A 113,753-nucleotide genomic window follows, 5' to 3' on the forward strand; every position below is an offset into this window, starting at 1 on the left:
CCACGTGATCACGTGGCGCGAGCCGCTTCCGGTTGTTCCGACGACCCGGGACGTCGCGTGCGAGTGCCCTACGCGGCCGCGTCGATCGCCAGCCGGTCGCGCACGACGGCAGCCAGCTCCTCGGCGACCCGCTGGGCATCCTCCTGCGACGCCGCCTCGACCATCACGCGGACGACGGGCTCGGTGCCCGACGGGCGCAGCAGCACCCGACCGGCGTCGCCGAGGGCTTCGGTCGCCGCGGCGATCGCGTCCTGCACGCCCTGGTCGTCCAGCCCGTGGCGGTCGACACCGCGCACGTTGAGGAGCACCTGCGGGAAGACGGTCATGCACGACGCGAGCTCCTGCAGGCTCTTGCCCGTGCGGGCCATCTCGGCCACCAGGTGCAGGCCCGTCAGCACGCCGTCGCCGGTGGTGGCGTAGTCGTTGAAGATGATGTGGCCGGACTGCTCGCCACCGAGCGAGAAGCCGCCCTCGTTCATCTTCTCGAGCACGTAGCGGTCGCCCACGCCGGTCTCGAGCACCGTGATGCCCGCGTCCGCCATGGCCCGCTTGAGCCCGAGGTTCGACATGACGGTCGCGACGAGCGTGTCGTCGGCGAGCCGGCCCCGCTCCTGGAGCGAGAGCGCCAGGATCGCCATGATCTGGTCGCCGTCGACGGCGTTGCCGGCGGCGTCCACCGCGAGGCAGCGGTCGGCGTCGCCGTCGTGCGCGATGCCCACGTCGGCGCCGTGCGCCAGCACGGCGGCGGCGAGGTTGTCGATGTGGGTCGAGCCCACACCGTCGTTGATGTTCATGCCGTCCGGGTCCGCGCCGATCAGCGTGACGCGAGCGCCGGCGTTGACGAAGACCTCGGGCGAGACGCCCGCGGCGGCACCGTTCGCGCAGTCGAGCACGACGTGCAGGCCGTCGAGCCGGTGCGGCAGCGTGCCGAGCAGGTGGACGACGTAGCGGTCCTCGGCGTCGGCGAAGCGGGTGATCCGGCCGACGTCGCCACCGGTGGGCGTCGGGGCGGACTGGTCGTGCATGGCCGCTTCGATGCGGTCCTCGACCTCGTCCGGCAGCTTGCGGCCGCCCGTGGCGAAGAACTTGATCCCGTTGTCGGGCGCGGGGTTGTGGGACGCGGAGATCATCACGCCGAAGTCGGCGTCGATGTCCGCGACGAGGAACGCTGCAGCGGGGGTGGGGATGACCCCGGCGTCGAGCACGTCGACACCGGCGGAGGCGAGACCGGCCGCGACCGCGGCACCCAGGAACTCACCGGAGACGCGCGGGTCGCGCGCCAGGACCGCGCGGGGGCGCGGTCGACCGGACGCCCGGCGGGCGTCCGCATGGTGTCCGTGTGTGAGCACGGCCGCGCTGGCCTGGGCGAGACCCAGAGCCAGCGCGGCCGTCAGCTCGCCGTTGGCGAGTCCACGAACACCGTCGGTACCGAACAGACGCGGCATTGCGATCGGGTTCGTCGCGCGACTAGCGCTTCGAGAACTGCGACGCCTTGCGGGCCTTCTTGAGACCGGCCTTCTTGCGCTCGATGACGCGGGCGTCACGGGTGAGGAAGCCGGCCTTCTTGAGGGTGGCGCGGTTGTTCTCGCGGTCGATCTCGTTCAGCGCACGCGCGATGGCGAGGCGGAGCGCACCGGCCTGACCCGAGGGGCCACCACCGGTGATGCGAGCGACGACGTCGTAGGCGCCGAGGAGCTCGAGCACCTTGAACGGGTCGTTGATCAACTGCTGGTGCAGCTTGTTCGGGAAGTAGTCCTCGAGCGTGCGGCCGTTGACCGTGAACGAGCCGCCACCGGGGACGAGACGCACGCGGGCGATGGCCTCCTTGCGGCGCCCGACGGCACCGCCCGAGACGTTGAGGATCTGGCGGGGAGCGGCCTCCGAGGACGCCGGGGCGCTCTCGGTGGTGAAGCTCTCCGGGGTCTGGTCGAGGGAGTCAGCGATCTGAGCCATGAGTTTTATCAGTCCTTGAAGTCGTCGTGGCCGGAACTACTGTGCGACCTGGTCGAAGGTGTACGCCTTGGGCTGCTGCGCGGCGTGCGGGTGCTCTGCGCCGGCGTAGACCTTGAGCTTCTTGAGCTGCTCACGGCCGAGGGTGTTCTTCGGCAGCATGCCGCGGATCGCCTTCTCGACGGCGCGGGTCGGGTGCTTCTCGAGCATCTCCGGGTAGGAGGTCGCCGTGAGGCCGCCCGGGTAGCCCGAGTGACGGTAGTAGACCTTCTTCGCGAGCTTGGAGCCGGTGAGGGCGACCTTGTCCGCGTTGATGATGATGACGTAGTCACCCGTGTCCATGTGCTGGGCGAAGGTGGCCTTGTGCTTGCCGCGCAGGAGCGCCGCGGCGTGGGTGGCGAGACGGCCGAGGACGACGTCGGTCGCGTCGATGACGATCCAGTCGTGCTGGACGTCTGCCGGCTTCGGGGAGAACGTACGAGTCACAGGAGTGCTGCTTTCGTGTCGAGGTGAGGAGTCCGTGAATCCCGCTCCGGTGGGTGTTCCGCGGGCGATGCTCGTGGAACTGCCCGGTGGAGGGCTCATCTGACTGTCCGGCGCACGGGGCGCACAGACCAAGGTGAGAGCCTACCCGACGCGGCTCGCCTTGTCGAACGGGCCGTGACGGACGGGAGGCGCGGTGCCGTCCGACACCGCGCCCGCCCGCCCGTCACCCGGTCACGTCCGGGCCGTGGTCACCTCAGCCGAACAGCCCACGCAGCCAGCCGAACACACCGAGCACGACACGGACGACGTCCGCGACGAAGCCACCGTGACCCGGCCCGCCCGGCTTCCCGTCACCGTGACCCGGCTTGCCCGGGTGGTCGCCGCCGTGACCCGGCTTGCCCGGCTTGCCCGGGTGGTCGCCGCCGTGGCCGGGTCCGCCTGGGGTTCCGCCGTTGCCCGGCGTGCCACCGTCACCCGGCGTCGGGGTCTCGTCCTCGGCCAGGTCGAAGCCGACCAGGATCGGGTCGTGGTCGCTCGCCCGGTACACGTCGTCGCGGTACAGGTCGGTGACGTTGTAGTCGTAGCGGCTGTACTCCAGGCCCACCGACTCGGTCGAGTTGATGTTCCAGATGTCCACGCCGGTCACGGCCTCGAGCGCCGCGGGTGAGGCCAGCACGTGGTCGAGCGAACCGCTCAGGCCGCTGAACACGTAGGAGTACTCGGTCGGGTCCTTCGCCGGCCCGAGGTCGGTGTAACCGGCGTCGCGCAGGACGACCATCGGGTCCTCCTCGCTGTAGGCGTTGAAGTCGCCGAGCATGAACACCCTGTCGGTGCCGTACTTCTCCTGCTCGGTGGTCGAGAACGCGGCGAGCGCAGTCGCCTGTGCCACGCGGGACGCGTTCGAGGCACCCTGGCCGTCGCCCTGGTCGGCGTCCGCGCCCGAGCCGGAGCCCTTCGACTTGAAGTGGTTCGCGATCACCAGGAAGTCGTCGTCCGCGTCCCCGCCGACCGGGCGGAAGGCGTCCGCGACGGGCTGGCGGGCGTTCGCGAAGGCCGGGTCGTCGAGGATGGTCGACTCGCCGACGGGTGCGACGCGGTCCTGCTTGTAGATGAGGGCGAGGCGGATGACGTCCTCGCTCGCGGGCAGCACCGCCGGGGACGGCACGTACGCCCAGGTGTCCTGGCCGGTCGCCGCGTTCAGCGCGGAGACGAGCGTGCCGACGGCGGCGTCGCGGTCCTTGCCGAACCGTGCCGAGTTCTCGATCTCCTCGAGGGAGACCACGTCGGCACCGAGGGCGTTGATCGCCTTCACGATCTTCACCTGCTGGCGCTCGAGGTCGTCGGCGTTCGCGGCGCCACGGGCGTCGCAGCCACCGCGGACGGTCACGGGGTCGCCGTCGCGGTCGGTGTAGTACGTGCAGCCGGTGAGCTGGTCGCCCGTGGTCGGGAAGTAGTTCAGCACGTTGAACCCGGCGAGCTTGAGGTCCCCACCGACGTTCTCGGGGGCCGCGGTGCGGACCTGCGAGAACGACGCGGGCAGGTCTGCCGCGGGCGTCGCACCGGTGATCGGCGACGTCGGCTGGAACTTCCAGGTGTCGTTGCGGTAGTCGAGGACGACCGGCTCCGAGAAGGTCGCTGCGGCACCGACCGTGACCGGGCCCTGCGTGAGCCAGGACACCGGGACCGACTGGTTCGCGGCGCTGAGGAAGTTCGTGCTCGCGCCGTCGTCGAGGACCACCGTGCGTGCGGCGTTGTCGGCGGCGACCTCGGCGGCCTCGGCGCTGCCCGGGCGGGCGACCTCGGTCGGCTGGATCAGGCGCTTCGTCCCCGCGGCGAGCGCGATCTCGCCGTACTGGTTCGTCGTGTAGTTGTCGGCGACCGTGTAGTCGCCCTGCGGCGCGATCAGCATGCTCTCGAGCGACTCGCGCTGCGCGTCCGTGCGCGGCAGGGTCAGCGTGGCCGGGACCGGCTGCACGACGCCCGCGGCGGGGAGCTCCTCGACGTCGGCGGTCGAGCCGATCTCGAGCTCGGTGAGGCCGTTGTACTCGGCGACCGTGCCCGTGAGGCGCACGGCGTCCCCGATGGCGACGCTGCCCGCGGTCGCGGCGGAGAACACGAACACGGCGTCCGACGCGGTGTGGGTGGCGAGGTCGACCGCCCCGCCCGTACCGGCGGTCTGGATCGTGTAGCCGTTCAGCCCACCCGTGGCGTAGACCGCGGTCACGACGCCCTCGGTGACGACGCGCTTCCCCACGTACGGCGACGCGGGACCCGTGCCCTGCAGCTCGGCGATCGTGACCGCTTCGGCAGGCGTGGTCGGCGTGCCGGGGTCGGTGGGGGTGCCCGGGTCGGTCGGTGTCGTGCCGGCGCCACCGGAGTTCTCCGGCGTCACCGTCGAGCCCAGGGCGAAGTCCGCCGCGTTGGAGTCGGTGTCGACGGTGCCGTCGCGGTGCAGCGCGTCCGGCACGGAGTTCGCCGTCCCGGTCGGCGCGACGGCGGTCTCGAAGGTGTTCGACGTGCCGTAGCCCAGCAGGTCGACGACGCCGGGCGTCCCGGTGGTGACCGAGCCGACCGGCAGCGTGAGCGCCGTGGCCTGGTCGGACAGGACGAGCGTGCCGGTCGACCCGGACGGGTTGAGGCCGGTCACGGCGTCGGGGGTGGGCAGCGCCTGGCCGTTCGTCCCGTTCGAGCCCATCTGCACGAGGTACGACCCGTGTGCGGGGACGGTGCCGGCGAGCTTGCCGACCGACGGCGTGCCGGTGTTCGCGGCGGCCCGGTACTGGATCGACCACCCGTCCACGGCGACGGCGGTGTCGGTCGGGTTCGCGATCTCGACGAACTTGTTCGTGAACGGCTGGTTCGCGCTGCCGCCCTTCAGGTACGCCTCGGCGATGACGAGGCCGGCGCCCGCGGGGTCCGCGACGGCGGTGGAGACGGAGACGAGCGGGGCGGCGACGAGCGTCGCTGCCACCGTGGCGCACAGCACGGTGCGCCGCAGGAGGTTGGGCATGCTGACCTTCGGCAGGAGGAGGGGGACTCCAGCACGCTAGCGACCTGCGGGGCCACTCAGGTTTCCGGCAGGTGAACGATCCGGTCCACCCCCGTCCGGGGTGCGCAGCGTGGCGACGGGACGGTGCCCGGCGGCGCGCTCAGCCGGCGACCGGCACCCACCCGCTGCCGACCCGGTGCACGGCCGGTCCGTGCCCGGGCAGCACGATCTCCGGGATCGGCAGCGCCCGTGCGGACTCGAGCGCCGTCGCCTGGTCCGCGGTGAAGAACGGCGTGATCATGCGTGGCCGCGGCTGCCACGACCCCGGGAGCGTGTCGTGGTGCGAGACGACCGCGTCCCCGGTGACGATGGCGTTCGCGGCCGGCAACAGGTACGCGGTCGAGCCGGCCGTGTGCCCGACGGCGGGGAACGGCGTCATCGCACGCCCCGCGAAGTCGTGCGCGGTGAAGGCCCGGGCAGTGGGGACGGTCACGGGACGCAGGGCGTCGGAACCGACGGCCCGCGCCAGCCAGCGGAACGTCCGCGGTGCGGCGAGACGCCCGCCGATCTCCGCCGGCCGGACCTGCTGCCGCTGCGGCCCGCGCACGTTGTCGAGCTCGTCGGCGTGCGCCAGGACCTGCACGTGCGGGTACCGCTCGAGGATCCCCGGGATGCCCCCGACGTGGTCGACGTGCCCGTGCGTGACGTAGATGCGTCGGAGGTCGCCGAGGTCGTGCCCCGCCCAGCGCACGGTGTCGAGGACGAGCGCGGTGTCCGCGGGGTAGCCGGCGTCGATCAGCGCGACGCCGTCCTCCTCGGCGAGCACGACCCAGTTCGAGACCGGCCCCTCGACGAACACCACACCGGGTGCCACGGAGACGACGGACCGGGGCCTGCGGGAGCTCATCCCCCGACGGTACCGGCGTCCGGCTCGTCGTCCGTCCGGCGCGCACGGGTCTGCGCCGCCCGGGCCGCGAGCTCGTCGTCCCCCGGGTAGCCCACCTCGGTGAGGGTCAGACCGGCCGCGGGTGCGACCTTGAACGCGCTCGTGCGCTGCTGCGCGACCCGCAGCTCCTCGAGGCGGTCCGGGCCGAAGCGGCCCTCCCCGACGGCGATGGTCGCCCCGACCATCGCCCGCACCATGGAGTGGCAGAACGCGTCGGCCTGGAGGCGCGCCACCAGCACGCCGTCCGGCTCGCGGTCCCAGCGGAACTCCTGCAGCGTCCGGATCGTGGTCGCGCCCGCGCGCGGCTTGCAGAAGGTCGCGAAGTCGTGCAGCCCGAGCAACGTCAGCGCACCGCGCTCCATCGCCGCCGGGTCGAGGCGCGTCGGGTGCCAGAGCGTGTGCCCGCGGCGACGTGGATCGCGCGGGGCGTCGGCGTCCGCCACCCGGTACTCGTAGCGCCGCCAGAGCGGGGAGAACCGGGCGTCGAAGCCGTCCGGTGCGACCGACGCGCGCGTGACGACGACGTCGCCCGTCGCCCCGGCGAGACCGTTCACGCGCTTGACGAGTCCGTCGAGCGAGGTGCGAGGAGGGCCGTCCGGCGACGACCGCCGCGGACGGGTGAGCGCACCCCACTGCTCCGCGGTCAGGTCGACGTGGGCGACCTGCCCGGTGGCGTGCACCCCGGCGTCCGTCCGACCGGCGACCGTCAGCTGCGGCGGCGCGCCCCACCGGGTGAAGACCGTGGCGAGCGCGGACTCGAGCGCGCCCTGCACGGTCCGCAGGCCGGGCTGCCGGGCCCAGCCCGAGAAGGCAGCCCCGTCGTAGGCGACGTCCAGCCGCAGCCGCACGGCACCGCCGACACCGGCACCCGAGTCGTCCGTCCCTGCCACGGGAGCGAGCGTACCGGGGCCGGGGCGGGCCTCCCGTCCGGCCCCGCCGACGACGACCGCGCCCGCCCCGCTGACGGAGAGCGTCCGACCGTGTCAGCGCCACGTCAGTGCCGCGTGAGCGGCCGGCGGCACGATCGTCCCGACATCGACGAAAGGACCTGTGCGATGACCACCACACCACTCGCCGTCGAGGCGACCGGCCTCGTCAAGACGTTCGGCAGCAACCGCGCCGTGGACGGGGTCGACCTCCGCGTCGAGGCCGGCACGGTCTACGGCGTGCTCGGCCCGAACGGCGCCGGCAAGACGACCACCATCTCGATGCTCGCGACCCTGCTGCGGCCGGACGGCGGCGAGGCCCGCGTCTTCGGGCACGACGTCCGCCGCGAGCCGCAGACGGTCCGCTCCCTGATCGGGGTGACGGGGCAGTACGCGAGCGTCGACGAGACGCTCAGCGCCACCGAGAACCTCGTCATCTTCGCGCGGCTGCTCGGCCTCTCCCGCGGCGACGCGAAGCGCAAGGCGGTCGAGCTGCTCGAGCGCTTCGGGCTGTCCGAGGCGGCGTCGCGTCCGCTCAAGAAGTTCTCCGGGGGCATGCGCCGCCGGCTCGACCTGGCCGCGAGCCTCATCGCGCAGCCGCCGCTCATCTTCCTCGACGAGCCGACGACCGGCCTCGACCCCCGCACCCGGGCGCAGATGTGGGACACGATCCGCGAGCTCGTCGCGACCGGGTCGACCGTCCTGCTCACGACGCAGTACCTCGACGAGGCCGACCAGCTCGCCGACCGCATCGCCGTCATCGACCACGGACGTGTCGTGGCCGAGGGCACCGCGGACGAACTGAAGTCCTCGGTCGGCACGGCCTCGCTGCAGCTCCGCCTGGCGGACGCGGATGCGGACGCCCTCGCGACCGCGGCGTCGCTCGTCGAGCGCGTGCTCGGCACCCCGGCGGTCGTCAGCCCGGAGGGCGCGCGGCTCACCGCCCCGATGACGGCGCCCGACCGGGTCACCGACCTGCTCGTGTCGTTCCGCGAAGCGGGCGTCTCCCTCGCCGAGATGAGCGTGCAGAAGCCGACCCTCGACGAGGTCTTCCTCACCATCACCGGCTCGCCGACGTCCGCGGACGCCGACACCGACACCGAGTCCGAGCGCGCGCTCGAAGGGAGCCCCGCATGACCACCCTCGCCCCGACCCCCACCACCACGTCGTCGCCCCGCGTGACACCCCGACCCGGGATCGGCGGCACCGGCCCGGCCGCCACCGTCCGCCAGTCGTTCACGATGGCGTACCGCGGACTCGTGAAGATCCGCCGTACCCCCGAGCAGCTGTTCGACGTCACGCTCATGCCGATCGTCTTCACGGTGATGTTCACGTACATCTTCGGCGGCGCGATCTCCGGCGACGTCGGCAGCTACCTGCCCGTGATCATCCCCGGCATCCTCGTGCAGACGGCGATCACGTCGTCGGTCGTCACCGGCGTGCAGCTCCGCGAGGACATGGACAAGGGCGTGTTCGACCGGTTCCGGTCGCTCCCGATCGCCCGGATCGCCCCGCTCGCCGGGGCCCTGCTCGCCGACACCGTCCGCTACGCCATCGCGACGACGATCACGTTCGTGGTGGGCATCGTCATGGGGCTGCGCCCCGCCGGCGGACTCGGCGCCGTGCTCCTCGCGGCGCTGCTCGTCATCGTGGTGGCGTGGGCGATCAGCTGGGTCTTCGCGTACTTCGGGGTCATCGCCCGGACCGCGTCGAGCGTCTCCGGCATCGCGAACCTCGTGCTGTTCCCGCTGACGTTCCTGTCGAACGCCTTCGTCCCGACCGACACGCTGCCCGCCTGGCTGCGCTGGTTCACCGAGGTCAACCCGGTCTCGCACCTCATCACCGCGGTGCGCGACCTGGTGAACCACGGCGTGGTCGGCGGCGACCTCTGGCTGAGCCTGCTCGGCGCGGCCGTGGTCGTCGCGGTGTTCGCCCCGCTGACGGTCCGCGCGTACATGCGGAAGGCCTGACGGTCCGGGCGACCGTCCGGGGGGAGGACGGCCCGAGCGCCGGTCAGCCAGGCAGGCGAGCGTCCTCGAGCACGCGCCGCACCCACGAGACCGCCTCGGTCCGGTCCCTGCCCGCCGCGGCCGTCTCGGCGTCGGCGAGCGCCGGCTCCCCCACCACCTCGGCGAGCAGCGGTCGCAGCCGGGCGTGCGCGAGCACCGCGAAGTCCTGCCGCGAGCCGATCCGCGTGAGCGTGCCCCAGCACGCGGCAGCCGTGTCCGGACGTCCGGTGCGCGCGTAGGCGATCGCGAGCCCGGCGAGTGCCGTCCCGATGACGGGCACGTCCCGGCGGGCCTGGCGGAGCCGCAGCTGCACGAGGGTGCCGACACGGATCCGGCGGGCGACCGCCAGTTCGGCTGCCGGGAGGCCCGGGGCCGCGCCGTCGGTCCGGCCCGCGCCCGCCTCGTCCACCGCCGCGATGCGTGCCGCCCCCGCCGTCAGCGCCCAGTGCGCGGCGGGTCCGCGACCGGGCTGCACGACGTCCCAGGCCGCGGCGTACGCCGCCGCGGCCCCGGCGAGGTCGCCCTCGTACCGCGCGCACTCGGCGGTGATCGCGACCGCGAGCACGGCGATCAGCCCGCGGTCGTCGAACCCGCCGCGGCCGCCGTCGGGCCGGTGCCGCAGGTCTGCTGCGACGGCACGTGCACGGTCGACGTCGCCGGTCGCGGCCGAGGCGAGACCGACGGTCCACCCGATCTCGTACAGGTCGTCCTCCGCCCCGAACAGCTCGAGGTCCTCCCGGGCGGTGACGGCGGCGGCGAGGGACTCCCGGTACCGCCCGGACTGCGCGAGCAGCTGGGTCAGCGTGACCGCGACGGTGCCCGTGGTCCAGGCCTCTCCGGTCGTCCGTGCCAGCTCCTCCGCACGCCGGATGTACCGCAGCGCCCCGGCCGGGTCGCCGTCGTTCTCGGCCAGCGGCGCGCTGAGCAGGTGGCCGAGCAGGGCGACCGCGGGCTCCCGGTGGGCACGCAGCCGTGCCAGCTCGGCGGAGCCCTGCTCGGGTCGCGGCAGGGCGAGCAGGAGCCCGGCGAGCGCGTCGACGACCGGGTCCTCGGCACGCCCGGAGCGGTGCAGCTCCCGGAGTCCGCTGATCGCCCGGGCGGTGGTGCGGAGGTCGGTGAACACCGCGGTCGCACCGCACATCACGAGGCCGATCACCGTCGCGGTGCGGTCGGCCGGCGCCGGCACGCGCGACCGCAGCGCCGCGACGACGTCGGGTGCGGTCGCGGCGACCTCGCGGTGCAGCCCGCGGAGCGTCCAGTACCCGCCGAGGGCCGCGAAGACCTGCGCCACCGTCGGCACGTCGTCGGCGCGGATCGCCCAGCGCAGCAGGGTGACGAGCGTGTCGGCCTCGCGGCGGACCTCGGTGAACGCGACGAGCTGCGCCGGACCCCGCAGTGCGAACAGGTTGCGCGCTGCCGACAGCTCCCGGCCCCACGCGGTCATGGCCGCCCGCACGGCCTCGGTGGTGCCCCGCGCCGCCAGGCGTGCGGCGCCGAACTCGCGCACGGTTTCGAGCAGTCGGTAGCGGACCGGCTCCCCCTCGACCTCGACGAGCTGCACGAGGGACTGTTCCACCAGGTCGGCGAGGTCGTCGAGCGCGTCCCACCGCCGTCCGGGCTCCGCCACCGACTCGACGGCCTCGACCGCGACACCGTCGGGGAACAGTGCGAGGCGGGTCAGCAGGTCCTGGGCGCCCTCGTCGAGCAGCCGCCAGCTCCACTCGATGACGGCGAGCAGGGTGCGGTGCCGTTCGGGAGCGCTCCGGTCACCACCGCGCAGCAGGGCGAAGCGGTCGTCGAGCCGCCGTTCGACCTCGTCGACCGACATCCCTCGGATGCGGGCGGCGGCGAGCTCGATGGCGAGCGGCGACCCGTCGAGTCGGGTGCAGATCCTGCGCACCGCGTCCACGGGCAGCACCGCACCGGGCCGAGCGGCACGGGCGCGTTCGGTGAACAGCCGGACCGCCGCGCCGTCGGCCTCGACCGGCAGCGGTCCGAGGGGTGCGACGACCTCGCCCGCGATGGCGAGCGGTGCCCGGGACGTCGTGAGCACCCGCAGGCCGGGCACGGCGGCGAGCAGGTCGGCCGTGCAGCGGGCCACGGCCTGCAGCAGGTGCTCGCAGTTGTCGAGCACGAGCACCGTCGGTCCGTCGTCGAGGGCACGCACCACCCGGCCCCACAGGTCGGTGACGACCGCGTCCTGCAGCATGCGCGCCGTCCGGACCTCGGCGATCCCGAGCAGTGCGCCGAGGGCAGGCAGCAGGTCCTCGCCGTCGTCGATCGGTGCGAGCTCGCAGACGACGACGCCCGTGGTTGGGGGCAGCGCGGCGGCGACGGCCTGCGCCAGGCGCGTCTTGCCGAGTCCGCCCGGGCCGAGCACCGTGACCAGGCGGTGCTCGTCGAGCGACCGGGACACCGTCGCGACGTCGTCCTGCCGCCCGACGAGCTCGTTCGGCGCGACCCGGAGCCCGGTCCGCCGGACCGGGTGGTCGGTCGCGGACGCCGACCGGCGCAGGAGCTCGGCGTTCAGCCGCACGAGCTCCGCGGACGGATCAGCCCCGAGTCCGTCCGCCAGCCGTCCGCGGTGCGCGGCGAACACCGCGAGTGCCTCTGGGGTCCGCCCGTCGACGTCGAGGGCGCGCATCGCTCCCCCGACCGCCGTGTCGTCGAAGGGCGCCGCGTCGACCTCGGCGAGCCAGGTGGTCGCAGCGGCGGCGGCGTCGCCGTCCTCGAGCAGCAGGACGGCGAGCCGCCGACACAGGGCGTGCTCGACCGCGGCCGCGCGGTCGGCGAGCGCCGAGCCCAGGTCCCCGTCGACGTCCGCACCCGGTGCACCCCGCCACCGGCCGAGCGCTGCCCGCACCGCTGCGGTGTCGGGTGCGTGCACGGCCCGCTCCGCGGCGACGAGGTCGACGTCCGCCGGGTCGCCACCGAGCGCGTACCCCGTGCTGGTCGACACGACGAGACCGTCCGCCGTCGTCCGGCGCAGTCGGGAGACCAGGGTCTGCAGGGCCGCCCGGGCGCCCTTCGGCCGGTCCGCACCCCAGAGCTCGTCGATCAGTGCCTCGGTGCCGAGTGCACGGCCGGGTGCGAGCACCAGCGCGGTCAGGAACGACCGCGCGAGTGCACCGGGAACGGCGACCGCGGCGCCGTCCGGGCCCGCCACCGTCACCGGTCCGAGGACGGCGACACGGGACGCGACGGGCACGACCCGATCCTAGTTCCGGCCGTGCGAGGACGCCGTCACCTGATCGTGACCGGCGAGCACGCGGTCGTCACCGGTCCGTGACACGCGAGGGTTAGCGTCACGGACATGGGATTCCCTCGTACCCGCTGCGCGGCCGTCCTCGCCACGTCGGTCGCCGTGCTCCTCGCGGTCACCGCCTGCTCGTCGCCGTCGACCGAGGGCGCGACACCGAGCGCCTCCGGCCCGCCCGCGTCGTCCGCGCCGAGCAGCAGCCCGTCCGCGGAGGTGACCGTGGACTTCGGGACGGCCCCCGCCGGCGACGGCACACCGGACTGCTCGGCGCTGTTGCCCGCAGCAGCAGTCGACGCCGTCGTCCCCGGCGCGCGTGCGGTCGCCCTCGCCGACGTCCCGCACGTCGCGGCCGCCGACTGGGCACCGGTGGTCGCCGGTGGCTCCTCCTGCACGTCGACCACCGGCGTCGCACCGCTCGACGGCACCGTGCTCGGGACGATCGACGACCCCCGCTACGAGGGCGTGCGCGTCACGGTGCTGCCCGACGCCACGGCGGAGTACCAGGACCTCGCCGCGTCCGGGCTGACCGGCGTCCTGGACGGCGGTCCGAGCTGCAGCGCGAGCGACGCCGCGGTCGTGTACTGCGTCTCCGACGTGCTCGTCGGTGACGCCTGGGTGCAGGTCCTGGCGCAGCGCGTCCAGGACGACCCGGACACGACCGAGGCGGCACTCGACGCCCCCTTCCGCGCTCTCGTCGAGCAGGTCGGCGACGCCGTGCGCACGAGCCCCGTCACCACCGCCCGCGTCGACGAGCACGTCGACGGCAGCCTGCCGCCCTGCGTCGCCGACAACGTGGACGCGGTCACGGACACGACGCTCCGCTGGGCACTCGAGGGCACCGACGTCGCTCCGACGACGGTCGAGCACGCGCTCGACCGTCTGTCGGGAGCGTCGTGCGGCTTCGTGGCGCCCGTCGAGTCCGATCCGCGGTACGACCAGCAGCAGGCGCAGTACGACCGCCTTCCGAACGGTGGCTGGGCGGTGGAGCAGCGCCTGGCCGCGGGCACGATCGACCGCGACGGGCGGATCGACCTCGACGGCCTCGACGACGGCGACGGCGCCTGGCGGACGTGCGACGACACCGCATGCACCCTCGACGTCGTGTCGGACGGTGGCACGTGGGAGCACTTCGTCCTGATGCGCGCGGTGGCCCCGGACACCGCCGAGGCCGTCGAGCGCTGGGCGACGGCCTCGCGCGGCTGACCGGAGGCGCTCGCTAGCGCTGTCGTCCCGAGGGCCCGGTCTCGGTGTCGACGTCCGCGGTCGCCCGCTTCTCGGACTCGAGCACCCCGCGCAGCGCGACGATCGCGCTGGAGGTCACCGTCACCTGCGACGGGTCCGCGTCACTGGCGTCGATGGCGCGCTCGAGGTCGGCGATCGACTCGTCCGCCCCGTCCTCCTCGCAGTCGCCGCGGACCACGCAGGCGACCTTCCGGAGCGCCGCCGCGAAGGGTCCTGCGAACGCCGGGTCCGGCCGCCCGATGTTCTCCGCGACCGGACCCGAACGGGCGACCAGCTCGGTGAGGTCGGTCGTGTACCAGGCGACGCGCTCGAGCGCCCGGAAGCGCGCACCGTCGGTCTGCAGGCGCGCACGCGGTCCCCGAAGCACGCTCCGGGGGTTCATCCGGCGCGCCTCCTGCGCCGTCGAGACGCGGTCCCGGACCTCGGCGATCGCCTTGTCCAGCCGCTCCTGCTGGCGGTCCCAGGCACCGGTGTCCGGCTCGCCCTCGTCGAGCACGTCTGCCAGGTCGTCGAGCTGCTGCGCGAGCACGGCGTTCACCTGGTCGATGCGGCGCTCGGCGTCCCAGAAGTGCAGCGGGGGGACCACGGCGAAGTTCACCGCGAGCCCGATGCCGATGCCGATCGCCATCTGCACGACGTACGCGAACGAGTAGCCCTCCGCGTTGCCGCCGCCGATGAGGAGCACGAAGAGCGCCGCCATCGGCACCCACGAGTACCCCTCGCCCAGGATCCGGAAGCCCGAGACGAGCACCCCGAGGCCGACGACGAGCGCGACCGCGATGACCCCGGGATCGCCGATGAGCATCGTGAACCCGGCGATCAGGATGCCGAGCGTGATGCCGACCAGCGTCTGGACGCCGGCCCGGATCCCCGCGAAGACGGTCGTGCGCATCGCGACGATCGCACCGAGCGGTGCGTAGTACGGGTACTCCGCGGCGACGCCCGGTGCGTACTTCGCCAGGGTCCACGCGATCGTGGCGGCCAGCGCGGCCTTGCCGGCCAGCAACAACCGCGGCTGGGTGCCGGAGTCCCGACTCCACCGCCACAGACGGCGCCCTGCGCCGGTGATCCGTTCCGCTCTCGCCATGTCGCGATCACCGTACGGCGGCGACGCTGGGAGCGGACGCGGGTGCGCTCCGGACGGGAGGCCCGTGGCGGCCCCGCCCCGCGCCTCCCGTCCGTCGCCACGCCGTCCGCGGGGACGACGGAACCCCCCGCGACGTGGGTCGCGGGGGGTTCCGTGTGGTGGTGCTGGACCTACTTGGCGTCGTCCGACTTCGCCTCGGCGTCGGCCTCGACCTCGGCGGCAGCCGGGGTCTCGGTCTCGGCCTCGACGGGAGCGGACTCCTCGGTCGTCTCCGTGGACTCGACCGGGGTCTCCTCGACCGGGGTCTCCTCGGCCGGAGCGGCAGCAGCCGGGGCCGCGTCGCGCTTGACCGGGGCCGGCGTGCTCGACACCGGCTCGAGGACGAGCTCGATCGAGGCGAGCGGCGCGTTGTCACCCTTGCGGAAGCCGAGCTTCGTGATGCGGGTGTAGCCGCCCTGACGGTCCTCGACCTGCGGGGCGATCTCCGTGAACAGCGTGTGCACGACGGACTTGTCGCGCAGCTGGGCGATCACACGACGACGCGCGTGCAGGTCGCCACGCTTCGCGAACGTGATGAGACGCTCGGCGACGGGACGCAGGCGCTTGGCCTTCGTCTCGGTGGTCGTGATGCGACCGTGCGTGAAGAGGGCGTTGGCGAGGTTGCTCAGGAGCAGGCGCTCGTGGGCGGGGCCGCCACCGAGGCGGGGGCCCTTGGTGGGCTTCGGCATGTCAGTTCTCCAGTGGTGATGGTGGTGCGCACCGACTCATCGGTGCGCGTGCGCGTGAGCGCGAGGTCAGTTGTTGGACTCGTCCTCGTCGTACCCGCTGTAGAAGTGGGCGCCGTCGAATCCGGGGACGGTGTCCTTGAGGGACAGGCCGAGCTCGGTGAGCTTGTCCTTGACCTCGTCCACCGACTTCTGACCGAAGTTGCGGATGTTCATGAGCTGCGTCTCCGACAGGGCGACGAGCTCGGACACCGTGTTGATGCCCTCCCGCTTGAGGCAGTTGTAGCTGCGCACCGACAGGTCGAGGTCCTCGATCGGGGTCTGCAGCTCGTTCGAGAGCACCGCGTCGACCGGCGCGGGGCCGATCTCGATGCCCTCGGCCGCCGTGTTCAGCTCGCGGGCGAGACCGAACAGCTCGACCAGCGTGCGACCGGCCGACGCGATGGCGTCGCGCGGCGTGATCGCCGGCTTCGACTCGACGTCGACGACCAGGCGGTCGAAGTCCGTGCGCTCACCGGCACGCGTCGCCTCGACGCGGTAGGTGACCTTGAGGACCGGCGAGTAGATCGAGTCGATCGGGATCTGCCCGGCCTCGCTGAACTCCGAGCGGTTCTGGGTCGCCGAGACGTAGCCGCGGCCACGCTCGATCGTCAGCTCCAGCTCGAAGCGCGCGGTGTCGTTCAGGGTCGCGATGACGAGGTCCGGGTTGTGGATCTCGACGCCGGCCGGGGCGGAGATGTCCGCCGCGGTGACCTGACCGGCACCCTGCTTGCGCAGGTACGCGGTGATCGGCTCGTCGTGCTCGCTGGAGACGACGAGGCTCTTGATGTTGAGGATGATCTCGGTGACGTCTTCCTTGACACCGGGGACGGTGCTGAACTCGTGGAGGACGCCGTCGATGCGGATGCTGGTGACAGCCGCGCCGGGGATCGAGGAGAGGAGCGTGCGGCGCAGCGAGTTGCCGAGGGTGTAACCGAAGCCCGGCTCGAGCGGCTCGATGACGAAGCGCGAGCGGTGCTCGGAGATCGACTCCTCGGTCAGGGTGGGGCGCTGTGCAATGAGCACTGTGGGATTCCTTTCGGCGGAGTGTCCGCTATATGACACTCGGCGGTACGACGGGGCCGACCGGGCCCCGACGGGTCTGTTGAGTTGTGATCACGCGCAGCGCGGGGCCGGGAGGGCCCGACGTACGCGATCGAACGACCAGGAATGGCCGGCCCCGCTCGCCCCGGTCAGGGGACGAGCGGGGAACGGCCGGTTGCTCCTCGCGTCAGACGCGGCGACGCTTCGGCGGGCGGCAGCCGTTGTGCGCCTGCGGGGTGACGTCGTTGATCGAGCCGACCTCGAGGCCAGCGGCCTGGAGCGAGCGGATCGCGGTCTCGCGACCCGAGCCCGGGCCCTTGACGAAGACGTCGACCTTCTTGACGCCGTGCTCCTGCGCCTGACGCGCAGCGGACTCGGCGGCGAGCTGCGCCGCGAACGGCGTCGACTTGCGCGAACCCTTGAAGCCCACGGCACCCGAGGACGCCCAGCTGAGGACGGCACCCGACGGGTCGGTGATGCTGACGATGGTGTTGTTGAACGTGCTCTTGATGTGGGCCTGGCCCACGGCGACGTTCTTCTTCTCCTTGCGACGCGGCTTGCGCGCGGCAGTCTTGGGGGTAGCCATGATGATCTCCTATCGGGCCTTCTTCTTGCCTGCCACGGTGCGCTTCGGTCCCTTGCGGGTACGCGCGTTGGTCTTGGTGCGCTGACCACGCACCGGGAGACCACGACGGTGGCGGAGACCCTCGTAGCTACCGATCTCGACCTTGCGGCGGATGTCGGCGGCGACCTCGCGGCGGAGGTCACCCTCCACCTTGAAGTTGCCCTCGATGAAGTCACGGAGGGCGACGAGCTGGTCGTCGGTCAGGTCCTTGACGCGGATGTCACCGGAGATACCGGTCTCGGCGAGTGCCTGGACCGCGCGGGTACGGCCGACGCCGTAGATGTACGTGAGTGCGATCTCCACGCGCTTCTCGCGCGGGATGTCGACGCCTGCTAGACGTGCCATGTTCTGGCTGCTCCTGTTTTCGGTGGAGGTGTGGCGCAGTACCGGTGCCCGGGCCTCCGCCCCGAGGTGTCCCCCCGCCGACGACCGAGGTCAGTGGCGGAGTTCTGGTACTGCGTGTTCAGTGTTGAGTTGTGGGTCCTGCTGGGAGCTCAGCCCTGGCGCTGCTTGTGGCGCGGGTTGCTCTTGCAGATCACCATGACGCGGCCCTTGCGGCGGATGACACGGCAGTGCTCGCAGATGGGCTTGACGCTGGGGTTGACCTTCATGATTGCTTCCTGTTGCTCGCTGGCTTCGTGCCCGGCGGGTTCGCCGAGCCGTTCCTTTCCAGCTCGCGGATCACTTGTAGCGGTAGACGATCCGGCCGCGGGTCAGGTCGTACGGGCTCAGCTCCACGATCACGCGGTCCTCGGGGAGGATGCGGATGTAGTGCTGGCGCATCTTCCCGGAGATGTGCGCGAGGACCTTGTGTCCGTTGGTCAGCTCAACGCGGAACATCGCGTTGGGCAGAGCTTCGAGCACCGAGCCTTCGATCTCGATGACGCCGTCTTTCTTGGCCATAGCCTCACTGTCGCTTGGTTGGATTACCGGTGTGATCCCCGAGCCGGTCTGCGGGTCGGGCGCCACGCCGAAGGGCATGACACACCAAAGATCAACCCTATGCGATCAGGCGCAGATTGCCAAGTGCCGGTCGGGCCGCGACCCTCCGTCTGGGGCTCGCCGTCCGGAGCTGAACGGTCCACAGTGGATCAGCGGCCGCTTCCGAGGTCCGGAACGGGCCCGTCGCCGTAGCCTGGCCGTCGCTGACCCCCCGACGCCCGCGCCGGAGAACCGATCGGAGACCACGTGCCTGACGCGCCCCGCCGCCCCCTCGCCCGTCACGGTCGACTGCCGCGCCGTCGCGGATGGGGCACGCTGCTGGGGTTCGTCGCGGCCACGGTCGCCGTCGTCCTGGTCAGCGGCACGAGCGTCGCGGCGATCGCCGGCGCACAGCTCGCCGCGGCACCGCACACGGTCGAGCTCAGCACCGACGACCAGAACACCGCGAAGACCGCCGACATCACGGCGATGCAGGGCGGCGCGAACATCCTGCTCCTCGGCAGCGACACCCGCGTCGGGCAGTTCGACTCGGACGAGAACGTCGAGGGCGCCCGGAACGACGTCACGATCCTCGTCCACATCTCGCAGGACCACCAGCAGCTCACGGCCGTCAGCTTCCCCCGCGACCTCAAGGTCCCGATCCCGGCGTGCACGAACCCCGAGACGGGCACCTCGTACCCGGCCGTGGACAGCGAGCTCATCAACGAGTCCCTCGGGCACGGCGGGATCTCCTGCGCCGTGGACACGGTCGAGAACCTGACCGGGCTGACGATCCCCTACGCCGGACTCATCACCTTCGACGGGGTGATCGAGATGTCGAACGCCGTGGGCGGCGTCGACGTCTGCGTCGCGAAGCCCATCGACGACTCGTACACCGGCCTGCAGCTCTCGGCCGGTCAGCACACCCTCGCGGGCCAGGACGCGCTCGCGTTCCTGCGCAGCCGGCACGGCGTCGGTGACGGCAGCGACCTCGCGCGCATCAGCTCCCAGCAGGTCTTCCTGTCCGCCCTGCTCCGGAAGGTCACCTCGGACGGCACCCTGTCGAACCCGGTGACCCTCTACAAGCTGGCCGGTGCGGCGCTGTCGAACATGACGCTCTCCGACGGCCTGGCGCAGACCCGCACCCTCGTCGGACTCGCCTCGACCCTGCGGGGCATGAGCACCTCGGACATGCTGTTCGTGCAGTACCCGGTCGTCGACGACCCCTCCGACACCGCGCACGTGCTCGTCGACGAGGCGGCGGCGCACGACCTCAACGTCGTGCTGCAGCAGGACCGCAAGACCTCGCTGAGCGACTCGTCCACCGGCCGGGCGTCGGAGGAGTCCCCGACCGCGGCGGGCACCCCGGGGAGCGACGCACCGTCGTCCGACGCGCCGGCCGCGGGGGACGATGCGGCGAGCGGAGCTGCGACCGGGACGGCCACGGGTGCGGCGACCGATGCCGGGACGCCGACGGCGACCCCACTGCCCTCGAGCATCTCCGGCCAGTCGGCGTCCGAGCAGACCTGCACCGTCGGCAACTGAGCGCGTCGGGGACTGAGCGCGTCGGGGACTGCGCCCGTCGGAGACTGAGCGCGTCGGGGACTGAACCCGTCGGGAACTCAGCCCGTCGGGGACCGGCGCGGTCGCGCGCGGAGCGGTCCCGGCGTCGGCCCGGCCATCGACGTGGCCGGGCCGGTGCGCGGAGTCGCACCGCGCCTCCCGGCCGACCTCGCGGTCACCGGTCACGGACCGGACGCGTCCGGACGCCCTACGGAACGGGGACGGGCGTGACGCCGAGCGGCACGAGGCCGGAGGCGCCGCCGTCCGATGCGGTGAGCACCCAGATGCCGTCGGCGTGCACGGCCACCGAGTGCTCCCAGTGCGCCGCGTCGGAACCGTCGAGGGTCCTGATCGTCCAGTCGTCGTCGTCCGTGGAGCTGTCGATCGTCCCGGCCGTCACCATCGGTTCGATCGCCACGACCAGACCGGGCCGGACCGCCGGACCGGCACCGCGGACCCGGTAGTTGAAGACGGGCGGGTCCTCGTGCATCGACCGGCCGATCCCGTGCCCCGTGAAGTCCTCGACGATGCCCCAGGCGCCCGTCTCGTCGATGGCGTCCTCGATCACCGCGCCCACCTCGTTGAGGTTCCGTGCGTGTGCGAGCGCCGCGATGCCGTGCCAGAGCGAGCGCTCCGTGGTGTCGCAGAGCGTCTGGCGCGCCGCCGTCACGGGAGCGTCGCCGCCGGGGAGCACCGTCGTGAAGGCGCTGTCACCGTTCCACCCGTCGACCTCTGCACCGGCGTCGACCGAGACGATGTCGCCCGGCTCGAGTACGCGTTCGCCGGGGATCCCGTGGACGATCTCGTCGTTCACGGACACGCACAGGGTGTGCCGGTAGCCCGGGACGAGCTGGAAGTTCGGGACGCCGCCGCCCTCGCGGATCGTCCGCTCGGCGATCGCGTCGAGCTCGCCCGTGGTGACGCCCGGGCGGATCGCAGCACGGACCGCGACGAGCGCGGCCTCGGTGAGCAATCCGGGACGGAGCATCGCGCGGAGCTCCTCCGGCGACTTGTAGATCGAGGGCTTGCGACGACGCACGAGGGGTGTCAGACGCCCGCGGTGAGGCCGCGCGAGCTGAGCGCCGCCTGGATGCGGTCCCCGACCTCGTCGATGCCGCCGAGGCCGTCCACGTCGACCACGAGACCGCGCTCGGCGTACGCCGCGACGATCGGCGCGGTCTGCTCCGTGTAGACCTCCTGGCGACGCCGGATGGTCTCCTCATTGTCGTCGCTGCGCCCCTGGTCCTCGGCGCGCTTCAGCAGCCGCGCGACGAGCGCGTCCTGGTCGGCGACGAGCTGCACCACGGCGTCGATCCCGGCGCCGTGCTCCGCGAGCAGCGCGTCGAGGTACTCGACCTGGCCCACCGTGCGGGGGTAGCCGTCGAGCAGGAAGCCCTGCTCGGCGTCCGGCTCGGCGAGGCGCGACTTGACGAGCTCGTTCGTCAGTTCGTCGGGGACGTAGTTCCCCGCGTCCATGATCGCCTTGGCCTGAACGCCCAACGGCGTGCCCTCGGAGACGTTCTTGCGGAAGATGTCACCCGTGGAGATCGCGGGGACGCCGAAGCCCTCGGCGATGCGACCGGCCTGGGTGCCCTTCCCGGCTCCGGGAGGTCCGACGATGATGAGGCGTGCGCTCAACGGAGAAGCCCTTCGTAGTGACGTTGCTGCAGCTGCGAGTCGATCTGCTTCACGGTCTCGAGACCGACACCCACGATGATGAGGATGCTCGCGCCGCCGAACGGGAAGTTCTGGTTCGCGCCGAACAGCGCCAGTGCTGCCAGCGGGATGAGCGCGATGAGACCGAGGTAGAGCGAGCCGGGCAACGTCACCCGGGTCAGGACGAAGTCGAGGTACTCGGCCGTCGGACGGCCGGCCCGGATGCCCGGGATGAAGCCGCCGTACTTCTTCATGTTGTCGGCGACCTCTTCGGGGTTGAAGGTGATCGCGACGTAGAAGTACGTGAACCCGACGATGAGCAGGAAGTACAGGACCATGTAGAACCAGTTGTCACCCGAGGTCAGGTTGTTCTGGATCCAGGTCACCCAGGCGGCCGGCTCCGAGCCGTCCGAGGGCTGGTTGAACTGCGCGACCAGGGCCGGCAGGTACAGCAGCGACGAGGCGAAGATGACGGGCACGACGCCGGCCATGTTCACCTTGATCGGGATGTAGGTGTTGTTGCCGCCGTAGGTGCGGCGCCCGACCATGCGCTTGGCGTACTGCACCGGGATGCGTCGCTGCGACTGCTCGACGAAGACGACGGCCATCATGATGACCAGACCGACGAGGATGACGAACAGGAAGAGCTCGAAGGACTGCGACTGCTCGATCGCCCACAGGGCCGACGGGAACTGCGCGGCGATGGACGTGAAGATGAGCAGCGACATGCCGTTGCCGATGCCGCGCTCGGTGACGAGCTCGCCCATCCACATGATCAGGCCGGTACCGGCGGTCAGCGTGACGACCATGAGCATGATCGCGTACCAGCTGTCGTTCGAGATGATCGACGAGCAGGACGCCGACGCGTTCGTGCCGAAGAGGGCACCCGAGCGCGCGACCGTGATGAGGGTGGTCGACTGCAGGACACCGAGCGCGATGGTGAGGTAGCGCGTGTACTGCGTCAGCTTCGCCTGGCCGGACTGGCCCTCCTTGTAGAGGGCGTCGAAGTGCGGGATCACCACGCGCAGGAGCTGCACGATGATCGACGACGTGATGTACGGCATGATGCCGAGCGCGAAGACCGACAGCTTCAGCAGCGCGCCGCCGGAGAAGAGGTTGATGAGGTCGTAGAGCCCACCCGAGGAGCCGGCGCTCGCCAGGCAGCTCTGCACGGCGGCGTAGTCGACGAACGGCGCGGGGATGTACGACCCGAGACGGAACAGCGCGATGATCGCGAGGGTGAAGCCGATCTTCTTGCGAAGATCTGGGGTGCGCATGATGCGCGCGACCGCTCTGAACACGAGGACTCCGAACTTCTGGGACCGGCGACCCGATCGGGGTCTTCACGGTGTCGATCGGCAGCGCCGACCTGGCCGACGGACGTCAGCCACTGTCAAGGAAACCGTAACGGCGGCCCGTGCGCAACGCCCCGCCCCCCCGACGGGGGTTACTGGGAGACGGTTCCGCCAGCAGCCACGATCTTCTCGGCGGCGGACGCCGAGACCTTGTCGACCGAGACCGTGAGCTTCACGCTGATGTCACCCTGACCGAGAACCTTGACCTTCTCGTTCTTGCGGACGGCGCCCTTGGCGACCAGGTCCGCGACGGTGACGTCGCCACCGTTGGGGTAGAGCTCCGCGATCTTGTCCAGGTTCACGACCTGGTACTCGACGCGGAACGGGTTCTTGAACCCGCGGAGCTTCGGGGTGCGCATGTGCAGCGGCATCTGCCCACCCTCGAAGCCGACCTTGACCTGGTAACGAGCCTTCTGGCCCTTGGTACCACGGCCGGCGGTCTTGCCCTTCGAGCCCTCACCACGGCCGACACGGGTGCGGTCCTTCTTGGAACCGGCAGCCGGACGGAGGTGGTGCAGCTTCAGCACCTGGACCCGCTCGTTCTTCTCGTCGCTCATGCGTCGACCTCCTCGACCTTCACGAGGTGCGCCACCGTCGCGATGTACCCGCGGTTCTGGGCGTTGTCCTCACGCAGGACCGTACGGCCGATGCGCTTGAGGCCCAGGCTGCGCAGGGTGTCGCGCTGGTACTGCTTCTCGCTGATAACGGACTTCGTCTGCGTGATCTTCAGCATCGCCATCACGCACCTGCCTTCTCGGTCGCGGCACGCAGCGCCGCAGCCTCGGCGTGGAGCAGACGGGCCGGGACGACCCGGTCGACGTCGAGGCCACGACGGCTCGCGACCGCGCGGGGCTCCTCGAGCTGCTGCAGCGCCTCGACGGTCGCGTGCACGATGTTGATGGTGTTCGACGAGCCGAGCGACTTGCTCAGGACGTCGTGGATGCCGGCGCACTCGAGCACGGCGCGGACCGGACCACCGGCGATGACACCGGTACCGGCAGCGGCCGGACGCAGGAGCACGACACCGGCAGCGGCCTCACCCTGCACCGGGTGCGGGATGGTGTTGCCGACGCGCGGGACGCGGAAGAAGTTCTTCTTCGCCTCCTCGACGCCCTTCGAGATCGCGGTGGGGACTTCCTTCGCCTTGCCGTAGCCGACACCGACGAGGCCGTTGCCGTCACCCACGACGACGAGCGCCGTGAAGCTGAAGCGACGACCACCCTTGACGACCTTCGACACGCGGTTGATGGTCACCACGCGCTCGAGGAACTGGCTGTCGCCACCGCGGTTGTTGCGGTCACGACCCTGCTGACGGTCACGCCCGCCACCACGACGGCCGCGCTGGTCGGCGTTGTCACGGTTGTTCGACGCGGAGCCCGCGGCGGTCTCGACCGGACGCTCGGCGACGGCAGGGGCTTCCGCTTCCTTGCCGGCCGCGGCCTTGGCGACGGTCTCCGTCGCAGCAGCGGTCTCGGTCTCGGCCGCTTCGTTGTTGTTCGCGATGTCGCTCACAGGTTCAGCCCTCCTTCACGGGCACCATCGGCGATCGCGGCGACGCGACCGGCGTACTTGCTCCCACCGCGGTCGAAGACCACGGCCTCGACGCCAGCGGCCTTCGCACGCTCGGCGACGAGCTCGCCGATGCGACGGGCCTTGGCCGTCTTGTCGCCGTCGAACGAACGGAGGTCGGCCTCCATCGTCGACGCGCTGGCCAGGGTGTGGCCCTTCGCGTCGTCGATGACCTGGACGAACACGTGACGCGACGAACGGGTGACGGCGAGACGCGGACGCGCCTCGGTGCCGGTGATCTTCTTGCGGAGACGGTTGTGACGGCGCGCCTTGGCGGCCGACTTGCTCTTTCCTCGGATACCGAGAGCCATGATCACTTACCTGACTTTCCGGCCTTGCGGCGCACGATCTCGCCCGCGTAGCGGACACCCTTGCCCTTGTAGGGCTCGGGCTTGCGCAGCTTGCGGATGTTGGCAGCCACCTCGCCGACGGCCTGCTTGTCGATGCCCGACACGGTGAGCTTGTTGTTGCCCTCGACGGCGAAGCTGATGCCCGCCGGCGGCTCGACCGTGATGGGGTGGGAGTAGCCGAGCGCGAACTCGACGTTGCTGCCCTTCGCCGCGACGCGGTAACCGGTACCGACGACCTCGAGGCCCTTGGAGTAGCCCTGGGTCACGCCGACGATGTTGTTCGCGATGAGGGTGCGGGTCAGGCCGTGCAGCGCACGCGAGCTGCGCTCGTCGTCCGGACGGGTGACGAGGACCTGGTTCTCCTCGACCTTGGCCTGGATGGGCTCTGCGACGGTGAGCGCGAGCTCGCCCTTCGGGCCCTTGACCGCGACGGTCTGGCCGTCGATGGCGACGGTCACACCCGCGGGGATGTCAATGGGAAGACGTCCGATTCGAGACATTGTCGATCACCACACGTAGGCGAGGACTTCCCCACCCACGCCCTTCTGCTCGGCTTCACGGTCGGTGAGCAGTCCCGACGAGGTCGAGAGGATCGCCACGCCGAGGCCACCGAGGACCTGGGGGAGCTCCGTCGACTTCGCGTAGACCCGGAGACCGGGCTTCGAGACGCGCTTGATGCCGGCGATCGAACGCTCGCGCTCGGGGCCGTACTTCAGGTCGATCGTGAGGGTCTGCCCGACGCGGGCGTCCTCGATCTTCCACTCGCTGATGTAGCCCTCGCGCTTGAGGATCTCGGCGATGTTCTTCTTCAGCTTGGAGCTGGGGAGCGAGACGGCGTCGTGGTGCGCCGAGTTCGCGTTCCGCAATCTGGTCAGCATGTCTGCGACCGGATCGGTCATCGTCATGATGGTCGTCCATTCTTCGCCTGGTTTCGACACCCGTTCCACGAATGCCGACCTGAGCGATCGGGTGGTCTCCGAGCGGATCCCGGAGACCTGGGGGCCGGCGGCTGTCGCCGTCGGCCGGTGTTCGTGCGTGCGGGCCGGAGGACGTGAATCCTCCGGCCCGCAGCGCCCGGACTAGCTTAGACCGTCTGGTCGGCCGAACGGAACGGGAAGCCGAGCTGGCGGAGCAGCGCGCGGCCCTCGTCGTCCGTCTTCGCGGTGGTCACGACGGTGATGTCGAAGCCACGCACGCGGTCGATGCGGTCCTGGTCGATCTCGTGGAACATCGACTGCTCCGTGAGACCGAACGTGTAGTTGCCGTTGCCGTCGAACTGCTTGTCGCTGAGCCCGCGGAAGTCGCGGATGCGGGGCAGTGCGAGGGTGACGAGGCGGTCGATGAACTCCCACGCGCGGTCACCACGGAGGGTGACGTGCGCGCCGATGGCCTGACCCTCACGCAGCTTGAACTGCGCGATGGACTTGCGGGCCTTCGTCACGACCGGCTTCTGACCCGTGATCGCCGTGAGGTCCTTGACGGCCCCCTCGATGACCTTCGAGTCACGAGCTGCTTCACCGACACCGGTGTTCACGACGACCTTGACCAGGCCGGGGACCTGGTTGACGTTCGCGTACCCGAACTGCTCGGTGAGGGCAGCCTTGATCTCGTTCTTGTACTTCTGCTTGAGGCGCGGCTCGACCTTGGTCTCCGGCGCGGCAGTCGTGTCGGTCATCAGAGCTTCTCACCCGACTTCTTGGCGTAGCGGACGCGGACGGTCTTCTTGACGCCGTCCTTCTCCACCTCTTCGATGCGGAAGCCGACGCGGGTCGGCTTCTTGGTCTTCGGGTCGACGATGGCGACGTTCGACACGTGGATCGGAGCCTCGTGCTGCTCGACGCCACCGGTCTTCGACCCGCGCTGCGTCTGGCCGACGCGGACGTGCTTCGTGACGAAGTTCACGCCCTCGACGACGACACGGTTCTTGTCCTTGAGGACCTCGATGACCTTGCCCTGCTTGCCACGGTCGCCGCCACGCTCCTGCTTGGCTCCCGTGATGACCTGGACGAGGTCACCCTTCTTGATGTTCGCCATGGCTTACAGCACCTCCGGCGCGAGCGAGATGATCTTCATGAACTTCTTGTCACGGAGCTCACGACCGACCGGCCCGAAGATGCGCGTACCGCGCGGGTCGCCGTCGGCCTTGAGGATCACTGCCGCGTTCTCGTCGAACTTGATGTAGGAGCCGTCCTGACGACGGGTCTCCTTCTTGGTGCGAACGATGACCGCCTTGACGACGTCACCCTTCTTCACGTTGCCGCCGGGGATGGCGTCCTTCACCGTGGCGACGATGACGTCACCGAGGCCGGCGTAGCGACGACCCGAGCCACCGAGCACGCGGATGGTCAAGATCTCCTTGGCACCCGTGTTGTCGGCGACCTTCAGGCGGGATTCCTGCTGAATCACTGCTGTCTCCTATTCCGAAGCAGGCCGGGGCCTACTTGGCCTTCTCGAGGATCTCGACCAGGCGCCAGCGCTTGGAGGCGCTGAGGGGACGGGTCTCGCTGATCACGACGAGGTCGCCGACACCGGCGGTGCCGAGCTCGTCGTGCGCCTTCACCTTGGACGTGCGACGGATGATCTTGCCGTAGAGCGCGTGCTTCACGCGGTCCTCGACCTCGACCACGATGGTCTTGTCCATCTTGTCGCTCGTCACGTAGCCGCGACGCGTCTTGCGGTAGCCGCGGGTCGAGGCGGCGGAGTTGTTCTCTTCGTTCGCCATCAGTTCTCCTCGGCGGTAGCGGCCTCGGTCGACTCGGCGGGCTTGTCAGCCTTCTTCGTCTTCTTGGCCTTGGTGGCGGTCTCGACGGGCGCGGGGGTGGCACGGATGCCGAGCTCGCGCTCACGGAGGACCGTGTAGATGCGTGCGATGTCGCGCTTGACGGCGCGGAGACGACCGTGGCTCTCCAGCTGGCCGGTGGCCGACTGGAAGCGGAGGTTGAAGAGTTCCTCCTTGGCCTTCTTCAGCTCGTCAGCGAGACGCTCGTTCTCGAAGGTGTCGAGCTCCGTCGGACGGAGCTCCTTGGAACCGATCGCCATTATGCGTCGCCCTCCTCGCGCTTGATGATGCGTGCCTTGAGGGGCAGCTTGTGGATTGCACGGGTCAGCGCCTCACGGGCGATGTCCTCGCTGACGCCGGAGAGCTCGAAGAGCACACGACCCGGCTTGACGTTGGCGACCCACCACTCGGGCGAGCCCTTACCGGAACCCATGCGGGTCTCAGCCGGCTTCTTGGTGAGCGGGCGGTCCGGGTAGATGTTGATCCAGACCTTGCCGCCACGCTTGATGTGACGCGTCATGGCGATACGAGCGGACTCGATCTGACGGTTGGTCACGTAGGCGGGCGTGAGCGCCTGGATACCGAAGTCGCCGAACGACACCTTGGTGCCGCCCGTCGCCTGGCCCGAACGCTTCGGGTGGTGCTGCTTGCGGTGCTTGACTCGACGGGGGATAAGCATGGTTACGCCTCAACTCCTGCGCCGGCCGGCGCGTCCTGCGGAGCCTGCTGCTGACGGCCGCCGCGGTCGCCGCCACGGCGGTCCCCACGGTCGCCGCGCTCGCCACGCGGGCCGCCACGACGCTCGGGGCGCGACGAACGCTGGTTCGCCTGCTCGCGAGCGAGCTCCTTGTTCGTGATGTCGCCCTTGTAGATCCAGACCTTCACGCCGATGCGGCCGAACGTGGTCCGGGCCTCGTAGAAGCCGTAGTCGATGTTCGCGCGGAGCGTGTGCAGGGGCACGCGGCCCTCGCGGTAGAACTCCGAGCGGGACATCTCGGCGCCGCCGAGACGGCCCGACACCTGGATGCGGACACCCTTGGCGCCGGCACGCTGTGCACCCTGCAGGCCCTTGCGCATGGCGCGACGGAACGCGACACGAGCGGAGAGCTGCTCGGCGATGCCCTGCGCGACGAGCTGGGCCTCGGTCTCGGGGTTCTTGACCTCGAGGATGTTGAGCTGGATCTGCTTCTTGGTGAGCTTCTCGAGCTCGCCACGGACGCGCTCCGCCTCGGCGCCACGGCGACCGATGACGATGCCCGGACGCGCGGTGTGGATGTCCACGCGGACGCGGTCACGGGTGCGCTCGAGCTCGATGCGGGCGACACCGGCGCGGTCGAGGGTCTTCTTCAGGTACTCGCGCACCTTGATGTCCTCGGCCACGTAGTCGGCGTAGCGCTGACCGGCCTTCGTGCTGTCGGTGAACCAGTGCGAGACGTGGTCCGTCGTGATCCCGAGACGGAAGCCGTACGGGTTGACCTTCTGGCCCATTACTTGCTCGCCTTCTTGCTCGTCGCGGCAGCCTCGGCCTCGTCCGGCGTCGCGAGGACGACCGTGATGTGGCTGGTGCGCTTGTTGATGCGGAAGGCGCGGCCCTGGGCACGCGGCTGGAACCGCTTCAGGGTCGTGCCCTCGTCGACGAAGACGCGGCTCACGTAGAGGTCGCGCTCGTCGAGGAAGCTGTTCGTCGAGTCCGCCTTGACACGTGCGTTCGCGATCGCCGAGGCGACCAGCTTGTACACGGGCTCCGAAGCGCCCTGGGGGGCGAACTTCAGGATGGCGAGGGCCTCGTGGGCCTGCTTGCCGCGGATCAGCTCGATGACGCGACGGGCCTTCTGAGGCGTGACGCGGATGTGTCGCACGCGTGCGATCGACTCCACCATTTCGTTCCTCCTCTGCGTCGCCGCGTTAGCGGCGACGGCCCTTCTTGTCGTCCTTCACGTGACCACGGAAGGTGCGGGTCGGCGCGAACTCGCCGAGCTTGTGACCGACCATCGACTCGGTGACGAACACCGGGATGTGCTTGCGGCCGTCGTGCACGGCGATCGTGTGTCCGAGCATGTTCGGGACGATCATCGAGCGACGCGACCAGGTGCGGATCACGTTCTTGGTGTTGGCCTCGTTCTGCGTGACGACCTTGCGGAGCAGGTGCTCGTCGACGAAGGGGCCCTTCTTCAGACTGCGTGGCATCTTCTGAACTCCTACTTGCGCTTCTTGCCGGCGTTACGGCGACGGACGATGAGCTTGTCGCTCGGCTTGTTCGGCTTGCGCGTACGACCCTCGGCCTGGCCCCAGGGGCTGACCGGGTGACGACCACCGGACGTCTTGCCCTCACCACCACCGTGCGGGTGGTCGACCGGGTTCATCGCGACACCACGCACGGTCGGGCGGACGCCCTTCCAGCGCATGCGGCCGGCCTTGCCCCAGTTGATGTTGGACTGCTCGGCGTTGCCGACCTCGCCGATCGTGGCGCGGCAGCGGGCGTCGACGTTGCGGACCTCGCCCGACGGCAGGCGGAGCTGCGCGTAGGGGCCGTCCTTGGCGACGAGACGGACCGAGGCACCGGCCGAACGCGCCATCTTCGCGCCGCCACCGGGGCGGAGCTCGATCGCGTGGATGACCGTACCCACGGGGATGTTGCGCAGCGGCAGGTTGTTGCCGGGCTTGATGTCGGCGCCGGGGCCCTGCTCGATGACGTCGCCCTGCTTGAGCTTGTTCGGCGCGATGATGTAGCGCTTCGTGCCGTCGACGTAGTGCAGGAGCGCGATGCGCGCGGTGCGGTTCGGGTCGTACTCGATGTGTGCGACCTTGGCGTCCACGCCGTCCTTGTCGTGACGACGGAAGTCGATCACGCGGTACTGGCGCTTGTGGCCACCACCGATGTGGCGGGTGGTGATGCGGCCCGAGCTGTTGCGGCCACCGGTCTTCGGCAGCGGACGAAGCAGCGACTTCTCCGGCGTCGAACGGGTGATCTCAGCGAAGTCGGCGACCGACGAGCCGCGACGACCGGGGGTCGTCGGCTTGTAGTTACGAATAGCCATGATTTATCCCTCTGGTCCTCAGCCGACAGCCGTGAAGATGTCGATCGAACCGGACTTGAGCGTCACGATGGCGCGCTTGGTGTCCTTGCGCTTGCCCAGGCCGAACTTCGTGCGACGGGTCTTGCCCGGACGGTTCAGCGTGTTGATGCTCGCGACCTTGACGTCGAAGATCTTCTCGATGGCGAGCTTGATCTCGGTCTTGTTCGAGCGGGGGTCCACGATGAACGTGTACTTGCCCTGGTCGATCAGGCCGTAGCTCTTCTCCGAGACGACCGGCGAGATGATGATGTCGCGCGGGTCCTTGTTGAAGCCGCTCATGCGGAGATCTCCTTCGCGGTCTTCGACGCGATGAAGGCGTCGAGTGCGCTCTTGCTGAAGACGAGGGCATCCGACTTGAGCACGTCGTAGGCGTTGAGCTGGCCGTACGAGAGTGCGTGGACACCCGGCAGGTTGCGGATCGACTTGAGCGTGAGCTCGTCGTCCGACTCGAGCACGACGAGCACGTTCTTGACGGGCGCGACCTTCTCGATGAGCGTGCGAGCGGTCTTGGTCGACGGCACCTCGGCCGCGACGAAGGACTCGACAGCGGAGATGCGGCCACCGCGGGCACGGTCCGAGAGCGAGCCGAGCAGGGCTGCGGCGATCATCTTCTTCGGGGTGCGCTGCGAGTAGTCGCGCGGGGTCGGTCCGTGGACGACGCCACCGCCGGTGTGCTCCGGAGCGCGGACCGAACCCTGACGGGAGCGGCCGGTGCCCTTCTGCTTGAACGGCTTGCGACCAGCACCGCGGACCTCGCCGCGGTTCTTGGTCTTGTGGGTGCCCTGACGCGCGGCGGCGAGCTGCGCGGTGACGACCTGGTGGATCAGCGGGACGTTGGTCTCGACGTCGAAGAGCGCGGCGGGCAGCTCGATGCTGCCGGCGACGGCTCCGGTCGCGTCGAGGACGTCGATCGTGGTTGCGGTCTCGGTGGCCATGATCACTTACCCTTCACGGCGGTGCGGACGAAGACGGAGCGACCGCGCGCACCGGGGACGGCGCCCTTGACGAGCAGCAGACCCTTCTCGGCGTCGACGGCGTGCACCGTGAGGTTGAGGACGGTCACGCGCTCGCCACCCATGCGGCCCGCCATGCGCATGCCCTTGAAGACACGCGACGGGGTCGACGAAGCACCGATCGAACCGGGCTTGCGGTGGTTGCGGTGGGCACCGTGCGAAGCGGACACACCGGCGAAGCCGTGGCGCTTCATGACACCGGCGAAGCCCTTGCCCTTCGACGTCCCGACGACGTCGACCTTCTGGCCGGCCTCGAAGGTGTCGACGGTGAGCTCCTGGCCGAGCGTGTACTCGGCGGAGTCGTTGGTGCGGATCTCGGTGAGGGTGCGACGCGGGGTCACACCGGCAGCCTCGAAGTGACCGGCGGCCGGCTTGTTCACCTTGCGCGGGTCGATGGCACCGGCGGCGATCTGGATCGCCTCGTAGCCGTCGCGCTCGACGTTGCGGATCTGGGTGACCACGTTCGGGCCGACCTCGATCACGGTGACGGGGATGAACTTGTTGTTCTCGTCCCACACCTGGGTCATCCCGAGCTTCTTGCCGAGGAGGCCCTTGACGGTCTTGGTTGAGTTCGCCATTGGTCGGTCCCCCTTACAGCTTGATCTCGATGTTGACGTCAGCCGGGAGGTCGAGTCGCATGAGCGAGTCGACGGCCTTCGGCGTCGGGTCGACGATGTCGATGACCCGCTTGTGCGTGCGCTTCTCGAAGTGCTCGCGCGAGTCCTTGTACTTGTGGGGCGAACGGATCACGGTGACCACGTTCTTCTCGGTGGGGAGCGGCACCGGGCCGACCACGGTCGCACCGGCACGGGTCACCGTGTCGACGATCTTCCGGGCCGACGTGTCGATGACCTCGTGGTCGTACGACTTGAGCCGGATGCGGATCTTCTGTCCCGCCATGTGTCTCTCTGTCCTCTCTGCGCCGCGCACCCTCGGGCCGCCTGACGCCGCCGTCACCGTGCATTCCTGCAGGGCTTGGCTGTTTTCCTGAACCAACCGGCCGCATCCTCGGGGGATGACCGCTGTTCTCCTGTCAACCGCGCAGGGCGACCGTGGCCGTCCAGCGTGGGCATGTCGCTTCCCCCACACCTGGACACAGCAGTGGCCAGGCGCTCACGAGGGACTCGATCGTGTTCTGCTGCCTGCGGCCCAACCCAGCTCCGCTGGACGGAGGGGTTGTGCACTGCCAGAGCAGTGATCCTGCGCGCGCGAACGCCCGCGGAATTCGGAACCGGACAAGTCTCGCACAGCACGTCCGTGCGTGCAACCCGGGCGTGTCGCCCGGTCCGGTGGGGTGCGAGAGGGGCCGCTCCCCCGGAACGGCGGGGTTCCGGTCGGCCTGGAGGCACGGCGCACCCCGGGCGCGTCGGGCGCGTTCCCGAGGTGCTCGATGTGCTCGCGGCGGCGCCTCCGGTGGCCGGGATCGGGCACGCCGGCGTCGGTCCGGCGGGCGCCGGTGCGGCCGTTGTTGGTCCGACGGGTGCCAGTGCGGCCGACGTCGGTCCGGCGGGTGCCAGTGCGGCCGACCCCGGTCAGGCGGGTGCAAGTGCAGCCCCCGTCGCTCCGCGAGCGGGCAGGACACGCCGCGCGGTGCGCGGCGGGCGGCGGGCGGGCGGGATCGGTCGCGTCGAGGTGCCGAGCGCGACGGAAGCAGCCCGCTCGGCACGGCGCAGGAGGACCGGGCAGCGCGGCGAGCCCTGTGGAACCGATCGTGGCCCCGCGGGGGGCCCGCTCGGCGCGGCCGCGCGGGCACGATGGTGGGGAGGTCGTCCGACCCGGTCAGAACTCCTCGGGCACGGGCGGGACGAACCAGGGCGGGAAGACCGCGACGCGGGGCCCGGTGACCCGGTGCTGCGCGAGCAGCGACTTGACCTGCTGTCGGACGCGGTCGTTCGGCACACCGATCACGGCGACGGACGAGAACGGCACCCGGGGACCGGCGAGCAGCTCGAGCCCGTGCATGTCCGGGTCGGTGAAGTCGGTCCGGCGGATCAGGTTCGTCGCGGCCTCGGGACCGACGGCGAACCGCACGTCGTCGGCGTCGGCGTCCTGGTCGGCCACGATCACCGACGCGCCGAACGCGGACACCGGCACGACGAGCACGACGTACTCGGTCGCGCGGGTGCGGCGGGCGGCGTCCGACCACCGGGTGCCCTCGGCACCGTGACGGAGCTCGTCCCAGCGGGTGGCGTCGGGCGAGAGGGTGAAGGGCACGTGCCCGGAGACGGGTCCGCCGTCGGGAGCACTCGCCTCGGCGCGGGCGGCCCGCGTCTCGGCCGAGCTGACGTCGACGACCGGGGCGGCCGCGTCGGCAGCGAGGATCGCACCCTCGGCGACGATCGACGACAGGTTGTCGACGTGGGTGGCGTGGTGCGCGCGGAGCGACGCGAAGACGCGGGGCTCCGGCAGCTCGGGAGCCGCGGGAGACCGGAGCGACGACGAGCCGCGCGCGGGGGCCGGGGTGGAGCGGAGGTCGGTGGTGATGCGGGTCCGACGGGGCGTCGGCGTGGTGGGGACGGCAGGCACCTCGGCCTGTCGGGGGGAGCAGATGTCGCAGAGCTCGGTGGGGAAACCGTGGATGCACTCGTCGGTCACGACTGGGAGGGGTCCTTCCGTGCCCGGGTGGGGGAGGTCGGGCACGGTGTCCAACCGTACGTCATGATCCGCCCCCTTCCGTCACTGTCGGTAGAGCAGGGCACGCACCTCGGACTCGGCTGCGTGCAGGCGCTCGGGGTCGATGGTCTCGCCGTGCTGGTACGCGTCGAGCAGCCGCGGGTCGATGTAGCTCTGCCGGCACACGGTCGGCGTGTTGCCCAGCTCCTCGCTCGCGGCCTTCACGGCGTGCGAGACGGCCTTCTTGCGCTTCGCCTCGCTGGGTTGGGGTCCGGTGCGCGCGAGGTCCACGGCGGCGGCCACCGTGCCGTGCAGGGTGCGGAAGTCCTTCGCCGTGAACTCGTCGCCGGCGCGCTCCTTCACGTACTCGTTGATGTCCTCGGCGGCGAGGGGCTCCCACTCCGCACCCCGTCCGTCGCGGAACGACAGCAGGCGGGCGTTCGGGCCACGCCGCTTCATCCCGGCGATCACCCGCGCGAGGTCGTGGTCGTGGATGGTCGAGGACCACTCCTGGCCGCTCTTGCCCGGGAAGTCGAGCTCGATGTCGTCGCCCGACACGTGCGCGTGCGCACAGAGCAGCGTCGACAGCCCGCGGCTGCCGTGCTCGGTGGCGTACCGCTCGGACCCGACCCGGAGCGAGCCCTGGTCGAGCATCCGGAAGGCCGCGGCGAGGGCACGTCGGCGGTCGGGCTCGGGCCGTCGCAGGTCCTGCGTGACCATCCGTCGTGCAGACGGCAGCGACTCCGCCAGGGCCAGCGCGCGGTCGTACTTGATGCGGTCCATCCGCTCGCGCCAGCCGGGGTGGTACATGTACTGGCGGCGGCCGACGCCGTCCTTGCCGGTCGCGAGGATGTGCCCGTTCTCGTACGGCGAGATCCACACGTCGTCCCAGGCCGGCGGGATCACGAGGTCCTCGAGGCGCTGCCGGACGGCCTCGTCCGTGACGGTCTTCCCGTCCGGGTCGCGGTACGAGAAGCCCTTGCCGCTGCGGACACGGTGGTAGCCACGACCGTTGGTCGCGGAGCGGCGGAGACGGGTCACTCCGACGATGTTGCCCGTCAGCGCCTGTGACCCGTCACCGGGAACGCTCCCGGAGGAGACCAGAAGGCCGCCGGCAACGACGAAGCGGGGCCGGACCCGAAGGCCCGACCCCGCTGACGCAGTGTCTTCCGGAGAACCGGGAGTTACTTGACGATCTCCTCGACCGTACCGGCGCCGACCGTGCGGCCACCCTCACGGATGGCGAAGCGGAGGCCGGCCTCCATCGCGATCGGCTGGATCAGCTCGACCGACATGGCGACGGTGTCGCCGGGCATGACCATCTCGGTGCCCTCGGGCAGCGTGATGACGCCGGTGACGTCCGTGGTGCGGAAGTAGAACTGCGGACGGTAGTTCGCGTAGAACGGGTTGTGACGACCGCCCTCTTCCTTGGTCAGGATGTACGCGTTCGCCTTGAACTCGGTGTGCGGCGTGACCGAACCCGGCTTCACGACGACCTGGCCGCGCTCGACGTCCTCGCGCTTGAGGCCACGGATGAGGAGACCGGTGTTGTCGCCCGCCTCAGCCTTGTCCAGCAGCTTGCGGAACATCTCGATGCCCGTGACCGTGGTCTTCTGCGTCGGGCGGATGCCGACGATCTCGACCTCGGAGTTGAGGTCCAGCGTGCCACGCTCGACACGACCGGTGACGACGGTGCCACGACCGGTGATCGTGAAGACGTCCTCGATCGGCATGAGGAACGGCTGGTCGGTGGCGCGCACCGGGTCCGGGACGTTCTCGTCGACGGCGGACATCAGGTCCTGGACGGACTTGACCCACTTCTCGTCGCCCTCGAGCGCCTTGAGCGCCGAGACCTGCACGACGGGGGCGTCCTCGTCGAACTCCTGCGAGCCGAGGAGCTCACGGACCTCGAGCTCGACGAGCTCCAGGATCTCCTCGTCGTCCACCATGTCGGACTTGTTCAGCGCGACGACGATGTAGGGGACGCCGACCTGGCGGGCGAGCAGCACGTGCTCACGCGTCTGGGGCATCGGGCCGTCGGTGGCGGCGACCACGAGGATCGCGCCGTCCATCTGCGCCGCACCGGTGATCATGTTCTTCACGTAGTCGGCGTGACCCGGAGCGTCGACGTGCGCGTAGTGGCGCTTGTCGGTCTGGTACTCGACGTGGGAGATGTTGATCGTGATGCCGCGGTCGCGCTCCTCGGGAGCGCTGTCGATCTGAGCGAAGTCACGGGCCTCGTTGAGGTCCGGGTACTGGTCGTGCAGAACCTTGGTGATCGCCGCCGTGAGCGTGGTCTTGCCGTGGTCGACGTGACCGATGGTTCCGATGTTGACGTGCGGCTTGGTCCGCTCGAACTTGGCCTTGGCCACTGTGGGTCCTCCTCAGGACTCGGAGAGCACGCCCCCGGTCTGACGACCGTTGGCGAGCAGGGTGTGTGTCTAACTGTACTTGGTGACGAGGGGCCCGTCGCCGGGCACCCTCGCCTGTGGAGAGAACGCCGGAGCGTTACTCTCCGCTGTTCTTCGCGATGATCTCCTCGGCGACCTTGGCCGGGACCTGGCTGTAGGTCTCGAAGGTCATCGAGTAGACCGCACGACCAGAGGTCTTGGACCGGAGGTCCCCGACGTAGCCGAACATCTCGGACAGCGGCACGCTCGCGCGGACCACCTTGACGCCCGAGGCGTCCTCCATCGAGGCGATCTGGCCACGACGGGAGTTCAGGTCACCGATGACGTCGCCCATGTACTCCTCGGGAGTACGCACCTCGACGGCCATGATCGGCTCGAGGATGGCGGGGCCGGCCTTGCGGGCGGCCTCCTTGTAGGCGATGGAACCGGCGATCTTGAACGCCATCTCGGACGAGTCGACGTCGTGCGCCGCGCCGTCCTTGAGGATGGCCTTCACGCCGACGGTCGGGTACCCGGCGAGGATGCCGACCTGCATGGCGTCCTGGATACCGGCGTCGACCGACGGGATGTACTCACGCGGGACGCGACCACCGGTGACGGCGTTCTCGAACTCGTAGACCTTCTCGGCCGTGACTTCCATCGGCTCGAGGGCGATCTGCACCTTCGCGAACTGGCCGGAACCACCGGTCTGCTTCTTGTGCGTGTAGTCGTAGCGCTCGACGACCTTGGTCAGGGTCTCGCGGTAGGCCACCTGCGGCTTGCCGACGGACGCCTCGACCTTGAACTCGCGCTTCATGCGGTCGACCAGGATGTCGAGGTGGAGCTCGCCCATGCCCTTGATCGTCGTCTGACCGGTCTCGGCGTTGAGCTCGACGCGGAACGTCGGGTCCTCTTCCGCGAGCTTCTGGATGGCCGTGGAGAGCTTCTCCTGGTCGGCCTTCGTGTTCGGCTCGATGGCGACCTCGATCACCGGCTCCGGGAACGTCATCGACTCGAGGACGACCTGGTCCGACGGGTCGCACAGGGTGTCACCGGTGGTGGTGTCCTTGAGGCCGATGACCGCGTAGATGTGACCGGCGGTGACGTTGTCGACCGGGTTCTCCTTGTTGGAGTGCATCTGGAAGATCTTGCCGATGCGCTCCTTCTTGCCCTTGGTCGAGTTGATGACCTGGGCACCGGACTCGATCGAGCCGGAGTACACGCGGACGTAGGTCAGACGACCGAAGAAGGGGTGCACCGCGACCTTGAACGCCAGGGCCGAGAACGGCTCGGTGGCGTCGGGCTTGCGGATGATCTCCTTCTCCTCGTCCTTGACGTCGTGGCCGATCATCGGCGGCACGTCGAGCGGGGACGGGAGGTAGTCGATGACCGCGTCGAGCATCGGCTGGACGCCGCGGTTCTTGAAGGCCGAGCCGCAGAGGACGGGGTAGACCTCGGAGGCGATCGTGAGCTTGCGGATCGCGCCCTTGATCTCGTCCTTGGTGAGCTCCTCGCCACCGAAGAACTTCTCGAGCAGGGCGTCGTCGGTCTCGGCGACGCGCTCGATCAGCTTCGCGCGGTACTCCTCGGCGCGGTCCTGGAGGTCCGCCGGGATCTCCTGGACCTCGTACTGGGCGCCCATGGTCACGTCACCCTTGGCGTCGCCGGGCCAGACCTTGGCGTGCATCTCGATGAGGTCGATGACGCCGACGAAGTCGTTCTCGGCACCGATCGGGAGCTGGAGCACGAGCGGCTCCGCACCGAGGCGGTTGATGATCGTGTCGACGGTGAAGTAGAAGTCAGCGCCGAGCTTGTCCATCTTGTTGACGAAGCAGATGCGCGGGACGTCGTACTTGTCCGCCTGACGCCACACGGTCTCGGACTGGGGCTCGACGCCCTCCTTGCCGTCGAAGACGGCAACGGCACCGTCGAGGACGCGGAGCGAGCGCTCCACCTCGACCGTGAAGTCCACGTGACCGGGGGTGTCGATGATGTTGATCTGGTTGTTGTCCCAGAAGCAGGTCGTCGCGGCCGACGTGATCGTGATGCCGCGCTCCTGCTCCTGCGCCATCCAGTCCATCGTCGCGGCGCCGTCGTGGACCTCACCGATCTTGTGCGTGATGCCCGTGTAGAACAGGATGCGCTCGGTCGTCGTGGTCTTGCCGGCATCGATGTGCGCCATGATGCCGATGTTGCGGACCTTGTTCAGGTCGGTGAGCACGTCCTGTGCCACAGGTTCCTCCGGAAGAGTTGTAGGAGAGGTTGGCGTCCGGGTGGGCGCCGACGGTTCATGACCGCCGGCACCCACCCGGAGCCGGGACTACCAGCGCCGGACTTACCAGCGGTAGTGGGCGAAGGCCTTGTTCGACTCGGCCATCTTGTGCGTGTCCTCACGGCGCTTGACCGCGGCACCGAGACCGTTCGACGCGTCGAGGATCTCGTTCATGAGACGCTCGGTCATCGTCTTCTCGCGACGGGCCTTGGCGTACGAGGTGAGCCAGCGGAGCGCGAGGGTGTTCGCGCGGTGCGGCTTGACCTCGACCGGGACCTGGTAGGTCGAGCCACCGACGCGGCGGCTGCGGACCTCGAGGGTCGGACGGACGTTGTCGAGCGCCTTCTTCAGCGTCGCGACGGCGTCCTGCTGGTTCTTGGCGGTGACGCCCTCGAGTGCATCGTAGACGATGCGCTCGGCGAGGCCCTTCTTGCCGTCCAGGAGGATCTTGTTGACGAGCTGCGAGACGATCGGCGCGCCGTACACCGGGTCGGCGACGACGGGACGCTTCGGGGCGGGACCCTTACGAGGCATCTAACTCAACCCTTCTTCGCGCCGTAGCGGCTGCGGGCCTGCTTACGGTTCTTGACGGCCTGGGTGTCCAGGGCACCGCGGATGATCTTGTAGCGCACACCGGGGAGGTCCTTCACACGACCGCCGCGGACGAGCACCATCGAGTGCTCCTGCAGGTTGTGGCCCTCACCGGGGATGTAGGCCGTGACCTCGGTGCCGTTCGAGAGCTTGACACGAGCGACCTTGCGCAGGGCCGAGTTCGGCTTCTTGGGGGTGGTGGTGTAGACGCGGGTGCAGACACCACGCTGCTGGGGGTTCGCCTTCAGTGCCGGCGCCTTGGTCTTGACGACCTTGGGCGTACGACCCTTGCGAACGAGCTGCTGGATGGTAGGCAACTGTTCTCCTGGTTCTTCGCTCGTGTTCTGGCCGACGCCTTCCGTCGGCTTCCTCATCCCACGCTGATCACCGCCTGACGGCGGAGGGGAGGTCGTGGGATGGATGACCCGGTACGGTCTCGTCGAGGACGACGAGGGTGACCCGGGATTTCGGGCGCGCCCGAGAGCGCACACCCGGTAGAGACTACCCGCGTCACACGGCGAAATCAATCCGGGCGCGTCGCGCTCCGAGCGACCCGCCGACGCGCCAGGCCGGCCCCGTACCGGACCGCACCGGTCGCGGCGGAGGCGGGGCGGGCCTCCCGGCCGTCGACCGCGGGTCCGGGCCGGTCCGCGTCAGGAACCCGAGTCCGACGACCCGTTGCCGACGGCGGACTCGAAGGTGGCGCCGTCGTCGGAGAAGCCCGACACGTACCCGCTCGCGTTCACGTTCATCGGCCCCGCCGTGGCCGTGCCGACGCCGTCGGGTCCGGAGATGTCCGCGGTGAAGGTGGCACGGCCGAGCGTCGTCGTCGAGATCGTCCACCCGCGCGACAGCCAACCGCCGACCGTGACCTCCGGGCGCTGCTCGAGCGTCCACTTCTGGTTGGTGTAGGTGTACGCCGGGTCCTCGCCGTAGGCGTAGAAGCTGCAGCCCGCGGGGGCGGGGTCGGTGGAGGCGATGCAGCCGTCCACCCAGCGGTCGACCGCCTGCTCCGCGGCCTGCTTGCCGTCGTCGGTGAGCTCCGTCGTCAAGGACACCGGCACCGAACCGGTCCCGCTGAACCCGGGGACACGAGCGGAGGCGCGCTCTGCCGTGAACCACTTCCCGCCGTCGACGGTCACGTCGTACGTCCCGGGCAGCGCGGTCAGGTTCGCGATGCCGTCGTCGGACGTCCGGACACGCTGGCCCGCGACCTCGACCGGGGTCCCGCCGGGGCCGCGCACCGAGACCTGCACCCGGCCGAGGTCGGGGGCCTCGAGCTCCCACACCGGGAAGACCCCCCAGTCGGTCGCCGTGCGGTCGAGCGTGAAGGTGGAGGCGACGTCCCGGCCGCCCTGACGGAGGTAGGCACGCACGGTCGCGGTGTCGCCGTCGGTGCGCGTGGCCGCGATGCGGTACCCGGTGACCCGGTCGGTCGCCTTCGCGTAGGCGGCGTCGGTGAGCAGGACGTCCTCGTCGTCGTGGTCGACACCCGCCAGACGCAGCGCGTCGTCGACGTGACCGGCGGTCAGGTCGTCGAGGAAGGCCCGCACCGGCCGGTCGGCCGAGTGCGAGGAGGACTGGAGCGCGTACCCGACGACCCCCGTCGCGAGCAGCAGGACCACGGCGGCACCGCCGGCGATGATCCCGACCAGTGCGCCGCGGCGCATCCGGCGACGAGGCCGTCGTGCAACGGGGACGGCCGCCGGGACCGGTGCTTCCTGCGTCCCGCGGATCGTGTCGACGTGCGGGACACGTGCCCACCCGTCCGGCTCATGGTCGGTCATGCGTCCCCCGTCGTGCCTGTTGCGTGCCCCCGGATCCTACCGCCGACCGGCGCCGCGGGACCGGGGCTGTGGCCGGCGCTGTGGAGCGCGGGCCGGAGTCGGAGCGGGGTCGGGGGCGCACGCATGCACGGCGCGCGACGGCCGGGGGCGCCGAGCGCGCGGGTGACTCCTAGCGGCGGTCGCCCTCCACGCCGGGGGTCGCGCCCGCCGGACGCTGCCGGGCCTGGTAGCGGGCGGCGGAGACGCCGCCGACGACGCAGAGCAGCGCCACGACGACGGACCCCACGACGAACGGGCTCAACGCGGACCCCGCCGGGAACACGAGGAGCTCGGTACCGTCGCCCCGCGTCATCGAGTACCCGATCGCACCCGTGCCGAGCATGACGAGGTACGTACCGGCAGCGGCGACGAGCCCGGTGACGCCCGGGTTGCCCTCGCGGATGCCCGCGGCGGTGGCGAGGAACACGACCGCGGCCGCCGCGACCACCATCGTGGGGCCGAGGTAGGGACTCGCGTCCGGCTGCGGGATCGCCTCGACGTCGGCGAGCAGGGCTTCGAAGCCCGTCACCGCGATGACGAGCGCGATGAAGAGGACCGACGTCATCGTCGCGATCAGCCACCGGGACATGGCTCGATGCTACTGCCGGGCACCCTGGGTGGCGGGTCGCGGCGCCGTCACGTCACCGTGCGGCGTGCTCCTGCGCGTGCTGGGGTCCCTGCGCTGCGGGGCTGCCCTGGGTCGCCTGGCGCTGCGCGGAGTCGTCCTGGGTCGCCCGGTGCTGCGCCGAGTCGTCCTGAGCCACGTGGTGCTGCGCGGGGCCGCCCTGGGTCGCCTGGTGCTGCGCGGCCGCGACGAGCGCGAGCGCGATGGTCGCCGTGATGACGGGGACGGACTCCGTCATGGGAGCGACGGGGGCCGTCACTGTGCCGTCCTGGAGGCGCGACTCACCGCGGTCGCGCTCCCCCGGCTCCGCCTCGTGGTCGCGCAGGGCCGGCCCGACGACCGGCAGGACCGCCGTCGTCGTCGGCGGCTCGCTGTGCAGGACCGGCGCCGTCGGCAGGGCCGACGCGCTCGGCAGGGCCGACGCGCTCGGCAGGGCCGAAGCCTGGTTCCCGGCGGCCCGACGTGCGCGGCCCATCCTGACCAGGACGACCACCGCGATGACCGCCCAGATACCGTTCACGATCGTCGACGGGATCGCGTGGTGCGCAGCGACGTTGACGGCGACGGAGAGGCCGCCGACCAGGTTGAGGGACTGGTAGAGCGGCCCGTTCGGGATCTTGCCCAGTGAGAACAGCAGGTAACCTGCGAGGACGGTTACGGCTCCGAACCAGCCGAGGAACTCCACGATTCCGACCAACACGCGCGACTCCGGGCACGACGAGGAACGGCCGTCCTGAGGCGACCGTCCGAGAGGGGTGTGAGCAGCCGCGAGTGCGGCGTCGGGAGCATCGTAGGCACACCGACGGGTGTCGCGGAAGTGGGTGCGGCGTGGCGTGTCGCACCCACTTCGCGGGGGGGCTCTGCGGAGGGGGTGTCAGCCGTTCGCCGAGGCGGTCGACGAGGTGTCCGTGAAGACGTAGACCGATCCGGAGAGCGACCAGGACTGCGACTCCATCGGGGGCGCGTCGTCCTCCTCCTCGCTCGCGGCCGCGATGCCGGAGACCAGGAAGAGCCGCGACCCGGACTGCATCGCCTTCGTGAACGCGAGCGCCTGGTCGTACGACCCCTGCACCGCCACCGTCACGGGGACGAGCGAGAAGTTCGCGTCGGTGACCGCAGGGTCGGTCGCCGGCTGCGCCGAGGGCACGTCCTCGTCGGTGCTCGAGGTCGCGGCCGCGGACGGCGCCGCGTTTGCCGTCTTCTCCGCCGTGGGCTCGGTGGCGGGGGCGTAGGCGGTGGCGTCCCCGATGGTGACGTTCGTGACCTGGACGCCGGCCGCGGCGGCGTTCGCGTCGATCTGCCGGACGAAGGACTCGCTGTCCGTCGTCGACGGCACCGATGCCCGGAGCTGCGCCAGTTCGGCCTTCGTGGCGTCGAGTCCGGCGAACGCCGCGGCGAGCCGCGTGAGCTCCGCACGGTTCTTGTCGTTCGTCGCGTCGATGGTGCTCTGCTGCGCCTGGTTCGACGACGCCGCCGCGAGTTGCGGCTGCACACCGAGGAACCAGCCCCCGGCCAGGACGACCGCGCAGACCACGAGCGCGATCACGAGGGACAGGTGGTGCTTCGTCATCGGTCGGCGTCCTTCTCGTACTTGCCGTCGTAGGCCCGCGCATCGAGCTCGAGCTCGATCACGGAGGTGTACTCGCCGCGGTCCTCGTCGTACGAGATCGACGAGATCGACGAGTCCAGGTAGCCGGTGGTCCCGGACAGGCGCGAGGTCCAGTCCGGGACGGACGGGATCGTCGTCGACCGGGCGGTCAGCGTGAGGGTGGCGACCCTCGGCGTGCGTCCTGCGTCCGCCGGCTGCCCGAACGGCTCCGTCACGGTCGCGGACGCGATGGTCATCCCGCTGATCGCGAGGTCTGCCGGCAGGACGTCCCGGATGCCGCCGAGCGTGCCGTCCCAGTCGACCTCCGTCGACCCGCCGACGGCGCGGGCGGAGTCGAGGAGGTCGGTGTCGCGTTCTGCCGCACGCAGTTCCGCGTACCGCTGCTGCTGGGCGAGGAGCGTCGTGGTCTCACCCTGCGCCGCGGTCAGCGCCGCCGCCGTGGCCATCTGGTGCGCCATCGCCCCGCCGCTCGCGAGCACGACGGCGGCTGCCGCCACCACGACACCGAGCCAGGCGCGACGCGTGACCGCGCGCTGCCGACGCTCGACGTAGACCTCCGCGGGCAGGAGGTCGACGCGGGGCGTGCGCCCCGCGGTCGAGTCCGCAGCCGCTCGACGGCCTGCCCGACCCCGACGACCCTGCGTCGCGTCCGTGCGTTCCTCTGTGCTGGTCATGCTGCCTTGCTCCCCACCGCGAGTCCGTACGCGACCGCCACCGAGTCGCCGTGCGCGAGGACGTCCTCCTCGCGCACCGCCCGCCCGAAGCCCGCACCGCGGAAGGCGGAGGGGGTCGAGACCGGCAGGTGTGTCGTGTCGGCGAGTGCCTCGCGCAGCCCGATGAGCTGCGCGCCGCCGCCCACGAGGGCGATCCCGGCGACGACCTCGTCCGGACGGGTGTTGACGTAGTAGTTGATGGTGTTGCGGAGGCTCGTCACGAGTTCGTTCACCGTGTCGAACACCGCCGCGACGGCGCGGACGTCGTCCGGCGTGCGGGCCCCCGGTCCGATGCCGAAGTGCCGCTTCACCGCCTCGGCCTGGGCGAAGGGGATGTCGAGTCGACCGGCGAGCGACCGGGTGATGTCGTCCCCGCCGGACGGGATGATCCGCACGAACTGCGGCACGCCGTCCGTGGCGAGCACGACGCTCGTGGTGTCCGCACCGACCTGGATGATCGCGATGGTGCCGTGCTGCGCCTGCGTCGGGCTCAGGACCCGGGTGAGCGCGAACGGGATGAGGTCGACACCGACGGGGTTGAGGCCCGCGAGCCGCACGGCGCGCACGTTGGCGAGCACGGCGTCCTTGATCGCCGCGACCAGGAGGCCCTTGATCACCGGACCGGTCTCGTCGACACCCTCGCTGACCGGGTAGAAGTCGAGGATCGCGTCCCCCACCGGCACCGGCAGCATGTCCTGCACGTGGAAGGGGAGGCTCTCGCGGATCTGCGCGAGCGGAGCGTGCGGCACGGTGAGGTCACGCGAGAGGACCCGCTGGTTGCCCATGCCGAGGACGACGTCGCGCGACCGGAACCTGCCGACCGACCAGAGCTGCCGCAGCGCGGCCCCAACCGTGTTCGGCTCGAGCACCTCGCCGCGGCTGACCGCACCCTCGGGTGTCGGCACCTCGGCGACCCGGAGGACGACGGGGCGGTCACGGTCGGCGTCCCCGACCTCGACCGCGCGGATCGACGACGCGGCGATGTCGACGCCGACGATGCTCTTTCCCATGGTGCTGCTTTCGTTGAGGGTCAGGAGAGGCCGAGGAGCCCGAGGTAGGCCGACCAGAGGGGTGCGCCGAGGACGATGCCGATCCAGGCGCCGACGAGCATCGACGGCCCGAAGGGGACTCCGCTGCCCATCCGTGCGCGACCGACGGCGACGAGTGCGATCGCGACCGTACCGCCGACGAGGAAGCCGCCGAAAGCTCCCACTGCGAGGGGTCCCCATCCGAGGTACGCGAGCACGAGGCCGAGGACCACGGCGAGCTTGACGTCGCCGAGCCCCATCCCCCCGGGGACCGCGAGCGCCAGGACCAGGTACGCACCACCGAGCACGACGGCGCCGAGGAGACCGCGCAGCAGGGCGCCCCAGTCCCCGGACACCGCGGACACCGCGCCGAGGAGCACCAGCAGCACGACGGCAGCCGGGTAGACGACGGCGTTCGGCAGCCGGTGCGTGTCGAGGTCGATCAGCGAGAGCGCGACGCTCACCGCCATCAGGAACAGCAGGGCGGCGAGCATCACGGTCCGACCGAGGGCCTCGCCGACGGTGGTGGCGCCGAGCGGCTGGGGGACGACGAGGGCGACGAGCACGAACAGGACCGCGGTCGCGCCCTCGACCGCGGGGTAGCGGGCCGAGATGGGAGCGGCGCAGTCGCGGCACCGCGCGCGCAGCAGCAGCCACGAGAGGACCGGGACGTTGTCCCGTCTGCGGATCGGGTGGTCGCACCGCGGGCACGCGCTCGCCGGCGCGACGACGGAGATGCCGGCGGGGACACGGTGCACGACGACGTTGAGGAAGGAGCCGATCGCCAGACCGAGCACACCGGCCAGGGCGGCAAGGACCCAGGCGGCGCTCACCGGCAGGCTCCCGTGCTCGTCCTCGCGCACGCACCGTCGACCTGGTACGCGGACTGCACCTCGACCTGCGTCGTCACGCCGTACGAGGTCGAGACGGGCTGCAGGAACTTCGGCGGGGCGGTGGTGAGCAGCCGCTGGTCGTACACGTAGTTCTTCGAGAACCCGGTGTTCCCGGTGGTCGCGACCGGTCCGCGCCAGTTCTGCGCTATGGAGCCGACGACTTTGAGCACGCCGAGCTTCGGTCCGACGTCGTAGTTCTGGTTCCAGAACGTCCCGGCGTTGCTGGCGATGGCACCGCTGATGGTGATGCCGTCCCCGGTCGAGCGGTTCAGCAGGGCGATCCCCGAGTTGTTGCAGGCGGTGCCGTCGGACGCGTAGGAGGTGCACTTGGTCGGGTTGTACACCTCGACCGCGTTCTGGCCGACGAGGCCGAGGATGTCGGTGGTGGGGTCGTCGTACGTCACGCTGCCGGTCGCCCAGATCGTGCCCGACGAGGCGATCGTCATCGCGCCGGCGAACGGGCCACTGACGAAGACGTCGCCGGCGGTGCACGAGTAGGTGTCCGGCGCGGAACCGGCCTGCGTCGTGTTGTTGCGGCCGGCGCTGCGGCCGTTCACCCACTCCCCTGCGGCCGGGTAGCCCATGCCGTTGCTGAACGGCTGGTTCGCCTTCGTCGTCGCCCGGCCGTTCGCCCCGACCGTGACCGTCGTCGTGCAGTAGGTGTTGGTGTACTTCGACGGGAAGGTCCCCGACCAGGTGTTCACGTTGTTCGTCGCCGACGGGACGTCCTGCACGTACACGAGGTTCGCGGGCAGCGTGGGGATCGTCGCGCCGCCCTGGCTCTGCAGGGCGTCGATCGACCCGCAGAGCGACGCTGCCTTCGCGGTGTCCGCGCTCGCGGACACCTCGCCGGACTGGCTGTCCACCCGGATCTGCGTCGCCTTCGACCACGGCGACCAGACCGTCATCTTGCCGCCTCCGAGGAAGGTCACCCGGGTCGGGCCCGTGTACAGGCAGCCGGGACGCGGGACGGTGGCGGGGATGTCGACGCGGGTCTCCTGGGACATGTTCGAGTTCAGCGCCGGAAGCCCCAGGTACGGCACGGGTGACGGGTCACCACCGAGGAACTGGCCGCTGCAGGTCCCGCTGGACGGACGCACCCACGTGTCGTGCTGCTCGACGCTGCCGTTGAAGGTCGTCGCGCACGCCGCCGTGAAGACGTCGTTCGTCCGGATCGGGCCGTTGAGGACGTCGGTCCCGGCGAACTGCACGGCCTGGCACCTGTTCGACACGCCTCCCTGCCACTGGTAGGCGGTCGTGCAGTCACTGCCGGAGATCGACGGACTCGACGACTCGTAGTTCGTGAAGTACAGGTAGTTGATGAAGCCGTCGCCCTTGAGGTTCGCCACGAGCGACCGGACGCTCCCGCCGGATTTCCCCGTGACGCGGACCCGGAGCACGCCCTTCGACGAGTAGTCGGCGTTGTCGACCTCGTACCGGAAGAACTGGTCCGTGGAGCCCACGACGGACGCCCACTGCGAGCCGCTGCTGGTGAAGGCGGTGTTCTTGTCGTCGCCGGTGAACGTCGACCCGCTCGTCTTGCTGAACTGTGCTGCCGCGTTGCCGTAGAGCGCGTAGCCGTTGTCGTTGGACAGCTTCGACTGGTAGTCGGCCAGGCCGGCGTACGCCGCGGCCATGGCGTTCTGGAAGTTCCGGTCCGTCGCCGACTTCACCGCCCCCGAGGTGGACACCGCGACCATCGTCGCGACGAGCATGAGCATGACCGTGCCGAAGATCACGACGTTCGCCAGGGCCATGCCCCGTTCGTCCCCGTGCGCGCGGCGGAGGGCAGCGCTGATCCGGCCGATCACGGTGTCGCTCCGGAGTTCGTGCCGTACGCCACGTTGAAGAGGTACAGCGTGTTCTGGATGTGGGTGTTGCCCGGGGTGTCCGCCGTGGGGGCTCCGAGCTCGAGGTTCACGCGGACGGCGCGGACCGCTCCGAGCTGCGTCGTGGCCAGGGAACCGTCGGCGAGGGTCGGCAGCGGAGTCCCGTTCGCACCGAGGTAGGTGAAGAGCGGGTCGCCGTCCCCGGTCGGGGAGGACACCGCTCCGCCGAGGACGGTCGAGGTGGTGGGCGGCTGCGTCGGTGCGGGGAAGGTCGTGAAGCCCTTCGTCGTGGTGCCCGTCCACCGGTCGAGCACGATGCCCTTCGCCCCGTTGAGCGAGTACCGCACCTGCACCGGGACGTCGGTTGCGTTGCCGTCGAGGTTCACGAAGGCGGTGAACGTCATCCTCGAACCGTCGGCCTGGGTCACCGCGGACGCGTAGGTGCCGTCCGCCTTCGGCAGCAGGCTCGCCGCGTGCACGTAGCGGGTGAGCGAGTTCATCACGACCGACGCCGATCGCGCGTTCTGGTCGGACCGGGTGTTCGTCGACCCGGCACGCAGCGTCGCGGTGAAGAAGCCCCCGACCGCGACGAGGATCACCATCGAGATGCTCATCGCGACGATGAGTTCCATGAGCCCGACGCCGTCGTCCTCGTGCCGGAAGCGACGGAGCACCCGCATCACGAGGTCTGTCCGCGCGGGTCGAGGGTGAGCGTGTTGTCGTAGCTGATGACGATGAGCGCGGTCTTCCTGTTGACCGTCCCGGGCGTGACCGGCGCGACGTTGGAGGCGTTCGTGGCGATCTCGTTGCGCGACGTCGACCCGAACGTCGTGCCGGACGAGATGGTCCACGTGCCGAAGGGCAGGGCGATGGTGGCGGTGTCCGCGGACGACACCGGGAACTTCATCGTCATGCCCGCTGCGCAGCCCGGATCGCCCGGACCGGGGTTCGCGGAGGAGACCGCGGTGACGTAGCGCCCCTTGACGCCCTTGACCGTCGCGACACCCATGCGCACGGAACCGCTCGAGGGCTCACCCGCGCTCGTCGTGATCACGTCGAGGGTGGCTCCGACCGCTCCGTCCGCATTGGGCGTGGTCCACGCGGCGGGGCTCGGGCTGAGGCAGTTGACCCTGGCGTTCGGGCTGTTCGAGTAGGGGCCGGCGTAGGCCGTGTACCCGGAGGTGAAGGGGAAGACCGGGAGCGAGGGCGTCGAGGTCGAGGTGATCGCGAGCGTCGTGCTCGTCGTGTCCCAGGGCGTCACCGTGTCGAGCCCGCCGCCGGTGCTCGAGAGCACCGTGGGCATGTTCGTGGGGAGCGTCGCCCCGTAGGACTGCGCGTACCCGAGCGTCAGTCGGCTCGCGCGGTCGTAGACGAACGGGACGGGGGCGCTCGCGCCGGCGGCAACGGTGATCGGGGTCTGCTGGGAGGGCTGCTTCTGGTCGGTGTCGATGCCGCCCGCGACGCTGGCGGTGACGGTGTAGTCACCCGGCGCCACGTTCACCGCGTACGAGCAGCCCTGGGAGTCGGTCGGCAGCGGGGAGGTGCTCGGTGCGACGGCGCCGCTGCCCGAGATCGGCGTCAACGAGACGGTCACGCCGGCGAACGGCGCACCGGACGCGTTCGCGACCGAGACGATCACGGTGCCGTAGCCCGGGTCCGTGACGGCGTCGCTCGGGGCGATCGCCGAGGTCATCGACGTGGAGGACGTACCGCCGCGGGCGTTCGGCCAGGACACCGTCGCGACGACGCTCTTGTACGCGAGCTTGCCGTTCGAGGTGCCGCACGCGCCGCTCGCACCGTCGCTCTGCACCCACCGCACCGACCGGTCGATCTGGTAGGTCACGCCGCCGAGGGTCTTCGTGTTGACCGCCCCGTCCTTGCTGATGACCTTGAAGATGCCGGCGGTCGTCGCGGCGGCCGTCTGCCGCATCGAGTCGATGTCCTGCGAGGCGAGCGCCACCGCGGTCTCGCGGCCACGGCTCGTCTGGGTGAGCTGGAGGGTGTTCGCGATGCCGTAGGCGATCCCGACGCTCATCACGGCGAAGACCATCATGGCGACCATGACCTCGATGACCGAGAGGCCCGACTCGCGGGTCGTCGGGTCGACCGGGCGCAGGACGCGCTGCAGGGTGCGGATCACGGTCACCTCCTCGGTCGTGGTCAGAGGGCGGAAGGCGCCCCACCACAGTGAGGCGCCTCCCGGAGTTGTTGTGCGGTTACTTGCAAGCGCCGTCGGTAGCAGCCGTGGTCGCGGTGATGTTGAACGGCTTGGCCGTCGCGCCCTGTCCGCCGATGCAGAAGGAGTCGGCCGACGCACCCGGCTTGTAGTCGAAGGTCGTTCCGGTGCTCTTTGTGTACCCATAAGGGACGAGCGTCGTGCCGTCGTCGAACTGCACCTTGGTCGGCAGCGTCCCGTTCTTGTCCGTCTGGAACGCGATGACCGCCGTCTTCGCGTTCGCCAGGTCGGACTTCACCGACGCGTCCTTCGCGTTGTTCTGCACGTTCAGGTACACCGGGATGGCGATCGCGGCGAGGATGCCGATGATGATCACGACGACCAGGAGTTCGATGAGCGTGAAGCCCTTCTCCTTGTCCTCGAGGAGGCCCTTGCGGCGAGCGTCGAGCTTGCCCATGAGAGCGAAGTACATGGTGGTTCCGTTCTTCTCGGGAATGCGATGGGGGTTGTGCCGCAGACTGCTCCGCCGCCGCTGGCAAGCGTATTGACGGCACTTTCCGGGCATAATCCCGAGAACGGGGGTGATCCGTGCTGCGAAATGCCCCCAGTACCGGGGGTGCGGAATTCCTGACCGACCCCCGAACGGAGGGCGTGCGCCGTCGAGTTACTTGACGAGCGAGGAGATCTGGAAGATCGGCAGGTAGAGCGCGACGATCATGCCGCCGACCACGACGCCGAGGAATGCGATGAGCAACGGCTCGATGAGCGACGTCAGGGATTCCGTGGTCGATTCCACCTCGGAGTCGTAGAAGATTGCGATCTTCTCCAGCATGACCTCGAGCGAACCGGCGTCCTCGCCCACCGCGATCATCTGCGCGACCATCGGCGGGAAGACGTTCTCCTTTGCCAGCGGCTCGGCGATCGATTCGCCTTTCCGGACGCTTTCCGCGACCCGGTCGAGCGCTTTCTGCACGACGAAGTTGTTGGATACTTCTCCGACGATCTTCAATGCCTGCAGGATGGGGACGCCGGCCCCGATCATGTTCGAGAAGTTCCGGGCGAACCGGGCGATGACGATCTTCTTCGTCAGCTGCCCGAAGACCGGCATCCGCAGCAGGATCGGGTCCCGGAACGCCCGGAAGCGGTCCGTGTTCTTGTTCCCCCGGTACCAGAGCCACCCGACGACGACGAGTACCGCCAGGATCGGTCCGGCCCAGCGCATCGCGTGCGAGAGCTGCACGAGGATCCGGGTCGGCAACGGCAGCTGCCCACCGAGCGACGCGAACATGTCCTGGAAGATCGGCACGATGAAGACGAGCATGACGACGACTGCCAGCAGCGACATCACGAGCACCACGACCGGGTAGGTCATTGCCGACTTGATCGTCGACCGGAGCTTGTGCTCCTTCTCGAAGTTCGTCGCGATCGAGTCCATCGCCTGGTCGAGGAATCCGCCGGTCTCCCCCGCGCGGATCATGTTGATCATGATCGGCGGGAAGTCGACCGGGTACTTCGCGACGGCGTCCGAGAACGAGACGCCGCGCTCGACGTCGTCCCGCACCTTGCCGAGGATCTCCTTGAGCTTCTTGTTCTCGGTCTGGCCCGCCAGGATCGTCAGCGCACGCAGGAGCGAGAGCCCGGACGAGAGCATCGTCGAGGCCTGGCGCGACATGATCGCGAGGTCCTTGAGCCCGACGCCCTTCTCGAGCCCCGGGATCTTGATCTCGGTCTGCAGCCCGGTGCCGGGCTTCGCCTCGGTGATGGCGATCGGCGAGACGCCCATGCCGCGCAGGCGCTGGACGACCGCGCCCTCCGACGCGGCGTCGAGCCGACCCTTGACGAGCTTGCCGGCGCCGTCGCGGCCCCGGTAGTCGAACGCGAGCGACATCAGTGGCCTCCGGAGTACTTGTCGCCGAAGTCGATCTCGGATGCGGCGATCGCGGCCGCGGACGAGTCGGACGGCGACTCGACACGCTGCACGAGCCGGTCGAAGCCGTCCTCGTCGTGCACCTTCTCCATCGCCGCAGCCCGGGTGACGGTGCCGACGTTGACCAGCTCGGCCAGGTCCTGGTCCATCGTGTGCATCCCGGCGTCGCGGCCGGCCTGCATCGCCGAGGTGATCTGGTACGACTTGCCCTCGCGCACCAGGTTCGCGATCGCCGGCGTCGTGCGCATGATCTCGGTGGCGACGACCCGGCCGGTGCCGTTCGCCTTCGGCACGAGCGTCTGGCAGACGACACCCTCGAGCGTCGCCGCGAGCTGCGTGCGGATCTGCCCCTGCTGGTGTGGCGGGAACACGTCGATGACGCGGTCGATGGTGCCCGGAGCGCTCTGCGTGTGGAGCGTCGCGAAGACGAGGTGGCCGGTCTCGGCCGCGGTGAGCGCGACGGAGATGGTCTCGAGGTCGCGGAGCTCACCGATCAGGATGACGTCGGGGTCCTGCCGCAGCACGTGCTTCAGCGCGGCGGCGAACGAGTGCGTGTCCGCCCCGACCTCGCGCTGGTTGATGATCGCCTTCTTGTGGTCGTGCATGAACTCGATCGGGTCCTCGACCGTCACGATGTGGTCGGCTCGGGTCTCGTTGACCAGGTCGATGAGCGCTGCGAGGGTCGTCGACTTGCCGGAACCGGTCGGCCCGGTGACGAGCACGAGGCCGCGGGGCAGCTTCGCGAACTCCCCCACGTGCTCCGGGATGCCGAGCTGCTTGAGCGTCTTGATCTTCGTCGGGATGATGCGGAAGGCCGCGCCCCAGTTGCCGCGCTGCTGGTAGTAGTTCACGCGGAAGCGGAACTCCGGCGACAGGGAGTACGCGAAGTCGAGTTCCTGCTCGTGGTCGAACTGCCCGGCCTGCTCCGGGCTCAACAGGGTCTTCAGTGCGGCGATCACCTTGTTGCGTGCCCAGGGTCCCCCGGGGACCGCGGGCCGCAGGGAGCCGTCGACCCGCACGGTGGGCGGGGCGTCGGCGGTGACGTGGAGGTCCGAGGCCCCCTGGTACACGACCTGCGAGAGCGCCGTGATGAGGTCGGCGTCGGCGACCTCGCGCGCGTGGCGCGTGAAGCCGATCTCGGGGTGCGCGCCGGCGTCGACGGCGCGGCCCTGCGTCGTGGTGGTGACGGCCTGGAGGCTCGTGGTCGGCACCGCGGGTGCCACCGGCAGGTGCTCGGTCACCGTCTCGGCGTAGCCGTACGCTGCGGTCGACGGCGGGACGGCCGCCGGGGGCGTGGCCGGCGCGGCCTGCGGCTGCGCGACCGGGACGGCGACGGGGTCGCCGGCGGGCGGCGGCCACGAGGTTCCGCCGGGAGTCGCAGCCGCGGACGAGCCGCCCCACGCCGCCGGTGCGCCCCACGCGGGCTCGGTCGACAGGTCGTACACGGCGCTGCTCGACGTCGGCACGGGCGAGCGGTCGCTCGGCGACGCCGAGGGCGCCGACGCCGCAGCGGCCGCAGCAGCGGCAGCGAGCCGTGCAGCCCGACGACCGCCGACCTCGTTGCCCGGCTGTCCGGGGTGCCATCCGGCGACGGGGTCGTCGCCGGCCTCGATGTCGTACACCGATTCGTTCATCGTCCTCGTGCTCCCGGGACTACGCGACCACGCGCAGGATCTCGTCGACGCTGGTCATGCCGAGCTTGACCTTCTCCCACCCGTCCTGTCGGAGGGTGAGCATGCCCTGCTGCTGGGCGACGCGGCTGATCTCGGCGCTCGAGGCCCGCGCGACGGCCAGCCGCTCGATCTCCTCGGTGACGGTCATGACCTCGTGCAGGGCGATCCGGCCGCGGTAGCCGGTGTTCGAGCAGACGGCGCAGCCGATCGGCGCGAAGAACTCCGGCACGGCCACGTCCGCACGGTCGAGGAACCCGAGCGCGTGCAGCTGCTCGGCCTCGTACACCGCCGGGGCCTTGCACCGGTCGCAGAGCCGGCGGGCCAGACGCTGGGCGACCACCGAATCGAGTGCGGAGCCGACCAGGAAGGGCTCGATGTCCATCTCGGTCAGACGGGTGACGGCCGACGGTGCATCGTTGGTGTGCAGCGTCGAGAGCACCAGGTGACCGGTGAGCGACGCCTCGATCGCGATCTGCGCCGTCTCGTGGTCACGGATCTCGCCGAGGAGCACCACGTCGGGGTCGGAGCGCAGGATCGAGCGCAGCGCGGACGCGAACGTCAGGCCGGCCTTCGGGTTCACCTGCACCTGGTTGATGCCCGCCATCCGGTACTCGACCGGGTCCTCGACCGTGATGACGTTGATCTCGGGCTTCGCGACGGCGTTCAGCGTCGTGTACAGCGTGGTCGACTTGCCCGAACCGGTGGGGCCGGTGACCAGGATCATGCCGTACGGCTTCGAGTAGGACCGCTGGTACGCCTGGAAGTTCTGCTCGAGCAGGTTGAGGTCCTTGAGCGTCAGCGACGTGTTCGTGTTGTCGAGGATCCGCATGACGACCTTCTCGCCCCACACGGTCGGCAGCGTCGCCACACGCAGGTCGATCTGCCGACCGCCGTGGCGCACCGACATGCGGCCGTCCTGCGGCTTCCGACGCTCGGCGATGTCGATGTCGCTCATGATCTTGAGCCGGCTGATCACACCGTTCTGGATGTTCTTCGGCGCCGGGGCCATCTCGTGCAGCACGCCGTCGATGCGGTAGCGCACCCGGACCTCGTGCTCGCCCGGCTCGATGTGGATGTCGGACGCGTGGTCCTGGATGGCCTGCGACACGAGCAGGTTCACGAAGCGGACGATCGGCACGTCGTCGAGCGCGCCGTCGGTCAGGTCCACCTGCTGCTGGGTCGGGGCGGCCGACTGGTCCTCGAACGACGAGGTCAGGTCGTTGAGCTCGTCGTCGGCGCGCAGGTACCGGTCGAGGGCGCTCACCAGGTCGCGCTCGTCGACCTGCAGCGGCTTGATCGAGCGACCGGAGGCGGTGCGGGCGTCGTCGATCGCGAGCACGTTCGAGGGGTTCACCATCGCCAGCACGAGCGTCTCGCCCTCGAACCCGACACCGAGCACACCGTGCCGACGGCAGAGCGCCGCGGGCAGCATCGACACCGCCGTGCCGTCGACCGGGTAGTCGGTCAGCGGGACGGTGTGCGCGTTGTTCGAGGCCGCACGCGCGGTGATGTACTGCGCCTCGCTCACCACGCCCTGGTCGACCAGGGTGCGGATCGAGCGCTCGTCGATCGCTTCGTCCCCCGTCATCGAGTCGAGGTGTTCGATCGGCAGTGCGCCGTTGAGGATGAGGATCTCGGAGAGCGTGGCCATGTGTCCCGGAGCCTCCTTCGGGTCGAGACCGGGTCGTGGGGATGCGTCCCGCAGCGGTGCGGCGCCCGTCCACGCTATTGCCGCGGTGCGCGGCGACCGCAGTCCCACAACGAGGGGGCGACGGGGTGGCGGGTGTCCCCAGTGCAGGGGTACCCGCCGGTACTGGGTGGTCCGGACGATGATCGACACGGGTCGATGCTCCGTCGCGAGCGTGCTCGCGGGGTGGGCGGTCCGGCGATCGGTGGAGCACTCGGTCGAGACCCCGGGCTGTGCAGGAACGGACGCGACGGGGTCCACGCGCGGCCGCCGCCCGCACCGCCCCACGACGAAGTCCTCGACGTGCGGCGCCGCCCCGGGCCATGATGAGCCATGGACATCACGAGCGTGACCGTGGGCCTCCCCGTCTCCGACATCGAGGCGTCCTGCCTCTGGTACGGCGCCGTGTTCCAGCGTGCGGACCCCGACCTGGAGCCCGAGGACGGCGTCGTCGAGTACGAGATCGGCGGCATCTGGCTGCAGCTGTACCTCGACGCGGACGCCGAACGGCGTCCGGCGACCGTCCGGTTCGGTGTCGACGACGTCCGGTCCCAGCACGCCCGCATCGGGTCGCTCGGCATCGACGTCGGCCCGGTCGAGTGCGTCGACGGTGCCGTCGACTGGTTCGACGTCCGCGACCCCGACGGCAACGTCCTCAGCCTGTACTCGTTGGTCGACGAGAAGGGCCGCACGGCCTGAGACGCGACTGCGCGCCGGCCTGGAGGCGCGTGGCGGGCCCGTCACGAGCCTCCAGGCCGGCAGCACGCCGCTGACCGGCCACGCGCCGGCAACGAGGAAGGCCCCCGCATCCGAGGATGCGGGGGCCTTCCGGGTTCAGCTCAGGCTCAGTTGTAGGTCCCGGGCGTGAAGTCGTCCGACGAGAAGCTGTCGAAGTCGACGAAGCTCAGGTCGGCGTCCGAGAACGAGGAGTCGTCGGCGAAGATGCGGTTGGGGTACCGCTCCGCCTTGGCTTCCTCGGTCGCGGCGACGTCCACGTCACGGTACCGGCTGAGGCCCGTCCCGGCGGGGATGAGCTTACCGATGATGACGTTCTCCTTGAGGCCGACGAGGTGGTCCTGCTTGCCCTCCATGGCCGCCTGCGTGAGGACGCGGGTGGTCTCCTGGAAGGACGCGGCGGACAGCCACGACTCGGTCGCGAGGGACGCCTTCGTGATGCCCATGACCTCCTGGCGAGCCGAGGCGGTCTTGCGACCCTCCTGCAGCGCCGCACGGTTCAGCGCGTTGTAGCGCGACCGGTCGACGAGCTCACCCGGCAGCAGGTCGGTGTCGCCGTGGTCGACGACGGTGACCTTGCGGAGCATCTGGCGGACGATGACCTCGATGTGCTTGTCGTGGATCGGCACGCCCTGCGAGCCGTACACGTCCTGCACACCGTTGACGAGGTGCTTCTGGACCTCGCGCACACCCTTGACCCGGAGGACCTCCTTCGGGTCCACCGTGCCGGCGATGAACTGCTCGCCGAGCTCGACGTGCTGGCCGTCCTCGATGAGGAGGGTCGCACGCTTGAGCACCGGGTAGATGAACGGCTCGTCGCCGTTGTCCGGCGTGAGGATGATCCGACGACCCTTGTCCGTGTCCTCGATCGTGACGCGGCCGGGGGCCTCGGCGATCGGGGACGCGCCCTTCGGGGTGCGGGCCTCGAAGAGCTCGGTCACGCGGGGCAGACCCTGCGTGATGTCGTCGGCCGAGGCCGAACCACCCGTGTGGAAGGTACGCATCGTCAGCTGGGTACCGGGCTCACCGATGGACTGGGCGGCGATGATGCCGACCGCCTCGCCGATGTCGACGAGGTTGCCCGTGGCGAGCGAACGGCCGTAGCACTTCGCGCAGACACCGACGGCCGACTCACAGGTCAGGACCGAGCGCACCTTGATGCTCTCGACACCCGCCTCGAGCAGCGTGTCCAGCAGGACGTCACCGACGTCCGAACCGGCCTCGGCGACGACCGTGCCCTTCGCGTCCGCTGCCTCGGTGGCCAGCGTGCGCGAGTAGACGGTGTTCTCGACGCGCGGGTCGCGGACGAGGGCGCCGTCGGCACCCACGGTCGCGATCGGCAGCTCGAGGCCACGGGTCGTCCCGCAGTCGTCCTCACGGATGATGACGTCCTGCGACACGTCGACGAGACGACGGGTCAGGTAGCCCGAGTCGGCGGTACGGAGAGCCGTGTCCGCCAGACCCTTGCGGGCACCGTGCGTGGCGATGAAGTACTCCGCCACGGTCAGGCCCTCGCGGTACGAGTTGATGATCGGGCGGGCGATGATCTCACCCTTCGGGTTGTTCACCAGACCACGCATACCGGCGATGTTGCGCACCTGCAGCCAGTTACCACGAGCACCCGACGAGACCATGCGGTTGATGGTGTTGTCGACCGGGAAGTTGTCGCGCATCTCCTGCGCGATCTCGTTCGTGGCCTCGGTCCAGATCTTGATCAGGTCGGCGCGGCGCTCCGCGTCGGTGATCAGACCCTTGTCGAACTCGCCCTGGACCTTGGCGGCCTGGACCTCGTAGCCCGCGATGATCTCCTTCTTGCGAGGAGGCGTCACGACGTCCGACAGCGCCACGGTCACACCGGAGCGCGTGCCCCAGTAGAAGCCCGCGTCCTTGATCCGGTCCAGCGCAGCGGCCGTCTCGGTCTTGGAGTAGCGCTCGGCGAGGTCGTTGACGATCGCGGAGAGGGTGCCCTTGTCGGTGACGCGCTGGACGAACGGGTAGTCCGCCGGCAGCGTCTCGTTGAAGAGCGCACGGCCCAGGGTGGTCTCGAGGAGGATCGGCTGACCGACCTCGTAGCCCTCCGGCGCCTCGCCCTCGGCGAAGTGGACACCCGACATGCGGATCTTCACCATCGCGTTGAGGTGCAGCGTGTTCTGGTCCTTGGCCAGGATCGCCTCGGCGACCGACGAGAACGCACGGCCCTCGCCGAGCGCGCCCTCACGGACGGTCGTCAGGTGGTGCAGACCGATGATCATGTCCTGTGCGGGCAGGGTCACCGGACGGCCGTCCGACGGCTTGAGGATGTTGTTCGAGGCGAGCATCAGGATGCGGGCCTCGGCCTGGGCCTCGACCGACAGCGGCAGGTGCACGGCCATCTGGTCACCGTCGAAGTCCGCGTTGAACGCAGCACACACGAGCGGGTGGAGCTGGATGGCCTTGCCCTCGACGAGCTGCGGCTCGAACGCCTGGATGCCCAGACGGTGCAGCGTCGGCGCACGGTTCAGCAGGACGGGGCGCTCGCGGATGATCTCCTCGAGCACGTCCCACACCTGCGGACGCGAACGCTCGACCATGCGCTTGGCCGACTTGATGTTCTGCGCGTGCGACAGGTCGATGAGGCGCTTGATGACGAACGGCTTGAACAGCTCGAGCGCCATCTGCTTCGGCAGACCGCACTGGTGCAGCTTGAGCTGCGGGCCGACGATGATGACCGAACGACCCGAGTAGTCGACGCGCTTGCCGAGCAGGTTCTGGCGGAAGCGACCCTGCTTTCCCTTGAGCATGTCGCTCAGGGACTTCAGGGCGCGGTTGCCGGTACCCGTGACGGGACGACCACGACGACCGTTGTCGAACAGCGCGTCGACCGCTTCCTGCAGCATGCGCTTCTCGTTGTTCACGATGATCTCGGGGGCACCGAGGTCGAGCAGGCGGCGGAGACGGTTGTTGCGGTTGATCACACGACGGTAGAGGTCGTTGAGGTCCGACGTGGCGAAGCGGCCACCGTCGAGCTGCACCATCGGGCGCAGCTCCGGCGGGATGACCGGCACGACGTCGAGCACCATCGCGGCCGGCGAGTTGCCGGTGGCGAGGAAGGAGCTGACGACGCGCAGGCGCTTGATCGCGCGGATCTTCTTCTGACCCTTGCCCTCGGCGATCTGCAGACGCAGCGACTCGGCCTCGGCGGCCAGGTCGAAGGCCTCGAGCCGCAGCTTGATCGCCTCGGCGCCCATGTAGGCGTCGAAGTAGATCCCGAAGCGGTCCTGCAGCTCGTGGAACACGGCGTCCTCGGGCTTGAGGTCGCCGACCTTGAGGTTGCGGAAGTCCTCCCACACGCGCTCGAGGCGGGTGATGTCCTCGTCGAAGGACTTGCGGACCTGGGACATCTCCTTCTCGGCGGTGTCCTTGGTCCGGCGCTTCACGTCGGCCTTGGCGCCCTCTTCCTCGAGCGCTGCGAGGTCGTCCTCGAGCTTCTTGAGGCGGTCGGCGATGATCGAGTCGCGCTGACCCTCGAGGTTCTTGATCTCGAGGCGCATCTCGTTCTCGAGACCGGGCATGTCGGCGTGACGGCCCTCTTCATCGATGTCGATGATCATGTACGCCGCGAAGTAGATGACCTTCTCGAGGTCCTTCGGCGCCATGTCGAGGAGGTACCCGAGGCGCGACGGGACGCCCTTGAAGTACCAGATGTGCGTGACGGGCGCGGCGAGCTCGATGTGGCCCATGCGCTCACGGCGGACCGAGGACTTGGTGACCTCGACGCCGCAGCGCTCGCAGACGATGCCCTTGAAGCGGACACGCTTGTACTTGCCGCAGGCGCACTCCCAGTCGCGGGACGGACCGAAGATCTGCTCGCCGAACAGACCGTCCTTCTCGGGCTTCAGGGTGCGGTAGTTGATGGTCTCCGGCTTCTTGACCTCGCCGTACGACCACTGACGGATGTCCTCGGCGGTCGCGAGGCCGATCCGGATGGCGTCAAATGACGTTGCTTCGAGCAATGTTCTTCTCTCTTGCTGAGTTCGAAACGTGTTCGGTACGGGCCGGCTCAGATGTCGTCGACGGACGACGACTCGAACCGCGAGGAGATGTTGATGCCGAGCTCTTCAGCGGCACGGAAGACCTCGTCGTCCGTGTCGCGGAGGCTGACCGCCTGGCCGTCCGCCGAGAGGACCTCGACGTTCAGGCAGAGCGACTGCATCTCCTTCATGAGGACCTTGAACGACTCGGGGATGCCGGGTTCCTGGATGTTCTCGCCCTTGACGATCGCCTCGTAGACCTTCACGCGGCCGAGGATGTCGTCGGACTTGATCGTCAGGAGCTCCTGGAGGGCGTAGGCGGCGCCGTACGCTTCGAGCGCCCACACCTCCATCTCACCGAACCGCTGTCCACCGAACTGCGCCTTACCACCCAGCGGCTGCTGCGTGATCATCGAGTACGGACCGGTCGAACGGGCGTGGATCTTGTCGTCGACCAGGTGGTGCAGCTTGAGGATGTACATGTAGCCGACCGAGACGGGCTCCGGGAACGGCTCGCCGGAGCGGCCGTCGAAGAGCTGCGCCTTGCCGGAGGAACCGATCAGGCGCTCGCCGTCGCGGTTCGGGAGCGTGCTGTCGAGGAGCCCCTCGATCTCGCGCTCGTACGCACCGTCGAACACCGGCGTGGCCACCTTCGTGCCGGGCGCCGCGCTGTGCGCTGCCTCCGGCAGGGCGGATGCCCACTCCTGGATGCCCTCGACGTTCCAGCCCTGCTTCGCGAGCCACCCGAGGTGGATCTCGAGGACCTGGCCGAAGTTCATGCGGCCGGGAACGCCGAGCGGGTTGAGCACGATGTCGACCGGGGTGCCGTCCGCGAGGAACGGCATGTCCTCGACCGGCAGGATCGTCGAGATGACGCCCTTGTTGCCGTGACGACCGGCGAGCTTGTCACCCGCGGTGATCTTGCGCTTCTGGGCGATGTAGACGACCACGCGCTGGTTGACACCCGAGCCGAGCTCGTCGTCGCCGTCCTGCGCGTCGAAGACCTTGACGCCGATGATCGTGCCCTCTTCACCGTGGGGCACCTTCAGCGAGGTGTCGCGCACCTCGCGCGACTTCTCGTTGAAGATCGCGCGGAGCAGGCGCTCCTCGGCGGAGAGCTCGGTCTCGCCCTTCGGCGTGACCTTGCCGACCAGGATGTCGCCGGGGCGGACCTCGGCGCCGATGCGGATGATGCCGCGCTCGTCGAGGTCGGCCAGGAGGTCCGGGCTGACGTTCGGGAGGTCGCGGGTGATCTCCTCCTTGCCGAGCTTGGTGTCGCGAGCGTCGACCTCGTACTCCTCGATGTGGATCGAGGAGAGCGTGTCGTCCTTCACGAGGTTCTGCGACAGGATCATCGCGTCCTCGTAGTTGTAGCCCTCCCACGGCATGAACGCGACGAGGAGGTTCTTGCCGAGCGCGAGCTCGCCGTTCTCCGTCGCGGGGCCGTCGGCGATGACCTCGCCCTGCTCCACGCGCTCGCCTGCGGAGACGATGACGCGGTGGTTGTAGCTCGTGCCCTGGTTCGAGCGGTCGAACTTGCGCAGGTAGTAGGTCTGCGTGCCGCCCTCGTCGAGCTGCAGGGTCACGGCGTCGGCCGAGACTTCGGAGACGACACCCGCCTTGTCGGCGGTGACGACGTCACCGGCGTCGATGGCGGTGTAGCCCTCCATGCCGGTGCCGACGAGCGGCGACTCGGAACGGAGCAGCGGGACGGCCTGACGCTGCATGTTCGCACCCATGAGGGCGCGGTTCGCGTCATCGTGCTCGAGGAACGGGATGAGCGAGGTCGCGACCGACACCATCTGGCGCGGCGAGACGTCCATGTAGTCGACCTCGTCCTTGCCGACGAGCTCGACCTCGCCGCCCTTCTTCCGGACGAGCACCTTGTCGTCCTGGAAGTGGAAGTCGTCGGTCAGCGGCGCGTTGGCCTGGGCGACGACGAAGTCGTCCTCCTCCGATGCCGTGAGGTAGTCGATGGTCGTGGTGACCTGACCGTTCACGACGCGGCGGTACGGCGTCTCGATGAAGCCGAAGGAGTTGATCCGACCGAACGACGCGAGCGAGCCGATCAGACCGATGTTCGGGCCTTCCGGGGTCTCGATCGGGCACATGCGGCCGTAGTGCGACGGGTGGACGTCGCGGACCTCGACGCCGGCACGCTCACGGGACAGACCACCCGGGCCGAGGGCCGACAGGCGACGCTTGTGCGTCAGACCCGCGAGCGGGTTGTTCTGGTCCATGAACTGCGACAGCTGCGAGGTGCCGAAGAACTCCTTGATCGCGGCGACGACGGGTCGCACGTTGATCAGGGTCTGCGGGGTGATCGCCTCGATGTCCTGCGTGGTCATGCGCTCGCGGACGACGCGCTCCATGCGGGACAGACCGGTGCGGACCTGGTTCTGGATGAGCTCGCCGACGGCGCGGATGCGACGGTTGCCGAAGTGGTCGATGTCGTCCACGTCGAGACGGAGCTGGACGGGCTCACCGTCACGGACACCGTCGAGCGTCGTCTTCTCGGCGTGCAGCGAGACGAGGTACTTGATGGTGCGGACGATGTCCTGCACGGTCAGCACCGAGTCCGAGAGCTGCGCGTCGATGCCGAGCTTGCGGTTCAGCTTGTAGCGACCCACCTTGGCGAGGTCGTAGCGCTTCGAGTTGAAGTAGAAGTTGTCGAGGAGCGCACGCGCGGCCTCGGCGGCGACCTGCTCGCCCGGACGCAGCTTGCGGTAGATGTCCTTGAGCGCCTCTTCCTTGGTGAGGACGGCGTCCTTCTCGAGGGTCGACTCGATCGAGGCGAAGCCCTGGAACTCCTCCATGATCTCCTCGCTCGTCAGGCCGAGGGCCTTGAGGAAGACGGTCACGGACTGCTTGCGCTTGCGGTCGATGCGCACGCCCACCTGGTCGCGCTTGTCGATCTCGAACTCGAGCCACGCACCACGCGACGGGATAACGCGGGCGGAGTAGATGTCCTTGTCGGAGGTCTTCTCCTGCTGGCGCTCGAAGTAGACGCCCGGCGAGCGGACGAGCTGCGAGACGACGACGCGCTCGGTGCCGTTGATGATGAACGTGCCGCGCTCGGTCATGAGCGGGAAGTCGCCCATGAAGACGGTCTGCGTCTTGATCTCACCGGTCATGTGGTTCATGAACTCGGCGTTGACGTACAGCGGCGCGGCGTAGGTCTTGCCACGCTCCTTGCACTCGTCGATGGAGTACTTCGGGTCCTCGAGCTCCGGGGACGTGAACGAGAGCTGCATGGTCTCGCCGAGGTCCTCGATCGGGGAGATCTCCTCGAAGATCTCCTCGAGGCCGGAGTGCAGCGCGAGGTCGGTGCGACCCTGCTCCTGTCCTTCGGCGAGGCGGGCCTTCCAGACGTCGTTGCCGACGAGCCAGTCGAAGCTCTCCGTCTGGAGGGCGAGCAGATCCGGCACCGTGAGGGTGTCCGTGATCTTGGCGAACGAGAGTCGCGAGTGGTTGCGACCGTTCTTGGGGTTGGTGGATGCGTTGGGCGCAGCAGCCAAGGGTGTGACCTCCGGTAGGCCCCGTCGGGCCGGTACTGACGAGCAGCACGTAGGTGAGTGGATTGATCGCTCGGCGCGACCCCGGGACCACCGACACGGAACGCACGACGGCAACGACCGTCGAGGACCTGTGGGATGATCGGTGAGCGGGTCCCGCCGCCATATACGGGACCGGCTGCACCAGGGCGCGTGTTCGACCGCAATATGACGACACACGAATGCCAGGGAGCGCGAACTGTCATCATAGGTCGCCCTGGCGCGCGCTGTCCAGTCCTGGCTTGACCGGATTCGGCGATGGCGTGTATAAGCACACCGACCGCCCCCGCGACGGCGTGTACAAGCACGCGGACCGCCCCCGCGATGGCGTGTACGAGCACACCGACCGCCCCGGGATTCCCGCAGCGCGGCCCGGATCAGTCCTCGAGCGCGTGCAGCAGCTCCTCCGGGTGCTCGGTCCGGACGAAGGTCACCCGCCCCCGGTCGTCCGTGATCCGCACGCCGCGGCCCGGCGTGAGGATGAGCGCCCGCACCCCGCGACCGAGCCGCAGGCCCACCCCGCCGAAGGTGCGCGCGTCCGCGTCGGCCACCGTCACGTCGGCGATGCGTCCCCGCGCGATCCGCCGCGTCGGCAGCGGCCGGAAGTGCAGGACGACGGCGGCGTCGGTCACCGCGATGCCGGTCCGGGCGAGCAGCAGCAGGGCACCGGCCACGAGTGCGACCACGCCCGGCAGCAGCAGCGCGACCTCCGGTGCGTCCCCCGGCCAACCGAGGACGGCCGCCGTCAGCGCGCCCCCGCCGAGCAGCAGCACGGCGCCGACCACACGCATCCACCGGGGAGCGCGCTCACCGTCGACGGCCACCGGCCGGGAGGCGCGGTGCAGCCGGGCGGACCGGCGACCGTCCGCCGCGGCGGAGCCGGTCCGGCTGCGTGGCACGCCGGCGGGGCGCCGGGCGGGACGGAGGGTGGGGATGCTCAGGGTGTCGGTCATCGCGGGTCTCCTGCGGGAGTCGTGTTCCTGCCGCGGGCGCCCGGGTCGTCGGACGGCGCACGCGTGGTGCCGTGCGCCGTCGCACGCGGGAGGGCGGCGTGCCTCTGGTGGGGGGTGCGGGGCGCGCCGACGACGTTCGGGGCACCCGGGCGCGGTGGGGGTCGCGCGGGGTCGTGCCGGTCCACGTCGCGGTCACCCGGACCGGCGGAACACCACGGCCTCGGCCGCACGGTGCTCGACACCGGTCGGGTGACGACGACGAGAACGGTACGTCGTGTCCCTTGACGTCGGCTGGTCGTGCGGAGAGCGGAGGCTCCGCGGTGGTGTTCCATGGGAGGCATGGCTGATGCGTTCGACGGGTTCAGGATCGATGCGGGCTGGGCGTCGGTGGAGCCGGACCGGCACCGCCCCGGGTCCTTCACGCTCGTGGTGGACGGCACGCCGCAGTCGCACGTCGACCTCGAGGACCCCACGCACCTGGCGTTCGAGTACATCCGGCGCATCGGACACGCGATCGACCTCCTGCCGGAGGGACCGATCACGGCGCTGCACCTCGGTGCGGGTGCACTGACCCTGCCCCGGTACGTCGCCGTCACCCGCCCGGGCTCACGGCAGCAGGTCGTGGAGCTGGAGCGGGACCTCGTCGAGCACGTGCGCGAGGTGCTCCCGTTCCCCCGCGGCGCCTCGATCCGGGTCCGCTACGGCGACGCCCGCGAGGTGCTCGGCAAGCTGCCGGCCGGCCTCCGCGGCACGGTGGACCTGGCGGTCGTCGACGTGTTCGGCGGCTCGCAGATCCCCGCGCACGTGACGAGCGTCGAGTTCTACCGCTCCGTCGCCGAGTTCCTCTCGCCCACCGGGATCGTCGCCGTGAACGTCGCGGACGGGGCCGGCCTGGCCTTCGCACGCGGGCAGGCATCGACGCTGCAGGCCGTCCTGCCGTCGGTCGCGGCCGTCGCCGACACCGGCATGCTCAAGGGGCGGCGGTTCGGCAACATCGTGCTGCTCGGGTCGCGGACCGACCTCCCCGTGGCGGACATGCCCCGGCGCTACTCGTCCGACCCGATGCCGGCGAAGGTGGTGCACGGGCAGGAGCTCCGTGCCTTCACGGCGGGCGCGCCCATCGTCACCGACGCGACCGCGGTCGCGTCCCCCGAACCGAACCGCAGCGTCTTCGGCGGCTGAGCCCGCGGTCGCGTCCCGACCACACGCCGGACGGGAGGCCCGGTGCCGGTCCGGTGCCGGGCCTCCCGGCCGTGGGACGGGTACAGGAGCGCCGAGTCCCCCTGAACACGTCGGGCATCCGGCTGCCAGGATGGGGGACAACGACCGCGCGACCGCGCGACCGACCGAGGGAGTCCCCTGATGACGAACGACGACCGGAGCAACGAGGACCGGACGGGCGACGGCGACGCGCCGGTCTGGGGCAGTGCGCCGCAGCGCGACCAGCGCGACCAGCACGACGCACCCCGCTACGGCGAGCGCGTGGACCCGGCACCGGGATCGGCGCCGCAGTACGGCGAGCAGCACCAGGGCCAGCAGCAGTACGGGCAGCAGCAGTACGGCGAGCGCGACCAGTACGGGCAGCAGCAGTACGGCGAGCGCGACCAGCACGGACAGCAGCAGTACGGCCAGCCGCAGCACGGCGGGCACGACCAGCACGGTCGGTACGACCAGCGCGACGGCCGTCACGAGTCCCCGACGTGGGGCGAGCACCAGGGGTCGCACCAGCCCTACGCGGCGTCCTCGGCGCCGGCGAGTGCAGGCAGCCCGGCGTGGCAGTCCTCCGAGGAGACGAAGCCGGCGAAGAAGAAGAAGACCGTCGGCCTCGTGGCGTTCGCGCTCGGGGTCCTGTCGCTCGTGCTCGGCGTCGTCGGCGGTGCCGTGCTGGGCGCCGCGTTCGCGGGCAACGCCGCACTCGAGCAGATCGCACGCGACGGCGGCGGATCGGTGCAGCAGCAGGAACAGCTGCAGCAGCAGCTCATGAACGACCCGTCCGCGATGAGCCAGCTCGGCGGCGGGGCGATCATCATCCTCATCGCAGCCGTCCTCGGCCTGTGGGCCCTGGTGCAGGGCATCATCGCGGCGGTCGCGGGCCGGGGTCGCGTCTGGGGTGTCCTCGCGATCATCCTCGCCGTCGTCGCCACCTTCGCGACGTTCATCGCGGTCAGCATCGCCGCGGCTGCCGCGGTCACCGGCGGCAACTGATCCACGAGTGCCACCGACGGCCCGTCCCGCTGCAGCGGGGCGGGCCGTTCCGCGTCCCGGACCGGTCCGCGTTCTCGGACCCCCCGTGCGCGTGGCACCGCCCGCTCACGGGAGCCCGCGGTTACCCTCGAACCGATGTCCCTCCCGCCTGACGACAGCCAGCAACCCGACCGCGCTCGGGAACCCCGTCACGCCGCGCCGGGCGACTCCGCCCCGGTCACCGCGGGTGTGAGCCCGGGGAGCACCTTCGCGCCGATCAGCCTGCGGCCGGCCGTCGACGCCGACGCCGTGCAGCAGCGGCTGCGCGACCTCGGGCAGAGCCGGAGCACCGAGGCCCTGGCGGAGCGGGCCGAGCTCCTCCGCCTGCTCGGCCGGCTCGACGAGTCGCTCGTCGTCGCGGAGGAGGTCTTCCGGTTGACGATGTTCACCGGTGAGCGGTCGGACAAGGTCGCCGCGCGCATCCGTCGTGCGCACGTGCTGCACGACCTGGGACGCCACGAGCGCGCCGCGACCGAGGCCGCGATGGCGCGCGACACCGCCCGGACCGAGGAGTGGCCGGAGCTCGAGGGCGCCGCCGCCGAGCTCGAGGGCTGGTCGCTGTTCGAGCTGTCACGGTTCGACGAGGCCCGGTCGGCGCTCTCGCGTGCCTACCAGGCCTTCCGGCAGGCAGGGGCTCCGGCGGAGCGCACCGAGGCACTCCGCACCGCGGTCGAGGCCGCACTCCGCGCCTCGGTGGCGCAGCCGAAGGCCCCCGAGGACAAGCCCCGCACCGCCCGCGAGGTCGCCGCGCGCCGTGCCGAGGACGACGAGCCGCAGACGACCCGCGTCGCCGAACCGGTGAAGCAGGTCCCGCCGGTCCGTCGCCGTGTGCTCGGAGCACCCGACGCCGCACGCACCGACGCCGACGACATCTGGGGCCGGATCGCGGCGAAGGCGGCGCAGAAGGGTCAGGCGCCGCGCGACGAGCCCACCGACGACCTGCGGGACCCCGGCGCACGGTGACGACGCAGCCCGCAGCGGCGACGCAGCCCGCGGCGACGCTCGAGCGGGTCCGTGCACGAGCCGAGCACCTGCTGGCGGTGCACCTCGGCCCGGGCGGGTGGACGTTCGCGTTCGACCACGCCAGGACCCGCGCGGGGCAGTGCGACTTCGGCCGCCGACGCATCACGGTGAGCCGGCACATCGTCACCCGGGTGTCGGACGACGACGTGGACCAGGTCCTGCTGCACGAGGTCGCGCACGCGCTCGCCGGTCCCCGTGCCGGTCACGGTCCCGTCTGGCGACGCACCGCGGCGGACATCGGGTACACCGGCTCCCGCCTGTACGACGGGCCCGTCGCGTCGGAGCTCGCGCCGTGGGTCGGCACCTGTCCGGCGGGCCACGAGCACTTCCGCTACCGGACACCGACGCGCCCCCTGGCCTGCGCCCGGTGCGCGCGACGCTTCGACGGCCGGAACCTCATCACCTGGGAGCGGCGCGCGGCTACCGCATGATCGATCCGGCACGTGGAGGCGCGCCGGGGAGCCGTTAGCCTGGGCGGATGCACACGGGGCAGCACATCCGGACGGACAGCGGGTCGTCGTGGTTCTTCGACGCCGGCCGGATCGCCCTGGACTTCGCCCACACCGGTGGGTTCGCCGACGATGCCGGCGGCCGTCGCCCCCGCGCCCGGCTCGGTGAGCTCCTCGTGACGCCGGCCGACCTGGACGAGTGGCTCGGCGACCACACCGAGCCGATCGACGTCGGCGCGACGGCGCGGGAGCTGCAGGACGCCCGAGCCCTCCGCGCCGCGATCGGACGACTGGCGGTCGCCGCTGCCCCGGCCCCCGTCGGCTCGTCGGGCCCCGCCGAACGGACCGCGGTCGCCGCCGGGCTCCGCGCCGGTACCGGACGGACCCGGCCGGCACCGGACGACATCGACACGGTGAACCTGTTCGCGGCGCTGCCGGACGTGCCCCCGAGCCTGCCCGGGGGCCGACGCCGCGCGGGTGCGAACCGGGTCCGTCTGGCCCAGGCGCTGTCGAGCGTGGCCCGCGACGCGGTGGCGCTCTTCACCGAGGTCGGCTTCGACGACGTCGCCGCGGACGGACAGGCGACCCGCCTCAGCCGGTGCTCGGCGGACGACTGCGGGCTCGTCTTCTACGACTCGTCGCGTGGCGGCACCCGCCGGTGGTGCTCGATGCAGCGGTGCGGCAACCGCGCGAAGGTCCGCGCGCACCGGGCGCGACGCGCGGCCGCCTAGGGCGCCCTGCCCGGACGACTCGTGACACGCCGAATCTGAGGATTCGGTCCGCCGAAACCTGGCAAGCTGTCGGCATGTCCGACACCGCCGCCGCCCGCCGTGCCCCCTCCGGACGTCTCGACGACGGCACCGACGGACCCGGCCCCCGACGCGGTCCCGGTCGGCCGCGTCGCCGTGCCGCCGGCCTCACGCTGCTCGGGCCCGCCTTCGTCGCCGCGATCGCCTACGTCGACCCGGGCAACGTCGCGGCGAACCTGACCGCCGGTGCACAGTACGGGTACCTGCTGCTCTGGGTGCTCGTGGCCGCGAATGCCAGTGCCGTCGTGGTCCAGTACCTGTCGGCCAAGCTCGGGGTCGTCACCGGGAGGTCGCTGCCGGAACACCTGGGCCTGCGGATGCGTCGCACCCCGCGCCTGCTCTTCTGGGCCCAGGCCGAGGTCGTCGCCGCTGCGACCGACGTCGCCGAGGTCATCGGCGGGGCGCTCGCGCTGCACCTGCTGTTCGGCCTGCCGCTCGTCGTCGGCGGTGTGCTCACCGGCGTGGTCTCGATGGCGATCCTGCTCCTGCACAGCCGCCGGGGCACCCGCACGTTCGAGGCCGTGGTGACGACGATGCTCGCGGTCCTGACCGTCGGCTTCTGCGCGGGCCTGCTGTCCGCGCAGGTCTCCCCCGGCGAGCTCGTCAGCGGCCTGGTCCCCCGGTTCGAGGGCGCGCAGTCGGTGCTCCTCGCCGCCTCGATGCTCGGTGCGACGGTGATGCCGCACGCGGTCTACCTGCACTCCGCCCTGGCACGGGACCGGCACGGCGACGTCCCCGCCGGGCCGGAGCGCCGCCGGGTGCTCGTCGCGACGCGGTGGGACGTCGGGCTGGCCCTCGTCGTCGCGGGCGGCGTCAACGTCTGCATGCTCGTGCTCGCCGCCGCCACGCTGCCCGGGGTCGCGGGCACCGACACCATCCCCGGTGCGCAGGCCGCGATCGCGGCGAACGTCGGCCCCGTGGTGGGCGTGCTGTTCGCGGTCGGCCTGCTCGCGTCCGGTCTGGCGTCGACCTCGGTGGGCTGCATGGCCGGCGCGGAGATCATGCACGGGCTGCTGCACGTCCGCATCCCGGTCGCGGTGCGCCGGCTCGTCACGCTGCTGCCCGCCGTGGTGCTCCTGGCCGTCGGCGCGGACCCGACGATGCTCCTCGTGCTCAGCCAGGTGGTGCTGAGCTTCGGCATCGCCTTCGCGATCGTGCCGCTCGTGGTCTACACGTCACGGCGGAGCATCATGGGCGCCGACGTCAACGCGATGACCACCCGCGTGGTCGCGGGCGTCATCGCGCTGGTGATCGTCGCCCTCAACGTGGCGCTCGTGGTGCTGACGCTGGCCGGCTGAACCCGCCGGACGGCGACGACCGGGTCGTCCCCGCGTCAGTCGACGACGCGGACTTCCTTCCAGAAGGCGTAGTAGCCCGAGTAGTCCTTGCCGACCCGGTCGAACGACGACGGGATCGGCGTGGGGTAGGTCCAGGCGCGGTCCGGCAGCGCCTGACCGTCGACCGTGACGGTGTAGTACTGCGTGTCGCCCTTCCACGGGCAGTGGTACTGGGTGTCGCTCTCCGAGAAGAACTCCGGCGCCACGCTCGACGGCGGGAAGTACCAGTTCCCCTCGATCTGGATGAGGTCCTCCTGCGGAGCCTCCGCGATCACGGTGTCGCCGACGACTGCCTTCATGACGTGCTCCTTGCGATCAGCGGCGTCCTGGCGACGCCGGTCCCGATCGGGAACGCTACGCCCGGGTGCCGGATTCCCGCAGGACGACGAGCTCGGGCCCCGCGGCGAGCGCCGCGTGCACCGTCTCCCGGTCCAGGTCCGCCGCACCCTCCGCGGCGCTCACGAGGTGCCGCACCGCGCGACGGAGTCCCGTGTACGCGGCGCAGGCGGTGGCCGCCTCGGGCGAGGTGTGGTCGATGCCGACCGTGACGAGGGCGTCGACGACGGCCCCGGCGGCGAGCAGGTCCTCGACCGCGGGCTCCGGCGTCTCCGCGCCGTCCGTCGGCTCCCCGGCGGCGTCCGCGACGGTGACGCCGGAGTTGGTGGTGCGGCCCGCGGCGACGACCGCGACGACGCACCGGTCCCCGCGCTCGGCCTGGAGGCTCGTCACCCGTTCCGCGACCGCCGCCGCGTTGCCGAGGTGGCCGAGCACGACCTCCGGACCGTCGGGCAGCAGGGCTGCCGCGGCCCGCGCCCGTGCCGCGGGGTCGGCCCCGCCCCCGGACGGTTCCGGCAGGACGTCCACCCACACCACGAGGTGCGTGCCGTGCGCGATCCGGTCGGCACCGGCGCTCCCCCACGCGAACCGGACCTGGTACTGCTCCTGGGTGCGTGCTGCCACCGGTCCACGATAGCCGCGGGCCGTCCCCGTCCGTCCCGGTCCGTCCCCGTCGGTCCCTGTCCGTCCCCACAGGAGCCCGGTCCACAGCCTGTGCCCGCTCGACCCCGCTGCCGGTGCCGCGACCGTAGGATCGGTGACCATGGAGATCGCCACCGTCCCCACGCTGACCGGCGACCGCGTCACCCTCGAGCCCCTGGCGGCCGAGCACGCGGACGACCTGCGGGCGGCGGTGGCGGACGGCGACCTCTGGCGCACCTGGTACACCTCGGTGCCTGCCCCCGACCGGGTCGAGGCCGAGATCGACCGGCGGCTCGGCGAGCACGCGGCTGGGCGGATGGTGCCCTTCGCGATCCGTGACCGCCCGACCGGTCGCGTCGTCGGGGCGACCACCTTCGCGAACATCGACACCGCCAACCGTCGCGTCGAGATCGGCTACACCTTCCTGGCGCGGGCGGCACAGCGGAGCGGGATCAACACCGAGGCGAAGCTGCTCCTGCTCTCGCACGCGTTCGACACCTGGGACTGCATCGCCGTCGAGTTCCGGACGCACTGGCACAACCAGCAGTCGCGGGCGGCGATCGCCTCGCTCGGCGCGAAGCAGGACGGCGTCCTGCGCAGCCACTCGATCGGCCGGGACGGCACGCTGCGCGACACCGTGGTCTTCTCGATCACCGCCACCGAGTGGCCGACCGTGCGCCTGTCGCTCACCGAGCGCCTGCGCACGCGGGACCGTGCCGAGGGCGCACGGCGTCGGGCCGCCCGGCACGCCTGACCCGTCGGACGCACGGGTGCACCGTCCCCCGCGGGGACGTCGCCCGCCCAGCGCCACGGCGTAGCGTCCGCAGCATGCACGTCGGTCTCCGCATCGTCCTCGACGCCCCGGTCGACGCCGTCCGCGACGCCCTGCTGTCGCCCTCGGTGATGGTCGCCGTCACGAAGCCGTTCCTCGTCTACCGCTCGCGGTCACCGGAGGGACTCCCGGAGCGCTGGACCCCCGGCGTCCCGCACCCGATCACCGCCGACGCCCTCGGGGTCGTGCCGAGCGGCGACACGCACGTCGACATCGACCTGTACGAGGTCGACGGGGTGCCGGTGCAACGCGACAACGGAGGTGGCACCTCGGGACTCTTCGGGCGGATGACCATGCGGCACCGGATGGCCACCGTCGACCTCGGTGACGGGCGGACCCTGCTGCTCGACCGGCTCACCTACCGGATGCGCCCCGCGCTCCTCGGGGCCGCACTCTGGCCGGGCATGTGGGTCATCTGGCAGTGGCGTGCGCTCCGGATGCGGCAGCTCGCCCCGTCGTGGGGCCGTCCCGGGCACTGACGCGCGACGTCCGTCAGGACTTCGGCTGCTCGTCCACCTGCACGTGGACGGCGTAGTCCGTGCCGTCGACGTCACGCACCTCGACGACGGAGTCGTACACGGTCGTGTCACCCTCGGCACCGATCTCGCAGTGCACGGTGTTCCCCTCGACCAGGTCGATCGGGTCCGTACCGCAGTCGACCAGCGGACGCTGACCGACCTCGCGTTCGAGTGCGTCGGCCACCACGTCCTCGAACCCCGACGGCGACACCGTCCGGTTCGCGGAGGCGGACACCGTGCACCCGCTCAGGACCGCGACGAGGGTCAGACCCGCCACGATCGGGGCGATCGAGCGGTGCACGCGTGGTGCCGCCCGTCCCGCCGTGGTCCGCGCGGCGGCGGTCCGTCTGGTTGTCGTTCCCCTGGTCACGTCGCCCGTCCCCTCGTCGGTCGCTGTCCGACCAGTGTGCCAGGGCCGTCACGGGAGCACCCGCAGGGGACCGTCCACAGCCCCGGCCCGTCGCTGGCGGGTCCGGAGCACCCGGGCGTACGCTCGTCCTCGTGAGCCAGACGCAGGAGCCGAGGGCCCAGGACCGCGTGCACAGCACCCTCGCCACCGTGGACTGGCGGCGGATGACGTTCGACCTGTACCGACGGGTGCGGGCGACGGCCGACCCCGAGACCGCGCACGCGATGTGGCGCGAGACCCGCGACGCGATGTTCGCCGAGCACCCGGCCAGTCCGCTGCTCGACGAGGACGCCCGCGACTTCGAGGCGCTGCCCGTGCCCGACTACGACCCCGAGTGGCGGTTCCGCGCGCGCATCGAGTCCGCCGAGCCCCGTGCGATGGACGTCGAGACGGGCACCGACGGCGTCGTGCACTTCGACCGGCTCGGTGTCGTGCGGCTGCCGGGCATCGGCACGCTCGACGTCTGGTCGCACGGCGGCTACGCGGGCGGGGTCTTCGTGCCCGTGAAGGACGCCAGCGCCGGTCGTGCCCGCGGCACCTACGGCGGTGGGCGGTACCTGCTCGACACGATCAAGGGTGCGGACCTCGGCGGCGACGACGGCGAGCTCGTCCTCGACTTCAACTTCGCGTACAACCCCTCGTGCGCGTACGACCCGGCGTGGGCGTGCCCCCTCGCGCCCCCGGGCAACACCGTCGCCGTGCCGATCCCGGTCGGCGAGCAGTACGACTTCTGACACGACGCACGCACGAGCACACGGACAGGACGCAAGGGTGGATCGCATGACGGGACTCGTGGCACTCGACGCGGGCGGTCGGGTGCCGCCCTTCGAGCAGGTCCGTTCGCAGATCGCGGCGCAGATCGCCGCCGGGTACCTGGTGGACGGGGAGCGCCTGCCGAGCGTGCGGGCCCTGGCCGAGGAGCTCTCCCTCGCCGCGGGCACGGTCGCGAAGGCCTACCAGCTGCTCGAGGAGGCCGGGCTCGTGCACACCGCCCGGGGCGCCGGCACGCGGGTGGTGCGGCCGGCCGAGGTGCCCGACGCCGTCGCCGGGGCAGCGCACGCCCTGGCCGCCGCCGCGCGAGCGGCCGGGTTGTCCGCCGACCAGGCCGCAGCGGCACTGCGCGACGCCTGGCCCGCCTGAGGCGACCGCCCGCCGTCCGCGACGCGCGGGGCGGAAGGCACACCGTGCCTCCCGGCCGACCGCCGTGCGCGCCCTCCGCGACACGCAACGTCGGCGAGGTCTCGCAGCGCTGTGCTCCTGCGCACTGCCGCCGACGTTGCGTCGCGCCGGGCGGGACGGGACCGGACGGGGTCCTCAGCAGTGCTCGAAGACGTACTCGTCCGACGCCGGGGTGACCAGGTCGCGGTCCCGCAGGATCGTCATGGCCGGGCGGTCGCGCAGGCGGCACACCGACGCCCACGAGCGGTCGAGCGTGTCCGCGTACTCGACGTCGACCACGCGCTTCCCGTACGCGGCCGTGTAGGCCGAGCACTCGTCGTACTGCACGCACTCCTCGGCGACGACGAAGTCGAAGCCCGTCGACTGCCGCCCGGCCTTCCCGAGCTGCGGCGTGTTCTTCTGCCCGACGGCCAGACCGCGGTCGTGCCCGAGCCGCACGAGCGTCGCCGCCAGCGCGAGGTTCCCCGCGCGGGTCAGTCGCTTCCCCGACCGTGTCCAAGAGTCGAGGTTGTCGAACTCGACGGCGGCGAACCCGCGGTCGGCGCACCGCGCGACCGACTTCGTGAGCTCCTTCGTGATCGCGGCGCGCTTCGCGGCGGTCCGGGTGTCGAGGAGCACCTCGTCCGGCCAGCCCGGGTCGGCCACGAGCTCGCCGGAACCGTCGCGCAGCAGTGCCGACGGCGCCCGGCGCTCCCACCCGGCGAGCGCTCCCGGCTGGGTCTGGAAGCCGTTGACGTAGCAGATGGAGTACTTCCCGGCGGCCGGGCGGTCGGTGCTGTCCCGCTCGACGATCGTCACCCCGGACGGCGGCGTGTACCCACCGCCGAGCTGGTAGTCGGGGCGCCCGGAGGTCGGCAGGTTCCGGTACGAGGAGGCCGTCGACCCGGCGGGTGTCGCGGCCTCGGCACAGCCTGCGCTGCCGAGGACGGCGACCAGCGCGATCGCGGTGGTCAGGAGGACGGATCGCGTGCGCACCACGGGATCATCGCACGCCCCGTCGCACGCCACATCGCACGCCCGACGCGAACGGCCCCGGCTCGTTCGACGAGCACCCGCTATGCTGGTGGTACTCGAGGCGCCGATCGCCTCGTGCGTCGTACGGACGCCCCCGACTCCCGACCCTCATCCGGTCGATGATCGCGCACCGACATCCCGGTGCCAGGCTCTCTGCTGCGGCGACCGCGTCAGCCTCTGCTGACGCGGGGTTCCCGCCCGCGCGCCACATGCCAGCGCGCCCACGGCCGGCACGAGCCGGCCCGAAAGGTCACCATGACCAACCAGGACATCCGTTTCTCCGACCTCGGCGTCCCCGCGCCGATGGTCCAGTCCCTCGCCCAGCAGGGCAAGGAGACCGCGTTCCCGATCCAGGCCGACACCCTCCCCGACTCCCTGCAGGGCAAGGACGTGCTCGGCCGCGGGCGCACCGGCTCCGGCAAGACGATCGCCTTCGCGATCCCCCTGGCCGCCCGTCTGGCCGCGAGCCGTCGCCCGCGCCGCGCCGGCCGCCCCCGTGCGCTCGTGCTCGCCCCGACCCGTGAGCTCGCGACGCAGATCGACGCGACCCTCGCCCCGCTCGCGAAGTCGATGGGCCTCAACACGACGACGATCTTCGGCGGCGTGGGCCAGGGCCGTCAGGTCGACGCGCTCCGCGCCGGTGTCGACGTGGTCGTCGCCTGCCCGGGCCGCCTCGCCGACCTCATGCAGCAGGGGCACGTGAGCCTCGGCGACATCGAGGTCACCGTCCTCGACGAGGCCGACCACATGGCCGACATGGGCTTCCTGCCCGGCGTGACGAAGATCATGCAGGCGACCCCGGAGCAGGGGCAGCGCCTGCTGTTCTCGGCCACGCTCGACAACGGCGTGGACAAGCTCGTCAAGAAGTTCCTGCACAGCCCGGTGATGCACTCGGTCGACGACGAGACCAGCCCGGTCGAGGCGATGACCCACCACCTGTTCGAGGTCGCCGACGCCGACGCGAAGAAGGACCTCGTCCGCGCGCTCGCCTCGGGCACCGGCCGCCGCATCCTCTTCATGCGCACCAAGCACCACGCGAAGCGCCTGGCGAAGCAGCTCACGAGCCAGGGCATCCCGGCCGTCGACCTGCAGGGCAACCTGTCGCAGGGTGCGCGTGAGCGGAACCTCGCGAAGTTCTCCTCCGGCGAGGCCCTCGTGCTCGTCGCCACCGACGTCGCCGCCCGTGGTGTGCACGTCGACCACGTGGAGCTCGTCGTGCACGTCGACCCGCCGACCGAGCACAAGGCGTACCTGCACCGTTCGGGCCGCACCGCGCGTGCCGGGTCCTCGGGTGACGTCGTCACCGTGACGCTTCCGGCCGAGCGCCGCGACGTCGCACAGATGATGCGTGCCGCCGCGATCAAGATCACCCCGCAGCAGGTCACCGCGACCTCGCCGGCCGTCGCGTCGCTCGTCGGCGAGGTCGCGCCGATCCGCCACCTCGCTCCGGAGCAGCCCGCACAGCAGCAGCGCCAGCGGCAGCCGCGTGCGACCGAGACGGGTCTCGCCGAGTCCGCGGGCGGCGGTCGTCGCCGTGGTCGCGGCGGCCGGTCGGGAGGCTCGACGCAGGCTCCCGAGACCGCCTCGACCGGTCGCGGCTCGGGTCGCGCCGCCGGTGGTCGCGGTGGTCGTCCGGTCACCGCGGGGGCTCCGGCCTCCGCTGGTGGTACCGGGCGCGCCGGTGGTGCCGGTCGCGGCAACGGCTCGGGCTCGGGTGCTGCAGCGTCGGGCGGTGCGGCCGCCGGTGGGCAGCGTCGTTCGGGCGGGAGCCGTCGGGCGTCGAGTGACGTCGTCCGTAGCGGGTCCGCCCCGGTGTGGTCGTCCGAGGGCGGCTACGCAGCGGGTCGTTCCGGTGCGGGTGAGTCCGGCGGCGGTCGTCGCCGCGGCGGCTCGCGTCGCGCATCGCGTCCGGCGGGGGCTGCCGACCGCCACTGAGCGGTCCGCTCGGCCGGAGCGACGGTGTCCGGAACCTGGACGCCCGGTGGGAGCACCGGGTGTCCCCGCGCGTAGGTTCTCCTTCACCGACGGCCGCGCGAGTGGCCGACGGGGAATCGTCCGTCGTTGGAAGGAGACCGTATGGCTGGCAGCGAAGAGAACCACACCGGCGAGAAGCTCGTCGGCAAGGTCAAGGAGGGCGTTGGCAACCTGACCGGCAACGACAAGCTGAAGGCCGAGGGTCAGACCGACCAGGCCAAGGCGTCGGCCAAGCAGGGTGTCGACGACGTCAAGGGCGCAGCGCACGGCGTTGCGGACTCCCTCCGCGACGAGAAGCACTGAAGCCGGTCCACGACCGAGCTGCGAAGCCCCCGGAACCGCATGGTTCCGGGGGCTTCGTCGTGTGCGGGCACCGTGTCGGTTCGGTCGCGGGCGGATCGAACCACGGAAACGACGTGGAACCAGACCGTGCCGGTGGTTCGATGTCGCTTCCGTGGTTCGGAGCAGGTCGGCATCGCCGCGGGCGCGGGTGCCGCTAGTGCAGGGCGCCGACCGAGGCGAGGCCGGCGCGCAGGAGTGCGCCGCGGCCGCCCTCCATCTCCTCGGCGACGGCGTCGGAGGCTGCCTCCATCGGGCTCATCCACGTGAGCTCGAGGGCGTCCTGCCGGGGCTCGCAGGTGCCGGTGACCGGGACGACGTACGCGAGGGAGATCGCGTGCTGCCGCTCGTCGGTGAACACCGAGGCGCCGGGGAGCGGGAAGTACTCGGCCACCGTGAAGGGCGTGGGGCTCGCGGGGAGCTGCGGGAACGCCATCGGACCGAGGTCCTTCTCGAGGTGCCGGAAGAGCGCCGTGCGGATCGACTCGCCGAACATCACGCGGCCGGAGACGAGCGTGCGCGCGATCGAGCCGCTCGGGGCGACACGGAGCAGCACGCCGACCTCGGTCACGACACCGAGCCCGTCGGTCCGGACGGGCAGGGCCTCGACGTAGCAGATGGGCAGTCGACGACGGACGTCGGCGAGCTCCTCGTCGGACAGCCAGCCGGAGTCGGGGTCGGGGGTGCGCAGCGAGGCCATGCACCGTGTCTACCAGTCGCCCCGGCGAGTTCGGCGGGAGGCGCGGTCGCCGTGGACGGCTAGCGTGGTCCCCGTGATCGATGCGGACATCGTGCAGTGGACCCGTCCGACCGGGCAACGCGCGGGCACGCCCCTGCTCGTGGCCATGCACGGGGTGGGGTCGCACGAGCGCGACCTGCTCGGGCTCGCGCCCGCGCTGCCGTCCGTCTGGACCGTCGCATCGCTCCGCGCACCGATGCCGTGGGGTCCCGGGTTCTCCTGGTACCCGCTCGGCACGCCGGGGTCCCCCGCGCTCGAGCCGGTCGACGCCGCGGTCGCCGGTGTCCTCGACTGGATCGACGCCGTGTCCGCCGACCACCCGCGCATCGGTCTGCTCGGGTTCTCGCAGGGCGGGTCGATGGCGCTGCAGCTCCTGCGTGCCCGACCGGCCGCGTTCGCCTTCGCGGTGTCGTTGTCCGGGTTCGTGGTGCCCGGGGTGACCGACTCCCGCGACGAGGCGGTCGCGGCCGTCCGTCCCCGGGTCTTCCTGGGACACGGCGACCTCGACCCGGTGATCCCGGCCGAGGCCACCGCGCGGACGCAGGCGTGGGCCGCGACGCACACGGACGTGACCGACCGGACGTACGTCGGCCTGCCGCACGCGGTGTCCGCCGAGGAGCTCGCCGACGTGGCCGCGTTCGTCGACGCGTCCTGACGGCCGCTCCCGCGACGGATCCGCGAAGGTGACCGGGTGACCGACTGACGGCCAGGAGGCGCGTGGCGGGGTCGCCACGTGCCTCCCGTCCGGCACGGCGCTACTCGGCGAGGATCTGCAGCAGGTCCTTGCGGAGCTGGTCGACCTTCGCCGTCGCGGCCCTGGTCTGCTCGTCGGAGGCGCTGGTGCGGTACATGTGCAGCACCCCCATCGCCTTGCGGAGGGCCTCGACGAACTCGCGCTGCGTGTCGGGCATGCCCGGCGCGGCGTCGAACGCGGCGGCGATCTCGTCCGCCTTCGCCTCGGCCTCGGCGCGGCCGGCGTCGGTGAGCTCGAAGAGCGTCTTGCGGCCGTCGCCGTTCGAGACGACGAGGTCCTCGTCGACGAGCTGCTGGAACGTCGGGTAGACCGAGCCGGGGCTCGGCTTCCAGGCACCGCCGGTGCGCTCGGCGATGGTCTTGATCACGGCGTAGCCGTTCTGCGGGCCCTCGGCGAGCAGCCCGAGGATCGCGAGGCGGACGTCGCCGCGACGGCGGCGCTCGCGCCCGAAGCCGGGGCCGCCGCCGAAGCCGGGACCGAAGCCCGGGCCGAAGCCGCCGCGTCCGCCGAACCCGGGGCCGAAGCCGCCGCGTCCGCCGTGGTCGTGGTCGCCGCGGTCGCGGCCGGGGAAGCCGTGGCCGTGGTGCTGCCGCGCGCCGCCGAAGCGGGGGCCGCGCGGACCGGTGCCGCGGGGGCCGCGGCGGGGCGTGGTGCTGTCGAGGTCATCGTACGAGGGGCGCATGATGACTCCTTCCTGTCGGTGGTGACGTGAGCTCGCGATGCGTTGTGTTCCTATCGCGATGGGTCAACGATAGATCGCTACGGATCGGCCTGTCAAGCACCCGTCCTCCCTCGGACCGCTGTCGGTGGCGACGGGCAGGATGGGACGGACCATGACGGACGTCCTCGAGCGCTTCTCCCCCGCGACCGCGGAGTGGTTCCGTGGCGCGTTCCCCGGCCCGACCGCGGCGCAGGCGGGCGCGTGGGACGCGATCTCCACCGGGCAGCACGCGCTCGTGGTCGCCCCGACCGGCTCCGGCAAGACGCTGGCGTCGTTCCTCTGGTCGATCGACCGGCTCATCAGCGCGAGCGACCGTCCGCCGGCGAAGCAGCGCACCCGCGTGCTGTACGTCTCCCCGCTCAAGGCCCTCGGTGTCGACGTCGAGCGGAACCTCCGCAGCCCGCTCGTCGGCATCACGCAGACCGCGCGTCGGCTCGGGACGGAACCGCCCGAGGTCACGGTGGGCGTCCGGAGCGGTGACACCCCGTCGTCCGACCGGCAGCGGCTCCTGCGGCAGCCGCCGGACATCCTCATCACGACGCCCGAGTCGCTCTACCTCATGCTCACGTCGCGGGCGCGCGAGACCCTGGTGAACGTCGACACCGTCATCGTGGACGAGGTCCACGCGGTCGCCTCGACCAAGCGCGGCGCACACCTGGCGGTCTCGCTCGAGCGCCTCGACGACCTGCTCGAGAAGCCCGTGCAGCGGATCGGCCTGTCCGCGACCGTGCGCCCCGCGGAGGAGGTCGCCCGGTTCCTCGGCGGCCGCGCGCCCGTGTCGATCATCGCCCCGCCGGCGCAGAAGACCTTCGACCTGCGCGTGGTCGTGCCGGTCGACGACATGACCGAGCTCGGCGCCCCGCCGGTCGGTGCCGACGCGACCGAGTCACCGACGAACGGCTCGATCTGGCCCCACGTCGAGGAACGCGTCGTCGACCTCATCGAGGAGCACCGCTCGACGATCGTGTTCGCCAACTCGCGCCGACTCGCGGAACGCCTGACGGCACGGCTCAACGAGATCCACGAGGAACGCGTGCTCGGGGCCGTCGACACGGCGGGTGTCGGCACGGCTGCGCTCGGCGCGCCGGAGGTCGTGGGCGCGGAGGCCGTGGGCGCGGTGGCCGGGTCGGCTCCCGTCACGCAGTCCCCCGGTCGGGCGTCCGCGCACGCACCCGTCGCACAGCCGAAGCGACCGCCGGCGCAGCTCGTCGGGCAGTCCGGACAGACCGAGGGCGGCGGCTCCGACCCGTCGGTCCCGGTGCTCGCCCGCGCCCACCACGGCTCCGTGTCGAAGGACCAGCGCGCGATCATCGAGGACGACCTGAAGTCCGGACGTCTGCGCTGCGTCGTCGCGACCAGCTCGCTCGAGCTCGGCATCGACATGGGCGAGGTCGACCTCGTGGTCCAGGTCGAGGCCCCGCCGTCGGTCGCCAGCGGCCTGCAGCGCGTCGGTCGCGCCGGACACCAGGTCGGCGAGATCTCGCGCGGCGTGCTGTTCCCCAAGCACCGCGCCGACCTCGTGAACAGCGCGGTCACCGTCGAGCGCATGGTCTCCGGGCAGATCGAGTCGATCTCGGTGCCCGCGAACCCGCTCGACGTCCTCGCGCAGCACACCGTGGCCGCCGGGTCGATCGACACCGTCGAGGTGGAGCACTGGTTCGAGCTCGTCCGGCGGAGCGCCCCGTTCAGCTCGCTGCCGCGGTCGGCGTTCGAGGCGACGCTCGACCTGGTGACCGGGCGGTACCCGAGCGACGAGTTCGCCGAACTCCGGCCGCGCCTGGTGTGGGACCGCGTGCACGGGACCCTGACCGGGCGTCCGGGCGCCCAGCGACTCGCGGTGACGAGCGGCGGCACGATCCCGGACCGCGGCATGTTCGGCGTCTTCATGGTCGGCGAGAAGGCATCGCGCGTCGGCGAGCTCGACGAGGAGATGGTCTACGAGTCCCGCGTCGGCGACGTCTTCGCCCTCGGCGCGACGAGCTGGCGCATCGAGGAGATCACGCACGACCGGGTCATCGTCAGCCCGGCGTTCGGGCAGCCCGGGCGGGTCCCGTTCTGGAAGGGCGACGGCATCGGTCGTCCCGCCGAGCTGGGACGGGCGACCGGTGCGTTCGTGCGCGAGGTCGACGCGGCCTCCGACGACGACGCGCGTGCCCGGGTCGCCTCCGGCGGGCTGGACGAGCGGGCCGTGACGAACCTGCTGACCTTCCTGCGCGACCAGCGTGCGGCGACCGGTCACGTGCCGAACGACACCACGCTCGTGGTCGAGCGGTTCCGCGACGAGCTCGGCGACTGGCGGCTCATCCTGCACTCGCCGTACGGCATGCAGGTGCACGCGCCGTGGGCCCTGGCGGTCGGCGCCCGGCTGCGCGAGCGGCACGGCATCGACGGCGACGCGATGGCGGCCGACGACGGCATCGTGGTGCGGATCCCGGAGACCGACGCGGAACCGCCCGGCGCCGACCTGTTCGTGTTCGAGCGCGACGACCTCGAGGCGCTCGTCACCGACGAGGTCGGCGGCTCGGCGCTCTTCGCCGCCCGCTTCCGCGAGTGCGCGGCCCGGGCCCTGCTCCTGCCGCGGCGGAACCCCGGGCAGCGGTCGCCGCTCTGGCAGCAGCGCCAGCGAGCGTCGCAGCTGCTCGAGGTCGCGCGGAAGTACCCGACGTTCCCGATCGTGCTCGAGACCGTGCGCGAGGTCCTGCAGGACGTCTACGACGTGCCGGCGCTGCTCGGCATCTCGGACCAGATCGCCGAGCGCCGCATCCGCCTGGTCGAGCGCGAGACCGAGCAGCCGTCGCCGTTCGCCCGGTCGATCCTGTTCGGGTACGTCGCGGCCTTCATGTACGAGGGCGACTCGCCGCTGGCCGAGCGCCGGGCGGCGGCACTGTCGCTCGACTCGACGCTGCTCGGAGAGCTGCTCGGACGGGCCGAGCTCCGCGAGCTCCTCGACCCGGCGGTCATCGCCTCCGTCGAGCGCGACCTGCAGCGGCTCTCCCCCGACCGTCGAGCGCGCGACACCGAGGGGCTCGTCGACGTGCTGCGGCTCGTCGGCGCCCTCGAGCTGGACGAGCTCGTCGCCCGCAGCTGGGTGGCCGACGCCGCTGACCCCGACGCCGCGCGTGCGACCGTCCGGTCGGCGCTGGAGACCCTCGAGCGCGACCGTCGTGTGCTGTCGTTCACGCAGGGCGGTGCGACGCGCTGGTCGGTGATCGAGGACGCCTCCCGCCTCCGCGACGCCCTCGGCGTCCCGCTGCCGATCGGCGTGCCGACCGCCTTCGTCGAACCCGTCGCGGACCCGCTCGGCGACCTGGTCGGCCGGTACGCCCGGTCGCACGGACCGTTCGCCGCGCAGGAGGCCGCGAGCCGGCTCGGCCTCGGCATCGCCGTGGTGCAGGACACCCTGCGCCGCCTGGTCGCCGACCGCCGCGTGGTCGAGGGCGAGTTCCGCCCGGACCGCCAGGGCGCCGAGTGGTGCGACGCCGAGGTGCTCCGCCGCATCCGGACGAAGTCCCTCGCCGCGCTCCGGCACGAGGTCGAGCCGGTGTCGCCGGACACCCTCGCCCGGTTCCTGCCGGCGTGGCAGCACGTCCAGGCGCCCGGCACCCGCGGCGGGCTGCGCGGGGTCGACGGGGTGCTGCAGGTCATCGACCAGCTGGCCGGCGTCGCCCTGCCCGCGAGCTCGTGGGAGACCCTCGTGCTGCCGTCCCGCGTGAGCGACTACTCCACGAGCATGCTCGACGAGCTGACCGCCACCGGCGAGGTCCTGTGGTCGGGCGGCGGCACGCTGCCCGGGAACGACGGCTGGGTGCGCCTGCACCTCGCCGAGACGGCGTCGACGACCCTGGCGGAGCCCGACGGCGGCGAGACCACCGAGCTGCAGCGCGACGTCCTCGGAGCGCTGGCCGGCGGTGGTGCCTACTTCTTCCGGCAGCTCGGCCAGGCGGTCGGCAGCACGGACGACCAGGCCCTGACGACCGCGCTGTGGGACCTGGTCTGGGCCGGACAGGTCACGAACGACACGTTCGCGCCGCTGCGGTCGATGCTCGGCGGCAAGGCGAGGTCGACGAGCGCGCCGCGGGCCCGGGCGTACCGCGGGCGGCGTCGGCCGACGCTGCCGTCGCAGTCCGGTCCGCCGTCCGTGGGTGGTCGGTGGTCGATCCTGCCGCTCGCCGAGTCCGACTCGACCCTGCGTGCGGCAGCGACCGCCGAGCAGCTGCTCGAGCGCTACGGCGTCGTGACCCGCGGTGCCGTGCAGGTCGAGGGCGTCCGTGGCGGGTTCGCCGGTGTCTACCGGGTGCTCAGCCGGTTCGAGGAGTCCGGCCGGGCACGCCGCGGGTACTTCGTCGAGGGGCTCGGGGCGGCACAGTTCGCGACGAGCCCGACCGTGGACCGGCTCCGGACCTACGCACGCGACCTCGACGACGACGAGCGCGCCGACCCGGACCGCGAACGCCAGGCACTCACGCTCGCGGCGACGGACCCGGCGAACCCGTACGGTGCGGCGCTGCCGTGGCCGTCGGACGACGCCCCCGCCGACCCGGACGCCGACCCCGCTGCTCCCGGTCCCGCGGCCGACGCCGCTCCGACGGGCGCCCGTGGTGCGGCCGTCCCCGCCAGCCGGTCGACGTCGACGACCGGTCGCGGTCACCGACCCGGGCGGAAGGCCGGAGCCCTCGTGACCACGGTCGACGGCCGCCTCGCGGTCTACGTCGAGCGCGGTGGGAAGTCCGTCCTGACCTTCACCGACGACCCGGCGGACCTCGCGGTCGCGGCGCGGTCGATCGCCGCCACCGTGCGGAGCGGGCTGCGGAAGCTCTCGGTGGAGCGGGTGGACGGCGACTTCGTGCTGGAGACGCCGCTCGGGTCGGCACTGCGCGAGGCGGGGTTCACGGCGACCCCGCAGGGACTGCGGCTGCGTGTCTGACGCGACCAGGGCCTCCCGGGCGTGCGCCGGTGCACGGGACGTGACACGGCCGACCGGACGAGCCGCAGCGGAGGTGTGCCGTGCCCGAGGGTGACACCGTCTTCCGCGCTGCCCGGCGCCTGCACACCGCGCTCGCGGGCAAGGTCCTGACCCGCTCGGACTTCCGCGTCCCCGCGTTCGCGACCCTCGACCTGGTCGGACGGACGGTCGACGAGGTCGTGCCCCGCGGCAAGCACCTGCTGCACCGCATCGGCGACGTGACCGTGCACTCGCACCTGAAGATGGAGGGCCGCTGGGACGTCTACGCGCCCGGGGAGCGGTGGCGACGGCCCGCGCACCAGGCCCGGGTCGTGCTCGACGCCGCGGACGTCTCCACCGTCGGGTTCACCCTCGGGGTGCTCGAGGTCGTCCCGCGCGACCAGGAGTCCGAGGTCGTCGGGCACCTCGGCCCCGACCTGCTCGGTCCCGACTGGGACGCCGACCGGGCGCTCGAGAACCTGACGGCGGACCCGGAGCGCCCGATCGGGCTCGCACTGCTCGACCAGCGCGTGCTGGCCGGACTCGGCAACGTGTACCGGAACGAGTTGTGCTTCCTGCGGGGGGTGCTGCCGACGCGACCCGTCGGACAGGTGCCGGACCCGGCGCGGGCGATCGCGCTGTCGCACCGGCTCATCACGATGAACCGTGACCGCAGCAACCGCGTCACGACGGGCGTCGACCGGCCCGGGCGCCGCTTCTGGGTCTACGGCCGCGCCGGCAAGCCCTGCCTGCGGTGCGGGACCCCGGTGCGTCGGGGCGAGCTCGGCGACTCGGAGCTCACGCTGCGGGACACCTACTGGTGCCCGCGCTGTCAGACCTGAGCCGGGCCGGGGGTCAGCGGTCGGCGGCCTCGACGGCGCAGCTCTCGGCGCGCTTCGCGGCGTCGGAGTCCGCGCTGAACGCGCTCGGTGCCGGCGACGCCGAGCGTGACTCGTCCGAGGTGGCGTCCTTCGCGGTCTGGTTCACGGCGTAGATCGTGCCGTCCCAGTCGTCGGCCGTCGGGTCGGTCTCCGTCGCCCAGATGGTCAGCTCGTCGTCGTTGGCGTCCTTGCTGTCCGACGGCACGATCGACGCGGCCAGGTACCAGCCACCGTCGCCCTCCGCCACGTTCGCGAAGTCCGTCGTGTCGTGCGGACCGACCGCGGTGCCGATCGCGTCCACGGCGTTGCTCGCGGCGACGGCGCACTCGGTCGACTGCGACTTCTGCTCGTCCCCGGGGACCTTGCCGACCGGGTCGATGTTCTGGGCGCCGCCCGGGTCGCACGCCGTCAGGAGCAGGGCGAGGGTGGCAGCGCCGAGCAGCGCGGTGGCGGTCTTGGCTCGCGTGGTCATGTGGTGGACGGTAGGCCGCGGTCCCCGTGCAGGACCCCAGGGCGTCCGGGAAGCGAACGACGGGCGGTACGCGGTCGGTGGACCGTCGTGCCGCCCGTCGGGCTCGCGCGGGGGACGGGCCGCTACGCCCGACCCCGGGTCATGATCCACGCGAGCAGGTACGACCGCGTGTTCGCCGAGTCGATCACCGCGTCCGGCAGCCGTTCCGCGTCGCGCAGGGCTGCCGCCGCGTCGGCCTTCCCGCCGAGCGCCCGGTACATGAGCAGGTAGTCGCCGAACTGGACGTCGTAGCGACCGTCCGGCACGGCCTCGTCGAGCACGCGCCCGATCTGCTGCCGGCCGCCCGCGTCGACGTACTCCGCCGCCATCGCGGGCATCGGGATGAGCTCGATGCCCGCCGGCGCCGCGGCCGCCGCGCTGAACCACGTCGCGTGGTCGCGCTTGCCGCCCCAGGTCAGCGAGACGACCCGGTGCGTGAAGCCCGGGAACGCCGACAGGTCCGGGTCGAGCACGTCGCGCTGCGCCGAGGCGGCCTCGTTCGACAGCAGCCAGGTGCCGGTGGACTCGAGCGAGGCCGACCCGGACACGGCGCCCCAGCGGGCCAGGCCGTTCCACGCGGACACCGCCTCGGACGACGACTCCTGGTTGTTGCCGTCGGCGAAGGGCGAGTAGCCGGACGCCCAGGAGTGCTGCGCGTACGGGTCGTAGACGCGGAGCGCGGGGAACGACTCCGTCGCGGTCGGCGAGGCGATGTCCGCGGCGACGAGGTCCGCGACGGTGCGCCACTTCCGCACGAGGGACGCGTCACCGTCGGCCACCATCGCAGCGGCGGACAGCACGTACCCGTAGTGGAAGTGGTGGTCGTTGAACTCGTCCGAGCCGAACGACGCCTCCTGGCCGACGAGCCCGTGGACCTCGGGGTCGTAGGCGAAGCACCGCGCGGTCCTCCCGCCGCAGCCCGCCGGGTCGAACCACTGGTCGAGCTCCGCGACGACGGACGTCTTCAGCGCCGCGGCCTGGTCGTCGAGCCCGAGCGCGACGGCGAGCCGGTACAGCGTGGCGACGCGGTACAGGTCCTTGCCGCCGCCGTACGAGTCGGCCGCGTACGACGAGGCGTCGACCCCGGCGGCGTCCTGCCGGACCTGTGCGGCCAGGGTGTCCCGCTGACCGTCGGACAGGCCGGACAGGTCGAGCCGGTCGGACGGCTCGACGGTGTCGGCGTCGAAGCGCAGCGCCGTCCCGGTGCAGACCGGCGCGGGACCCGTCAGGGTCGCGACCCGCAGGTCGGTGCACGTCAGCCCGTGGGTGCCCTGGCCAGGCTGCGGCACGAGCACCCCGGCACCGCCGTCGAAGTCGTACGACAGCGTGGTGCGCTGGGACCCACCGGACGCGCTGCGCTCCAGCGACGAGCCGGAGAGCGGCCGTGCGGCCGCGACGAGCCGGGAGACCTCGGACGACGACGCGCCGTCCGGTGTCGGCAGGAGCACGACCGACCCGCCGCTGCGCAGGCGCACGCCGGACGCGGCGACCGAGCCGTCGCGCACGACGACCTGCCAGGTGCGGCCGCCGCCGGACATCGTCGCCGTACCGTCGCCGGTCGGGTCGAGTGGCGAGGTGCCGGTCAGCGTCTGGTCGCGGTCGGCGGCGTAGGTCACGAGGGGCGACCCCTCGGCGACGACCGAGTGCCCGAGCACGGTGTCGCCGTCACGGTGCTCGACGGTCACCGACACCGCGTCGTACGCCGACACGAGCGTGCTCGTCGCGCCGAGGTCGAAGCCGACCTGCGGCACGGCGCCGCCGGCGATGGTCTTCTCGGTCGCGGTCACGTCGGGCAGTCCGGCTGCGAAGCCGTGGTCGGTGACCTGCCACGAGATCGGCGTCGGGAACACCGGCTGGGGTGCGTCGCCGAACACCAGGCCGGAGAACCACCGGTTCGTCGGCGGGGTCAGTCCCTCGGCCAGGCGCATCGTGCCCACCGTCGACGACGCGACGTCGCCCAGGGCGGCGACCGCGCGTGCCTGGGCCGCCGCGTCGGTCGGGGTGGCCGACGGGGTCGGGTGGTCCGTGCCTCCCGTCCCGGTGCACGCAGCGAGCAGCAGGGCGACGGACGTCACCAGGGGGACGACCAGGAGCGTCGACCGGGAGGCCCGGCGTGCGCCCGCAGGGCGGCGGCCGGGGTGCAGGTGGTGCCGCACCGGCTACAGCCCGATCTGGCGCGAGAAGTCGCGGACGGCGTCGGTGACGCCCGCCAGCGTGCCGTCGTCGCGCAGGTGCAGGGTCGCGTCGACGGGCGTCCCCGGGCTCGTGATGCCCGACGACGGCGAGGCCGACAGCTCGGGGCTCTCGACGTCGACGGTGGTCTTCGCCCGGCCGTCGTCGTTCGTCTCCACGCTGACGCTCTTCACGGTGCCGGTGATGGTGCGGTCGTCCGGCAGGCGGAGCTCGACCTCGGCACCGTTCCGGATGCGCCCGTAGTCGCGCGCGGTGACGGTGAACTCCGAGGTGACGAAGAGGCTGTCCTCCTTGTGGATGGTGCCGAGCTCGGAACCGGCCTGCACGTACCCACCGGTCTTCACGTCGATCTTCGCCACGGTGCCCGAGACCTCGGCCTTGAACGTGATGAAGCCGTCCTCGCCGATGTCGTACGCGCTCGTCTGCGTGTCCGCGCCGACGACGCCCTTCCGGATGTCCTGCGCCAGCTGCAGGCTCTGCACCTGCAGGAGCTTCTCGCCCTTGGTGACGGAGTCGCCCTCCTGGACGTACTCCTCGGTGACGGTCCCGCCGTAGTCGGTGCCGACGGCGTACTCCTGCGCGGCGATGGCGGCCGAGGTGCTCGCCACGGCGCTCTGGCGCTGGTTGAACACGAGGGTGCACGCGGCGACGATCACCAGGACGACGACGAGGCCGCCGAACAGTCGGAGTCGGTTGGTCCAGGTCATGCGCGGGGTCCGTCCTGCATCTGCATCGCGACGCCGGCGATCGCGGCGCGCTGGGGTTCGAGGGTGTCGGGGCGGACGACGGTCGTCCGCACGGGGCTGACCGGGGCCTGCACCAGCGGTGCGGCCGGTCGGACGGCCTCGCCGCGAGCGCGCTGCCGGTCGGCCACGCGGTTGCGGGCCTGCTCGCGGAACGCCGCGACGATGAACGCGGCGAAGACCAGCGTGTTCGTGATGTTCCACGCGGTGGCGAGCGTGAACTGCCCGTTGCCGGTGTCCCGCCAGACCGCGACCACGCTGGTCAGGGTGAGGAACACGAAGACGAGCACCTGCGGCACGATGAAGTTGAACGGTGAGGGTGTCCGTCCGCGGTCGGCACCGGTGACGTGCCAGGCCTGCTCCTTGCCGCACAGCACGTTCCAGAGCGCGCTCGCGTAGATCGGGAAGGACACCGCCGCGAGCAGGAGGGTCTCGTAGCGGAACGAGCCGAGCGCGTAGAAGGCCAGCACCACCTGCATGAGGTAGAACCCGAGGTAGAACAGCACCCACTCGCCCGCACCGATCGACAGGTTCATCGGGCGGAGGTCGAAGAAGATCTCGAGCGGCGGCACGAGGAGCAGGAGCCCGGGGACGATGCCCGTCAGGTAGAAGCTCGCCGTCACCAGGTACTGCAGACGCTGGTCCATCGTCAGGCGGTGCTTCGGGTTGAACGGGAAGTGCGTCAGCAGGATCTCGAACCCGCCGGTCGCCCAGCGCAGCTGCTGCTTCGTGAAGCCCTCGATCGTCTCGGGTGCGTCGCCGACGGCGAGGGTCATCGGGATGAAGACCGACTTCCACCCGCGCTCGTGCAGCATCAGGCTGGTCCAGACGTCCTCGGACTTCGAGTCGGTGTGCATGCCGCCGATGTCGTCGATCGCGCTGCGGCGGAAGATGACGTTCGTGCCGACGCAGAACGCCGCGTTGAAGCGGTTCCGGCCGGGCTGGATGAACTTGTAGAAGACGGTCTGCATGTACCCGGCGCCGCGGGACACCAGGTTGTGCAGGTTGCCGTAGGTCTGGGGCGTCTGCACGAACGCGATGGTGTCGTCCGCGAAGAACGGCACGGTCTCGAACAGGAACTCCGGCTCCGGGACGAAGTCGGCGTCGAACACGGCGTAGTAGTCGCCCTTGGCGAGGGTCAGGGCGTGGTTGATGTTGCCGGCCTTGGCACCGTGCGACGACAGCCGGCGGACGTACCGCGCGCCGAGCCGGGCGGCGAGCGCCTGGACCTCGTCGCTCCGGCCGTCGTCGAGCACCCACGTGCGGTGCTCGCCGCGCATCGCGACCGCTGCCCGCACGGTGGCGGCGATCTTGGACAGTTCCTCGCCGTAGACGGTGATGAAGACGTCGACCTCGACCTGACGGCCCCGCACGTGCATCGGCCAGCGGTGGGGCTGGTCGGTGAGCCCGTCGCGCTCGATCGTGTCCCGGTCGAACAGGGTGTCCTGCGTGTGGTGGAACGCGAAGTCCCGCGGGTCGGCACCGCCGGACAGGATCGTCCACATCGACAGCAGCGCCTGGCCGACCAGCACGCTCTCCGCCACGATCACCAGGCCGTACGGCAGGAAGTCGCCGCGGTTCGCGGGGTCGAGGAGGAACACCGCGTAGGCCATCACGCCGAGGGTCGCGACGAGCACGATGAGCACCATGACGGGGCTGTGCGCGCGGCTCTCGGAGCGGGGGCGCACGTGCCCGACCTGCTCGGCCTGCCGGCGTCGACGGGCGCGCTCGCGGTCACGCGGGGTGAGCGGCTGGGGGAGCGGCTGCGGCGGGAGCGCCTGCTGCTGGAGCAGTTCCGTCTGCTGCGGCGGGACGGGCCGGGCCGCGTCCGGGGACTGCGGCTGGGCGCTCCGGCGGTACTGCGGGGTGCTGGCGTCCGGGCGTGCGCGACGGACGTCCGTTGGTGCGGACATGAGGATCTCCTGTCGGGTCGGGAGAAGCTCGCGGCCCGCAGGCAGGGACGCCGACGGGTCGCGAGACGGGCGTCGGCGACTGTGGCGACATGGGCCCGGACCGTCGGGATGGGTCCGGCTCGGCGAGGGACCAGGGATCCTGCGCCGGGGAGGTCGCGACCGAGGGTGCGGTCGCGGTGTTCGGTGTCGAGAGCGGTCGTGCGGCGACGGCCCGTGCCGTCGGTCGAGTGCGACACTACGACCCGCTCGACGCGCTCGGGTGTCCGTCGTGTGAATCCCGCAGGACCCCGCTGCTTCTTGCGGTTTCCCGCATCACCGCGTTGCGGGATCGGGTGGGGCGCCACCACTCCCCTGCTCCCCCGCCCCGCCGCTCCCCCACTCTCTCGCTCTCTCGCTCTTTCGCGAGACGCAACGAGGGCGGCTGCTCGCAGCGGTACAGCGCTGCGAGCAACCGCCGGGGTTGCGTCCTGCGGAGGGCGAGGGGGCGTCAGGCGGCGGAGCGCTCGGCGGCCGGACGACGGCGGAGCTCGGGTCGCAGGAGCGCGGGCGGCTGGTACTGCTGGTCGAGCCGCGTGACGTCGGTGCCCGGCGGGACGATCGCGTCGATGCGGTCGAGCACCTCGTCGGAGAGCGCGACGTCCGCCGCCGCCAGCAGGTCGTCGAGTTGTTCCACCGACCGCGGCCCGATCAGCGCGCTCGTCACGCCGGGGTGGGCGATCGCGAACGCGAGGGCGAGGTGGGTGGTGGGGATGCCGGTCTCCTCGGCGAGGGCGACGACCTGCTCCACGGCGTCGATCCGCCGGTCGTCCTGGTCGTGGCGGAACATGCCCGCCCGCGACAGGTCGTTCTGCTGTCCCCGACGGAAGCGCCCGGTCAGCATGCCGCCGGCGAGCGGACTCCAGACCAACGCTCCCATGCCGTAGCGCTGGGCGACCGGCAGGACCTCGCGCTCGATGCCCCGGCTGAGGATCGAGTAGGTCGGCTGCTCGGACCGGAAGCGCTCGAGACCGCGACGCTCGGAGGTCCACTGCGCCTCGACCTGCATCGATGCGGGGAAGTCCGACGAGCCGATCGCACGCACCTTACCGCTCCGGACGAGGTCGGTGAGTGCGGACAGGGTCTCCTCGAGGTCCACGGTGTCGTCGGGGCGGTGCGCCTGGTAGAGGTCGATGTGGTCGGTCTGCAGGCGTCGGAGCGAGTCCTCGACCGCCGTGGTGATCCAGCGGCGTGAGTTGCCGCGCCGGTTCGGGTCGTCCCCCATCGGGCCGTTGAACTTCGTGGCGAGGACGACGTCGTCGCGCCGGCCCTTGATCGCCTTGCCGACGAGCACCTCGGACCCGCCCTGCGAGTAGCGGTCGGCGGTGTCGATGATGTTGATGCCGGCGTCGAGCGCACGGTGCACGATGCGGATGGAGTCCTGCTCGTCGCCGTTGCCGATGCGACCGTCGGTGCCGAGCATCATGGCGCCGAGCACGAAGGGGCTGACCTGGATGCCGGTGCGGCCGAGGGTGCGGTACTGCATGGTGGTGCCTCCTGTCGGTGGCGTCCCGAGGCCGGTCGTCGTAGGCTGGCTCGAAGCGGAACGCTCTTCCGCAACGATACGGAAAGCTGTTCCGTTTCCGCAAGCCCTCACCGCGACCCCGTTCGGAGGAACCGTGCGCGCCGATGCCCGCCGCAATCTCGACGCCCTCGTCGACGCTGCCCGTCAGGTGTTCGCCGACCAGGGCGTCGACGCTCCCGCCAGGGTGATCGCCGACCTCGCCGGCGTCGGTGTCGGCACGCTGTACCGCCACTTCCCGCAGCGCTCCGACCTGGTGGTCGCGGTGTTCCAGCAGGCCGTCGAGGAGTGCGCCGACGCCGCCGCGGACCTCGCCGAGCACCACGCGCCGGACGACGCCCTCGCGCTCTGGCTCCAGCGGTTCACCGGGTTCGTCGCGACGAAGCGCGGGCTCGCTGCGGCGCTCCAGTCCGGTGACCCGGCGTTCGAGGGACTGCACCCCTGGTTCATCGGTCGACTCGGCGGGGCGCTGACCGGACTGCTCGACGCGGCCTCGGCAGCGGGGACCATCCGCAACGACATCGACGCCAGGCAGCTGCTCCGCGCGGTCGCCGACCTCTGCCACGGGGCGCCGACGACCGAGCAGAGCCAGCAGCTGGTCGGACTGCTCGTCGACGGGCTGCGCTGGCGGGCGACCGTCTGATCCGGCACCGCCGGCGGGGTCCGCAACCCGCTGGGCGGGGCGGAGAGCGTCCGCGGTCAGCCGGGCTGGTGCAGTCGCTCGTGCGCGGTCGCCCGCACGGCCTCGGTCACCCGTTCGAGCAGCGGTGACGCCAGGTTCCACCGCTGCCACCAGAGCGCCACGTCCGCCCGACGCCCCGGCGTGAGCTCGACAAGTGCTCCGCTGCGCAGGCCGTCGAGGCACTGGGCCTCCGGCAGCATCCCCCACCCGAAGCCGAGCGACACCGCGCGCGCGAAGTCTGCCGACGTCGGGACGAAGTGCCGCGGCCCGCGAGGGGCGTGCCCGAGGACCCGGCGGAGGTACCCCTGCTGCAGGTCGTCGTCGCGGTCGTAGTCGACGAGCGGGACCGCGTCGAGCCGTGCGGTCATCTGCCGCTCGGACACCGCACCGGCGAGGTACCGGTCGACGAAGGCAGGCGCGGCGACGGCCCGGTAGCGGTCGACCCCGAGTGCCACCGACGAGCAGCCCTGCACCGGGTCGGCCTCGGCGGTGACCGCGGCCATCACGGTGCCCGCACGGAGGAGCTCGGCGGTGCGGTCCTGGTCCTCGCGGTGCAGGTCGAACACGACCTCGGTGTCGGCTCGGACGAGCGCGAGGGCGTCGAGGAACCACGTGCCGAGCGTGTCCGCGTTCACGGCGAGCGGGATCGACGGCACGACGGGCGCGTCCGCATCCCCGACCGCGCCGAGCGCCCGGGCGGTCTCGTCCTCGAGGAGCCGGGCCTGCCGTGCGTGCCGGAGCACGACCGCACCGTCGGCGGTGGGCGCGACCGGCGTCGTCCGCTGGAGCAGCACCCGGCCGAGCTGCTGCTCCATCGCCTTGATGCGCTGCGACACCGCGGACGGGGTGATCGCGAGGGCGCGGGCCGCAGCGTCGAGCGTGCCGTGGTCGACGGCGGCGAGGAGCGTCTCGAGGTGGTCCCGCTGCAGACGGAGCATGCAGCAGAGCTTACGGCGGTACAGGAACGTGAGCTGGACTGCACCGAGGGTCGCTCCTACCGTCGAGACCGTGACCGTCCTCCTCCCCCTGTTCGCCGGCCTCGGCACCGGCCTCGCCCTGATCGTCGCGATCGGGGTGCAGAACGCGTACCTGCTCCGGCTCGCGGTCAGCGCCCCGGCGCGGGTCGTCGCCGCCGCGGTCGCGGTCTGTGCGGTGTCCGACGCGGTGCTCATCGTCGCCGGGGTGCTCGGCGTCGGGGTCGTCGTCGAGCGGTTCCCCGTCGCGCTCGTGGTGGTGCGGTTCGTGGGCGCGGCGTTCCTCGTGGTGTACGGGGTGCTCGCGGCCCGCAGGGCGTTCCGTCCCACCGGGGAGGCCATGGCCGTCGAGCAGGAGGCGGCAGACGACGGCGTGGTGGTGCCGACGACGGTCGCGCCCACGGCGGTCGCGGCGCCTGCGACGGCCTCGTCCGAGACGGTCGCGCAGGCGGCTGGTGACCCCGGACCGGCCGCGGGCCGAGCCGCGCGGCGGGCCGACGACACCGTCGTTCCCGGCGGCGGGGCCGGGGCAGCGGGACGGAGCGCGGAGGAGCCTCCCGGCCGGACCACGACACCTGCGGTCGCGACACGGACCGCCTCCGCAGCACGCGCCGTCCCGACCCTCGGTGCGGCGGTCGCGACGATGCTCGTGTTCACGTGGGCGAACCCGCACGTGTACCTCGACACCCTCGTGTTCCTCGGTTCGGTGGCGAACCAGCAGGGTGTCGACGACCGCTGGTGGTGGACCGTCGGCGCGGTCGCCGCGAGCTGCCTCTGGTTCGGCGCACTCGGGTTCGGGGGACGACTGCTCCGACCGCTGTTCGCGAAGCCGCTCACGTGGCGGGTCTTCGACGGGCTCGTCGCCGTCGTGATGCTGTCGTTCGGCGTCGCGCTCGCCGTCGGGGCGTAGCCGCGGCGGCGCGGGGCGCGCGGCATCCGGCACGGCGGGCGGCGGCACGGGCTGCGGGCGGCGGGCGGCGGCGCGGGCGGGCGGTGGCGCGGGCGGCGGGCGGCGGGCGGCGGCGCGGGCTGCTCCGGCACAACCAGAAGCACCTCGCGCCACGGCGATCCGTGGCGCGAGGTGCTTCCCGTTGCGCGCGCGGCGAGGCCGCCGCCGCCGCCGCCCGCTACTGCAGGCCCTTGCCCACCCGGCTGTTGCGTCGGCTGTACCCGAAGTAGATCGCGAACCCTATCGCCAGCCAGGCGATGAAGCGCAGCCAGGTCTCGACCTCGAGGTTGAGCATGAGCCAGAAGCACAGCACCGCGGAGAGGATCGGCAGGACCGGCACCCACGGCACCCGGAAGGCTCGCGGTGCGTCCGGGCGAGTCTTGCGCAGCACCACGATGCCGATCGACACGAGCACGAACGCCGAGAGCGTGCCGATGTTGATCATGCCCTCGAGGCGCTCGACGGCGGTGAACCCGGCGATGAACGCGACGACGACACCGGCGACGACCTGCACCCGCACCGGGGTCTGCGTCTTCGGGTTCGTCTTCGAGAACCAGCGGGGCAGCAGACCGTCGCGGCTCATCGAGAAGACGATGCGGGACAGGCCGAGCAGCAGGACCATCACCACGGTGGTCAGGCCGATGAGCGAGCCGATCGCGATGATGCCCGCGGCCCACGGCAGTCCGACGATGTCGAAGGCGGAGGCGAGGGACGGCGCTTCCTCGTCGGCGAGCCGCTGGTAGGAGACCATGCCCGTGATGACGATGCTGACGCAGATGTAGAGCAGCGTGACGATGCCGAGGCCGATGAAGATGCCTCGGGGCAGGGTCCTCTGCGGGTTCTCGGTCTCCTCGGCGCTCGTCGCCACGACGTCGAAACCGATGAAGGCGAAGAACACGAGCGAGGCCGCGGCGAGCAGGCCGAACACGCCGTACTGCGCCGGGGCCTGACCGGTCACGAAGGACACGAGCGACTGGGTCAGCACACCGCCCTCCGCGCCCTTGGACGGCTCCGCCGGCGGGACGAACGGGGCGAAGTTCGCGGCCTTGACGAAGAACGCCCCGGCGACGATGACGAAGACGACGATCGCGACCTTGATGACCGTGATGACGGCCGAGACCCGCGAGGACAGACGCGTGCCGAACGCGAGCAGCAGCGTGAAGACGCCGACGATGAGGACCGGGCCCCACGTGAAGCCGATCGGGCCGAGCTGGATCGTGTCGGGGAGGTCGAAGCCGAAGACCCCGAACGCGGTGCTCAGGTAGATGCCCCAGTACTTCGCGATGACGGCGCTCGCGGTCAGGGTCTCGAGGATGAGGTCCCACCCGACGATCCACGCGAGCAGCTCGCCCATCGTGGCGTACGTGAACGTGTACGCGGAGCCGGCGACCGGGATGGTCGAGGCGAACTCGGCGTAGCACATGATCGCCAGGCCGCACGTGACGGCTGCGAGCAGGAACGAGATGATGACGCTCGGGCCGGCGAAGTTCGCGGCGGCGTTCGCGCCGACCGAGAAGATGCCGGCGCCGACGGCGACCGCGATGCCCATCGCGGCGATGTCGAACGTCTTGAGGGACCGCTTGAGCGAGCGGCCCTCCTCCTCGGAGTCGGCGAGGGAGGCCTCGATCGACTTGATGCGGAGCGGTGATGCCATGGAGGTTCCCGTCGAACGGCTGGCGATGGACCCCGTGAGGGTACTGGTGTACCACCCCGGCTCGCAAACGGTGTCGCCCCGGGACACGGGGCCAGCAGCACCAGCCGTCCGGACGGTGCGCGGCGCTGGCGTCCGGGCGAGGGCGGCGCTGGCGTCCGGGCGAGACGGCGTGGGGTGCGAGACGACGGCGTCCCGGCGAGACGCCGTCGACGCGTCGAGACACCGCCGGATCCGGGACCGTCTCGAGGCACTCAGGGCGTCTGGTGCAGACACCGGCGTCTCGGCACCCGGGCACCCGTGCAGACGCGGCATCGCGGCATCGCGGCATCGACCTGGAGGCTCGGCGCGGGTCCGGCGCGGGAGGCCCGCCCGAACGCGGGGCGGCTCAGGCGCCGCGGCGCCAGTCGGCCAGGAAGCGCGCGCCCGCCTCGTCGTGGATCACGCCGTCGTCCGCGGTGAGCACCGGGTACGGCGTCGCCGGCACCCCGTCCGACGGCCGGACGTCCACGTGCGCGACGTCGTGCCCGTTGGCGTGCAACCAGTCCGCCATCGCGTAGTCGCTGCGCGAGTCGCCGACGGTCCGCCAGGTCACCGGCAGCTCCCCGTCCTGCGCGAGCAGCTCGAGGGCTCGCTCGGCACCCATGTCCTTGCCGGACCGGTCGGACTCGACGTCGGTGGAGATGATCGTCGGGTCGACGCGCCACTGCACCGCGCCGTCGGCGTCCGGTCGGACGTCGTCGAGCCGGCGGACACCGAGCCCGCGCCGCTCCAGCGCCGCCATCGCCTTCGCGTCGAACTCGGCCTGGCGGGCGAGGTACGCGGCGTTCGGCACCTCGACGCGCTGCTCGATCGAGACCATCGCGTGCTTCGTCTCGTCGAAGAACACCAGGTCGGCGTACTCGTCACGGACGAGGTCGCGCATCTCGTCGGCGAAGTCCCGCGGGAGCGCGAGGTCCTCGGCGATCACCAGGTCGCTCATCCCGCCCTCGTACTGCGGGCCGATGGAGCACCAGACGGCACCCTTCTCGCACACCGCGTGCACCCGGCCGCCCTCCGCGAGCCCTCCGGCGATCAGCGGACCGACGACCTGCTCGCGGATGAACGCGTCGCTGCGGCCGGTGTTGAAGACGATCGGGACGCCCTCGGCGGCGAGCGCGACGAGGTCCGCCACGATCGAGGGGATCGCGATCGTCCGGGTCACCGGGCTCGCGATGGGTCCGTCGACGTCGAGCAGCAGGCCGAGGCGGGGAGCAGTCACGCCACCATCCTCTCGCACCCGCGATGCCCACCCTCCCGCGTCGGCCGGTGACGACCGACCGCAGCGGCTCCGGGCGAGCACGTCACTCGGGCGCGGGCAGCCCGACGAACCGGTCGACCAGGTGCCGCAGCACCTTCGGCTCCGGCACGTGCCCCTGACCGGGGACGACGAGGTGCCGCGAGCCGGGCACCGCCTCGGCCAGCGCGACCGAGGCCTGCCGCATCCACTCGGCGCCGCCGTCGCCCGAGGCCACGAGCACCGGGACGCCGACCGACGCCGCCACCCGCTCGGGGACGGAGAGGCCGTTGAGCACCCGGACGTCCCGGGAGAGCACGTGTGCGTCGGCCAGGAGCGACCGCCACAGTCCGGGCTTCAGGCGCGCCGCGGTGATGTGCGGGATCGGGATGCCGAGCACGCGGGACAGGAAGGCCCGCACCGCCTGCGCCCGGCGTCCGGCCGCGACGTGCCCGTCGAGGAAGTCCGCGAACAGCACGTCGTCGCCCTGCGGGTCGACCGTGGCGCGGTACGGCGGCTCCCAGAGCACCGCGCGCCCGAACGGCACGCCGGCGGCGAGGCCACGCAGCACCACCCCTGCACCGACGCACCACCCCACCGCGTCGGCCGGGCCGTCGACGGACGCCGCGACCGCCGCCAGGTCCTCGACCTCGCGCTCGACCGACCACGGCGCGGTGTCCCCGCTCGCACCCCGACCCCGCCGGTCGTAGGTGACGACGCGGTAGCGGTCGCTGAGGGCCGCGACCATCCGGTCGACCGCCGGGCTGCCGTGGTGGTCCCAGGCGCCGCCGACCAGCACCAGGGCGGGCCCGGAGCCGCTCTCGGCGACCGCGAGCGGTGTGCCGTCCGCGGACACGACCGTGCGGTCGACGTGCGCGGGGTCCCCCGGCTGCTGTCCGGGCGGGGCGTGCTGGTCGGGGGGCATGGGTCCTTCCGAGGTGCGCGACGGCGCTGCGTCGGGTCCTGCGGAGGGACCGTGCGGGTCGGTACCCAGAGCATGACAGTCCGGACCGTGAGCGTCACCACCCGCAACCAGGGGGAGCGCTCCACGTTCCCTGTGCACTCTGCTCGGTCGAACCTGCTCGATCGCCGCTCGGTTCCCGCTCGGTCGCCGCTCGGATCCCGCGCACGGAGCGGCTCAGGCGAGCGCGGTGACGCCGACCGACTCGCGCTCGAGCAGGGAGCGCTTGACGTCGAGCCCCCACGCGAAGCCGCCGAGCGTCCCGTCGGACCGCAGGACCCGGTGACACGGCACGAAGAGCGCCGGGGCGTTCCGCGCGCAGACGCTCGCAGCCGCGCGGACGGCGTCCGGTCGCCCCATGGCCGCCGCGAGCTCGGTGTACGTCAGGACGGTGCCGGCCGGGATCGCGCGGAGCTGCCGCCAGCCCTCGGCGAACAGGTCGGTGCCGTGCTGCCGGACCGGGACCCGCATCGCCGCCTCGACCTCGCCGGCGTAGAAGGCCTCGACCGCCTCGGCCGCACGCACCCGGCCGTCGGTCAGCCGTCGTGGGCGGTGCCGGTCGGCCAGCCGCGCGAGCAACCGTGCGGAGTCGTCGGTCCACCCCGACGCGAGCACGTACCCCTCGTCGTCCTCGAGCACCGTGAAGGGGCCGTCGGGGGTGTCGAGCGTCTGGATGGTCGTCGTGGGCTCGGTCATGCTGTCTCCTCCTGGTGGTCCGTCGCCGCTGCTGCCTCCGCCGTCGCGCTCGCGCGGTCGACGATCGGACGCCAGCAGTGCATCGTCAGGTAGCTCCGCCACGGCGCCACCTGCTCCGACCGTAGGGAGAGCTCGCGGGCGCCACCGGGCAGTCCGAGTTCCTGTGCACCGTTCCGAACGGCGAGGTCGCTGTGCAGGAACACGTCCGGGTGGTGCCGGACCCGCAGGGCCACGTAGTCCGCCGTCCACGGCCCGATGCCCTTCACCGCCAGGAGCCCGGCGCGCAGCTCCGCGAGGGACTGTCCCGCGTCGACGACGAGCGACCCGTCGGCGAGCGCCGCCGCGACGCGCAGGATCGTGTCCACCCGTGCCGCGGGTCCCCGCAGGACCTCGTGCCCGCGGGTCGCGATCGTCGTCGCGGTCGGGAACAGCAGCCCGTCCTCGGCCAGCCCCGGGTCGACCGACTCCCCGAGGGCTGCGACGAGCCGGGTCTGTGCGGTGCGGGCGGCGGCCACGGAGACCTGCTGCCCGATCAGGGTGCGGAACACGACCTCGTGTGCGTCGACGGCGCCGGGGAGGCGGATGCCGGGGACCCGGGCGACCGCCGGGGCGAGGACGGGGTCCGTGGCGAGGACGGCGTCGACCGCCTCGGGGTCGGCGTCGAGGTCGAACAGGGCCCGCACCCGCGCCACGAGCGTCGGCAGGTCGGAGAGCGTCGTGAGCCGGACGCGCAGGGCGACCCCGACGCGCCCCGCGCCCCTGCCGACCCCGTCGGTGGCGGGGGCCGAGGCGGTGAAGCGGGCCGGGCCTCCCGGCAGGGCGACGAGGCGACCGTAGGCCGTGACGCGGCCCGAGGCGTCCCGCTCGACGTGCTCCAGCCCCGGCAGCGCGTGGAGCGCGTGCCAGTCGAGCAGGCCCTGCAGGTCGAAGGGCGCGCGCGCGGGGAGGTGGACGTGCAGCCAGCCGTCGTCGGCCGACGTCGGCCGGTCGGTCCGGCGCGCGCGGAGCTCGGAGGGGGTGAGGGCGAAGACCTCGCGCACGGTGTCGTTGAACTGCCGGACGCTCGTGAAGCCGGAGGCGAACGCGACGTCGGCCACCGGCAGGTCCGACGAGGTCAGGAGCGTCCGCGCGGTCTGTGCACGGTGCGCCCGGCTGAGGGCCTTCGGTCCGGCCCCGAGCTCCTCGGTCATGATCCGGCCCAGCTGCCGCTCGGAGTACCCGACGCGGGCGGCCAGGCCGGGTACCCCCTCGCGCTCGACGACGCCGTCGAGGACGAGTCGGACGGCACGGCCGGCGACGTCCTCACGGAGGTCCCACTCCGGGCTGCCCGGCGTCGCCTCGGGCAGGCAGCGCTTGCACGCGCGGAAGCCGGCGAGGTGGGCGGCGGCACTCGTGCGGTAGAACGTGACGCCCTCGGCGCGCGGGGTCCGGGCGGGGCAGCTCGGGCGGCAGTAGATGCCGGTGGAGTGCACGGCGGTGACGAACTGGCCGTCGAACCGAGCGTCGCGGGAGGCGACGGCGCGGTGGCGCTCGGCGTGCAGCTCGGCGTGCAGCTCGTCGGGCTGCGCGTCGGGCTGCGGCTCCGTGCCGGGTGCGGGGTTCGTCACGCGGTCAGCCTGGCACGGGCCCCCGACAGGTACTGGCGGGAATCGGACACGGCAGCGGGGCGGCGGTGTGTACCGGCGGTCGGCGGCTGTGTCGAGACGGCGGCGTCGCGTCGAGACGCACCGTTCGCTCCGAGACGCCGCGGGATCCGGCGGCGTCTCACAACCTTCGCGGCGTCTCGCGCGCACGCCGGCGTCTCACCACGACAGCGGGACAGCGGTGCCGGCCGGGAGGCACGACTACCGTGGGCGCCGTGACCTCCGTCGACGACGTGGCCGGCCCCGGCGACCTGCCCTTCCGCACCGACGTCGAGGTCGCGATGCTGCTCGTCTCCCCGCACCACCGCTACGAGGGGCGCCCGGCGGACGGGGCGCTGCCGGCCGCGGGCCCGGAGCTCCGCGACCGGATCGAGCTCCGGGCGGGACTCGGCATCGTCGGTGACCGCTACTTCGCCGCACGGGCGCACGTGCACGCCACCGTCACGGTGATCGGTCTCGAGGGGCTCGACGCCGTGGCCGAGGCGGTGGGTGCCCCCGTCGACCCCGCGGCGACCCGGCGCAACGTGTACCTGCGGGGTGCCGACGTCGAGGCACTCCGGGGTTCGCCGTTCTCGCTCGAGAGCCCGGGGTCCGGCGGTCCGGTGTCCTTCCGCGGGTACCGGCCGGCGAACCCGTGCGCCTGGATGGACCACGAGGTGGCTCCCGGCGCGTTCCGGGCGATGCGCGGGCTGGGCGGGGTGCGCTGCGACCCGGGGTCCGACGGCGTGCTCACCCTCGGGCCCACGGTGCGTGGTGCGAGCGGGTCAGGCGGTGAGCGCCTGCTCGATCGCGTCGACGAACGCCGGCAGGTCGTCGGGGTTGCGCGACGTGATCAGGCCGCCGTCGACCTGGACCTCCTGGTCGACCCACTCGGCGCCGGCGTTGCGCACGTCGGTCTGCAGCGAGGGGAACGAGGTGATGGTCCTGCCCTGCAGCACACCGGCCTCGATGAGGGTCCACGGGCCGTGGCAGATCGCGGCGACGGGCTTGCCCGCCTCGGCGAAGGCCTTCACGAGTGCGACCGCGTCCGAGTCCTGGCGGATGGTGTCCGCGTTGATGGTGCCACCGGGGACGACGAGTGCGTCGTAGTCGCCTGCGCCGCTGACACTGCCGATGGTGGTGTCGACGGAGACCGACTTGCCCGGGTCCTTGTCGCCGACGAGGGTCTCGATCGAGCCGGACTCCTGCGCCGCCACCGTGACGTCGGCACCGCGTTCGCGGAGCTGGTCGGTGGGGACGACGATCTCGTCCTGCTCCACGCCGTAGTTCGTCGCGATGACGAGGATCTTCTTGCCGTCGAGGGCTGCCATGGTCGCTCCTTCCGCTGCCGGGGGTCTCCCGGCGCGATGTCCACGGTCGTCCGGACGGCCTGGGGACGTTCGCAGTCCGGAGCAGACGTTCAGCCCTGGATGCGGAAAGCGGACCCCTCGCGGACGACCTCGATGCCGTCGTACCCCGTGATGCGCGGCAGCCCTGCGGTGACCGGTGCCTCGAGCGTCCCGACGACGACGGTCGTGGCTCCGGAGGCGACGGCTGCCTCGACCCCGGCGGGGGCGTCCTCGAACGCCAGGCACCGCTCCGGCGGCACCCCGAGCAGCGCGGCACCACGCAGGTAGCCCTCGGGGTGCGGCTTGCTCCGCTCGGCGTCCTCCGAGGGCACGAGTGCCTCGGGCACCGGGACCCCCGCGGCCCGCATCCGCTCCACCGCGAGCTCCCGCGGCGCGCTCGTGACGAGGGCGACCGGCACACCGGTGTCGAGCAGGCGCTGCACGAACGCGGCCGCTCCCGGCACCTCGACGATGCCCTCGGTGTACCCGATCTCGGCGGCGATCATCGTCGCGACGATCGCCCGCTGCTCGTCCGGGGCCAGGTGCGGCAGGAAGCGCTGCACGGTGTCGATCGTCTGCCGCCCGTGCGAGAAGCCGAGGATGTCGGTGGGGTCGATGCCGTGCTCCGCACCGAAGCGGCTCCACGCCTCCTCGACCACGGCGGTCGAGTCGACGAGCGTCCCGTCCATGTCGAACAGCACCCCGGACACCACGACGTCGATCACGCGTCCGACCCTAGCCGCTACCGGTCGCCCGGCCGCCGGTCTCGAACGATCACAGCACCCGCAGCGACGATCAGCGCCAGGGTCGTGATCCACACCACCGCTGGGACCTCTCGGAGCGCGGGGACCATGTGGCCGCTCACCATGACGACCGCAGCGCAACCACAGAGCACGGCAGCGACGATCGAGCCGCGCCGGGTCGATCGGCGACTCACCCTCGGCTCGCCTTCCCCGCGCAGAAGGAGATCGTCCCACTGGTCGCCGCGCCGGCAGCAGTGATGCAGGCGATGCAGCCGACACCCGCCGTGACCAGGCATGCTGCAGAACACGCGATGGTGAGGGCCGTGATGGCCCATGCTGCGACCCCGGCACTGTTCAGGCACGACGAGAACCGGCTCCACCAGGTCGAGCGCGCCGCTGGTCCGGCTGCGACGTCACGATCGAGACCGGCGATCCCGTTGATCCAGGTCTGCAGGCGACCCGAGTCAGCCGTCTTCGGCGTCAGGACCAGCTCGCTCCAGGTCCTGATGTGCCCGCCGTCGAGGACGGCCGTGACGCTGGACTCGGGCAACACGTCGGCACCCTCAGCGAAGGGCAGCCGGAGGACCGTCCCGTCGACCGTCACGAAAGCCTGCGCTCGTGCGAGGTCGAGGGGGAGCCCGCTCGAGGACGTCCGTCCCGAACCTGACCAGACCGCCACCGCCGCCGTGGTCTCGCTGTCGGTGAGTGCTTCCCACGACTGCGCCTGCTCGACGAGGTCGCGGATGCCCCGCTCGGTCGAGGTCGTCGAGGACCCCGGGGCAGCGGCCGCTGGGTCGGGCGCAGTCACGAGACCGCTGACGAGGGCAACGACGACGGCTCCCGTCGCGACGAGTGGTCGGGCGGTCAGGGGCGTGGGGAAGAAGATCGAGACCATGCCAGGAGCCTACTGGCATGTCAGGTTTCAGTACCGGAGTCCGTCACCGTTCGGCACGGTCGCGCACCCACCGGGTCAGCAGCACACCGCCGTCGCCGAGCAGCACGTGCGCGGGCCGCATCCGGCGCAGCTCCGGCGAGGACCCGGTCGCGATGCGCGGACCCTCGCCGCCCTCGAGCGTCGCGTCGATCGTCAGCGTCAGTTCGTCGACCGCGTCGGCGGCGACGAGCGCCCCGAGGAACGACGGACCGCCCTCGCAGTGGATCCGGTCGAGGCCCCGAGCGGCCAGGGCGTCCCGCACGGCACCCACGTCGACAGCATCCGAGCCGCAGTCCACGACGTCCGCGACGGACGCCAGGGCCTGCCCGGACGACGACGCGGCACCGGACCCGGACGTCAGCACGATCGGCCGCACCGGCGCCTCGGTGAACACCCGCGAGCCCGCGTCCACCGACGCGGAGTTCGTGACGATCGCGAAGACCGGGTGGTCGGGCATCCCGTGCGCGCGGCGCCAGGCGACGTCCTCGTCGTGCAGCACCATCGGGCCGTACTCCTCGTCCCGCACGGTGCCGGCGGCGACGAGCACGACGTCGGCGACCCGGCGGAGCAGGTCGAACACGCGCAGGTCGTCGTCCCCGCCGAGGGACGCCGTGCGACCCGACGCGGACGCCGAACCGTCGAGCGTCGCGACGAAGTTCACCCGCAGCCAGGGGCCGTCGGGGACGTCCGCGGTGTACCGGTCGAGCAGCTCGTCGTCGGACAGGTCGGCGATCGACGCCGGCAGGGAGGGGCTGTTCACGTGTTGTGCCTCGCTTCCACGGGTTCGCGCCAGCCGAGGACCGCCTCGACCATGCGCATCGCGTCGACGCTCTCGACGACGTCGTGCATGCGGACGATCCGGGCGCCGAGCATCGCGCTGACGGTCGCTGCGGCGAGCGACCCCGACAGGCGAGCACCACGGGGACGCCCGAGGGACTCCCCCACGAAGTCCTTGTTCGACACCGCTGCGAGCACCGGGAACCCGAGCGCGACGACCTCGGGCAGCCGTCGGGTCAGCTCGAGCGTGTGCACGGTGTTCTTGTTGAGGTCGTGCCCGGGGTCGACGATGATCCGCGACTCGGGGATCCCCGCTGCGAGCGCACGGTCGACCCGCTCGCGCAGGAAGTCCACGACCGAGGCGGTCACGTCGGCGTACGTCGGCGGCGTCGGCAGCTGCTGGCGCGGCGGGGCGGTCGAGTGCGTGATGACGACGGTCGCGTCGGAGTCGGCGACCACGGACGCCATCCGCGGGTCGGACAACCCCGTGGTGTCGTTGACGACGCTGGCCCCCGCGGCGATCGTCGCCGCAGCGACCTCGGGCCGGAAGGTGTCGACCGAGATCACGACGTCGGACTGCTCGGCGAGCTGGGACACGACCGGCAGCACACGGTCGATCTCGTCGTCCGCGGACAGCTCGGGCCCCGGCGCGAACTTGACCCCGCCGATGTCGACCCAGTCGGCGCCCTGGTCGGCAGCGCGGACGGCGGCCTCGACGGCCCGGTCGAGTGCGAAGGTCGCACCCTTGTCGTGGAACGAGTCGGGCGTGCGGTTCACGATCGCCATCACGGCGATGCGGTGGTCGAAGTCGAAGGTGCGGCGCCCGATGGTGCGGACCGGGTCGCGCAGGGCCGGCACGACCCAGCCGGGTGCGGGTGTCACGGCCTGGAGGCCCGTGGTCGGCTGCTCGCTCGTCATGCGTCCGCCCCGTGGTCGGTACCAGCACCGGCACCGATGAGTGCGATCGCCTCGGCGCGCCCCGCCGCGTCGGCCAGGGAACCGGTCGCCGCGACGGTCACCGTCGACGAACCCGACTGCCGTTCGCCGCGAGCGGTCACGCACTGGTGCGTCGCGTCGAGCACGACGAGCACGCCGTCGGCGTCGAGCCCCTGGGCCACCGCCGATGCGACCTGCTCGCCGAGCCGCTCCTGCAGCTGCGGACGCGAGGCCACGGCGTCGAGCACGCGCGACAGGGTCCCGAGGCCGATGAGCTGCTCGCCCGGCGCGTACGCCAGGTGGGCGACGCCGATGAACGGCAGCAGGTGGTGCTCGCACATCGAGCGGAAGCGCACGTCGCGGACGACCACGAGCTGCCCGCGCTCCCCGTCCTCGGAGTGCACGGCGCCGGAGCGTGCGATCGCGGTGGCGTCGACCCCCATGCCGGCGAAGAACTCGGCGTACGAGTCGGCGACGCGTGCCGGGGTCCGTTCGAGCTCGGGGCGGTCAGGGTCGTCGCCGACGGCGAGGAGGAGCTCACGCACGGCGGCTTCGACCCGCGCGCGGTCCAGACGTTCGTTCACGCTCTCATCCAACACCGTCGGATGGCCGCAGAACGCGGCCGCCTGTCGGACGCACCGTCCCCCGGGTCGGTGACCCGCGCCTCCAGGCCGGTGCCCTGCAGCGACACACGAGCCGCTCGGACTCCCAGCGTTCTGTAAACTCGTTCGGTGAGCGCCCAGCAGACCGACACCCCGCCCCGGAACCGCTTCGCATCCGGCCTCGACCGCTTCTTCTCGATCACGCACCGCGGGTCGAGCATCCCCCGTGAGATCCGTGGTGGTCTCGTCTCCTTCGTGACGATGGCCTACATCGTCATCCTCAACCCGCTGATCCTCGGCGGGTTCAGCCAGGACCAGGCGCCGCAGGACGTCCTCGGCGGCTGGCTGCAGAACGCGCAGGTCGCTGCCGCGACCGGCCTCGTCGCCGGTGTGATGACGATCGCGATGGGCCTCGTCGCGAACCTGCCGTTCGGGATCGCCGCGGGCCTCGGGATCAACTCGTTCCTCGCCGTGAGCGTCGTGCACCAGGTGACCTGGGCCGAGGCGATGGGCCTCGTCGTCATCAACGGTGTGGTGATCGTCATCCTCGCGTTGACCGGCATCCGGACGATGATCTTCACGGCCGTGCCCGCGCAGCTCAAGGCCGCGATCACCGTCGGCATCGGTCTGTTCATCGCGTTCATCGGACTCGTCGACTCGGGGTTCGTCCGCACCACGAAGAACGCCTCGCCGCCGCTGCAGCTCGGTGAGGACGGCTCCGTCGCGGCCCTGCCCACGATCGTGTTCCTGATCGGCCTGGTCATCATCGGCACGCTCATGGCCCGCCGGGTGAAGGGCGCGCTGCTCATCGGCATCATCGGCACCACCGTGATCGCCATCGTCCTGCAGGCGATCTTCAAGGTCCCCACCTCGGTCGACTCCCCCACCGGCTGGAACCTCAACGCCCCCGGCCTGCCGAACGCCCTCTTCGCGCTGCCGGACCTGTCGCTCGTCGGGCACGCCGACGTCTTCGGAGCGTTCACCCGCATCGGCCCGGTCGCCGCGTCGATGCTCGTCTTCACCCTCGTCTTCACGAACTTCTTCGACGCGATGGGCACGATGACCGGGCTCGCGAAGGCCGCCGGTGTCGCGAAGCCCGACGGCACCTTCCCCCGCCTGAAGTCGGCGCTCGTCGTCGAGGGTGCCGGCGCCATCGCCGGTGGTGGCGCCTCGGTGTCGTCGAACACGGTGTTCATCGACTCGGCGTCGGGCATCGGCGAGGGCGCCCGCACGGGCATGGCCTCGGTCGTGACGGGCCTGCTGTTCCTGGCGTCGATGTTCCTCACGCCCCTGACCCAGGTCGTCCCGCTCGAGGTCGCGGCCGCCGGACTCGTCGTCGTCGGTGCGCTCATGGTCGCGCAGGTGAAGGACATCGAGTGGAGTGACTTCGGGGCTGCGCTGCCGGCGTTCCTGACGATCGTCGTGATGCCGCTGACCTACTCGATCGCGAACGGCATCGGCGCCGGCTTCATCAGCTGGGTGCTCATCAAGCTGCTGTCCGGCCGCGGCCGCGAGGTCTCCTGGCTCCTCTACGTCGTCGCGGCGGGCTTCCTGCTGTACTTCGCGCGCGGGCCGCTCGAGGCGCTGCTCGGCGTCGGGTAGCGCGCTCCCGCTTCCGCGTCCCGCGCTTCCCGCGCTCTCCACGAGACGCAACGTGGGCGGTTCTTCGCAGCGACGTTCCGCTGCGAGGGGCCGCCCACGGTGCGTTCCGCGAGAGTGCGTCCGGCTCCTCCGGCCGGGCGGCGCTGGGTCAGTCCCGCAGGTCGGCCGGCTTGGCCTCGTGGCGGCGTCGGCCCGGGGTGCGCCGGTCCTCCTTCATGCCCGCCTCGTACAGGTGGCGCTTGCCGCCGACGAGCTGGTCGCGGGCGGTCTGCTCGAGCTCCTTGGCGAGGGCGTAGTAGTTGTCGTCGTAGTCCTCGACGATCTGGAACGTCCACCGCCCGTCGATGACGTTGCGGCCGACCAGCTCGGTGTCGATCCGCTCGGCGAGCTCGGTGTGGCCGGCCTTCCGGAGCTGTTCGACGGCCTCGCCGAGATTCAGGTCCGCGGTCCCGGTGAGCCGGTGGAACCCGTAGAGCAGGCCCCGTGCGTGCTCGAGCACCTCGAGTGCGGCCGACAGCGTGCCGAGCGCCTCGACCGTCGCCTCGGACACCCCCTCGGGCACCACGTGTGCGTCGTCCGGTCCCTGTCCGTCTGCTGCCTGGCCGTCTGCGTTGCGCTCGTCCGTCATGCTCCTCGTCTACCGGAGCGTCGCTCGGGTCGCTCCGAGCAAGTGCGGGACGGGCTCCTTCGTCGCGTTCGGCTGGTGCGGTCGTGCGCTGGTTCGACTCGCTCGCGCACGACCGCAAGCACGTCGCACCACGGAACTCCGTGGTGCGACGTGCTTCCGGTGGTGCGGCGTGACGACGGACCGCGCCGCCGCGAGCGCCGCGGCCGGCCGCCCCGCGAGCGCTGCCGACCGGCTGGCCGGCCGGCCGGGCTACGGGACCGGGACCGTCGGCGGCACGGCCGCGGGCGCCGTCGCCGTCGGGCGCTCCATGAGCCGCCAGGACCCACCGAGCAGCGGCGACAGCGTGACGATCGTGTAGACCACGGCCACGATCGCGAACGTCCCGGTCACGCCGATGCCGTCCGCAGCGATGCCCCCGAAGAGTCCGCCGAGCGGGATGCCCGCCCACGACCCCGCCGACAGGAGCCCGAACACCCGGGCCCGCATGTGCGACGGGATGCGCTCGAGCTCGACGGCCCCCAGGATCGGGTTGAGCGCGCCCGCCGCGAAGCCCGACAGCACGCACGCGCCGAGCACCCACGGCAGCCCGAGTCCGAGTGCCGGCACCGCGAGCGACGGCCCGCCGGCCAGGACGAAGCACACCACGAACGTGATCCGTCGGGGCACCCGGTGCGCCACGTACCCGAACGCGAGGGACCCGAGGAACGCCGCACCACCGAAGGTCCCGCTGACGATCCCGAGCGACTGCGCGCCGTCGAGCACTCGGTCGGCGTAGAGCGGGAGCAGCGCTGTCGAGCGCGCCGCGTCGAGCAGGTTCGTCACGAGCACGAGCGCGATGACGAGCCGGAAGAGCGGGTCGCGCACGCAGAAGCGCAGCCCGGCGCCGAGGTCGCGCCAGTACCCGGCGGACGGCTCGGCGGCGACCGCGTCGGTCGCGGGAGCGACGACGACACCCCGCAGCGTGACGGCGGCGAGCACCGCTGCCGCCCCGAACACGGCGGCGGTCACGGCCAGTGCGGGCAACGGCCCGACGGCACCCACGAGCAGTCCCGCCGCGGGGGCGCCGAGCAGCACCGAGAAGCGCACCGACGCCTCGAAGTGGCCCACGGCACGCTCGAGCGGGATCCCCGCCGCCGTCGCGAGTCCCGGCAGGAGCACCCGCCGGCCCGACTCCCCCGGGGTGTCGAACAGGCCGCCGAGGAACACGAGCACGAGCAGCGCCCAGGCCGGCAGCCCGACCGTCCACGCCAGGAGCGGGATCGCGACGAGCGTCGCGGCGCTGACCAGGTCGGACGCCACGCTCGACCGGACGAACCCGAAGCGCTCGACGAGCACGCCGCCGAAGGCCCCGCCGAGCACGATCGGGATCGTCGCCGCGAAGGCCGCGATACCGACGTCCGTCGCCGACCCGCCGCGGGACAGCACCACGAACGGCACGGCGATCGTCGTCGCGACGTTCCCGGTCCGCGAGACCACCTGGACGGCGAGCAGCGACCGCAGCCGCCAGTGCGCGTTCACGGGCGCGCCGACCGGTAGCTCTGGACGACCGCGGTGACCCGCTCGGAGCCGTCACCGGGTTCGTGCTCGGCGCTCCGCGCCTCCCACCGGTCGAGGACGCCCTGCAGCTCCGACCCGAGGGCACGCAGCTCGTCGACCGTCAGCCGGAGGGTCCGGTCGCCGCTGTTCGACGCCGCGACCCACTCGCGACCGAAGGCCGGGACGTGGTCGAGGAACGCCGTGTACTCGTCGGCGTACGCCTGCGCGACGGTCCGGTCGAGCGCGGTGCCGGCGATCATCCGGTCGGGGTCGTCGAAGCCGTCCGCGAGGTCCCACGACGTGTGCTGCGCGACCGCCCGCCACCAGCGCTCACGTCGGTCGGTGCCGAGCTCGGGTGCGGGTTCGATGAAGCCGGCGTCGGCCAGGCGCTTGCAGTGGTAGCTGATCGTCCCCGGTGCCTCGTCGACCTGCTCGCCGAGCATCGCCGCGGTCTGCGGGCCACCGGTCCGGAGCAGCCCGACGAGCCGCAGCCGGGTCGGGTGGGCGAGCGCGCGCATCTGCGCCGCGTCGTCGAGTCGCTGCACGTCCATGGCTCGACCATAGGTGCACAACACGTCTTGTGCAACGTTTCTTGCGCAATGATCGTTGCGGATCAGTCGGGAGGCTCGCCCCACCGCCGCCGGGCAGGCTACGGTTCCGGCATGGCCAGGTGGGTCGCGCTGCTGCGTGGGGTGAACGTCAACGGGATCACGATCCGGAACGCCGAGCTCGCGGCGCTGTTCGGGGGCCTCGGGTACACCGACGTGCGGACGGTGCTCGCCTCGGGCAACGTCGTGTTCACGGCACCGGGCGACGCGTCGACCGTGCAGACCGCCGTCGAGCAGGCCCTGCGGGACCGCTTCGGGTACGACGCCCGGATCGTCCTCGTCCCGCACGAGCGACTCACCGAGGTCGTCGACGGCTTCCCGTTCGACTCCGCCCCCGACCGGCACGACCACGTCGTCTTCGGCTCCGACGACGCCGCCCTCGACGGCCTGGTCGCCGACCTGTCGCTCGACGACGGTGTCGAGCGGGTGGCCCGGGGCGACGGTGTCGTCTACTGGTCCTGCCCGAAGGGCTCGAGCACCGACACCGCGTTCGCGAAGCGGGCCGCCGCCGCGCGCTTCCGGCGCACGACGACGACCCGCAACACGAACACCCTGCGCAAGCTGCTCTGAGCCGCGCGTCGGACGGTCAGGACTGCGCGGGCTGCCCGTTGCTCGCGGTCGTCCCGCCGTCGACCGGCAGGATCGCTCCCGTGATGTAGGACGCAGCGTCGCTGGCCAGGAACAGGACCGCTGCAGCGACCTCCTCCGAGCGCCCGCCGCGACCGAGCGAGACACGCTCCGCGAACGCGTGCTGGAGCTCCTCGTCCTCGGCCTGCTGCTGGGTCATGTCCGTCCAGATGAGGCCCGGCGCGACCGCGTTCACCCGGACACCGAACTGCCCGTTGTCGAGCGCCGCGGCCTTCGTGAAGTTCGAGACGCCGCCCTTCGCCGCGTTGTACGGACTCATCCGCCAGTCGGCGTCCATCCCGGAGACCGATGACGTGTTCACGACCGACCCCTTGGTCTCCCGCAGGAACGGCAGCGCCGCCCGCGTGCCGTAGAACACGCTCGACAGATCGGTCTCGATGACCCGGTGCCACTCGTCGGGCTCGATGTCGGTGATGTCGCCGGAGGTGAAGGTGCCGGCGTTGTTCACGAGCACGTCGACGCGGTCCCACCGATCCACCGCGCCGGACACGATCGTCTCCCACGCCGCCGGGTCGGCCACGTCGGCCTGCAGCGCGACCGCACGACCGGTCGGCAGGCTGTCGGCGACGGCACGGACCTTGTCCTCGACACTGTCGACGAGCAGCACGGCAGCTCCCTCGTCGACGAACGCCCGCGCGGTGGCCTCGCCGATGCCCGACCCGGCTCCCGTGACGATCGCGACCTTGCCCTCGAACCGCTTGTCCATGTGTGTCTCCTCTCGATGCACTGCTCGTGCCGCAGGAGACGCCGTCGGCCCGGGGGCACGGACGACCACGGTGCCCGCACCCGCCTGGGCGCGTGTGCAGGCGGGACGGAGGCGGCACCGGTGCCGGTGTGGAGGGTACGGAGACGACGGGAGGCGCGGCGCGGGGCGGACCCGCACCGCGCCTCCCGGCCGGACGATCAGGCGGTGGTCTCGTCGAGGTCGAGGTTCCGGTCCAGCGAGATCATCGGGATCGACGCCGTGATGACGGAGCCGTCCGCCCGGAGCGTGCCCTGGATGTCGCTCGTGGTGGGCGCGTGCCCGCTCATCCGCGGCCCGTGGTGGGCGAGCGGCACGACCGTCGGCGCCCCCGCGGTGACGTCCCACTGCTGGTTGTGCACCCACGCGGTGAAGCCCTCGCCGGTCTCCACCGTGAAGGTCATCGCGTCCTCTTCCAGGTCGACCCGGACGCGCGAGCCGTGCACCTGGATGCGGTAGGTCAGGCGCTCCCAGTCCTTCGGCAGGCGCGGGTTGAACGTCATCCGGCCACCGTGGTCGCGCATGCCGCCGAAGCCGTTCACGAGCGCACCCCAGATGCCGCCCGTCGACGCGATGTGCACGCCGTCCGCGGTGTTGCCGTGCAGGTCGGCGAGGTCGACGTAGAGCGCCGTCAGGAAGTACTGCGCCGCCAGGTCGTGGTACCCGACCTCGGCCGCCATGATCGACTGGACCACGGCGGAGAGCGTCGAGTCACCGGTCGTCAGGGCGTCGTAGTAGTCGAAGTCGCGACGCTTCTCGGCCGCGGTGAACTCGTGGCCCTGCAGGAACAGCGCGAGCACGACGTCGGCCTGCTTGAGCACCTGGAACCGGTAGATCACCAGCGGGTGGTAGTGCAGCAGCAGCGGCCGCTTGGACTCGGGCGTGTTCTCGAGGTCCCAGAGCTCCTTGTCGAGGAACTGGGCGTCCTGCGGGTGGATGCCGCGGTGCGGGTCGAACGGGATCTCCATCGACTCGGCGGCGTGCTCCCACTCGGTGACCTCGTCGTCGACGAGCCCGGTGCGCCGGACCATGCGGCCGTACTCCTCCGGGTCGTCGGTCGCGA

Annotated in this window: 113 protein-coding genes (1 of these 113 running past the window's edge); 24 read left to right on the forward strand and 89 right to left on the reverse strand. The window is 71.5% G+C overall.

Annotated elements, in window-relative coordinates:
* Positions 1-68: 68 nt before the first annotated feature.
* The 6 genes from glmM to M3677_RS11630 all read right to left on the reverse strand — a co-directional run bounded on the left by glmM (position 69) and on the right by M3677_RS11630 (position 7,261).
* On the reverse strand, positions 69-1,445 hold the full coding sequence (glmM, locus tag M3677_RS11605) for a phosphoglucosamine mutase (RefSeq protein ID WP_066656981.1): 1,377 nt from the start codon (positions 1,443-1,445) through the stop codon (positions 69-71).
* A gap of 22 nt (positions 1,446-1,467) precedes the next feature.
* Entirely contained in the window at positions 1,468-1,953 is a 486-nt protein-coding gene (rpsI, locus tag M3677_RS11610) for a 30S ribosomal protein S9 (RefSeq protein ID WP_066656983.1), read from the reverse strand.
* 36 nt (positions 1,954-1,989) lie between these two features.
* Complete coding sequence (gene rplM / locus M3677_RS11615) at positions 1,990-2,436, reverse strand: 50S ribosomal protein L13 (protein ID WP_251160633.1); 447 nt, start codon at positions 2,434-2,436, stop codon at positions 1,990-1,992.
* Positions 2,437-2,689: 253 nt separating this feature from the next.
* Positions 2,690-5,446: an ExeM/NucH family extracellular endonuclease gene (locus M3677_RS11620; RefSeq protein ID WP_251160634.1), complete on the reverse strand. Its 2,757-nt coding sequence runs from the start codon at positions 5,444-5,446 to the stop codon at positions 2,690-2,692.
* 139 nt (positions 5,447-5,585) lie between these two features.
* A complete protein-coding gene (locus M3677_RS11625) occupies positions 5,586-6,332 on the reverse strand; it encodes an MBL fold metallo-hydrolase (protein WP_066656985.1) in 747 nt (248 codons plus the stop codon).
* Positions 6,329-7,261, reverse strand: coding sequence for a tRNA pseudouridine synthase A (locus tag M3677_RS11630; protein WP_251160635.1), 933 nt, complete (start codon positions 7,259-7,261; stop codon positions 6,329-6,331). Before M3677_RS11630 ends, M3677_RS11625 begins: the two co-directional genes overlap by 4 nt.
* A 165-nt stretch (positions 7,262-7,426) precedes the next feature.
* Here M3677_RS11630 and M3677_RS11635 point away from each other — a divergent pair, with 165 nt between their 5' ends.
* The gene (locus M3677_RS11635; RefSeq protein ID WP_251160636.1) at positions 7,427-8,434 is read left to right on the forward strand and encodes an ATP-binding cassette domain-containing protein; all 1,008 of its coding nucleotides are present in this window, start codon (positions 7,427-7,429) and stop codon (positions 8,432-8,434) included.
* On the forward strand, positions 8,431-9,267 hold the full coding sequence (locus M3677_RS11640; RefSeq protein ID WP_209684910.1) for an ABC transporter permease: 837 nt from the start codon (positions 8,431-8,433) through the stop codon (positions 9,265-9,267). Before M3677_RS11635 ends, M3677_RS11640 begins: the two co-directional genes overlap by 4 nt.
* Before the next feature lie 43 nt (positions 9,268-9,310).
* Here M3677_RS11640 and M3677_RS11645 read toward each other — a convergent pair whose 3' ends face one another.
* Positions 9,311-12,514, reverse strand: a complete 3,204-nt coding sequence (locus M3677_RS11645; RefSeq protein WP_251160637.1) for a BTAD domain-containing putative transcriptional regulator — start codon at positions 12,512-12,514, stop codon at positions 9,311-9,313.
* 105 nt (positions 12,515-12,619) lie between these two features.
* On the opposite strand from M3677_RS11645, the gene M3677_RS11650 reads away from it, so the two are divergent.
* Positions 12,620-13,768: a hypothetical protein gene (locus M3677_RS11650; protein ID WP_251160638.1), complete on the forward strand. Its 1,149-nt coding sequence runs from the start codon at positions 12,620-12,622 to the stop codon at positions 13,766-13,768.
* 13 nt (positions 13,769-13,781) lie between these two features.
* On the opposite strand, the gene M3677_RS11655 is transcribed toward M3677_RS11650, so the two are convergent.
* From M3677_RS11655 to infA, 7 genes are all read right to left on the reverse strand, one after another.
* Positions 13,782-14,894: an aromatic acid exporter family protein gene (locus tag M3677_RS11655; protein WP_209684907.1), complete on the reverse strand. Its 1,113-nt coding sequence runs from the start codon at positions 14,892-14,894 to the stop codon at positions 13,782-13,784.
* A 170-nt stretch (positions 14,895-15,064) separates the two neighbouring features.
* A complete protein-coding gene (gene rplQ / locus M3677_RS11660; protein WP_251160639.1) occupies positions 15,065-15,622 on the reverse strand; it encodes a 50S ribosomal protein L17 in 558 nt (185 codons plus the stop codon).
* Positions 15,623-15,688: 66 nt separating this feature from the next.
* A complete protein-coding gene (locus tag M3677_RS11665; RefSeq protein ID WP_066656999.1) occupies positions 15,689-16,684 on the reverse strand; it encodes a DNA-directed RNA polymerase subunit alpha in 996 nt (331 codons plus the stop codon).
* A 205-nt stretch (positions 16,685-16,889) separates the two neighbouring features.
* Positions 16,890-17,288 (reverse strand): 30S ribosomal protein S11, encoded by a 399-nt coding sequence (rpsK, locus tag M3677_RS11670; RefSeq protein WP_017885507.1) that lies wholly within the window; start codon positions 17,286-17,288, stop codon positions 16,890-16,892.
* A gap of 9 nt (positions 17,289-17,297) precedes the next feature.
* The gene (gene rpsM / locus M3677_RS11675; RefSeq protein WP_058728274.1) at positions 17,298-17,672 is read right to left on the reverse strand and encodes a 30S ribosomal protein S13; all 375 of its coding nucleotides are present in this window, start codon (positions 17,670-17,672) and stop codon (positions 17,298-17,300) included.
* 149 nt (positions 17,673-17,821) lie between these two features.
* Positions 17,822-17,938, reverse strand: coding sequence for a 50S ribosomal protein L36 (gene rpmJ / locus M3677_RS11680; RefSeq protein ID WP_022903266.1), 117 nt, complete (start codon positions 17,936-17,938; stop codon positions 17,822-17,824).
* 70 nt (positions 17,939-18,008) lie between these two features.
* Positions 18,009-18,230 carry a translation initiation factor IF-1 gene (infA, locus tag M3677_RS11685; RefSeq protein ID WP_017885509.1) on the reverse strand — a complete coding sequence of 74 codons (222 nt, stop codon included), beginning with the start codon at positions 18,228-18,230 and terminating at the stop codon, positions 18,009-18,011.
* Between the two features lie 285 nt (positions 18,231-18,515).
* Here infA and M3677_RS11690 point away from each other — a divergent pair, with 285 nt between their 5' ends.
* Complete coding sequence (locus M3677_RS11690) at positions 18,516-19,793, forward strand: LCP family protein (RefSeq protein ID WP_251160640.1); 1,278 nt, start codon at positions 18,516-18,518, stop codon at positions 19,791-19,793.
* A 226-nt stretch (positions 19,794-20,019) separates the two neighbouring features.
* Here the strand turns inward: M3677_RS11690 and map are convergent, their stop codons facing one another.
* The 43 genes from map to M3677_RS11905 form a co-directional block, all read right to left on the reverse strand.
* Positions 20,020-20,850, reverse strand: a complete 831-nt coding sequence (gene map / locus M3677_RS11695) for a type I methionyl aminopeptidase (RefSeq protein ID WP_308201981.1) — start codon at positions 20,848-20,850, stop codon at positions 20,020-20,022.
* A gap of 8 nt (positions 20,851-20,858) precedes the next feature.
* Positions 20,859-21,449: an adenylate kinase gene (locus tag M3677_RS11700; RefSeq protein ID WP_251160641.1), complete on the reverse strand. Its 591-nt coding sequence runs from the start codon at positions 21,447-21,449 to the stop codon at positions 20,859-20,861.
* On the reverse strand, positions 21,446-22,768 hold the full coding sequence (gene secY, locus M3677_RS11705; RefSeq protein WP_066657008.1) for a preprotein translocase subunit SecY: 1,323 nt from the start codon (positions 22,766-22,768) through the stop codon (positions 21,446-21,448). The genes M3677_RS11700 and secY overlap by 4 nt, the downstream gene beginning before the upstream one ends.
* A gap of 146 nt (positions 22,769-22,914) precedes the next feature.
* Positions 22,915-23,379 (reverse strand): 50S ribosomal protein L15, encoded by a 465-nt coding sequence (gene rplO / locus M3677_RS11710; protein ID WP_066657012.1) that lies wholly within the window; start codon positions 23,377-23,379, stop codon positions 22,915-22,917.
* Positions 23,376-23,561 carry a 50S ribosomal protein L30 gene (gene rpmD / locus M3677_RS11715; RefSeq protein ID WP_031273241.1) on the reverse strand — a complete coding sequence of 62 codons (186 nt, stop codon included), beginning with the start codon at positions 23,559-23,561 and terminating at the stop codon, positions 23,376-23,378. The genes rplO and rpmD overlap by 4 nt, the downstream gene beginning before the upstream one ends.
* Positions 23,561-24,334, reverse strand: coding sequence for a 30S ribosomal protein S5 (rpsE, locus tag M3677_RS11720; RefSeq protein ID WP_081985128.1), 774 nt, complete (start codon positions 24,332-24,334; stop codon positions 23,561-23,563). The genes rpmD and rpsE overlap by 1 nt, the downstream gene beginning before the upstream one ends.
* Positions 24,331-24,702, reverse strand: a complete 372-nt coding sequence (gene rplR, locus M3677_RS11725; RefSeq protein ID WP_066657014.1) for a 50S ribosomal protein L18 — start codon at positions 24,700-24,702, stop codon at positions 24,331-24,333. Before rplR ends, rpsE begins: the two co-directional genes overlap by 4 nt.
* Before the next feature lie 2 nt (positions 24,703-24,704).
* On the reverse strand, positions 24,705-25,241 hold the full coding sequence (gene rplF / locus M3677_RS11730) for a 50S ribosomal protein L6 (RefSeq protein WP_066657016.1): 537 nt from the start codon (positions 25,239-25,241) through the stop codon (positions 24,705-24,707).
* A gap of 6 nt (positions 25,242-25,247) precedes the next feature.
* On the reverse strand, positions 25,248-25,646 hold the full coding sequence (rpsH, locus tag M3677_RS11735; RefSeq protein WP_065960021.1) for a 30S ribosomal protein S8: 399 nt from the start codon (positions 25,644-25,646) through the stop codon (positions 25,248-25,250).
* Positions 25,647-25,825: 179 nt separating this feature from the next.
* Complete coding sequence (rplE, locus tag M3677_RS11740) at positions 25,826-26,416, reverse strand: 50S ribosomal protein L5 (RefSeq protein WP_066657018.1); 591 nt, start codon at positions 26,414-26,416, stop codon at positions 25,826-25,828.
* On the reverse strand, positions 26,416-26,775 hold the full coding sequence (gene rplX, locus M3677_RS11745; protein ID WP_066657021.1) for a 50S ribosomal protein L24: 360 nt from the start codon (positions 26,773-26,775) through the stop codon (positions 26,416-26,418). The genes rplE and rplX overlap by 1 nt, the downstream gene beginning before the upstream one ends.
* A gap of 3 nt (positions 26,776-26,778) precedes the next feature.
* Positions 26,779-27,147, reverse strand: a complete 369-nt coding sequence (gene rplN / locus M3677_RS11750; protein ID WP_017885523.1) for a 50S ribosomal protein L14 — start codon at positions 27,145-27,147, stop codon at positions 26,779-26,781.
* Between the two features lie 31 nt (positions 27,148-27,178).
* Positions 27,179-27,463: a 30S ribosomal protein S17 gene (gene rpsQ / locus M3677_RS11755; RefSeq protein ID WP_066657023.1), complete on the reverse strand. Its 285-nt coding sequence runs from the start codon at positions 27,461-27,463 to the stop codon at positions 27,179-27,181.
* Positions 27,463-27,780 (reverse strand): 50S ribosomal protein L29, encoded by a 318-nt coding sequence (gene rpmC, locus M3677_RS18125; RefSeq protein ID WP_058728265.1) that lies wholly within the window; start codon positions 27,778-27,780, stop codon positions 27,463-27,465. The genes rpsQ and rpmC overlap by 1 nt, the downstream gene beginning before the upstream one ends.
* Positions 27,780-28,199 carry a 50S ribosomal protein L16 gene (rplP, locus tag M3677_RS11765; RefSeq protein ID WP_066657030.1) on the reverse strand — a complete coding sequence of 140 codons (420 nt, stop codon included), beginning with the start codon at positions 28,197-28,199 and terminating at the stop codon, positions 27,780-27,782. Before rplP ends, rpmC begins: the two co-directional genes overlap by 1 nt.
* 2 nt (positions 28,200-28,201) lie before the next feature.
* The gene (rpsC, locus tag M3677_RS11770; RefSeq protein WP_066657031.1) at positions 28,202-29,008 is read right to left on the reverse strand and encodes a 30S ribosomal protein S3; all 807 of its coding nucleotides are present in this window, start codon (positions 29,006-29,008) and stop codon (positions 28,202-28,204) included.
* Positions 29,008-29,400, reverse strand: a complete 393-nt coding sequence (rplV, locus tag M3677_RS11775; RefSeq protein WP_056121420.1) for a 50S ribosomal protein L22 — start codon at positions 29,398-29,400, stop codon at positions 29,008-29,010. The genes rpsC and rplV overlap by 1 nt, the downstream gene beginning before the upstream one ends.
* 25 nt (positions 29,401-29,425) lie before the next feature.
* Positions 29,426-29,707 carry a 30S ribosomal protein S19 gene (gene rpsS, locus M3677_RS11780; RefSeq protein ID WP_017885529.1) on the reverse strand — a complete coding sequence of 94 codons (282 nt, stop codon included), beginning with the start codon at positions 29,705-29,707 and terminating at the stop codon, positions 29,426-29,428.
* 11 nt (positions 29,708-29,718) lie between these two features.
* A complete protein-coding gene (gene rplB, locus M3677_RS11785) occupies positions 29,719-30,558 on the reverse strand; it encodes a 50S ribosomal protein L2 (RefSeq protein WP_058728264.1) in 840 nt (279 codons plus the stop codon).
* Positions 30,559-30,576: 18 nt separating this feature from the next.
* The gene (rplW, locus tag M3677_RS11790; RefSeq protein WP_058742338.1) at positions 30,577-30,876 is read right to left on the reverse strand and encodes a 50S ribosomal protein L23; all 300 of its coding nucleotides are present in this window, start codon (positions 30,874-30,876) and stop codon (positions 30,577-30,579) included.
* Positions 30,873-31,532 (reverse strand): 50S ribosomal protein L4, encoded by a 660-nt coding sequence (rplD, locus tag M3677_RS11795; RefSeq protein WP_066657033.1) that lies wholly within the window; start codon positions 31,530-31,532, stop codon positions 30,873-30,875. Before rplD ends, rplW begins: the two co-directional genes overlap by 4 nt.
* A gap of 2 nt (positions 31,533-31,534) precedes the next feature.
* Complete coding sequence (rplC, locus tag M3677_RS11800) at positions 31,535-32,188, reverse strand: 50S ribosomal protein L3 (protein WP_022903285.1); 654 nt, start codon at positions 32,186-32,188, stop codon at positions 31,535-31,537.
* A 13-nt stretch (positions 32,189-32,201) separates the two neighbouring features.
* Entirely contained in the window at positions 32,202-32,510 is a 309-nt protein-coding gene (gene rpsJ / locus M3677_RS11805) for a 30S ribosomal protein S10 (RefSeq protein ID WP_022903286.1), read from the reverse strand.
* 879 nt (positions 32,511-33,389) lie between these two features.
* Positions 33,390-34,205 (reverse strand): DarT ssDNA thymidine ADP-ribosyltransferase family protein, encoded by an 816-nt coding sequence (locus M3677_RS11810; protein ID WP_066657034.1) that lies wholly within the window; start codon positions 34,203-34,205, stop codon positions 33,390-33,392.
* Positions 34,206-34,286: 81 nt separating this feature from the next.
* Positions 34,287-35,264 (reverse strand): DNA topoisomerase IB, encoded by a 978-nt coding sequence (locus M3677_RS11815; protein WP_066657035.1) that lies wholly within the window; start codon positions 35,262-35,264, stop codon positions 34,287-34,289.
* Positions 35,265-35,407: 143 nt separating this feature from the next.
* Entirely contained in the window at positions 35,408-36,595 is a 1,188-nt protein-coding gene (tuf, locus tag M3677_RS11820) for an elongation factor Tu (protein ID WP_058728450.1), read from the reverse strand.
* 136 nt (positions 36,596-36,731) lie between these two features.
* Positions 36,732-38,846 carry an elongation factor G gene (gene fusA / locus M3677_RS11825; RefSeq protein ID WP_066657042.1) on the reverse strand — a complete coding sequence of 705 codons (2,115 nt, stop codon included), beginning with the start codon at positions 38,844-38,846 and terminating at the stop codon, positions 36,732-36,734.
* A gap of 102 nt (positions 38,847-38,948) precedes the next feature.
* Positions 38,949-39,419, reverse strand: coding sequence for a 30S ribosomal protein S7 (gene rpsG / locus M3677_RS11830; RefSeq protein ID WP_058742332.1), 471 nt, complete (start codon positions 39,417-39,419; stop codon positions 38,949-38,951).
* 5 nt (positions 39,420-39,424) lie between these two features.
* On the reverse strand, positions 39,425-39,793 hold the full coding sequence (gene rpsL, locus M3677_RS11835) for a 30S ribosomal protein S12 (protein WP_058728453.1): 369 nt from the start codon (positions 39,791-39,793) through the stop codon (positions 39,425-39,427).
* Positions 39,794-40,129: 336 nt separating this feature from the next.
* On the reverse strand, positions 40,130-41,263 hold the full coding sequence (locus M3677_RS11840; RefSeq protein ID WP_251160642.1) for a hypothetical protein: 1,134 nt from the start codon (positions 41,261-41,263) through the stop codon (positions 40,130-40,132).
* 169 nt (positions 41,264-41,432) lie between these two features.
* A complete protein-coding gene (locus M3677_RS11845) occupies positions 41,433-41,891 on the reverse strand; it encodes a DUF6121 family protein (RefSeq protein WP_066657046.1) in 459 nt (152 codons plus the stop codon).
* 52 nt (positions 41,892-41,943) lie between these two features.
* Positions 41,944-42,627, reverse strand: coding sequence for a hypothetical protein (locus tag M3677_RS11850; RefSeq protein ID WP_251160643.1), 684 nt, complete (start codon positions 42,625-42,627; stop codon positions 41,944-41,946).
* 174 nt (positions 42,628-42,801) lie between these two features.
* Positions 42,802-43,497 carry a hypothetical protein gene (locus M3677_RS11855; protein ID WP_251160644.1) on the reverse strand — a complete coding sequence of 232 codons (696 nt, stop codon included), beginning with the start codon at positions 43,495-43,497 and terminating at the stop codon, positions 42,802-42,804.
* Positions 43,494-44,210, reverse strand: coding sequence for a hypothetical protein (locus tag M3677_RS11860; RefSeq protein ID WP_251155194.1), 717 nt, complete (start codon positions 44,208-44,210; stop codon positions 43,494-43,496). The genes M3677_RS11855 and M3677_RS11860 overlap by 4 nt, the downstream gene beginning before the upstream one ends.
* A complete protein-coding gene (gene pilM / locus M3677_RS11865) occupies positions 44,207-45,259 on the reverse strand; it encodes a type IV pilus assembly protein PilM (protein WP_066657057.1) in 1,053 nt (350 codons plus the stop codon). The genes M3677_RS11860 and pilM overlap by 4 nt, the downstream gene beginning before the upstream one ends.
* A 20-nt stretch (positions 45,260-45,279) precedes the next feature.
* Positions 45,280-46,110 (reverse strand): A24 family peptidase, encoded by an 831-nt coding sequence (locus tag M3677_RS11870; RefSeq protein ID WP_251155193.1) that lies wholly within the window; start codon positions 46,108-46,110, stop codon positions 45,280-45,282.
* Positions 46,107-47,927, reverse strand: coding sequence for a hypothetical protein (locus tag M3677_RS11875; protein WP_251160645.1), 1,821 nt, complete (start codon positions 47,925-47,927; stop codon positions 46,107-46,109). Before M3677_RS11875 ends, M3677_RS11870 begins: the two co-directional genes overlap by 4 nt.
* 50 nt (positions 47,928-47,977) lie before the next feature.
* Entirely contained in the window at positions 47,978-48,679 is a 702-nt protein-coding gene (locus tag M3677_RS11880) for a type II secretion system protein J (protein WP_066657061.1), read from the reverse strand.
* Positions 48,679-50,139, reverse strand: coding sequence for a hypothetical protein (locus M3677_RS11885; protein WP_209684899.1), 1,461 nt, complete (start codon positions 50,137-50,139; stop codon positions 48,679-48,681). The genes M3677_RS11880 and M3677_RS11885 overlap by 1 nt, the downstream gene beginning before the upstream one ends.
* A 76-nt stretch (positions 50,140-50,215) precedes the next feature.
* Positions 50,216-50,647 carry a prepilin-type N-terminal cleavage/methylation domain-containing protein gene (locus M3677_RS18465; RefSeq protein WP_307810419.1) on the reverse strand — a complete coding sequence of 144 codons (432 nt, stop codon included), beginning with the start codon at positions 50,645-50,647 and terminating at the stop codon, positions 50,216-50,218.
* Between the two features lie 192 nt (positions 50,648-50,839).
* Entirely contained in the window at positions 50,840-52,063 is a 1,224-nt protein-coding gene (locus tag M3677_RS11895; protein ID WP_081985133.1) for a type II secretion system F family protein, read from the reverse strand.
* Positions 52,063-53,736: a type IV pilus twitching motility protein PilT gene (locus M3677_RS11900; protein ID WP_285844739.1), complete on the reverse strand. Its 1,674-nt coding sequence runs from the start codon at positions 53,734-53,736 to the stop codon at positions 52,063-52,065. The genes M3677_RS11895 and M3677_RS11900 overlap by 1 nt, the downstream gene beginning before the upstream one ends.
* 19 nt (positions 53,737-53,755) lie before the next feature.
* Positions 53,756-55,426, reverse strand: a complete 1,671-nt coding sequence (locus M3677_RS11905; protein WP_066657071.1) for a GspE/PulE family protein — start codon at positions 55,424-55,426, stop codon at positions 53,756-53,758.
* 369 nt (positions 55,427-55,795) lie between these two features.
* Here M3677_RS11905 and M3677_RS11910 point away from each other — a divergent pair, with 369 nt between their 5' ends.
* Positions 55,796-56,161, forward strand: coding sequence for a VOC family protein (locus M3677_RS11910; RefSeq protein ID WP_058728464.1), 366 nt, complete (start codon positions 55,796-55,798; stop codon positions 56,159-56,161).
* Between the two features lie 146 nt (positions 56,162-56,307).
* Here the strand turns inward: M3677_RS11910 and M3677_RS11915 are convergent, their stop codons facing one another.
* From M3677_RS11915 to M3677_RS11925, 3 genes are all read right to left on the reverse strand, one after another.
* Entirely contained in the window at positions 56,308-60,189 is a 3,882-nt protein-coding gene (locus M3677_RS11915) for a DNA-directed RNA polymerase subunit beta' (protein WP_066657075.1), read from the reverse strand.
* Between the two features lie 47 nt (positions 60,190-60,236).
* Positions 60,237-63,725, reverse strand: coding sequence for a DNA-directed RNA polymerase subunit beta (rpoB, locus tag M3677_RS11920; protein ID WP_066657077.1), 3,489 nt, complete (start codon positions 63,723-63,725; stop codon positions 60,237-60,239).
* Between the two features lie 413 nt (positions 63,726-64,138).
* Entirely contained in the window at positions 64,139-64,714 is a 576-nt protein-coding gene (locus M3677_RS11925; RefSeq protein ID WP_251160646.1) for a hypothetical protein, read from the reverse strand.
* 339 nt (positions 64,715-65,053) lie between these two features.
* Here M3677_RS11925 and M3677_RS11930 point away from each other — a divergent pair, with 339 nt between their 5' ends.
* The 6 genes from M3677_RS11930 to M3677_RS11955 all read left to right on the forward strand — a co-directional run bounded on the left by M3677_RS11930 (position 65,054) and on the right by M3677_RS11955 (position 70,537).
* Positions 65,054-65,896: a spermidine synthase gene (locus M3677_RS11930; RefSeq protein WP_251160647.1), complete on the forward strand. Its 843-nt coding sequence runs from the start codon at positions 65,054-65,056 to the stop codon at positions 65,894-65,896.
* 180 nt (positions 65,897-66,076) lie between these two features.
* Complete coding sequence (locus M3677_RS11935; protein ID WP_251160648.1) at positions 66,077-66,919, forward strand: DUF4064 domain-containing protein; 843 nt, start codon at positions 66,077-66,079, stop codon at positions 66,917-66,919.
* 135 nt (positions 66,920-67,054) lie between these two features.
* Complete coding sequence (locus tag M3677_RS11940) at positions 67,055-67,921, forward strand: hypothetical protein (RefSeq protein ID WP_251160649.1); 867 nt, start codon at positions 67,055-67,057, stop codon at positions 67,919-67,921.
* Positions 67,918-68,412, forward strand: a complete 495-nt coding sequence (locus M3677_RS11945) for a SprT-like domain-containing protein (RefSeq protein ID WP_066657095.1) — start codon at positions 67,918-67,920, stop codon at positions 68,410-68,412. Before M3677_RS11940 ends, M3677_RS11945 begins: the two co-directional genes overlap by 4 nt.
* Before the next feature lie 47 nt (positions 68,413-68,459).
* Entirely contained in the window at positions 68,460-69,161 is a 702-nt protein-coding gene (locus tag M3677_RS11950; RefSeq protein ID WP_251160650.1) for a CGNR zinc finger domain-containing protein, read from the forward strand.
* A 74-nt stretch (positions 69,162-69,235) separates the two neighbouring features.
* Positions 69,236-70,537, forward strand: coding sequence for an Nramp family divalent metal transporter (locus tag M3677_RS11955; RefSeq protein WP_251160651.1), 1,302 nt, complete (start codon positions 69,236-69,238; stop codon positions 70,535-70,537).
* Between the two features lie 35 nt (positions 70,538-70,572).
* Here the strand turns inward: M3677_RS11955 and M3677_RS11960 are convergent, their stop codons facing one another.
* Together M3677_RS11960 and M3677_RS11965 are read right to left on the reverse strand one after the other, a co-directional pair.
* Positions 70,573-70,875, reverse strand: a complete 303-nt coding sequence (locus M3677_RS11960; RefSeq protein WP_066657097.1) for a DUF427 domain-containing protein — start codon at positions 70,873-70,875, stop codon at positions 70,573-70,575.
* A 55-nt stretch (positions 70,876-70,930) separates the two neighbouring features.
* Positions 70,931-71,536, reverse strand: coding sequence for a 2-phosphosulfolactate phosphatase (locus M3677_RS11965; RefSeq protein ID WP_251160652.1), 606 nt, complete (start codon positions 71,534-71,536; stop codon positions 70,931-70,933).
* A gap of 139 nt (positions 71,537-71,675) precedes the next feature.
* Between M3677_RS11965 and M3677_RS11970 the strand changes: the two genes are divergently transcribed.
* Positions 71,676-72,308 (forward strand): GNAT family N-acetyltransferase, encoded by a 633-nt coding sequence (locus M3677_RS11970; RefSeq protein ID WP_066657099.1) that lies wholly within the window; start codon positions 71,676-71,678, stop codon positions 72,306-72,308.
* A 74-nt stretch (positions 72,309-72,382) separates the two neighbouring features.
* Entirely contained in the window at positions 72,383-72,865 is a 483-nt protein-coding gene (locus M3677_RS11975; protein ID WP_251160653.1) for a hypothetical protein, read from the forward strand.
* Positions 72,866-72,878: 13 nt separating this feature from the next.
* Here the strand turns inward: M3677_RS11975 and M3677_RS11980 are convergent, their stop codons facing one another.
* Positions 72,879-73,205, reverse strand: a complete 327-nt coding sequence (locus M3677_RS11980; protein WP_251155185.1) for a hypothetical protein — start codon at positions 73,203-73,205, stop codon at positions 72,879-72,881.
* A gap of 272 nt (positions 73,206-73,477) precedes the next feature.
* Here M3677_RS11980 and M3677_RS11985 point away from each other — a divergent pair, with 272 nt between their 5' ends.
* Complete coding sequence (locus tag M3677_RS11985; protein ID WP_066658792.1) at positions 73,478-74,047, forward strand: DUF1684 domain-containing protein; 570 nt, start codon at positions 73,478-73,480, stop codon at positions 74,045-74,047.
* Positions 74,048-74,093: 46 nt separating this feature from the next.
* Positions 74,094-74,453, forward strand: coding sequence for a GntR family transcriptional regulator (locus M3677_RS11990; RefSeq protein WP_066657105.1), 360 nt, complete (start codon positions 74,094-74,096; stop codon positions 74,451-74,453).
* Positions 74,454-74,627: 174 nt separating this feature from the next.
* On the opposite strand, the gene M3677_RS11995 is transcribed toward M3677_RS11990, so the two are convergent.
* Complete coding sequence (locus M3677_RS11995) at positions 74,628-75,467, reverse strand: endo alpha-1,4 polygalactosaminidase (protein ID WP_066658794.1); 840 nt, start codon at positions 75,465-75,467, stop codon at positions 74,628-74,630.
* A 294-nt stretch (positions 75,468-75,761) separates the two neighbouring features.
* On the opposite strand from M3677_RS11995, the gene M3677_RS12000 reads away from it, so the two are divergent.
* The gene (locus tag M3677_RS12000) at positions 75,762-77,441 is read left to right on the forward strand and encodes a DEAD/DEAH box helicase (protein ID WP_251160654.1); all 1,680 of its coding nucleotides are present in this window, start codon (positions 75,762-75,764) and stop codon (positions 77,439-77,441) included.
* A gap of 141 nt (positions 77,442-77,582) precedes the next feature.
* Positions 77,583-77,783, forward strand: a complete 201-nt coding sequence (locus M3677_RS12005) for a CsbD family protein (protein ID WP_066657109.1) — start codon at positions 77,583-77,585, stop codon at positions 77,781-77,783.
* A 193-nt stretch (positions 77,784-77,976) separates the two neighbouring features.
* Here the strand turns inward: M3677_RS12005 and M3677_RS12010 are convergent, their stop codons facing one another.
* Entirely contained in the window at positions 77,977-78,519 is a 543-nt protein-coding gene (locus M3677_RS12010) for an NUDIX hydrolase family protein (protein WP_066657112.1), read from the reverse strand.
* A gap of 73 nt (positions 78,520-78,592) precedes the next feature.
* Between M3677_RS12010 and M3677_RS12015 the strand changes: the two genes are divergently transcribed.
* Entirely contained in the window at positions 78,593-79,213 is a 621-nt protein-coding gene (locus M3677_RS12015; protein WP_235426398.1) for an alpha/beta hydrolase, read from the forward strand.
* 100 nt (positions 79,214-79,313) lie between these two features.
* Here the strand turns inward: M3677_RS12015 and M3677_RS12020 are convergent, their stop codons facing one another.
* A complete protein-coding gene (locus M3677_RS12020) occupies positions 79,314-79,994 on the reverse strand; it encodes a PadR family transcriptional regulator (RefSeq protein ID WP_066657116.1) in 681 nt (226 codons plus the stop codon).
* Positions 79,995-80,145: 151 nt separating this feature from the next.
* Here M3677_RS12020 and M3677_RS12025 point away from each other — a divergent pair, with 151 nt between their 5' ends.
* Complete coding sequence (locus M3677_RS12025; protein WP_251160655.1) at positions 80,146-84,957, forward strand: ATP-dependent helicase; 4,812 nt, start codon at positions 80,146-80,148, stop codon at positions 84,955-84,957.
* An 80-nt stretch (positions 84,958-85,037) separates the two neighbouring features.
* Positions 85,038-85,817 carry an Fpg/Nei family DNA glycosylase gene (locus tag M3677_RS12030; RefSeq protein WP_066657129.1) on the forward strand — a complete coding sequence of 260 codons (780 nt, stop codon included), beginning with the start codon at positions 85,038-85,040 and terminating at the stop codon, positions 85,815-85,817.
* A 13-nt stretch (positions 85,818-85,830) separates the two neighbouring features.
* On the opposite strand, the gene M3677_RS12035 is transcribed toward M3677_RS12030, so the two are convergent.
* From M3677_RS12035 to M3677_RS12055, 5 genes are all read right to left on the reverse strand, one after another.
* Positions 85,831-86,328 carry a hypothetical protein gene (locus M3677_RS12035; RefSeq protein WP_066657132.1) on the reverse strand — a complete coding sequence of 166 codons (498 nt, stop codon included), beginning with the start codon at positions 86,326-86,328 and terminating at the stop codon, positions 85,831-85,833.
* A gap of 122 nt (positions 86,329-86,450) precedes the next feature.
* Positions 86,451-88,442 (reverse strand): glycosyl hydrolase, encoded by a 1,992-nt coding sequence (locus M3677_RS12040; protein ID WP_251160656.1) that lies wholly within the window; start codon positions 88,440-88,442, stop codon positions 86,451-86,453.
* An 84-nt stretch (positions 88,443-88,526) separates the two neighbouring features.
* Positions 88,527-89,267 (reverse strand): HlyD family efflux transporter periplasmic adaptor subunit, encoded by a 741-nt coding sequence (locus M3677_RS12045; protein ID WP_066657136.1) that lies wholly within the window; start codon positions 89,265-89,267, stop codon positions 88,527-88,529.
* Positions 89,264-91,216, reverse strand: coding sequence for a glycosyltransferase (locus M3677_RS12050; RefSeq protein ID WP_251160657.1), 1,953 nt, complete (start codon positions 91,214-91,216; stop codon positions 89,264-89,266). Before M3677_RS12050 ends, M3677_RS12045 begins: the two co-directional genes overlap by 4 nt.
* Positions 91,217-91,703: 487 nt before the next feature.
* Complete coding sequence (locus tag M3677_RS12055) at positions 91,704-92,738, reverse strand: aldo/keto reductase (RefSeq protein ID WP_251160658.1); 1,035 nt, start codon at positions 92,736-92,738, stop codon at positions 91,704-91,706.
* A gap of 133 nt (positions 92,739-92,871) precedes the next feature.
* On the opposite strand from M3677_RS12055, the gene M3677_RS12060 reads away from it, so the two are divergent.
* Entirely contained in the window at positions 92,872-93,417 is a 546-nt protein-coding gene (locus M3677_RS12060; protein ID WP_251160659.1) for a TetR/AcrR family transcriptional regulator, read from the forward strand.
* A gap of 56 nt (positions 93,418-93,473) precedes the next feature.
* Here M3677_RS12060 and M3677_RS12065 read toward each other — a convergent pair whose 3' ends face one another.
* Positions 93,474-94,394: a LysR family transcriptional regulator ArgP gene (locus tag M3677_RS12065; RefSeq protein WP_066657148.1), complete on the reverse strand. Its 921-nt coding sequence runs from the start codon at positions 94,392-94,394 to the stop codon at positions 93,474-93,476.
* 70 nt (positions 94,395-94,464) lie between these two features.
* On the opposite strand from M3677_RS12065, the gene M3677_RS12070 reads away from it, so the two are divergent.
* Complete coding sequence (locus tag M3677_RS12070; protein WP_251160660.1) at positions 94,465-95,340, forward strand: LysE family transporter; 876 nt, start codon at positions 94,465-94,467, stop codon at positions 95,338-95,340.
* A gap of 217 nt (positions 95,341-95,557) precedes the next feature.
* Here the strand turns inward: M3677_RS12070 and M3677_RS12075 are convergent, their stop codons facing one another.
* From M3677_RS12075 to folE, 12 genes are all read right to left on the reverse strand, one after another.
* Positions 95,558-97,033 (reverse strand): APC family permease, encoded by a 1,476-nt coding sequence (locus M3677_RS12075; RefSeq protein WP_251160661.1) that lies wholly within the window; start codon positions 97,031-97,033, stop codon positions 95,558-95,560.
* Between the two features lie 385 nt (positions 97,034-97,418).
* Positions 97,419-98,291 (reverse strand): hypothetical protein, encoded by an 873-nt coding sequence (locus M3677_RS12080; RefSeq protein WP_082688521.1) that lies wholly within the window; start codon positions 98,289-98,291, stop codon positions 97,419-97,421.
* An 82-nt stretch (positions 98,292-98,373) separates the two neighbouring features.
* Positions 98,374-99,231 (reverse strand): alpha/beta fold hydrolase, encoded by an 858-nt coding sequence (locus tag M3677_RS12085; RefSeq protein WP_058729653.1) that lies wholly within the window; start codon positions 99,229-99,231, stop codon positions 98,374-98,376.
* Positions 99,232-99,444: 213 nt separating this feature from the next.
* On the reverse strand, positions 99,445-99,963 hold the full coding sequence (locus tag M3677_RS12090) for a methylated-DNA--[protein]-cysteine S-methyltransferase (protein WP_209684879.1): 519 nt from the start codon (positions 99,961-99,963) through the stop codon (positions 99,445-99,447).
* Complete coding sequence (locus tag M3677_RS12095; protein WP_308201982.1) at positions 99,960-101,570, reverse strand: AlkA N-terminal domain-containing protein; 1,611 nt, start codon at positions 101,568-101,570, stop codon at positions 99,960-99,962. The genes M3677_RS12090 and M3677_RS12095 overlap by 4 nt, the downstream gene beginning before the upstream one ends.
* A 442-nt stretch (positions 101,571-102,012) precedes the next feature.
* On the reverse strand, positions 102,013-102,339 hold the full coding sequence (locus M3677_RS12100) for a hypothetical protein (protein ID WP_251160662.1): 327 nt from the start codon (positions 102,337-102,339) through the stop codon (positions 102,013-102,015).
* Positions 102,340-102,370: 31 nt separating this feature from the next.
* Positions 102,371-102,916, reverse strand: a complete 546-nt coding sequence (locus M3677_RS12105) for a type 1 glutamine amidotransferase domain-containing protein (protein ID WP_066657169.1) — start codon at positions 102,914-102,916, stop codon at positions 102,371-102,373.
* An 89-nt stretch (positions 102,917-103,005) separates the two neighbouring features.
* On the reverse strand, positions 103,006-103,659 hold the full coding sequence (locus M3677_RS12110; RefSeq protein WP_251160663.1) for an HAD-IA family hydrolase: 654 nt from the start codon (positions 103,657-103,659) through the stop codon (positions 103,006-103,008).
* Between the two features lie 208 nt (positions 103,660-103,867).
* The gene (locus M3677_RS12115) at positions 103,868-104,572 is read right to left on the reverse strand and encodes a hypothetical protein (protein ID WP_251160664.1); all 705 of its coding nucleotides are present in this window, start codon (positions 104,570-104,572) and stop codon (positions 103,868-103,870) included.
* A gap of 43 nt (positions 104,573-104,615) precedes the next feature.
* A complete protein-coding gene (locus tag M3677_RS12120) occupies positions 104,616-105,371 on the reverse strand; it encodes a pyrimidine reductase family protein (RefSeq protein ID WP_251160665.1) in 756 nt (251 codons plus the stop codon).
* Positions 105,368-106,306, reverse strand: coding sequence for a dihydropteroate synthase (gene folP / locus M3677_RS12125; protein ID WP_066657176.1), 939 nt, complete (start codon positions 106,304-106,306; stop codon positions 105,368-105,370). Before folP ends, M3677_RS12120 begins: the two co-directional genes overlap by 4 nt.
* Positions 106,303-106,908 carry a GTP cyclohydrolase I gene (gene folE / locus M3677_RS12130; protein ID WP_251160666.1) on the reverse strand — a complete coding sequence of 202 codons (606 nt, stop codon included), beginning with the start codon at positions 106,906-106,908 and terminating at the stop codon, positions 106,303-106,305. Before folE ends, folP begins: the two co-directional genes overlap by 4 nt.
* 147 nt (positions 106,909-107,055) lie before the next feature.
* Here folE and M3677_RS12135 point away from each other — a divergent pair, with 147 nt between their 5' ends.
* Positions 107,056-108,528: an NCS2 family permease gene (locus M3677_RS12135; protein ID WP_209684873.1), complete on the forward strand. Its 1,473-nt coding sequence runs from the start codon at positions 107,056-107,058 to the stop codon at positions 108,526-108,528.
* Between the two features lie 148 nt (positions 108,529-108,676).
* Here the strand turns inward: M3677_RS12135 and M3677_RS12140 are convergent, their stop codons facing one another.
* The 3 genes from M3677_RS12140 to M3677_RS12150 all read right to left on the reverse strand — a co-directional run bounded on the left by M3677_RS12140 (position 108,677) and on the right by M3677_RS12150 (position 111,243).
* Complete coding sequence (locus M3677_RS12140; protein ID WP_066657180.1) at positions 108,677-109,156, reverse strand: hypothetical protein; 480 nt, start codon at positions 109,154-109,156, stop codon at positions 108,677-108,679.
* Positions 109,157-109,405: 249 nt separating this feature from the next.
* Entirely contained in the window at positions 109,406-110,674 is a 1,269-nt protein-coding gene (locus tag M3677_RS12145; protein ID WP_251160667.1) for an MFS transporter, read from the reverse strand.
* Positions 110,671-111,243, reverse strand: a complete 573-nt coding sequence (locus M3677_RS12150) for a transcriptional regulator (protein ID WP_251160668.1) — start codon at positions 111,241-111,243, stop codon at positions 110,671-110,673. The genes M3677_RS12145 and M3677_RS12150 overlap by 4 nt, the downstream gene beginning before the upstream one ends.
* 111 nt (positions 111,244-111,354) lie before the next feature.
* On the opposite strand from M3677_RS12150, the gene M3677_RS12155 reads away from it, so the two are divergent.
* Positions 111,355-111,870 (forward strand): DUF1697 domain-containing protein, encoded by a 516-nt coding sequence (locus M3677_RS12155; RefSeq protein WP_251160669.1) that lies wholly within the window; start codon positions 111,355-111,357, stop codon positions 111,868-111,870.
* Between the two features lie 16 nt (positions 111,871-111,886).
* Here M3677_RS12155 and M3677_RS12160 read toward each other — a convergent pair whose 3' ends face one another.
* A complete protein-coding gene (locus M3677_RS12160) occupies positions 111,887-112,654 on the reverse strand; it encodes an SDR family NAD(P)-dependent oxidoreductase (protein WP_066657191.1) in 768 nt (255 codons plus the stop codon).
* Between the two features lie 197 nt (positions 112,655-112,851).
* Positions 112,852-113,753, reverse strand: partial view of a glycoside hydrolase family 65 protein gene (locus M3677_RS12165; protein WP_066657193.1) — the 3' portion only. The gene runs 1,609 nt beyond the window's last position; the window shows 902 of its 2,511 coding nt (coding positions 1,610-2,511); the start codon falls outside the window, past its right edge; its stop codon occupies positions 112,852-112,854.

The sequence above is a fragment of the Curtobacterium sp. P97 genome (genome assembly GCF_023712445.1).
In the GTDB taxonomy this organism is placed as follows: Bacteria; Actinomycetota; Actinomycetes; order Actinomycetales; family Microbacteriaceae; genus Curtobacterium.

What these genes read in the sequence shown, in the direction of transcription:
- M3677_RS11895 (WP_081985133.1), bottom strand. Translation starts at nt 52,063, where the DNA reads ATGTCGCTCGCGTTCGACTACCGGGGCCGCGACGGCGCCGGCAAGCTC.
- M3677_RS12035 (WP_066657132.1), bottom strand. Translation starts at nt 86,328, where the DNA reads ATGACCACGCGAGCCAAGACCGCCACCGCGCTGCTCGGCGCTGCCACC.
- M3677_RS12155 (WP_251160669.1), top strand. Translation starts at nt 111,355, where the DNA reads ATGGCCAGGTGGGTCGCGCTGCTGCGTGGGGTGAACGTCAACGGGATC.
- M3677_RS11620 (WP_251160634.1), bottom strand. Translation starts at nt 5,446, where the DNA reads ATGCCCAACCTCCTGCGGCGCACCGTGCTGTGCGCCACGGTGGCAGCG.
- rpmC (WP_058728265.1), bottom strand. Translation starts at nt 27,780, where the DNA reads ATGGCGATCGGTTCCAAGGAGCTCCGTCCGACGGAGCTCGACACCTTC.
- rpmD (WP_031273241.1), bottom strand. Translation starts at nt 23,561, where the DNA reads ATGGCGATGCTGAAGATCACGCAGACGAAGTCCGTTATCAGCGAGAAG.
- M3677_RS11655 (WP_209684907.1), bottom strand. Translation starts at nt 14,894, where the DNA reads ATGGCGAGAGCGGAACGGATCACCGGCGCAGGGCGCCGTCTGTGGCGG.
- folP (WP_066657176.1), bottom strand. Translation starts at nt 106,306, where the DNA reads ATGACGAGCGAGCAGCCGACCACGGGCCTCCAGGCCGTGACACCCGCA.
- M3677_RS12115 (WP_251160664.1), bottom strand. Translation starts at nt 104,572, where the DNA reads ATGGTCTCGATCTTCTTCCCCACGCCCCTGACCGCCCGACCACTCGTC.
- rpsM (WP_058728274.1), bottom strand. Translation starts at nt 17,672, where the DNA reads ATGGCACGTCTAGCAGGCGTCGACATCCCGCGCGAGAAGCGCGTGGAG.
- M3677_RS11960 (WP_066657097.1), bottom strand. Translation starts at nt 70,875, where the DNA reads ATGAAGGCAGTCGTCGGCGACACCGTGATCGCGGAGGCTCCGCAGGAG.
- M3677_RS11855 (WP_251160644.1), bottom strand. Translation starts at nt 43,497, where the DNA reads ATGACGAAGCACCACCTGTCCCTCGTGATCGCGCTCGTGGTCTGCGCG.
- M3677_RS11900 (WP_285844739.1), bottom strand. Translation starts at nt 53,736, where the DNA reads ATGAACGAATCGGTGTACGACATCGAGGCCGGCGACGACCCCGTCGCC.
- M3677_RS12150 (WP_251160668.1), bottom strand. Translation starts at nt 111,243, where the DNA reads ATGGACGTGCAGCGACTCGACGACGCGGCGCAGATGCGCGCGCTCGCC.
- pilM (WP_066657057.1), bottom strand. Translation starts at nt 45,259, where the DNA reads ATGGGAAAGAGCATCGTCGGCGTCGACATCGCCGCGTCGTCGATCCGC.
- M3677_RS11990 (WP_066657105.1), top strand. Translation starts at nt 74,094, where the DNA reads ATGACGGGACTCGTGGCACTCGACGCGGGCGGTCGGGTGCCGCCCTTC.
- M3677_RS11910 (WP_058728464.1), top strand. Translation starts at nt 55,796, where the DNA reads ATGGACATCACGAGCGTGACCGTGGGCCTCCCCGTCTCCGACATCGAG.
- rpsC (WP_066657031.1), bottom strand. Translation starts at nt 29,008, where the DNA reads ATGGGCCAGAAGGTCAACCCGTACGGCTTCCGTCTCGGGATCACGACG.
- M3677_RS11880 (WP_066657061.1), bottom strand. Translation starts at nt 48,679, where the DNA reads ATGCGGGTGCTCCGTCGCTTCCGGCACGAGGACGACGGCGTCGGGCTC.
- rpsS (WP_017885529.1), bottom strand. Translation starts at nt 29,707, where the DNA reads ATGCCACGCAGTCTGAAGAAGGGCCCCTTCGTCGACGAGCACCTGCTC.
- rplX (WP_066657021.1), bottom strand. Translation starts at nt 26,775, where the DNA reads ATGGCGAACATCAAGAAGGGTGACCTCGTCCAGGTCATCACGGGAGCC.
- M3677_RS12050 (WP_251160657.1), bottom strand. Translation starts at nt 91,216, where the DNA reads ATGTCCGCACCAACGGACGTCCGTCGCGCACGCCCGGACGCCAGCACC.
- M3677_RS11845 (WP_066657046.1), bottom strand. Translation starts at nt 41,891, where the DNA reads ATGTCCCGGTGGCTGATCGCGACGATGACGTCGGTCCTCTTCATCGCG.
- M3677_RS11935 (WP_251160648.1), top strand. Translation starts at nt 66,077, where the DNA reads ATGACGAACGACGACCGGAGCAACGAGGACCGGACGGGCGACGGCGAC.
- M3677_RS11640 (WP_209684910.1), top strand. Translation starts at nt 8,431, where the DNA reads ATGACCACCCTCGCCCCGACCCCCACCACCACGTCGTCGCCCCGCGTG.
- M3677_RS12160 (WP_066657191.1), bottom strand. Translation starts at nt 112,654, where the DNA reads ATGGACAAGCGGTTCGAGGGCAAGGTCGCGATCGTCACGGGAGCCGGG.
- rpmJ (WP_022903266.1), bottom strand. Translation starts at nt 17,938, where the DNA reads ATGAAGGTCAACCCCAGCGTCAAGCCCATCTGCGAGCACTGCCGTGTC.
- glmM (WP_066656981.1), bottom strand. Translation starts at nt 1,445, where the DNA reads ATGCCGCGTCTGTTCGGTACCGACGGTGTTCGTGGACTCGCCAACGGC.
- M3677_RS12055 (WP_251160658.1), bottom strand. Translation starts at nt 92,738, where the DNA reads ATGCAGTACCGCACCCTCGGCCGCACCGGCATCCAGGTCAGCCCCTTC.
- M3677_RS11635 (WP_251160636.1), top strand. Translation starts at nt 7,427, where the DNA reads ATGACCACCACACCACTCGCCGTCGAGGCGACCGGCCTCGTCAAGACG.
- M3677_RS11970 (WP_066657099.1), top strand. Translation starts at nt 71,676, where the DNA reads ATGGAGATCGCCACCGTCCCCACGCTGACCGGCGACCGCGTCACCCTC.
- M3677_RS12005 (WP_066657109.1), top strand. Translation starts at nt 77,583, where the DNA reads ATGGCTGGCAGCGAAGAGAACCACACCGGCGAGAAGCTCGTCGGCAAG.
- M3677_RS12045 (WP_066657136.1), bottom strand. Translation starts at nt 89,267, where the DNA reads ATGACCTGGACCAACCGACTCCGACTGTTCGGCGGCCTCGTCGTCGTC.
- M3677_RS12140 (WP_066657180.1), bottom strand. Translation starts at nt 109,156, where the DNA reads ATGACGGACGAGCGCAACGCAGACGGCCAGGCAGCAGACGGACAGGGA.
- M3677_RS12000 (WP_251160654.1), top strand. Translation starts at nt 75,762, where the DNA reads ATGACCAACCAGGACATCCGTTTCTCCGACCTCGGCGTCCCCGCGCCG.
- rpsQ (WP_066657023.1), bottom strand. Translation starts at nt 27,463, where the DNA reads ATGGCGAACGAAGAGAACAACTCCGCCGCCTCGACCCGCGGCTACCGC.
- rplV (WP_056121420.1), bottom strand. Translation starts at nt 29,400, where the DNA reads ATGGTGGAGTCGATCGCACGCGTGCGACACATCCGCGTCACGCCTCAG.
- M3677_RS12020 (WP_066657116.1), bottom strand. Translation starts at nt 79,994, where the DNA reads ATGCGCCCCTCGTACGATGACCTCGACAGCACCACGCCCCGCCGCGGC.
- rpsI (WP_066656983.1), bottom strand. Translation starts at nt 1,953, where the DNA reads ATGGCTCAGATCGCTGACTCCCTCGACCAGACCCCGGAGAGCTTCACC.
- rpsG (WP_058742332.1), bottom strand. Translation starts at nt 39,419, where the DNA reads ATGCCTCGTAAGGGTCCCGCCCCGAAGCGTCCCGTCGTCGCCGACCCG.
- M3677_RS12105 (WP_066657169.1), bottom strand. Translation starts at nt 102,916, where the DNA reads ATGGCAGCCCTCGACGGCAAGAAGATCCTCGTCATCGCGACGAACTAC.
- M3677_RS18465 (WP_307810419.1), bottom strand. Translation starts at nt 50,647, where the DNA reads ATGTACTTCGCTCTCATGGGCAAGCTCGACGCTCGCCGCAAGGGCCTC.
- M3677_RS12065 (WP_066657148.1), bottom strand. Translation starts at nt 94,394, where the DNA reads ATGCTCCGTCTGCAGCGGGACCACCTCGAGACGCTCCTCGCCGCCGTC.
- M3677_RS11840 (WP_251160642.1), bottom strand. Translation starts at nt 41,263, where the DNA reads ATGACCGACCATGAGCCGGACGGGTGGGCACGTGTCCCGCACGTCGAC.
- rplE (WP_066657018.1), bottom strand. Translation starts at nt 26,416, where the DNA reads ATGACCGACACGACTGCCGCGCCGGAGACCAAGGTCGAGCCGCGCCTC.
- rpsK (WP_017885507.1), bottom strand. Translation starts at nt 17,288, where the DNA reads ATGGCTACCCCCAAGACTGCCGCGCGCAAGCCGCGTCGCAAGGAGAAG.
- M3677_RS12090 (WP_209684879.1), bottom strand. Translation starts at nt 99,963, where the DNA reads ATGACCGAGCCCACGACGACCATCCAGACGCTCGACACCCCCGACGGC.
- infA (WP_017885509.1), bottom strand. Translation starts at nt 18,230, where the DNA reads ATGGCCAAGAAAGACGGCGTCATCGAGATCGAAGGCTCGGTGCTCGAA.
- rplW (WP_058742338.1), bottom strand. Translation starts at nt 30,876, where the DNA reads ATGAGCGGCTTCAACAAGGACCCGCGCGACATCATCATCTCGCCGGTC.
- rplQ (WP_251160639.1), bottom strand. Translation starts at nt 15,622, where the DNA reads ATGCCGAAGCCCACCAAGGGCCCCCGCCTCGGTGGCGGCCCCGCCCAC.
- M3677_RS11925 (WP_251160646.1), bottom strand. Translation starts at nt 64,714, where the DNA reads ATGACCGACACCCTGAGCATCCCCACCCTCCGTCCCGCCCGGCGCCCC.
- M3677_RS11905 (WP_066657071.1), bottom strand. Translation starts at nt 55,426, where the DNA reads ATGGCCACGCTCTCCGAGATCCTCATCCTCAACGGCGCACTGCCGATC.
- rpsJ (WP_022903286.1), bottom strand. Translation starts at nt 32,510, where the DNA reads ATGGCGGGACAGAAGATCCGCATCCGGCTCAAGTCGTACGACCACGAG.
- M3677_RS11985 (WP_066658792.1), top strand. Translation starts at nt 73,478, where the DNA reads ATGACGTTCGACCTGTACCGACGGGTGCGGGCGACGGCCGACCCCGAG.
- rplR (WP_066657014.1), bottom strand. Translation starts at nt 24,702, where the DNA reads ATGGCTCTCGGTATCCGAGGAAAGAGCAAGTCGGCCGCCAAGGCGCGC.
- M3677_RS12025 (WP_251160655.1), top strand. Translation starts at nt 80,146, where the DNA reads ATGACGGACGTCCTCGAGCGCTTCTCCCCCGCGACCGCGGAGTGGTTC.
- rpsH (WP_065960021.1), bottom strand. Translation starts at nt 25,646, where the DNA reads ATGACGATGACCGATCCGGTCGCAGACATGCTGACCAGATTGCGGAAC.
- M3677_RS11950 (WP_251160650.1), top strand. Translation starts at nt 68,460, where the DNA reads ATGCACACGGGGCAGCACATCCGGACGGACAGCGGGTCGTCGTGGTTC.
- rplB (WP_058728264.1), bottom strand. Translation starts at nt 30,558, where the DNA reads ATGGCTATTCGTAACTACAAGCCGACGACCCCCGGTCGTCGCGGCTCG.
- rplD (WP_066657033.1), bottom strand. Translation starts at nt 31,532, where the DNA reads ATGGCCACCGAGACCGCAACCACGATCGACGTCCTCGACGCGACCGGA.
- M3677_RS11940 (WP_251160649.1), top strand. Translation starts at nt 67,055, where the DNA reads ATGTCCCTCCCGCCTGACGACAGCCAGCAACCCGACCGCGCTCGGGAA.
- M3677_RS11625 (WP_066656985.1), bottom strand. Translation starts at nt 6,332, where the DNA reads ATGAGCTCCCGCAGGCCCCGGTCCGTCGTCTCCGTGGCACCCGGTGTG.
- rplF (WP_066657016.1), bottom strand. Translation starts at nt 25,241, where the DNA reads ATGTCTCGAATCGGACGTCTTCCCATTGACATCCCCGCGGGTGTGACC.
- M3677_RS12075 (WP_251160661.1), bottom strand. Translation starts at nt 97,033, where the DNA reads ATGGCATCACCGCTCCGCATCAAGTCGATCGAGGCCTCCCTCGCCGAC.
- rplP (WP_066657030.1), bottom strand. Translation starts at nt 28,199, where the DNA reads ATGCTTATCCCCCGTCGAGTCAAGCACCGCAAGCAGCACCACCCGAAG.
- M3677_RS11875 (WP_251160645.1), bottom strand. Translation starts at nt 47,927, where the DNA reads ATGGCCCTGGCGAACGTCGTGATCTTCGGCACGGTCATGCTCATGCTC.
- M3677_RS12010 (WP_066657112.1), bottom strand. Translation starts at nt 78,519, where the DNA reads ATGGCCTCGCTGCGCACCCCCGACCCCGACTCCGGCTGGCTGTCCGAC.
- M3677_RS11930 (WP_251160647.1), top strand. Translation starts at nt 65,054, where the DNA reads ATGGCTGATGCGTTCGACGGGTTCAGGATCGATGCGGGCTGGGCGTCG.
- M3677_RS11860 (WP_251155194.1), bottom strand. Translation starts at nt 44,210, where the DNA reads ATGACCAGCACAGAGGAACGCACGGACGCGACGCAGGGTCGTCGGGGT.
- M3677_RS12085 (WP_058729653.1), bottom strand. Translation starts at nt 99,231, where the DNA reads ATGCCCCCCGACCAGCACGCCCCGCCCGGACAGCAGCCGGGGGACCCC.
- M3677_RS11975 (WP_251160653.1), top strand. Translation starts at nt 72,383, where the DNA reads ATGCACGTCGGTCTCCGCATCGTCCTCGACGCCCCGGTCGACGCCGTC.
- M3677_RS11955 (WP_251160651.1), top strand. Translation starts at nt 69,236, where the DNA reads ATGTCCGACACCGCCGCCGCCCGCCGTGCCCCCTCCGGACGTCTCGAC.
- rplO (WP_066657012.1), bottom strand. Translation starts at nt 23,379, where the DNA reads ATGAGCGACGAGAAGAACGAGCGGGTCCAGGTGCTGAAGCTGCACCAC.
- M3677_RS11650 (WP_251160638.1), top strand. Translation starts at nt 12,620, where the DNA reads ATGGGATTCCCTCGTACCCGCTGCGCGGCCGTCCTCGCCACGTCGGTC.
- rplC (WP_022903285.1), bottom strand. Translation starts at nt 32,188, where the DNA reads ATGGCGAACTCAACCAAGACCGTCAAGGGCCTCCTCGGCAAGAAGCTC.